The following is a 109,822-nucleotide window of genomic DNA, read 5'->3' as shown; positions in this document are numbered from 1 at the left end:
CACCGGTTCCGCAACATCTGCTGGCTCATTCGAAGCCCAGAAGCATTTGTGATCAAGATCGAGGTTCTAATACCTTTGATCGCTCTGCGCTCCTGAAGGTCATGTATAAAAGCGCTCAGTCCAGATTGGATACCTGCATCCTCCAGCCGCAAACGGAGACGTTTTTCGGTCTTACCCTGGCCAATCAGCAAAAAACCGTTGTTCAAGTCGGTGGCTGCAATCTTGAGCACATCGGCGGGGCGTTGGCCGGTAAGGTATGCTAGATCCATAGCGTCTTTGAGCTCCTGTGCAGCCTCCGCGTACACCGCATTCCATACAATTTCACCGGCATAATAGTCCCGTGGCTTTTCCTTGTTACGGCGAACTCCAAAGCAAGGGTTGGCTTTGTCAGTTAGCCCCCATTCACGCGCAATGGTAAAGGCATGGGAGAGCAGGGCGATCTCACGGTTGGCCCTGACCTTGGCCGTCCTGGCGTCTCGGTACTGAGCCACCACTTGTGGCGTGATCGACTCAATAGGGGCGCTCTCAAACGCTTTTCTCAGTTGCTTGAGTTCTTTGCGGTTATCGGACTGGGTGCGAATTGACTTCGTCGGGATGATTTCCTTTTCGTAGCGATCAAATATATAGCTCATCAGGTGATTGGGCTTCGGTGGTGTCTTGCGCTCCAGTCTGGCCCACTCCACTTTGGCCTGATCGAGGTCTGTACCGAGTGGTATTTCCTTCCGCTTCCCGTCGGCAGTCCTTCCGTCGTAGTAATACGATGTCCAAGTCTTTCCACTCTTACCCTTGCGAATACGCCGTATCATCCGTGGCGGCAGATCTCGATTGGCTGTACTTTTCTGGCGCATTAGTCAGCTCACATTTGCGAGATCGAGCGACCAGGTTTCAGTCACGATATTGGCAGCGGAAGGTTTGACACCTGACAGTTTCAACCGGGCATAAACTCGACCTACTATCGGGCGGCGAGCGCCAGTCAGAACAAACTCCCAGTGGTTTTCGGTTAACCAGTGGATTTGCTTAGACGGGATTTGATAGCCGGTGATGGTTGCCAATTCTTCGTCGGCCAGGGTTTCGCTTTGGAATTCCATCATGCTGCCTCCAGCTGTTCAGTGACGGTCTCGCTCATGTTTGCCCGAATCAACGCGGCCATGGGTTGAGGGGAGACTGAGTTACCCACCATCCGCACCTGGGCGCGCTTGGTGAGCTTGCGGCCGTCGTGCCCCACGTCGATAACGTAGTTGTCGGGGAAGCCTTGGGCGCGGTACAGCTCGCGTGGGGTGAGCATTCGCATGCCGATATCGACGATCACATAAGGGGTGCCCTTGATGGTGACGGTTACAAGGGCCAGGCGATCCCGGGTTGTTATGGTTGCTGTTGGGTCGCGCAGGTCGTAGATGTTATCGGTGCCGTAATAACCCATCAGGAACGCCGCGACGCGCATTGCGCCCACCTGGTATTCCGGCGCCAGGGTGTACGCAACAAGGGCGTGGTGCTCGGCGCCGGCAGTGATGGTCGGCACCAGGCCATCCATTGGTTGGCCAACGCAGTTTTTGCGCAGCGTGCATAAGTGGGCTGTGACCACGTTCTGCTGACTGCCGCTTGTGATGATCGCTGTCAGGGGTTCGGTTGGGTGGTGCCCGGGGGTGACGTTGTAGCCGCCGTTGTGTTGAGCCAGGTAGGCGACGGTCAGTGCGAAGTGGCCACCTTTGACATTTGCGCAGATGGCGCGCAACGGCGAATCGCCGGGCATGTTGCGCTGGCTACTGCCGTTGGCATGCTCGGTGATGAAGGGGGCAAGCGTTGGGGTCACCAGCGCGAACCCATGGGAGCCGGTAATGGTTTTCGTAGGGAGGTCGACTGAGTGAACGCGCGAGTCGTCGCTGCCCGAGTGGTTGACGCTGACGATGAACGGGTCTGCGTGATCGATCACATAGCGCTTGGCGCCCTTGCGCAGACGCTCCATGGTCTTGTTAACCAGCGGGCGGCGCACACCAGCGGCGCGGCCTTCTTCCTTGTCGAGAAAGATGCTGGGGCAGGGGATAGACCAATCAATGCTACTGGCTGCGGTGAGCTGCGGCTTTTGTCCCTTTGTCGGAGCTTTCGTGTGGGTAGGCTCTGGCCATTGAATTGGCTTGCCGTCGCAGCGGGCCACCAGGTAAAGACGTTCGCGCAATGTGCCGGCGCCGAAGTCACTGGCTTTCAGCTTGCCGTGATGCAGGTCATAACCCATTCCACGCAGAATCGATTCAAACCGGCGCCAGGTTTGGCCTTTGCGTTTCGGATCGGGTATCAGGTACTGGTCTTGCACCGGCACCCGTTCTCCAACATCGGCAACACGCAGGTCGCGGCATATGACCCGGCCTGTAGTTGGGCAGCGCTTGGCGATTAGCGGTCCCCACTGGAGGACCTGGATCACGTTCTCCATGGTGATCATCTGCGGGCGTACCTGACCGGCCCATTTGATGACCACCCAGGACAGCGAGCGGCTGGTGGTACTGCGCGGCTGGCCGCCGGCAGCGAGGCTGTGGTGGGTGCATTCGGGGCTAGCATGCAGGTGCAGCACCGGCCGGCCTCGGGTGGCCTTGTGTGGGCATACGTCATAAACATCGGTGATGTAGTGCTCAGCGCTTGGGTGGTTGCGCTTGTGCATGCTGATGGCGTCGGGGTCATGGTTGATGGCGATATCTACCGGCATACCGGTAGCCATCTCCTGGCCCATGGTCGCGCCGCCTCCGCCCGCGAAAAGATCAACGCGAATCCCGCCTACCAGGTTGAGTCCAAACTGGGTATGGACTGCGCTGGTGATTGGGGTGGGTTTGAAAACTTCGCTTTCGGCCTTGCTAGCGCGCTTGGATCTACGAAAGCGCAGGTGGGTAGTGCCCGCACAATCTGGCGATAGTTGCGGCTGGAAGGCGGTGTCATTTTCACGCGGCAGGTCGCGGGACCGGTTACGTCGGCCTGGTTTCGCCTCTGCTGGGTATTCCACACCTGTCGAAACTTGCGTATACCCCACTGCAGGCTGCGCGAGCGGGCCTTCCTGAGCGTTTAGCGTTGAATTAGCGAGCGCTGCCCCGCGCAGCTTTTCTTGGGGTATAAGTGCATCGGCGGTGGCGTTGTAAAATGCAATATTGCCTGCTGCTGCGCAGCAGAGACTGTTTGTTTCTAGCGTGTTGACGCTGCTGGCAGTGCGGAGCAAAGCGGGCAGGGCGCTGGTGTTGTTCTGGTGGTTCTTCATGCCGCTTTCCTCCGGTGTTCAATAACGAGTTGGTCCATCAGGCGCTGGTGGTAGGTGTTGCGTGCTTCTGCGGCAGGCCATGGACGGATGGTTTCAACCATGGGGTCAATGCCGACCAAACAATCCCAGATAGCCGTATCGGTTGGCATGAGATCGCGGCGCTCGGTGGCCAGCGCAATCAGTTCAGCCTGGTGTATGCATGCGGGGAGATCGAAGGCCAGGTCGAAACGCTCACTGATGCGCCCCCACACGACGTCCTCAAATCCTCGGTAGTCGGGCATCCACTGTTTGAGTGGCCGGGTCATATCGCCCAGGTATGCCTCGGCCGCATCGTGGAGCAGGGCCGCTAACTTGTGTTCTTCCGGCACCAGCTCGGCGACGATGCAGCTGTGTTGTGCCACGCTGTAGAACTCGCGGGTGTGGCCGTTGAAGCGGCAAAGGTGTGCCAGCGCGTGCGAGATGTCCCGTGGATCGATCATGTCGGCGTCGGGTTCAAGCAGGTCAAAGTGTTTGCCTGAGTGAGTAAGGATCCAGTTCATGCTGCCTCCTTAACGAGATCGGCCAGAAGCAGGGCGTTGTCGGTTGCCTTGTGCAATTGGCGCAGGGCGTCATACCCAATTAGGGCTTTCAGCTGCCGATCAAATTCCTTGTTGTAGCGGGTGAGGGCGCGCAGCTCCTTGGTGGCCTTGGTGTGTTGCTGTTGCAGTGTGCCCGCGACTTCTGGTGTCAGGCGCAGCATGGGAATGGCGCGGCTCATACGTCACCGCCGACTGCTTTTTGATTAAGGGGATGAGCGTCCGCTTCGGCTCTAAAAAATTGCGCTGCTTTGAGGGCTTCTTGGGGGCACATTGCTTCTGCTGGCTCGCGCAGTATCACCCAGCGGCCTTGGGGCCCAGCGATTGAGTCGTTTTCTGAGGTCGTTTCCAGTTTGGGTGCCACTGGACCTAGTAAAGCTGCCATGGCAAGAGCTTGGTCGCGGAGGGTAAGTGAATCGCGCTCGAGTTTTTTGCCGGTGCGGAATGCGCTAAATGTTTCTGCCGCAATTCGCAGTTTCTCGGCGATATCCAGGAGAGTTTGACGCGCTGGTTCCCCCAGTTTCGACGCCGCCAGTGCCTGCTTATAGTGGGTATACAGTTGCTTATGGTTGCCCTGGGCCTGATCAAGCAAAAGCTTCAGGTCCCGAATCTCCCCGGCGTTATCCGATTGCTGAATAGCCTTGCCTTCATCAATACCTTCGATGCGGCCGTCAATCAGGCCCCCTCGATAACCGACCCAATAGAGGAGTGCGGCAGCGATAACGATGCTGATCAAAGCGTAAATCTGAATTGCGGTCATGTGGTGTGCTCCTGGTGGTATTACTGGCTGGTGGTGGCAGCCGTTGGTGTGGTTATTCGTTGTCTGGATCCGGCGGATCTGCCAAGCCACACATCAATTTGGCCTGGTGCGGCATGTAACCTTCCTCTCGCAGGGCGTCGTAGCGCTGATAGTCGGCGGCAAAGTAGCTGCACTCATCACACAGTCGGCTGGCCTTTTCGTCGGCAGACAACGGTGTATCGCAGTGTCGGCATTGATCGAGTAGAGACATGTCACGCCTCGTCGCCGGCAGCTTCTGGTCGCGGCATGTCTTCATCCGCCCGATAGGCGCGAATGTCGATCAGCGAGGCCACGTGCTTGATATGGGCGTACTTTGGTGCCTTACGGCTGTTTACCAGCGTTGTCATAGGCAGCTGAATGCGGCCGGTGGCGATCTCTGCTGCAAAGGAGTCTTTGTTGAGGTTTCGAAAGTACCGCTCACGCAACTTTTCAACGGGGATCAATACGTCTCCGAATGTCCGGTACAGCAGTTCGACTGTTGCAGGATCAGGTGCGGGCAGCAGCCGTAATGGCTGCTGGTCGGCGTGTGCACTCATTCGGCCTCCGGCTTGCAAAGGTCATGCGCTTTGTTTCGAAGGGTGCGCAGCACTTCCTCTCCAGAGTCGCCGTATCCAGACAAAATGGTTGTGCTGTCGCCAAATCCGTGCGGGTTGTGAAAGTGGACCGAAACCATTGGTTGTGATTGGTTGTAGAGCCGGATTGTGGTGGTGACCGAGCTGCTCGGGTTCAGGGAGTTGATGTCAAGTTGGGTGGCGAGCAGAGACGCGGCAGCATGCAGTTCCGGCAGGCCGGCCAGTGTTGGCGTTGGCGAATCAATCGCTACTCCGGCGGCGCTGCATACCAGGTGTGCGAAGCCTTGAACCTGCTCAGCGGTCCGGTCGATAGCCTTTGTCGACAGCAGCGTGTTCAGCGCTTGATCAATCAGTTTGTGGTCCATTGGGTTTCTTCCGTTGGGGGTGATTCCAGGCATTCAGGCAATGGCGTTTGGTCAACTCCCGCAGATGCTCCGGCACTTCGAGGAGCGCAGCATTGCGTTCCTCTCTTGTGCGCATGGCGATGATCTGGCGGGCGTACTCCCTAGGCCACGTCACGGTTGTCTGCCGGAATGGCTGGCAGTTCGAGGCTTAGCTGTTCAGCGAGCCAGCGAATACCGGCCTGCCGGACCTTGGTCGACTGGCTGTACTGCATGCCGGCGGTTTCGTGGTACCAGTTGCTGTTCTTGACTCGCAAATACTCGCGATCACGCACGGGGAAAGCCGGTAGGTTGCGATCATTGAGCAAGCCTTTTTCACGCATGAGCGAGATGAGCTTGGGGCGGGTGAGGCCGAAGTATTTAGCGGCTTTTTCCAGGCTACGTTCCATTGCGACCTCCTATGCTGCATGCGCGGCGGGGGTCGCCGTGTCAGCGAGGTGGGTGATGGACTCGGCAACCATGGAGTAAATCTCCGCGTCAGTCCCACACACCGTGAAGCACTTGGTGCGAGGTTTCCTGACGCCGATGCTCATGATGGTCGTGATGCCGGTGCGGGTTTTGTTGCGATGGATAGCCAGGTTGATCGGTTGCTCGAAACCCATATCGAGGCTGAGCGCACCGCCGGTTTGCACCAAGTCGAACACACGCTGCTTGTGTTCGATCTCGAATACACCGTAGCGCCTGTCAGCATGCGGCAGAGTTGAATCGCCAGGGCTGGTTGGTCCGTTAACAATCTCCTCAATGAAGTCCGCAAGCTTGAGGTGCATTTTTTTGCTGTTGGTCAGGGTCAGCGTGTGGCGTTCGCTGCCCAGTTCAACAGTAAAGTGGGTATCGACTTTGCGGCGCTCAACTTTCAGGCGGAAGGCCAGGGCGTCACGCTGAACCTCGGCCCGCAGAAGATGATTGAAGGTCTCGGTCAAATTGACCTGAGCCTTGAGCAGGGTCAGCGTGCGGTTGTCTAGTTTGTACTTGCTCATGCTGCTTGCCCTCCGCCATTCGGATCGAATGGAGCGGGCGCAGAGCGCTGTTTCAGCTTGGGTTTGGACGCGATGAAAGCGCAGCCGAGGTCTTGTGCCAGGCGGCGGATTTCAAAGATGCGGGAGGGGTTAGCAGCGGCCGGGTGGACGTGCAGGGTTGCTGTGGTGTGCATGGTGTTGCCTCGCTCTGTGGTGGAAGAGTGAGGCAAGTAAACAATATGTTTGGTTTCGCGTCAAAACATTTTGTTTGGGTTTAGATGAGAGAAGGACCTTTCAGTGGCCTGATCGATGACCACCAGAAGATCCGGCCCAATATCACGACGCGTTGAGCCATAATCTGATCAAAATCATAATCTTCGTCAGCGTACTCATCGGAATTGAAACTCCTCATTTTCACTCCATTAGGGGTGCGTTGGAGAAATTTGATTCGGAAGTGACCATCGTGGTCTATTGCGTATATTTCACCATCAATTATTCGGGTCATTCCCTTATCAATACCGACGGTTGCACCAGAAAGAATCAATGGATGGTTGCTGTTGCCGCTATTTGTGGCGAAGACTGCGTTCGATGGATCAACGCCACAACTTCTCATCGTTGCCCTCGAAAATCGCAGCTTTGGTCCCGTAATTTCTTGAACCTCGGTGCGAGCTACCTTTCCTGGGCCTGAGGAGAGTTCGACTTCCTTGTAGAGCCTCAACTCAACCTCGTCTTCTTCTAATGGTGTGTGTGAATCCCATGGGGCCATGGGTTCAAGGACGTACAGGGGGGAGTCATTGGCAGCCTTTGGCGCACTCCCTCGTGCGGTATTCGAGTTTCGCATGGGGACGTCCTTCCCCTCCAGCCATTCGCGTTCAACAGCCAAGGTCATAGCGACTTGACCCGCCATATAGGCAGGGACACCTCTCGCCTTCCAGTTGGTGACGTTCTGATCGTTTTCCAGATCCAGCAGACGGGCGAGCTCCGCGCCGGAGAGTCCGGAGTCTTCCAGGGCTTGACGAAAGCGCTGGCCTTTAAGGTGTTGTGGGTGTTTGTTCATAAACAGAATGTTACAGCCCTTGCATAAAAATGATAACAAACGTATTGTTTGGTTCTGTCATTCTTTTTGTTTGCATAAGGTGATGTCATGACTACGCCTGACCAGGTGTTCGATTTGATAGTGCTAGTAGCTGAACGGGCCGGTAAAAGCCCCTCGCAACTCGCACGAGAATGCAATGTCAGCCCACAGCGCTTTTTCAACTGGCGACATAGGGGGATTCCAATTGCCCAAGTTCGTCCACTTGCGAAGGCTTTAGCTTGGGGACTTTTGCCTCATGAGTTGAGACCGGATTTGCCAGATATTTTTCCTGCGCCAGTTCAGGCCGTTTCGGCTCAGGCGGCATAGGGCGCTAAGAAAAAAGGCGGCCTACGGGCCGCCCAGTTCCTCCCGGCACACACCACCACAGTGCTGTCGGGTCGCGATCAAGGTAGGAGGGCACACCACATGCAAACCACCTCCCTTTATCGCGCTGCCAAGACACGGATGTCTTGGGTTGCTGCCTTTTCCACCACAGATTAGGCAGCTGTTGCGCCAGAGGTGAGAGACGGATCGCTCACCTTGGCACGGTGCCGGTTTCGATCTTGAGGATCTTGCCGGCGTTTGGGCCCTTTCAAGCCACGCGGCAAATGTAACACCACTGCACGCCGCGCGGCACTGGCAACTTATAAGGATTAATGCCATGAGCCGAATTGCTCTGAGTTGCGTTGATCGAGCACAACGGGAAGTCCTGACGCTCGAATTAGCGCTGTACCACGCCGCGCGGGATTATCCAGGCGGCGCAGCTGCAATCGCAGCCACAACAGGCCGTAATGCCACCACTTTGCAGCACAAGTTGTCTCCCACTCATCCCTCGCACACCGTCAATATCCAAGAGTTTGGCGAGATCCTCGAACTCACCAAGGACCGCCGCATACTCGATGCGGTGCATGCCCTCGTCGGCGATACGATCTGGCAGGAGCTGGCTGAGGCGTACACCAACGACATGCCAGAGACCCTGACCACGGGTATCGCCATGTTTTTCAGGCAGGTTGCCGATTTGTCGGAAACCTGGGCTAAGCATATTGGTGACGGCAAGGTTGATGACCGAGAGTTGGCTGAGATACGCCAGCTAGTGTTTCGCGGCATCCAGGGTTTGTTGGGCATGTATAACCGCGCCCGTTACGTCAATCAGACGACTTGCGGGGTGGACCGTGGCTGATATCGCTGACTTTGCCAATGACCTGATGCAAGAGCGCATCGATCAGGCACTTGCTGCACGAAATGCCAATAAACCTGCGATCTCCATGCATTCGCTTATGTTTTGCGAAGGCTGCGACGAGGCTATCCCTCTGGAACGCCGACTTGCCATCGCTGGCTGCACCCAGTGTGTGATCTGCCAATCCATCGACGAAGCTAGGAAAGCTCGCCATGCTCGATGATGTACTGAATCAGTTCGCGGATTACGGACTGGAGCCTTCACAGCCATTGGTGTTCGGCAAGCTTACCCGCTGCAAAACCACTCAGGATAAAGGCAAAGAGAAAAACGGCTGGTACGTCATCCACGAACATCGCACCGAAAAAAACGAAATATTGATCTTCGGCAGCTTCGGTGATTGGCGTTCAGGCGATACCCAAAAGATCAAGGTCAAGGCCGGGCGCATGAGCCCTGAAGAGCGCGAAGTTATGCGCGCTCGCCAAGAAGATGCCAAACGCAAGGCCGCTGAGATCGCTGCCAACGCATCACGCCGAGCGGCCAACCGTGCTGCCAGCTTGTTCAAGCGCATGCCCGAAAAAGGTAAAAGCGCCTATCTGGATCGTAAGCAGATCGTAGGATTCAGGGTTCGCTATGCGCCCCGTACCGGCGCTTTTTTAGTGCCCATGTGCAACGTGCGTGACCAGATCGTCGGCCTGCAGGTGATTTTTCCTGCGAAGCAAGAGGAAACCGGGCGCGACAAAGCATACTGGCCCTACGGTATGTCGAAGGAAGGCGCATTCCACCTGATCGGCCCACACCCTGAACCCGGAGAGCCGGTGCTTGTGTGTGAGGGCTACGCCACGGGCGCAAGCCTGCACATGGCGACCTCGCTCCCTGTCGCCATCGCTTTCGACGCTGGCAACCTGCTTCCGGTTTCCAAAGCGATGCGCGAGCGCTTCCCCGGCTGCCCGTTGATCATCTGCCGGGACGACGACTGGAAAACGAAGCGTCCCAATGGTGACCCTTGGAACCCAGGTGAAGAGAAAGCCAACAACGCCGCGCTGGTCGTCGGTGGTCAGGTAGTTGCCCCGGTGTTCTCCGGCGAACGTGAGATCAAGTGGACCGACTTCAACGACCTGCACGTCGCCGAGGGATTGGAGGCCGTCCGCCGCCAGGTGCTTGCGGTGGTCAAGCCTCCTGCAGCGGGTGGCTGGAAGGACCAACTGGCCCGCACCGAAAACGGCTCCCTGATTGCGCACATGCAGAACGTAGAGCTGATCCTGGGCAATGATGAACGCTGGGCCGGTGTGATCGGCTTTAGCGCCTTCAGTTCTAAGATCGTCAAGTTACGGGCTGCACCTTACGGAGGCGGAGTTGGTGATTGGGCGGATATCGACGATGTGCTGGTGATGAAGTGGCTTGCGCAACAGTACAACCTTCGAGTGAAGGCCAGCAGCGTAATTGAGGCGGTCAGCGTGGTTGCTCATAACCATGCGTTTCATCCGGTACGCGACTACTTGAATGATTTGGAGTGGGATCGTGTTCCACGACTGGATACCTGGTTGACGGACATCATGGGTGTGGTCGCCACGGATTACAGCTCGAAGGTTGGTAAGCGTTGGATGGTCTCAGCGGTCGGGCGAGTGATGCAGCCGGGTTGTAAGGCTGACTCGGTGATGATTCTTGAAGGGGCACAGGGGGCCGGTAAGTCTACGGCAATGGCAGTGCTGGGCGGTGCTTGGTTCATGGATACCCCTTTTGCTTTGGGCGACAAAGATGGGTTCCAGGCGATCCGTGGTAAATGGATCATCGAGCTGGGGGAACTTGATAGTTTCAACAAAGCTGAATCGACAAAGGCGAAGCAGTTTTTCTCGGCGTCAACTGACACCTATCGAGAGAGCTATGGACGCAGAACGATGGACGTGCCACGCCAGTGTGTTTTTGTGGGCACCACAAACCAAGACGAATATCTCAAAGATGCAACGGGCAACCGGCGTTACTGGCCGGTCGCTTGTACCAAGGTCGATTTGGACCAGTTGCGCGAGGTCCGTGACCAGCTTTGGGCCGAAGCGATGTTCTGTTATCAGTCCGGGGACATCTGGTGGGTTAACCGTGATGAGGCCCCACTGTTCGCTGAAGCGCAGGAATCGCGCTTTGTCGTGGATGAATGGGAAGGACCGATTCTCAAATGGCTCGAAGAGTCGCAGATCGGCGCTACAGCTAGCGGCGAGGATGTTTTAGCCGGCGCTTTGAAACTCGATTACGGCCATTGGGGCAAGCCCGAGCAGATGCGTGTGGGTGCAATTATGCATCGCCTCGGATGGCGAAAGGTGCGACTACCACCGTTGCCGAAAAGTGGTATTCGGCCATATGCCTACAAGAAGCCAGATCATTGGGGCGGTGCATCAGCGCTGCAGGTTGAGGGTGCGAGGGATGAGGAGCCTTGCTTTGATTAAGCGAATCGATGAAATGCTAAAGCTTTGGGCTCAGGATCTGCATTCTCCTGTTCCAGAAAACTCTGGCGGGCCGAGCGGCGGCAACATGATCGCCATGCTGATGGAGTGCAAGGGGGAGTTGATACGTGGCACGCGTGGAAGTCGGGTGTTGCTGGATGAATCAGCCGACATTGAGCTGATCGTCAACAAACACTTGGCGCCTGAACTGGCAGTGGTGGTGTGGGAGCACTATTGCAATCAGGAAAGCTTCCTCTCCCAGAAGATGTTGCATTGCGGATGCAGCGCGCCAACTTATTACCGTCGCTTGCACGATGCTCATGTGAGCATTGATGGCCTCCTCATGGGCAAAGCCGCATGAGCCTGGGTACTACTCTATCAATTCGTGTCCTACTGTCCGACCTTGTCCTACCTACATTTTGCAAGGTAGGACTGCCACAGGCCGCGCCGTTCGTGGCCTGTCCTACTACCCTACCTCCCACAGCACTCCGCGCATGTGAGCGTAGCGCGATGCATAACGCGCCGTTGGCGCGCACGCGTGTTTTAACTTTCTTCCTTTACACGAGAAAAAGTTAAAAAAGGTAGGGCAGTAGGGCAAGCCCACGAATTCAGGGGCCTGTAGCTGTCCTACCTTATTTCAAAATAGTAGGGCAGGTAAGACAGCGCCGGAGGCGCTTGGAGCCGAAGTAAAGATATTCACCGACATTGCCAGGACGTTGACCAGATATTGGCCGGGTGGCATTAAAACAGGCTTGCTGCCATGAGAATCCACCTGTAAAAAGTACCCATCTTCGATAGGTGCGACCGCAAGCAGCGGGACACACCACCACACCAAACCCGGCCACTGCGCCGGGTTTTTGCGTTTATGGGGTAAGGCAATGACGAACGAGCAGCAAGCGCTTATTGAGATGCCGGTCTGGATGGTGATCCTGCTGTCCCTGGTCGGTGGAATTTCCGGTGAGGCATGGCGGGCCGATAAGGCGGGGGCAAGCGGTTGGTCCCTGGTCCGTCGTTTGGTGCTTCGGTCCGGAGCCTGCGTAGTCTGCGGGCTTTCCACCATGATGTTGCTGCACGCATCGGGCATGTCGGTCCTGGCGGCGGGTAGCATCGGGTGCCTGACCGCGATGGCCGGTGCTGATGTCGCCATTGGCCTTTACGAACGCTGGGCCGCCAAGCGGTTGGGCGTGTGCGATGTGCCACCCTCGGGCGGCGGTCAGGCGTGATGCACTGGAGGCCACGGAATACGTGGCTTGTAGCGGGTCGCACCAAAATGAAGCGCTAAAAGGCCGCCGGGGACCCTGGGGGCATCCGAGGGACACGGGGCATGAAACCCGCGGGAAAGTGTTAGCGGACAGTTCACCAGCTTAGTGAACTGAGGTGAACAGGTGAACTACCCCGGATTCATTGGGTGAACAGGAGATTCCATCATGACCGTAATCAGCAAAACGGAGTTTGCGGCACGACGTGGTTGGGCCAAATCTTATGTTTCCAAGTTGGCTAATCAGGATCGCCTGGTGCTGACCGATGACGGCAAGGTCGAACTGGAAGCCACTGAAGCACTGCTGGCTGAGTCGGCGGACCCCAGCAAAGCCGCCGTTGCCAACCGCCACAACCGGCTTCGCCTTGAGCGAGAGGCGCAAACAGCCGCCGAAGAACCTGCGGTGCCGCAAGTTGGGCAGGCGGCAGACTTTCAGAAGTCTCGTGCCCTGCGAGAGCACTATCTTGCCCTTCAGGAGCGAGATAACTATCGCAAACAGCAAGGCACCTTGGTGGACCGCGAAGCAGTGGAAACCGGCGCCTTCAATGCGGGCCGTCTGTTGCGTGACCAACTGCTAGGGATGTCGCCACAACTCGCGCCGGAGCTGGCTGCAATGACTGACCCTTGGCAAATTGAAAGGCATCTGACCGCCGCCATACGGCGTTCGCTGGAAGACGCTGATCGTATGTCTTCCTCTGACTTTGAACATGCACTGACGACGAGTTAAGCCCATGCACACGGAAATTTCTGATGGTGCGGAGGTGTACCGTGAGGCGTATTTCCGTGGCCTTCAGCCCGATCCGGATGTTTGGATTGACCAGTGGGCTGACGAGTACATGCGGATCCCGCGTGATACGGGGGCCGCTGAACCAGGACAGTACCGCACATCGCGCACACCATATGCCAGGGAACCGATGCGTTGCCTTTCGCCGGCTCACCCCTGCAAACGCGTAATCACGATGGTCGCCTCGCAGTTGATGAAAACGCAGATCGGATTGAATTGGATCGGCGGCCTGATCCATATGGCACCATCAAACATCCTTGCGCTGCTGCCTAGCCTTGGATTGGCTAAACGGGTTTCGTCCCGAATCAGCAAGACCATCAAGGCTACGCCTGTGCTGCGTGAGCGTGTTGCCTCAAGTCGGTCGCGAGACTCACGCAATACCATGGACACTAAAGAGTTCGAGGGTGGGGCGTTGTATGTCACCACCGCAGGCTCCGCTGCCAACCTTTCAGAATTGTCGGCGCGGTATGTTTATGGCGATGAGATCGACCGCTGGGAAGTGGATATCGGTGAGGAGGGGGATCCTATTGAGCTGGCAGAAACACGGGGCAGCACCTTTGGCCGCAATGCCAAGTTCTACTTCTCCAGTTCGCCGACGATCAAGGGCGCCTCGCGCATCGACGATCTGTTCGAGGGCAGTGACCAGCGTTATTTCTACGTACCGTGCCCGACATGCGGGCACATGCAAACGTTGGAATGGGACCGGCTGCACTATTCGAAAGACTACAGCGTCGTGCATTACGAGTGCGCGGCGCCTGATTGTGATGTGCTGATTGAGGAACACCACAAGGGTGACATGCTTGCCCGTGGCGAGTGGCGCGCCCATGCCCAGGGCGATGGAGAGACGGTTGGTTTTCACCTCAATGCGTTGTATTCGCCACTGGGTTGGATGGATTGGAAGTCTCTCGCCAAGCAATTTGAAAAGGCCAAAAAGGCGCAGGTCAAAGGCGACCTGGAGCCCATGCAAGTGTTCTACAACACACGTCTTGCTAAGGTCTGGGACAGCGCGCAGGAACAAACTAAGGCTGCCGTCCTCATTGCACGGGCACGGCTGGAGACCTATGGGGTCGGCTCGATGCCGTTGGGTGTACTGATGCTGACTGCCTCTGTCGACGTCCAGGCTAACCGCCTGGAACTGATGGTCATGGGCTTCGGGGTTGGTATGGAGCGATGGGTCATTGACCACCAGGTCATCTGGGGCGATCCGGCGAATGAAAGCACCTGGTCTGTGCTTGATGACAAGCTCAAGGTTCGCTACCGGCATCCGTGCAGTGTGGGCTTGGCGATCCTCGCTACAGCGGTCGACTCCGGTGGTCACCACACCGACGAGGTTTACCAGTTCTGCCGCCTGCGTCGCTGGCGCAACGTGTTCGCCGTCAAGGGGGCGAGCAAGCCCGGCAGAAACGTAATCGCGCAACGTCCTTCGATGATGGACGTGACCTGGAAAGGGCAGACGGAGCGTAACGGCGTTGAATTGTGGTTCGTTGGTACCGACACCGCCAAGGACTGGATCTACAACCGTTACTCGTTCGAGTCAGGCCCTGGGGCTTTGCACTTTGCCAACGACTTGCCAGATGAGTTTTTCGAACAATGCGTTGTTGAACGTAAGGTTACCCGCTACATCAAGGGCCACAAGCGCATCGAGTGGGTCAAGGGCAAGGCTGAGCGCAACGAGGCGCTCGACCTGATGGTGTATTGCCTGGCGATGGCGCATTACCTGGGCATCAACCGCTACCAGGAACACGACTGGGAGCGGGTGCGACAGGCGCTGGCTCAGTCCGGTTTGTTCGACGATGTGTTGGGCGTCAAGCCCGTGCAGGGCGAGCGCGTCGACGCTGACGAAACACCGGCACCGGCACCAGTTGCGGCGCGTCAGTCGCTACCCGCACCGCCACCTGCTGCGCCTGTCGCCCAACAGCGACCCGCTGCACCCCCTCAACGCCGCAGCTCCACCAGCGGTTACCTGAAGAGACGCTGATATGTCGTTTACCCCGAAGCACCTCGAAGCCATCGAGCGCGCCATTGCACGCGGTGAAAAGACCGTGCGCTACAGCGACCGCACGGTGGAATACCGCTCCATCGACGAACTGCTCAAGGCCCGCGACGAGATCCGTACATCGTTGAGTCAAGCCGCCGGACCGCGCTCTCGCGTAGTCAGGCTCTACCACGGAGGCAAGGGAATATAATGGCCCGACATTATCCGACGCTGACCCGTAACGGATTCTTGCTGCCGTCGAACATCAAGGCCAGTTACGAAGGCGCCGGTGAGGGCCGACGCTCGGCCAGTTGGGAAGCCTCCGACAACGGCATCAACAGCATTAACACTCCGGCCCTTCGCAACCTGCGTGCGCGTTCGCGGGCGGCGGTGCGCAATGACCCGTACGCGTTCAACGTCATCGACAAACGCGTCAGCAACCTGATCGGTACCGGCATCACGCCCAGGCCGACCACGGACGACGCCGAGCTGCGCAAGCTCAAGCAGCAGCTGTGGGATGACTGGGTGGATGAGGCGGATGCCGATGAGCTGACCGACTTCTACGGCATGCAGGCTCTGGTGGCGCGCACCGTTGAAACGGCCGGTGAATGCTTTGTGCGATTGCGACCCCGCAGCCCGAGCGAAGGTTTGGCAGTGCCTCTGCAACTGCAGGCGCTGGCCCCTGAATTTGTCCCTCACGATAAATTCGAGATGGCCAAAAACGGCAACGTGATCCGCGCCGGCATCGAGTTCAACCCGGCCGGTAAGCGTGTGGCGTATTGGATGTACCTCTCGCATCCCCGCGACTCGTCGTCGTTGAACGCTGGCTACAACCAGTTGGTGCGCGTACCGGCAACACAGGTGTTGCATATCTTCGAACCGATGGAGCCCGGGCAGTTGCGCGGCGTCCCACGGTTGGCCCCGGTGCTGAAGCGCCTGCGCAGCCTCGACAATTACGACGACGCGGTGCTGTTCCGGCAGGAAGTGGCGAACCTGTTCGCGGGCTTCATCAAGCGCCCGGCACCGGAGGCTACGCAGCAGCCTCGCGATCCCGTTACTGGCATGCCATTGAACGTTGACCGCGACGGCTTCACGCCGATGGTCGCCTTGGAGCCCGGCACCATGCAGGAGCTGGGGCCAGGTGAAGAGGTGGAGTTCTCCAAGCCACCGGATGCCGGCAACAACTACCCAGACTTCATGCGGCAGCAGTTGATGGCGGCGGCGGCGGGTTCGGGCACCCCGTACGAGATCCTTACCGGCGACATGCGCGAGGTCAACGACCGGGCACTCCGGGTAGTGCTCAACGAGTTCCGGCGGCGTCTGGAGCAACTGCAGTTCGGCGTGTATGTGCACCAGTTGTGTCGCCCGGTGCGTGCCGCCTGGATGGACATGGCGGTGCTGTCCGGCGCCCTGGCGCTGCCGGACTACGCGCAACGTCGACGCGAATATCTGCGCACACGTTGGGTGCCGCAGGGCTGGGCCTACATCCAGCCGGTGCAGGACGTTCAGGCGCGTCGGATGGAAGTGCAGGCTGGCTTTGGCTCGCGCAGCGAGATGTGTCTGCGCAACGGCTACGACGCGGAAACCATCGACGCGGAAAATGCCGCTGACCTCGCCCGGTCCACGGACCTCGGCCTCAACTACACCACGCTTGATGCCATCGAGACGAATGACGACAAGGAACAATCATGAGTAAAAAAGCCAAGCCCCGCGTCTTTGACAAGGCGGGCAAGCAGGTCAAGGTCGCCGATAAAAGCTGGTACACCCTTCAGGCTAGCGGCGAAGCCGAGCAACGCAGCATCGAAATCTTCGTGTATGGCGAGATCGGCGCCTGGGGCGTCACCGCCAATCAGTTCGTGCAGGATCTGCGCGCCATGGATGACGGCGCGTCACCGGTGATTGTTGCCTTTAACAGCATCGGCGGGGACTTGTTCGACGGCCTGGCGATCCACAACGCGCTGTCGCGCCTGGGCGAGCGCTGCACGGGTCGCATTGATGCCCTGGCGGCGAGCGCTGCCAGTGTCGCAGTGTGCGGCGCTCACCGAGTGGTGATCGCGGCCAATGCCATGTTGATGATCCACAACCCCTACACCTTTACCGGTGGTGATGCCGAAGACTTCCGCCGTGTCGCGGATGTGCTGGACCAGACCCTGGAAGCGATCATCGCTGCTTACAAGGCCAAGGCGCCTGACATCGACGAAGCCGAGCTGCGACGCATGGTCAATGCTGAAACCTGGCTTACGGCCAACGAGGCGGTGGCACTGGGTCTAGCTGATGAGGTGGGCGACGGCTTGAAGGTCAGCGCCTGTCTCGGCCAGGGCAGTGTGCTGCAGCGTTTCCAGAATGCTCCGGCCGAACTGCTCGCCCAGCTTGATGAAGAGCCGGAAGTGGAGCTGCCTGAGCCTGTCGATCCACCGGCACCTGTACTGGATGCGGCCGGGCTAGCGCTGATGGTCACCAAGGGGTGTGCGGCGGCCGGCATCAGCAACCTGGTAGATCCGATACTCGCTGCGACGAAGTTGGAAAGCAAATCCGTGATCCAGGCCGCGCTGACCAAGGCCAAAGCCCTACACAGCCTCTGTGTCGCGGCACGATTACCCGAACTGACCGGCGAATTTATCGCTGCCGGCCTGGATGAAGCCGCCGTCAGGGCGCGCCTGTTCGACAAGCTGGTGAGTAGCGGCGGTGGCTTTGAAATCAACAACAGCCTGCCGCTGGACGATGATCCAGCACCCACTATCAAGGCCAAACAGGTCGACACCCAATCTATCTGGGCCAACCGTCAGACGGCACAGAACGGAACCTCGAAAGGAGCAAGAGCATGAAAACTGAATCGATGCACGCGGGCGAGTTCCTGCTGTCCGAAGGCGCGGGCAACATCTCCCGCGAGGCGATTAACGTCGCCGCCGGTGCCGCCATTGAGCCGGGCCAGATCCTCGGCCTGGTCACACTCACTGGCGAGTTTGCCCCTTATCAGCCGACCGCCGAGGACGGCACTGAAAACGCTATCGCGATCCTTTACGGTCCGCTTGGCGAATCAGATGTTGTGCGTCGTGGTCGTGCCGTCGTGCGCATGGCAGAGGTCAGTGAAGCGCATTTGACGGGCCTTGATCCTGCCGCTGAAAAGGCCCTGGCTAACCATTTCGTGATCGTCCGATAAGACGCTCACCCTGTTAATCCATCCCGCGGAGTGCGGGATTTTTCGTTTCTGGAGAGTACCCCATGGCCGATATCGCCATTTTTGAAGACGATGCGTTCAGCGTCTCCTCGTTGACCGCTGCAATTAATGAACAGGAATATCTGCCGGGTCGCATCAGCAGTCTTGGCCTTTTCCGCGAAGAGGGCATCAGCACTCTGACCGTGCAGATCGAAAAGGATGGCGACACTTTGGCCTTGGTGCCGGCAGGTGAACGCGGTACGTCCGGCCTGGTGGTCGGTGCTACTAAGCGAACGTTGATCCCGTTCAATACCGTGCACCTGCCCGAACGCTTCACCATCAGGGCAGATGAGATCCAGGGCATCCGCGCTTTCGGCACGCTCACCGAGTTGCAGGCTGTGCAAGACGTTGTCAACAAACGCCTGGGTAAGGCGCGCCGTCAGTTGGATGCCACCCATGAATTTCAACGTATGGGTGCGATGAATGGCGTGGTGCTGGATGCGGACGGCAAAACGGTTCTGTTGGACATTTATGACCGTTTCGGTGTCAAGCGACAGAGGTTACCCATGGAGCTGAGCAACCCGAGTACGGAAGTACGTGTTAAGTGTGGTGTTGCTTTGGATATGCAGGAGGATGCGCTCGGTAATGTAACTACTACCGGCTCCCGCGCCTTCTGCGGCAAAAACTTCTGGAACGAGCTGATCGTCCACGAGTCGGTCAAGAAGACTTACCTCAATACCATGCAGGCCGCGTCTCTGCGCGGTGATGCTCGTGAAAGTTTCGAGTTCGGTGGGATTGTCTGGGAGCGCTATCGCGGCAAGGTTGCTGGCGTTTCGTTCGTCCATGACGACAAGGCGCTGCTGGTTCCCGAGGGCGTTCCTGACCTGTACATATCGTGCTTTGCACCGGCCGACTACATGGAAACGGTCAACACCCAGGGCATCCCGTACTACAGCAAGATCGAGCCGCTGCCCTTCAACAAGGGCGTGGCCGGTGAAGCCCAGTCCAACCCGCTGCACCTGTGCACCCGGCCTCGGGCGCAGATCCTGCTGGAGATGTGACCGTGGCCTTCCGCGAACTGATCGACGACATCGACGCGGTGGTGTTCGAAACACTGGGCGATACCGCACGGATCGAGGGTCGTGACAAACCAGTGCTCGGCATGTTCGCGGCGCCCTGGTTGCAGCCCAAGCTCGGCAAGCTCAACACCGGCTTGCGTGAGCCTCGGTTTGAGATTCGCGTCAGCGATTCGGAAGGCTTGAAACGCGGCCTATTGGTCAGCGTCGATTTGCCTCCCTTGGATGGCGGCGGCGATTACGACCTGCTGCAGCTGGAGCCGAGCGGCGACGGTCTGGTCGCCTTGATTCTGAGGTTACGCCCATGAGCATCGGTAGCCATTACAAGCCCTCGGCTGGCGGCGGCATGATCTCCATCCAGTCGCCCGCCGCAGACCTGCAAGCGTTTCAGGACTTTGCCAAGTTGGTGCCCAAGGCAGCTGCGACTGCTCATCGTCGAGCCATCAACAAGACGCTCGGGTGGTTGCGCACGCACATCGCCCGGGCGGTCAGTCGGCAAGAGCGCATCGCTGTTGCGGCGGTGCGTCAACGGTTGCGCAGTTACCCGGTGTCCGGCGGGGCTTCGAGCGGCAAGCTGTGGTTTGGTTTGAACGCTATCGAGTCCAGCCGGATCGGCCGCGCACGGCAGACAGGCAGCGGTGTGTCGGTGGCGGGGCGGCGGTATCAAGGCGCGTTTCTCAAGAAGGTTTACGGAAACAAGCCGGACATCTGGATCCGTACTGCGAGCAAACACTTCAACGCTGACGATTACCCTGACAGCACGGTGTCACCGGGACGCGGGCCGAGTTCGGGATGGGTGGCGGAAAACGGCAGTCGCTTTCCGCTGGCAAAGGCGAAAGTCTCTCTGGAGCAAGCCCGTCCCCACTTTGAAAGCTGGGTACAAAAGGCCGATGAACGCTTACTGGAGATCCTGAAACAGGAACTCAACTTTGAGCTGCAGAAATACCTCAAGAGGATCGGTAATGGCTGACGAACCTTTTAGTCTGGATCAGCTTTATCAGGCGATAGAGCAACACCTGTCGAGTCACCTGCACGGGGTTCAGGCCGTAACTGCCTGGCCGAACATCGAAGACCGTATCGCGTTGCCGGCTGTGTTTCTGGAGCTGGCTGAGATTGAACCGGGTACCGACATCGGCACGGGTGAAACCGTGTTGGTGTGCAAGTTCGAGGCACGCATCATTGTTGACCCGATTCATCCCCGGCATCAGCAACAGGCGGTGCAGTTGGCTACTCAACTCGCCGTTCTACTGCGCGCGCAGACTTGGGGAGTGGCGGTCGAGCCAGCGGAGTTCGTCCAGGCCTTGCAGGATTGGACCCAGCCGGCTTTGGATGGGTACACGGTGTGGCTCGTGGAGTGGACGCAGCAAGTGTACCTCGGCCCTGAACAATGGCCCTGGCCTGACCAACCGCCGGGGATGCTGTTGTTTGGCTTCAATAACGACGTCAAAGAGGACTTTGTTCCTGCGGAGGACTTATGAGCGGCTATGCCACTGCCCAGCACGACCGCATGCTGGCGGGGCTAGTGAAGGACTGCTACGTAGTGGCCGTCGATCTAGCTGCTTCACCGCCGGTGTGTCGTGTATCTGATGGCGAATGGGTCAGCGCATGGGTGCGCTGGCACAGCATTGCCGCCGGCAAGGCCAGGCACTGGCGGGCGCCCTCCATGGGTGAGCAGGGGGCTTTAGTCAGTGCCAGCGGTGACGTGGCGCAAGGGACCTTCATCCCGGGCTTGTATGGCAATGCCGGCCCACCACCGGATAACCGTGACCATGTGGAAGTCTGGCGCTTTGACGATGGTGGCTCGCTGATCTACGACTGGAAGGCCAAGAGCTACAGCATCACCCTGCCGAGCGGAACGGTGACCATCAAAGTCGCCAGTACAGAGGCGGTCATCACGGACAGCGCCGTGAACGTGACCACCGGCAACATCAATCTGAAAGCGGCGGTGCTGATCGACGGTGCATTGCACGTTACAAAGGGCATCACCAGTGCCGGCGCGATCATTGATGCCGGTGGCAACAGCAATCACCACACGCATTAATTTCAATCCCCAACAGCCCGCCCAGTGCGGGTTTTTTTACACCTGGAGTTTGCCTTATGAGTAAGTCTAGAACTGATGGCGATTCGGCCGGGGCCGTCGAAGAGATTGCGGTTGTGGGGTTGAAGCCCGCGCCGCTTGGTTTTTCCGCGGCAGCTGACGTGGTGGAGCCCATCGGCCCCGCGCGTGTCTTTCGCGACAAGGTTTTCACCTCGCGCACACTGATCCTTCCCAGCGGCGAGGCGCTTCCTGTGATTGCAGGTCGCGTCACCGCATGTGGCGATGATCAATTTGCGTTCTTGAAAGCGCATCCAGATCTGGAGCAAGCGAAGGAGTAATCACAATGATCGGAATGGACCGCCACACCGGCCAGCCCATCTCCGGCATCGCGCACTTACGCCAATCAGTTCCAGACATCTTGGTCACCCCGTTGGGCAGCCGCCGGCATCGGCCGGAATACGGCAGCATGCTACGGCGGTTCGTTGACTTGCCCGTTAATGAGGGCTGGAAAAGCGCCGTACAGGCGGAAGTCGCCCGCGCCCTAGGGCGCTGGGAGCCGCGGTTAAAAATGGACCAGGTGCGCGTCATTTCCGTGATCGGCGGGCAAATCAATCTGAAGCTAGTCGGCCAGTATCTTGGCGACGCCGTCACGCTGGAGGTGGCCGTATGAGTACCGTAGATCTTTCGTCGTTGCCGGCGCCGACCGTGTTGGAGCCGCTAGACTTCGAAGAGGTGTACCAGGAGACGCTGGGAGTTTTTCGCGGCTACATGGGCGGTAACTGGACCGCCGCGCTGGAAAGTGATCCGGTGGTCAAGGTGTTGGAAGTCGGCGCTTACATCAAGGTTGGTAATCGCGCACGGGTCAATGATGCTGGTAAGGCGGTGCTGCTGGCGCACGCCGTGCGCGGCGACCTTGATCACCTGGGGGCCAACGTCAATCTAAAGCGCCTGGTCATTCAAGCTGAAGATCTGCTGGCAGTGCCACCGGTGCCGGAGGTCAAAGAGGATGACGATCCGTTTCGGGAGCGCATTCAATTGGCCTATGAGGGCCTGACCACCGCCGGGCCGCGTAACAGCTACATCCTGCACGCCCGAAACGCATCTGGGTTGGTGGCAGATGCTACGGCCGAAAGCCCAGCGCCTTGCTACGTGACGGTAACGGTGTTGGGCCTCGACGGGGAGGGCGTGGCTTCGCCAGCATTGCTGGCTACGGTGTCTGCCGCGCTGAATGACGAAAACGTGCGGCCGGTGGGAGATCGAGTGACGGTGCAAAGCGCCCAGGTGATCCGCTATCAAATTAACGCGATTCTGCACATGGCCGGTGCTGGCCCTGAAGCCGACGCCAGTTTGGTAGAGGCGAAAGCTCGATTGGCTGCCTGGATCAATCCGCGCAAGCGGCTGGGCGTCGAGGTGGCGCGATCCGGCGTAGACGCTCAGTTGCACGTTGCCGGCGTTTCTCGAGTGGAGTTGATCGGCTGGCAGGACCTGGCGCCCACCAAGGCTCAGGCGGCGTTTTGTACGGGCTACACCGTGACTCTGGCGGGTTGATATGAAAAGCCTACTGCCGATCAACAGCACGCAATTGGAACGGGCCATGGAGGCTACGTTTTTTGAGAAAACGATTGTCCCGCTCCGTGACCTCTACAACGCCGATACCTGCCCGGTGCATTTGCTTCCGCACCTGGCGTGGGCGTGGTCAGTGGATCGCTGGGATTACCGATGGACTGAAGCGACAAAACGCGCCGCGATCAAGGCGTCTTACTACATCCATGCTCACAAAGGCACCATCGGTGCGTTGCGCCGAGTAGTCGAGCCCTTGGGCTACCTGATCGAGATTGTCGAGTGGTTCAAGATGGTACCGGAAGGCATCCCGGGCACGTTTGCGCTGAAGGTTGGCGTTCTCGACACTGGCATCACTGAGGAAATGTATCAGGAGCTGGAGAGGCTGATTGATGACGCCAAGCCCGTCAGCCGTCACCTGACAGGGCTCGCTATCAGCCTTGAAACCACCGGTGTGTCGAACATGTTCGCCAGCGTTTATGAAGGCGATGAAATCGACGTATATCCCCCCGTCCTGCGCGACATCAGCACCACTGGCGTGATTGGCAGTACCGGCCGTGAGCACTCTATCGACACAGTTAGCGTTTATCCGCCGATCACCGGCGTCATCGACCTTGCCTGCTACATCGGCGCAGCCGGGCGGGAACATTCCATTGACACACTGGACATCTACCCATGATCGATTCCAACTCGCAGTTTTTTGCGCTTCTTACCGCGACCGGTGAGGCCAAACAGGCCAATGCCGACGCGCTGGGCATTCCCTGGAAACTCACCGAACTGGGTGTGGGCGATGCCAACGGCACCGATCCTATCCCTGACCGTACACAAAAAAAACTGATCAATGAACGGCGCCGGCGGCCACTGAACAAGCTTTCAGTTGACCCGTCAAACCCCAATATCATCGTGGCCGAACAAATCATCCCAGCCGACGAAGGCGGTTGGTGGATTCGAGAGATGGGTCTGTACGACTCCGATGGAGCCCTGGTAGCTGTCGCAAATTGCCCGGCCACCTACAAACCATTGATGTCTCAAGGGTCTGGTCGCACTCAAGTTATTCGCATGAACTTCATTGTCTCCAGCGCCGCGAATGTCGTCCTAAAGATTGACCCGGACGTGGTGCTGGCAACAAGGCAGTATGTCGATGATTCGGTGGTCGACGGGATCAACAGGCAAGACGTGAAGCAATCAGTACTGCTGGCAACGACTGGGCCGATCCAGCTGGCTGGTGCACAAACGATTGACGGTGTGGCAGTGCCGCTTGGCTCTCGCGTGCTGGTCAAAGATCAAGCCCAGGCAAAAGATAATGGAATCTATCTGACTGCAGATATCTGGAAGCGCGCTACGGACGCGGACAACAACGCCAAGGTCACGCCGGGTCTTATGGTCGTGGTAGAGCAAGGGAAAGTGAATGCCGATACGTTGTGGCTGCTATCGACTGATGGGGCCATCGTCGTCGGGACTACAGCGCTGGCCTTTAAAAACATTACGCAAGGTCTTGCGCCGATCAGTTCGCCGGCCTTTCTAGATAATCCTACAGCCCCTACGGCCCCTCAGTTTGATAGCGGTAAGACGCTCTCCACCACAGAGTTTGTGCAACGGGCGCTCGGCAATCTGAGCGGGATACGAGTTTATGATGCATCTGCAAAATTAACGGCATTAGATTTTGGCCAGCTTGTTTTGGCTAACCCCCGAGCGGCGGCAACATTGACGCTTCCACCCATTGCCAACGTGGCACTTGGAGCGACAATTCACATCAGAAACGTTGGTGGGGCTCCATTAACAATAGTGCCACCAGCCGGTGGGGCTATGTCTGCCGTCGCCACCGTTTCTCTCCCTAGCGTTATCGTTAATATCGGGTCATCACTTGAGGCGACACTTCAAGGCACCAACTATTTCCTGGCTGGCTCGGCCTCTCTTAAGCATGTTTCTGATTTTGCTGAATCTCCAAGTCATCAAAAGTTGCCTGGTGGGGACGTTGAACAATGGGGCCTTTATGTTTCGGCTCCATCAGGTTCCGACACGGTAATCCCGCTGCCCTACGCGCTTTCGGCGGTGCCTACAGATATTCAGCTGACGTTTGCCGATTTTACTAGCGGTCAAAAAGTTGGTGACTATCCAGTGTTGCAAGCGAGAAACAGCACGCTCGGGAGTATCACCGTTCGAAATCTCTATAGCGCTAATGCCTCATTTTTCTGGCGAGTCAGGGGTAAAGCATGACTGTCTTTTATAGTCCTGAAACAGGCTTCTTCTACGACGATCAGGTATGTACGTTTATCCCTGCTGATGCGCGGGAGTTCTCCGCCGAAGCCAGGGACGAGCTCTTGGCCCAAGTCAGTCATGGAAAGCGTTTGGTTTGTGGGCCGGATAAATGGCCTGTTGTGGTTGACGCCCCGGAGCAGACAGACGAACAGTTGGCCGAAGTCGAGCGGTATTGGCGCTCGGTTCAGTTGACGTCTACAGACGGCGTAGTGACCCGCCATCGTGATGAGATTGAAGACGGGTCGCCAACCTCGCTTACACCGGAGCAATACGCCGAGTTGCAAGCATATCGGCGTTTACTCCGTAACTGGCCTGAAGCTGGTGAGTTCCCTTTGAGCGAACATCGCCCTTCGGCCCCTGACTGGCTCCTGACGCTACAGCAATAAACGCCCCGCACTGACGGGGCGTTTTCTTTTCCACTACGTGTAACACGTACATCCCTAACGGCCTCGCTCATGCGGGGCTTTATCGTTTCTGGAGATCGAGCTTTATGAGTTTCTTTCATGGCGTTACCACGACCGACATCAAGACTGGCGCGCGCACCATTTCGTTGCCGTCTTCTTCCATTATCGGGCTGTGCGACACCTTCAACCCGGGCGTGCTTGGCGGCGGTACTGCCAAGGCCGGCGAGTTGAAGCTGATCACCTCTGAGCGCGAAGCCATTGCCGCTTTCGGTGAAAGCTCGGCGATCACCAAGGCCTGTAAAGCAATCTACGCCAAGGCCAAGGCGGTGATTGTCGCCATCGGCGTACCGAAGCTTGAGGACGCGGCGCTGCAAACCTCGGCGATTATTGGCGGCGTCTTGGCGTCTGGTCAGCGGACCGGCCTGCAGGCGTTGCTGGATGGTAAAAGCCTGTTCAACGCGCAGCCACGGTTGTTGATCGCGCCGGGACATACCGCCACGCAAGCAGTGGCTACAGCACTCGATAGCCTGGCGCAGAAACTTCGGGCTATCGGCATTCTCGATGGTCCTGGTACTACGGATGAGGCGGCGATGCTCTACGCCGATAACTTCGGCAGTCGCAATCTGTTCATGGTTGACCCGGGAGTTCAGTACTGGGACACCGAGCTCAGCAAGACTGTTGATGCGCCGGCGTCGGCCTGGGCGGCGGGCTTGTTCGCCTGGACCGATGCCGAATATGGTTTCTGGGCCTCGCCGTCGAATAAAGAGTTCTCGGGTATCACCGGCACGACTCGGGCAGTCGAGTACCTGGATGGTGACGAGACGTGTCGTGCCAACCTGCTGAACAACGCCAACATCGCGACGATCATCCGCGATGACGGCTACCGCTTGTGGGGCAACCGCACGCTTTCGAGTGATCCGAAGTGGGCATTCGTTACCCGCGTTCGCACGCTGTTCATCCTTATGGACGCGGTGCAGACAGGCCACAGGTGGGCCGTAGACCGCTCGATCACCAAGACTTACGTCAAGGATGTGACTGACGGCTTAGACGCCTTCATGCGCGACCTGAAGGCCCAGGGGGCGATTATCAATTTTGAGGTGTATCCGGACACCGAGCTGAACACCGCCAGCCAGATCTCCCAGGGCAAAGTTTATTGGCGCATCCGTTTCACCGACGTGCCGCCGGCAGAAAACCCGAATTTCCTTTTCGAAGTCACCGATCAGTGGATGACCGAAGTTCTCGAAGCAGCCTAAGGGGCCTAGTCAATGATTCCTCAAACTTTGTTTAACACGAACCTGTTTGTCGACGGCGTGAACTTCGCCGGCGATGTGCCGACTCTGACGCTGCCCAAGCTGACGGTAAAGACCGATGAATATCGTGCCGGTGGCATGGCAGGTGCCATCGAAATGGCGCAAGGCCTGGAGAAAATGGAGGCGTCCTTCGTCACCAAGGGCGTGCGTCGTGAGTCGTTGAAACACTTCGGCTTGGCTGATGGCACGGCGTTTAACGCGACATTCCGAGGGGCTTTCAGAGGGCAAAAAGGTGCAGTGACGGCGGTGGTCGCCACCCTGCGCGGCTTGCTCAAAGAGGTCGAACTGGGCGACTGGAAAGCCGGTGATCCGGCTGAGATCAAGCACGCCATCGCGCCGTCTTACTACAAGCTCGAAATCGACGGTCGCCTCATGTACGAAATCGACATGGTCGCGGGCGTTCAAGTGATTGACGGCAAAGATCAACTGGCTGACATCCGCATCGCGCTGGGCCTTTAAGGGAATAGATCTAAATGAATAAAGCTACTTTCAAAGAAGTGCCGGCCTGGCTGTCACTCAACGCGCTCGCCGCCGTCGTGACGCTCACGCGGCCAAGCAATTCCAATGGCGTCTTGGTCGAAACGTTGACATTGCGTGCCCCGGTCGTTCGGGAGGTGCGGGCAGCCGACCGCGCCTCTAATGGCGACGATGAACAGCGCGAGCTGATGCTGTTTGCGGGGTTGGCAGATGTCGGCGTCAAGGACCTGGAAGGCCTCAAACTGGCGGACTATCGCCGTGTACAAACCGCTTACTCGCACCTGGTCCCCGATACTGACTACACCAACGTGATGCCGTCGTGGTTGTCGGTGACCACGGATCAGGCAATGGTGACCCTTTCCTGTCCGAGCACAATCAATGGCGTGTCGGTTGATAAATTGGCCCTGCGTTCTCCAACGGTGGGCGATGTGCGTACGGCAAATCGTGACGCGGGCGGGGATGACGAGCAGCGCGAGCTGATTTTGTTTGCCGCGCTTGCCGGTGCGCCTGTCGCAGATCTGGAGGGCCTGAAGTTGGTGGATTTCAACCGTCTGCAGGCCGGCTATTTTCGTATGGACCAAGACGACGGGCTTTGATCCTGGCGTCATGAAAATGGCCGCGAAACGTCTGGCGGCGGAAACCGGATTTTCCGCTGCCGAAATTCAGTCGATGCCGTTTGCTGAAATGGTGTGGTGGCTCACGGATTGAGCTGCCATCGGTAATGCAGTGCAAATGGGGGCCATGACATGGCGAACAAAATCGCCCTCGGGCTGGTGATCGGCGGCGCCGTCAGTGCGACTGTCGGTGCCGCGTTCAAAGATGTAACGGGCCGTATTAAACGTCTTGAGGCGGAAGGCCTCAAGGCGCGGGTTCTGCAGCGAACTATCGGCGATACCCTTCGCTTGCGTGATGAATGGAAGAAAGCCCATGACAGCGGTTCTGAGGGAGCGTCCAAGCTGCTGGGGCGGTTGAACTCCAATCTCGACAGCTTGAAAAAGCAGGGTATTGAAGTCGGCCGGCTGGAGAAGGCCTATCGGTCAATGGGTCAGACCGCCAATAAAGCGGAACTGAAGGCCCGGGGGCATCAGCAACTTGATGCAGGTAGGACCGGGATGAAAAGCACAGTCGGCGCCGCTGTCGTCGGAATCGGTGCTCTAGCTGTTCCGACCAAAGTCAGCGCGGACTTTGGAGCCATTGTTCGTGATATCGCGATCAAGGCTGGCATTGCCAATAAGCCGCAAGAAAAGGAGATGTCACGCAAGATCATTGACACCTCGCGCGACACAGGCATGGCGCGCAACGATGTGGCCGACGTGGTTAACCAGTTGGTGAGCGCCGGCATGGATTTGAGCAAGGCCCTGGACTATGCGCCAGTTGCGGCCAAATTTGTTGTAGGACAGGGATCGAACGGTGTTGATACTGCGAAGATGATCAACGCGCTGGGTCAGAACGCCAAGATCACTGACCCCAAGCAGATGCAGCAGGCTCTGGAAGCGATTGCTTACCAAGGGCAGGCGGGCAGCTTTGAGGCGGTCGACATGGCCAAGTGGTTCCCTGAGCTATTGGCGAACATGGGCAGCCTCGGTATCACTGGCATTGATGCGGTGACGCAGTTGGGCGCCATGCTGCAGGTGCAGATGAAGTCTGCCGGCGGCGCCGATGAGGCGGCGAACAACCTCAAGAACTGGATGAGCAAAATCGGCTCTGGCGAAACCGTCAAAGCGTATGCAAAGGCGGGTATCGACTACAAAGGGTCGATGCAGACCGGTTTGCAGAACGGTATGTCTACGCTTGAAACCAGCTTGGCGTTGGCGCAGAAGTACATCCAGGCCACTGATCCGAAGCGCGCGGCGGCGATGGCTGAGGCGACCGCAAAGATCAGCAAGGAATCCGACCCGCAGAAAGCCAAGGCCATGATGGCCTCGCTTGAGGAGTCACTGCGCACCGGCGATCTGTTCGCCGATATGCAGGTCAAGGCTGCGCTTTCCGCTTACATGCAGAATAAGGCGCTATACAGCCAGCTCAAGAATGATTCGCGAGACGCAACGGGCATTCTCGATAAAAACCTCAACGAGCGACGTGAGGCGTCGTCGCAGAAGTGGGCCGAGATGGCTCAGTCGATGGATGATGCAATGCGCAGCGTTGGGGACGCCTTGCGTCCGGTCACGGACACCGTGGCTGAAGCATTGACCAAAGTCACCAAGGGTATTACCTCGCTGTCTGACAGCGCGCCCGGCGTTGTGACGGGCATCACTGCAGTCGGTGGTGGGCTTGTCGCTCTCAAGGGCCTGCTTAGTTCGTTCAAAATCGCTAAAGGATTGCTCAACGTTGCGCGGGGCTCGTTAGGTGGCAAGTCCGGTGAAGTACAAAAAGTCTTTGTGACGAACTCCCCGGATGGGGGCGGTTTTGATGGCAAGGGCAGCGACCCCAAGGGGAAGGCCGGTAAAGCCCTGTCGTTGGTTGAGTCCGGGCTCAAGGCTGTGGCCGCTTTCAAGGGTGATTCAGATGATGTCGAGGGTAAGGATGATAAGAAACCCGGCAAGTTCGACATTGTTGCGACAGGCCTTAAGGTTGTCTCTCTGGCAAAAGAGGCGGCGTCTGGCAATGAAGGCGGCGCCACGGTTGGCGAATCGGCAGCGGGCGGCGCTGATGTTCAAAAGGTTTTTGTCGTCAATGCAAACGCTATGGGGGCGTCGAATGGAGGTATAGGCGACCATCGTCGACGTGGTCCCGGCTCAAGGCGTAACCCTTCGCGTCGGCGGCCCATACCGCCTCGTGTGGCTAGTTCGCCGCGACCTCGGGTACAGGCGCCGCGCCCGTCAGTGCCACGGCCACCAGCTCCAGCCCTGCGCCCGGCAGTGCCACGGCCACGGCCACCAGCTCCGGCCCTGCGCCCGGCAGTGCCACGGCCTCCAACTCCGGCCCTGCGCCCGACAGTGCCACAGCCTCCAGCTCCGGCCCTGCGCCCGGCAGCGCAACGGCCACCAGCTCCGGCCCTGCGCCCGACAGTGCCACGGCCGCCGGTTGCAGTTCCGAGTTCACCGGCGGCTCGGCCTCCTGTGCCCGGTCCGCGTCCACCAATGCCGCGACCACCGGTACCGGCTCCTAGTCCGCCAGTGCCACGGCCTCCAGCGGTGATCCCCCGGCCGCCGCTTTTACCAGTTACGGTTCCAACGGGGGCGTTAGCTAAATTGGGTGGAGTGGTGCAAGCGGTCGGTAAGATTGGCAAAGCGGCCAAGATGATACCCGGCGGTTCACTGATGGAGGCCGGCGCTATGGCCTTCGACACCTATCAAAACGCCAAGACCAAGGACGAGAAGGCCGAGGGGTATGGTGCCGCCGCTGGTAATCTGGCCGGTACCATGGCCGGCGCTGCTGCAGGTGCGGCTATTGGTTCGGTAGTGCCGATTATCGGCACAGCTGTTGGCGGGCTGATAGGCGCCTACCTGGGCAGCATGGGTGGGGCTGCGGTGGGTGGCGCTGCGGGTAAGTCGTGGTTTGGGGGCGATGACGAAAAGCCTGCGCCTCCGGTAACACCTTTGCTGATGGCGCCTCGGCCGGGGCCGGCTATTCCAAGCTTGGCTGCCATGAGCAAGTCATTCAATGGCCAGAACGGTTCGGGTGCGCTGCTGATGGCACCTGCGCCGCATTCGCCGGCGTTGGGTGACGTGGCGCGCTCGATGGCGGTGTCTGCACCGACCAAGCCGGCGGCAGTGGCAATTCAGCCCAAAGAACCAGAGAAGCCCGTGCCAGCCAAAGTGGATCAGAAGTTTGAGTACTCGCTGACGATGCCAATTACGGTGCAAGGGGATGTGAAGGATCCCCAGCGCTTGGCGCAAGACCTCATGCCGCATATGCGGCTCATGATGGCGGATGCGGCGAAACAAAACGCCGCGAAGCTGTACGACGAACCTCACCTGTAAGGAGGCCCAATGGCTTATATGGAACTGATGCAATCGGGCCTCAAGTACCTGGTCGAAGCCGGGGAGGCTGGCAGGCGAAGTGCTAACGGTATGCTTGGGCCAGTCAACGGCGCGATCAGGGAGATAACCGGCGCTGCATCAGAGTTGGAAAATATCCCGTTCGTGGGGCCGTCAGTTGGTGCCAAGTTACAGCGGGTCATGCGTGGTGTGAATGCAGCACAGGCCAAGGTCGGCCAGGTGGCGGCCGTGTACGGCCGTGCGACACGGGCGGCCGCCGAAGTTCAGGAACGAATGGGCACACTGAAGGAACAGGCGGGCAAGGCTGCTACGGCAATCAACAAGATCGCCGGTAATGTCAGTCCTTCGTTGGCGAACATTGTGCCTACCAGTGCCTTTGCGATGGATGCAACGCCGGCACCGGAAGCGGTGAAACCGTTTCCGCACCTGCTGATCATCCAGCCCCGCGACCCCAAGGTTCAGCCGTATTATTTCAACTTGGACACTGCGGCTTTCGACGAGCTGAGCCGCTCGACTGAATTCCGTTGGGCTTCCCAGGAGCGACTGTCGCGGCGACCGGCGCAGCAGGCCGTGGGCCTGGGTGAGGAAAAACTCACACTCAAAGGAACGATTTACCCAGGCTTCAAGGGGGGCCTCAAGCAGCTGGACACCTTGCGCACCATCGGCGGTCGGCTGCAGCCGCTGACCCTGACCACTGGCTATGGCGAGGTGATCGGTACCTGGTGCTTGAAGACAATCAACGAGGAACAGGGCGCGCTGTTGCACGGCGGGATTCCCCGTAAACAAGGGTTCACTTTGGAGTTTGCGCGATATGGCGACGACATGCAGAACATCTGACGGTGACATGCTCGATGTCATTTGCCATAACGTTTACGGCCATCTCAATGGCACCGTTGAGGCGGTACTTGATGCCAATCAGGGATTAGCGGATGAGCCCCAGCCTTACCGTGCTGGCGTGGTGATCGTGCTACCAGACCTGCCAAGCCCGACCGAGGAGGGGATTAGTTTGTGGGATTGACTACGAACAACATCGCCTGCAGCACGTTTGCGTAATTGCATTGCAATCAAGACTCAATTCCATTGGTCCTGATCATGTATTTGCGTCAAATTTGACCAGCATACTGGGTGTCCACCAGGGGCGGAATTCAACCCAGCGTGGCCCTCAGGAGGGAAGAGCCAGTTATGAGTTGATATTTCGCGCCAGCACTCATCCGGCACGAGCATCTCGACAATCGTTATAGATTTTTTAGGAAGGTCTAACCGTAGCGTCCACATTTCTGTCAATACCCTGAATGCATCCCTTATTTTTCGTTGCCGAGCCTTCAGAAATCCGCGAATTCACCGATGCGCTCACATAGCGGCGAGACTTTGCGATCGAAATTCTGCTTCCATACTTTGAAAACCGAGGTTAATAGAATGAGCCTTCTTACCAACACGAAACTGGCGACAAAATTGATCATGAGTTTCGTACTATGTGCCTGCATCACGCTCGCAGTTGGCTTTGTGGGAAAATTAGGCATTAGCTCGGTCAACACTAACACTCAGGGTATCCTGAGTAATGGCCTGGTATCGATTGACAAATCAAGCAATGCCAGGGCCAACGAGATCGCACATTACCGCGACCTTTATAAAATCCTGCTAATTAAGATGACCCAAGGCCCTCAGTCGGAGTTTGACGCGGCGCTACAATCGCTCAAAGACAACCAGCAGGACGTCGAGACACTTTTCAAGCGATACCGGCAAACGCCTTTGGATGATGACGAACGGACCGCAGGCGATCAGTTTGAAAAGGATTGGCCGACCTACATCGCGCTTTCTAACCAGATGGTCATTGATGTCCAAAGCGGGAATATCGACGCCGCGCTGAAATCATTCAAGGAGCAAGTCACACCGGTTTACAACAAAAACAACGACGCGTTGAAGTTGATCATTGCCTCAAATGAACGTCAAAGCGCTGAGGCAGGGGCTTCTGCAGACATGACCACCAGCAAGGCAGACTGGATGCTTGGGATCGGCGTGCTAGTCGCCTTCGCACTTGCAATCACCATCGGATTGGTAATCACGCGATCAATAACACATCCCATCAATAGTGCTCTTCGAAGTGCACAGCGCATCGCTGCCGGTGACCTTACGGTTGATATCGAGCATGGGGGTACAGACGAAATAGGACTACTGCTGGGGGCATTTGGCACAATGCAGCGCAATTTGAAAGGCACAATTCGTGAAATCGCTGACGCTTCTAATCAGTTGGCCGCTGCTGCAGAACAGCTGAGCGCGGTGACCAACGAAAGTTCGCAAGGATTGATCCGTCAAAATGACGAAATTCAACAAGCTGCAACGGCGGTCAATGAGTTGACGGCGGCGGTTGAAGAAGTAGCGCGCAATGCCGTGAGCACCTCTGATGCCTCGGAGCAAACCAGCCGTGATGCATTAACTGGTGGCGATCAGGTTAGGAATACCATCCGATCTATCACAACCATGGCCACAGGAGTGGGCGAATCCACGCAAAAAGTCGAAACGCTGGCAGCCCAGATAAGGGAAATTAGCAAGGTGCTGGACGTTATCCGCGCAATCGCCGAACAGACCAACCTCCTGGCACTCAACGCAGCGATTGAGGCCGCACGGGCTGGCGAACAAGGCAGGGGCTTCGCTGTGGTGGCTGATGAAGTGCGCGCACTAGCGCATCGCACTCAATCTTCGACTGGCGACATTGAGACCATGATCAACGCAGTGCGAACAGGCGCTGATGAAGCAGTTGTTGCCATGAGCAAGAGTCAAGCACTGGCCGTAGAAACCCAATCGCAAGCAGCAGAAGCGGGTCATGCCTTGGAGCGGATCACTGCAGGTGTTTCGCAAATCAACGAGCGCAACATGGTGATCGCAAGCGCGTCTGAAGAACAAGCCTCGGTCGCCCGCGAAGTCGACCGTAATTTGGTCAATATCCAAGACCTGTCCACCCAAAGTTCAAGCGGCGCCAGACAAACCAACGAATCGACGCTGGAGCTTTCACGTCTCGCGGTTTCTTTTAAAACTTTGGTGGCCAAGTTCAAGATCTGATTCACCCTTGCTAACTTCCATTTTATCCATAACACGGCAGCGCCTCGATTATGTGCTTGTCATTGCCGCCTTCTTCAGCCTTCAGGGGCGGCTTTGCATCACGCTTGAATCGCCCTTACTTTTTTAAGCCCCTAGACCAGTCGTCAATAGCCAGTACGTTCTGGAATGCAGCATTGAGTCGAATTCTGCCGGCGGTGGCCGGCCTGGTTTGCTCGTCAAATCTGAGGCAAACGAACAGTCAGGTCGAATGCGAATAAGTGGCCAAGCTAGTGCAATTCTCTACGTTGCGATAAATGTGACGATACTTTGATCATGACCCGCCCTACGCGGGTTTTTTTTGGACTAATTCCATGACTCCCACTTTTCGAATCGTCGCCGATGGTGCCGATATTACAGCCAAGATCAATGATCGCTTGTTGTTGCTTCGCACCTCAGACAAGCCGGGAATGGATTCCGACGAGTTTGAATTACGAATAGATGATCGTGACGGCCAAGTGGCGCTGCCTCGGCGCGGCAGCTCTGTCGAGATCTATCTGGGATATGCCGAAACATCCCTGAAGCGCCTGGGGCGTTATGCGGTGGATTCGGTCGAGGTGTTCGGACCGCCGGATACGATTGTGATAAAGGGCAAGGCCAGCGACATGCGAGGCAGCGGCAAGACCATCCGTAGTGGTAGTTGGGAGGACGTGCCGCTGTCCAAAATTGTGGCTGACATCGCCGCACGCAATGGATGGCAAGCGGGGTGCCAGGTAGCGACGAAGGTCGCGCGCGTGGATCAACTCAACGAGTCCGATTTTAATTTCATTACGCGCCTGGCAAAGCAGTACGACTGCACGGCTAAGGTCGCAGACGGCAAGTTGTTGGTGATGCCGCGCCAGGGCGGGCAGACCGCCAGCGGCAAAGCGTTCGGTGCGATCACCCTGACCCGCAGCGACCTCAGCCGATGGCAGTTCAGCTTGGGGGATCGCAATTCGCACAAGGCCGTATCGACCAAGCACCAGAACAAAAAGGACGGCAAGTTAGTGGTGGTCACCGTCGACAACGTCGATGCTCCTGATGGCTTGCCGGCGGTTCATACCGACCGACATATCTACCCGAACAAAACCGCCGCTGAAGCGGCCGCCAAGGCCCGTTTGGCAGCGTTCAATCGTTCGACTGCTGACGTGCGGCTTGAGATGCCCGGGCGGACAGATCTGTTCGCGGAGCGATCAATCAACGTGCAGGGTTTCAAGGTTGGTCTTGATGGCGAATACCTGGCGGATTCGGTCGAGCAGGTGTTCACCCAATCAGGCTGGTCGACCACGGTGGAGTGCAATGCGGGCAAGCAAGGTAAATCCAAAGGCAAGAAAAAGAAGGAAAAGAAGCCGCTCAAAGTATTGAGCGTCGAGAAGCAGTAGTGGATCGCATCGCTGAGTTAGTGCGGTTTTTTGTGTCTGTGAGTGGACCGCGGCTGCATAAGCATAGAACCGAATGCTCGCCGCCAAGCCGGTGTTTTTGCTCCTGCACGATACATACGGAGCATGATTTACTACGGCATCGTGGAATTTTCGTCAGAAACCCTGCCTATATTTTAAAGTGTTATCCCAGCGACAGGGGGGCGCTTTAACTTCGCTAAACGAGCTGTCAAGACTCGCTTTAATGCGAGTAATATGCGTATGTCCCGACGAGGTGAAAGGGAGTTTTGACGTCCATGTTATGCAATATTGCCCATGATCAAGGAGGGCAACTTTGCAATTTAGCAGTCCGCACTCCCCAAGCTTTTTCACTGCTTCAAAATCATGAACGCTAGATTGAATATCAACTAGGGAAGCCCCTGTTTGAAACTCTGCACTCAATGATAATAGAGCCTTGTTCAGCCGAATTTGCTCCATAAAGCCTCCTGTCCTCACGCTAGCAATAAAGGCTTACTGCCATTAGTAGCAAGGGTGATCTTCTCAAAGTTGAAAAAAAAAAGAAACAACCGTCAGAGTTCGCTCATCGGTTTTTTTGAATGGAGAAAGCCATGCCAATCACCGAACATCAGTTACTGCAAATCCTCCCGAACGCCGGCCGCAAAGCCGGCGTTTTTGTTCCTGTACTGAACGCAGCCATGAATCGATTCGGCATCGTTGGTACGAGGCGCATCACAGCTTTTCTCGCCCAGGTGGGACACGAGTCTGGTCAACTGCAGTACGTCCGCGAACTGGGCGGCGATCAGTACCTGAGCAAATACGACACCGGCGCCCTGGCTGCCAAACTTGGTAATACGCCGGCGGCCGACGGCGATGGTCAGCGGTATCGCGGTCGTGGGTTGATCCAGGTGACCGGCCACGACAACTACCTGCGTTGCAGCCTGGCACTGTTCGGCGATGAGCGATTGCTCCGCACGCCAGAATTACTGGAATTGCCGCAGTGGGCTGCCGAATCTGCAGCGTGGTTCTGGTCGGTAAACGGGCTGAATGCGCTCGCGGATCAGGACCAGTTCAACACGATCACTCGCCGGATCAACGGCGGCCTTAATGGCCTGGAGGACCGGATGCAGTTGTGGGCCAGGGCGAGGGCGGTGTTATGCGTCTCTTCAATCTGATCCCAGCGCAGTTCCGTATCGCCGCTATCAGCTTGCTGTTAATGGTGGTGGTCGCAGGATCTGCAGCATTTGCCTGGACTGCTCAGGACTGGCGTTATGGCAGGGTGCTGGAGCGGCAAGCCCGGCTGCAGGCGGACACCCTCAACGAAATATCCCAAGCGTCTGCTGCTCTGCAGCGTACAGAGCAGGACAAGCGCCTAGCCCTAGAGCTCCGCCTGCGTAACAAAGACGAAACCCACTACAAGGAATTGACCGATGAGCAAATCAAGCAGGCTCGTCTGCGGGATCGCCTGGCTACTGCTGATCTGCGGCTGTCAGTCGTACTCGCCGCTACCGAAATTACCGGCAGCTGTTCAGTGCCAACCACCACCGCCACCGGCCGCGTGGTTCATGGCCCCACAAGAGCCCAACTTGACCCAGCGCATGCTCAACGAATTATCGGAATCACCGATGCCGGCGACCGAGGATTGATCGCCCTGCGGGCCTGTCAGGCCTACGCAAAAGATGTTTCTACACCGAAGTAAAAGGAGCGGCCGGGCAGGATGCGTCAACATCCAACCCGGCCACCTTTCCCGCAGAACGTCCCTGCAAGTCCAGCCAAGGCTCCTGCTTCGTGCACAAAGCGGAGCGAGCCTAGCACTGTTTATCCATACAGCAAAGGTCTTGCTTTTATATGTCCACACCCATCATCCCTTGGATGGGCGGCAAACGCCGCCTGGCCGACCGCCTTATCCCGCTCTTCCCACCTCACGAATGCTATGTTGAAGTCTTTGCCGGCGGCGCTGCGCTCTACTTCATGCGTCCCCAGGCCGCGCCAGTTGAAATCCTCAATGACATCAACGGCGATCTGGTGACGCTTTACCGAGTCGTGCAGAACCACCTGGAAGAATTCGTGCGCCAGTTTAAGTGGGCGCTCAGTTGCCGCCAGGTGTTCGAGTGGCAGAAGATGACTCGCCTTGAAACACTCACCGACATACAACGCGTCGCGCGATTCTTCTATCTGCAGCATCATGCCTTCGCCGGCAAGGTGACCGGACAAACGCTCGGTACTGTGACCACGGGCCCGGCCATCACCCCAATAACTTGCACCGAAGCGTCGACCCAATCGGCGGCGCCGGCCTGTGTTCAGCGTCCACATGAACTGAACGTTCCAAGTGCTAAAATGCGACCGTCCAAAACGAGAACGCCCAATACGGGGCGCCCGGTATTCGGTAACAGTGGCATTGGGATACCCCTGACTGACAGCAATGGCGACATAGAGGGCGGGCGTTTGGCCGCCTATGGCCACTAGTCGCTGTCGAACAGAGAGTTGCCTATCTTCAAAGAAAGGACTCAGACCCAAGCAAGGATCCGGTACCGTCCTTGACTTCACCGGCGGTCAAACGCATCTGCAAGGTCTACATTTTTCTCGCCGCGTTCGCCAATACGACGGTGCCGCGCCCCAAAATACTGTTCAGCAGCCCCATCATTCTTTCTCCCAGTCAGCAGGCAACAGGTACTCGAAGTCGTCACCCTTTTTAAGCTTCCGGCGCTTATGCGGACTCTGCGGCTCAGGCTCGAAATCATCGGAGGGCCAACGACCAGCGTCGCAACCGTGCCCTGATCGCTCAGCGAATAGGTGATTTCTGAATTAGGGCAAGTTTAGGGCCAAACACGGACCGGTACTAGCCGCCGAAGGCTTTCATATACTTGTACTTGGGCGGGTCCAATATTACCTGGATCTTAGCGGACCGCGCGGCTTTGGGGAGGGGAGTCGAACCTATCCCGGGCCGTTGAATGGAGGGCTTGATAGGACAAGCCGGAGGGCTACCCGACAGTAGGCGATGAAGCATAGAAAATCCATTCCGCAACCAAGATAGAGGCTCCCGATTTCAGAGGGCTCCAGCGAGGTAGAAATGTTGGTGATGCGGAATTGATATGCATCTAAGCTATTGAAAAAATTAAGGATATTCGTGGATTGCAAATCCGCCTACGCCGGTTCGATTCCGACCTCGGCTTCCACTCTCAGAAACCCCGTAGATTAACGTCTATGGGGTTTTTTATTGCGTTCAAAGTGACTGCGCTCAACCTTGTCATCCGGTTTAATGACGACAAAGCACATAGCGTTTGCGGGTGGGTCGGGCATCGTTGGGCGGACTGCCACAAGGTGGTTTCGCGAGCGATAGCCCGGTATGCCCTTGCAGGTGGCGCCCGGCTTGAGCGTGATGCTTTCGCTGTCAGCCGTGCTGGCCTCAACGGCGGTTCCCCGTTTTCAGCCGGGCTGTATAGGCCCCAGCTACTTGCGAACGCCGAGGCGTATCTGGATGAATTGCGCCGCGCAGGCGCGGTTATTCGCGAAACATCGACTAGACGTAACCTGATGACAACACGAGGCAACTTTCAAAGTAAAAAAGGAACGGCTCTATTCAACTAAATAGATCCGTTCCTTTATCAGTCATGGAAGCAAGTGACGCGATTTACACTGACGCTGCACTATAAAAAGACTGACAGCGAGAGCCAATTTGATCACGCCATTGTTGTTGGCGTGACAGTTATCCCCCAAACGGCCCGCTCTTTATCTGTTCGCCTTTTTTCGCGCAAGAGGGCGGGTTGGACATGCCGAAGGTCAAGATATTGCCGCCGTTGATAATGCAGTTGAATTGCTTGTTATCGTTGGTTTTCAGCAATACGTAGGTATTGGTGCCCTGGGTTTGACGATTGACAATAGTCAGGTCCGCAGGGGCGTAGCCCAGTGCGCCGGCGCTTTGCGATTTCACGTCATCATCGCTCAACATGTTGGTCTTGCCTGCGAGCGCATTGCAGCCGCCCAACAATGCCACAGTGATGACCAGTGCAAATAACTTGTGCAGTGACATGTTCCTTATCCTTTTGCCTATAACACGTGAATTAAGCGCTTATGCGGTTCAGCTATCGTCAATTAACAGCGCAAGTGATAAACCTGCGCTGCTGTTTCGCGATGGCTGTTAACAAGCGTCAATTATAAAATGTTACAAAAAGTTCCAGAGAGAAATCTCTTGCCTCTCCGTCTCCATTACTTGTCTGTGTGTCTCGCCGGTGACCCCCGCACCGTCATCGCCTGCGAACCCTCGCAGTTGAGCCTGTAAGAAAATGTAACCGTTCGTCGGAACCCACGCACTATCAAAGGGATACAGAGGTCGATCTACAGAACAAATAAGACAGGTAGCTATGCGATCTCTAATTTTGGATATGCCTAACGGGCGCCAGCTCGTAGAAGAACTGGACCTGGCAACGGAGCAGATGATGGCGACGCCCGTTGAGCAAATTGGCGGTGAACAATGGCAGGCGGCATTTGCCAGGCAGCAACGGGCGTTCAGGCTGTGGAGCGATTATCTGCATTGCAAGGCTGACGGCAGGGGGCTGGACTGTCCTCGTAAGGTTGCTTAGGCGTTTGACTGTCAGTTACAAGAAGGGCATGCCTTGCTCTGCAGACGGGCGGGCCTGGCACCACGCATCCTTGGAGTAGCGAGCCCATGTCAAACGCCGCCAGCATGTTTACGCGACAGTTCTTTCACGGCACTCGGGCTGACCTCGAGCCGGGAGACATGATCCGCGTTGGTTATCCGTCCAATTTCACCGAAGGGCGTGCGCTGTCCTGGGTCTATTTTGCGGGCACGTTGGACGCCGCTATCTGGGGGGCCGAACTGGCACTTGGCAATGAGCGCGAACGCATTTATGTCGTAGAGCCCACGGGCCCGATCGTGGACGACCCCAACGTCACGGATAAGAAGTTTCCCGGCAATCCGACGCTGTCCTATCGCTCCCGCGATCCACTGCGGGTCGTTGCCGAAGTGACCCAGTGGCAAGGGCATTCGCCAGAGCGGTTGCAGCAGATGAAAGACAACCTCGCTCGTTTAAAGGCCGAAGGCGGCGATGTCATCCTCGACTGATGGGCCGGTACCTGCGCGTTGATGAGTAGCGATCAAGCCTGGGCCTCGGACCTGGCGATGCGCTGCGCTTTGACCTCATCTGCATACAGGCCAATTTTCCCCTGCTGAGCTCTCAGCAACGCACATATTTTCATCAACGCCACCGCTTCGGCCGGCGTCCTGCCAGTGCCGGCCATGGCCGTCAGTTCAACCACTGACCAGCCGATAACCGCCGCCGCATCTTCAAGGTCATAAAACAGTTCTTGCTGCGCAGTCCTGAGCCCATCGAGCCCCTGCATCAATTCTTCCATCTGCTACCTACCTGACATTGGTTGAAGTCCAATCCATTCACCCCCATCCTCTTTCAGCCAGGTCTGGGGATTACCAAATACCTCATGAAATCCCGGGCGTCCTGCCCTCACTTGCCCCCGGTGACGTCAAGAAACGTCCCGGTAATGAACGACGCTTCATCGCTCGCCAGCCACAGGATAGCCCGCGCAACTTCTTCGGGTTGTCCGCCGCGGCCCATGGGGATTGAGTCCTTGACCCGATCCACCCGACCCGGCTCTCCGCCACTGGCGTGCATGTCGGTGTAGATATGGCCGGGGCGGATGCAGTTGACGCGGATGCCGTCTCGCGCAACTTCTTTGGCGAAGCCGATGGTGAACGTCTCCAGGGCGCCTTTTGAGGCAGCGTAGTCGATATATTCGTTCGGACTGCCAAGCCGGGCCGCGCCCGAGGATACGTTGATTACAACGCCGCCGCGGCCTTTATGGCGATGGGACATGCGTTTGACCGCTTGTTGCGCGCACAGCATCGGGCCGATGGCATTGACCGCGAAGATGCGCTGCATGCGTGCAAAGCCGAGGTCTTCGAGGCGCGATTGTGGTCCGAGTATGCCCGCGTTATTGACCAGCACATCGATGCGGCCAAACTCGCGGTCAATCGCGGCGAATAACGCCGCGACCTGCTCCGGCTCTGCGCTATCGGCGCGGACCGCCAGCGCTCGCCGTCCGGCGGCTTTCACGTCGTTCGCCACGGCCAGGGCGGCGGCCTCGTCGGACACGTAGCTGATCGCGACATCGTAGCCGCGCGCGGCGGCCAGTCGCGCGGTGGCCGCACCGACGCCGCGGCTGCCACCGGTAATCAGGATGACAGGGGCCTGGGGAAGGGTGCTCATAACGCGTAAACCTCACTGTGTGACAGCAACGGACGGCCTCAGCCGATAAGTACAGTGCCGAGCGCGATCACCGCGCAGGCCAGAAACTTGCGCAGCGTGAATGCCTCGCCGAGAAACCAATAACCGATCAGCGCGGCAAACAACACGCTGGTTTCACGCAATGCAGACACCGCGCCCATGGGCGCAGTGGACATGGCGTAGATGATGATCCCGTAGGCCAGCAGCGAGACCAGTCCGCCGCCCAAAGCCGTCGCGACACCGGGCCGCCAGCTGAACAAACTGCGCGTCCCACGTAAACCGATATACACCAGAGGCATCAACACGCCCCACAACGCGCACATCCACACGGTATACGCCAAAGGCGCGCCAGACAGCCGGGCGCCAATGCCGTCGGTCACGCTGTAAGCCGCAATAAAAACCCCAGTACCCAATGCGTACGGCAGGCTGGGAACGGCAAGCCTGCGTTTATTGAACGCCAGGGAAATGATGCCGCCAGACACCAGCGCAATGCCCAGCAGCGCAGCGCCGGTGACTGCTTCCCCGACAAAAACCGCAGCGCTGAGGGCGATCAGAATAGGCGAGGAACCGCGGGAAATCGGATAGGTTTGCCCCAGGTCGCCAACCTTGTAGCTGCGTACCAGAAACAGGTTATAGCCCACATGCAGTACCGCCGACAGCCCGGCGTAGCACCAACTGGCCCGGGCGGGCGGCGCCAGGAACGGCGCGATGAGCACGCTGGCAGTGGCCACCGCCAGGCACATCACCGTCATCGACCACAACCTGTCGGCGCCGCCACGCAGCAGCGCGTTCCAGCTGGCGTGCAGGAGGGCGGCGAAGAGAATGAGCAAAACGATATGAAAAGGCATGCGCCATCCTAAGCAACGTCACGCCTGCACTAAAGCGAAGTCCCCTCATCCTGGCATGAGCAAACGTTCATGCTTTAGCGGTAGCTCAGTTGTGCCTGCTGTGACGCTTCCATCAGCCAGTGACGAAAACTGACGACGTGGGGCTGCGATTCGATGCCTTTTGGGCAGACAAAATAGTAGGCCACCGGGGAGTCGAACGGCACATCAAACAGCCTGACCAAACTGCCGTCGCGGATCTGCGCTTCGACATGCCCGCTGCGCGCAAGCGCGACGCCCTGGCCCAGCAACGCAGCCTCGATGGTCATGTTGGTGTCTGCAAACCGCACACTTTCCTTGAGTGCCGCGATGCCCGTGCCGACATGCTGGAACCAGGCCTCCCACTTCGGCACCAGGTCTGCGCCGTCGCGGGTCAGCAATGGGTAACGCAATAACTGCGCAGGCGTTTGTGGCATGCCAAAGCGGTGCAGGAGATCGGGGCTGGCCACGGGGAAAATCTGTTCCCTGAGCAAAAACTCCGAATGCAGACCCGGATAATTGCCATTGCCCAGGCGGATCGCCACGTCAGATTCACTGCTGGAAAACGTGATGGCTTTGTCGCTGGTTTCCAGCGTGATCAGAATTTCCGGGTGCTGCTGCGACAGACTCGGCAACCTGGGAAGCAGCCATTTGAGCGCAAAGGAGTAAGTGGTGCTGACCTTGAGGCGCATCCGGCCTTTGTGTTCCCGAAGGTCAGACAGGGTGGCTTGCAGGTTCATGAAAAACTCACGCACGATCGGCGCAAGCGCGGCGCCGGCGGGTGTCAACGTCAGCGACTTGCCGCGCTGAAAAAGCTCCAAGCCCCAAATCGCTTCGAGGTGTTTTAACTGATGGCTGACAGCGCTTTGGGTGACATGCAATTCCTGCGAAGCCGAGGTGAAGGTGGCATGCCGTGTGGCAACCTCAAAGGCGCGCAAGGTGGCGGTGGGCGGTAAGTCTCTCATCGAATGCAAGCCGGTAGCCATGAATGAAGGCTCATGGTAGTTGATTTGCCGCCAATCGCCTGCTCACCGTGTCCATCCCAGCCCCAGTGCCTTGTGCAGCGACGCAAAATCCTTCAGTAGCTCTGCGTCCGCGGAGATCCGGCTTTCTTGCGCCTGATAGCGCGTGCGCTCCGCATCCAGCCAATCCAGCGTACTCGCGGTACCTGCACGGTAACGCTGACGCGTCAGGTCGGCTGCACGCACTGCGGAAGATTCCACCGTGCGCAACAGCAGCACGTTCTGGCGCTGGTGCCCATAACGCGCCAACGCCACGTCGGCATCGCGCAAGGCACTCAACACCACGCTTTTATAGTTGGCCAGGGCCTCGTCACGTCCAGCCTCTGCCCCTTTGACGCTGGCGGCAACACGGCCGAAATCCAGCGCGTTCCAGGTGATCCGAGGCAGGATCAACCAGGTGCCGTTGTCCTTGCGTGCAAGGTGCCCCGGGTCACCGGCCGAGAATGACAAGTCGCCCATCAAGCTCAGTTTGGGAAACCAGTCTGCGGTCTTCTCGCCAATCTGGGCATTGCTCGATGCCAGTTTGCGTTCGGCGATGCGGATGTCCGGGCGGGCCTTCAATAGCGCGGCCGGGTCGGCGACCGGCACCGCCTCCGGGATAGCGGGCAGGGGCCGCGCGGTGGCCAGTTGGCTGTCCAGCTCGCCGGGTTCCAGGCCGCGGAGCAGGCCAAGCTGGTCGAGCGATTCGACGATGGCGGCTTGCAGCGGCAGGCGTTGGGCCTGGGTGTTTTGGGCCTGTGTCAGTACCTGCTCCAGTTGCAGTTGCGAGGCCACGCCGCGTTCGCGCCGTTGCTGGGTGAGGTCCAGGGCCTGGTTTTCGATGCCGACGCTGGCGTCGACCAATGCCAGGCGTGCTTGCTGGTCGCGCAGGTCGGTGTAGGCCTGCACTATTTCCGCAGCCAATTGCACTTGGGCGTCAGCCAACTGGGCTTGGGAGGCGCCGGCCTCGGCCTGGGCGGCTTCGACTGCACGGCGTGTGCCGCCAAACAGGTCGGCCTCCCAGCTGGCATCGAAACCGGCGAGGTACAGGCTCAACGGGCCGCGGCCACCGCCATTGCTGCCGCCCAGCGCGGAGGTGTCCGGGGAGCGCAGTTTGAGCATCGCGGCATCCCCGGTGACCTTGGGCATCGCGTTGGCTTGCGCGCCGCTGAGGCTCGCGCGGGACTGCTTGAGGCGCGCCTGGGCCGTGGCAATGTCCGGGCTGTTTTGCAGGGCTTGCTCCACCAGCTGGTTCAATTGCGCGTCGCCCAGGGTTCGCCACCACTGCGCGACACCGGGAGTGCTTGCCGATGCGCTGTCAGCGTGCGGCAGGTGCCCGGCCGCCAGGGTTTTTGGCGCGACGTCGGGGGCACCGTGGTAGTCCGGGCCGACGGTGCAGGCCGACAACAGGCCGACAGTCAGCAAGAGGGGAAGGGTGCGAGGAATCATGGTTGTACCGTGCGCTTTTTCAGGATGAAGATCAGGGGCAGGCACGCCAGCATCGCGAGTCCCAGTACATAAAACGAGTCGTTGTAGGCCATCACCGAGGCTTGTTGCGCAATGTCATTGGCCAGTTGTGCGAACGCCTGCACCTGCGCCGTCGATGCATCGCCGGTTTGAGCGAGGTAGCTGGCGGTGTGGCTGGCCATGTGGTCCTGGGCCAGCTGGCTGTTGGCCTGGATGCCTTCGCGCAGCCTGTCGTCATGAAAATGGCTGCGCCGGTCCATCAGCACGCCGAGCAAGGCCAGGCCGATGGTGCCGCCCAGGTTGCGCGACATGTTGTAAAGCCCGGCGGCGTCCCCGGCGTCACGGGTCTCGACCGAACGCATCGACAGTTGGCTGAGCGGCATCATCACCAGAATCTGCCCAAAACCACGCAACAGCTGCGACCAGACAAAGTCGTGCCCGACACTCTCGGTGGTGAGTTGGGTGTCGACAAAGCAGCTGGCCCAATACAGCAACAGGCCGGCACCGACCATCCAGCGCAGGTCATAGCGGCCGAGCATGCGCGGCAAAATGGGCATCAGCAAAAACGCCGGTATGCCCGACAGCAACATGATCGCGCCGGACTGCTGCGCGTTGTAGCCCGAGAGGATGCCCAGGAACTGCGGCACCAGATACGCCGTGCCATAAATCCCGGCGCCCACGGCGGTACCGATCAACAGCACGCTGCCAAAGCTCTTGTTCAGCACCAGTTGCAGTCGCACGATCGGCGTACTCGAGCGCAACTGCCCGACCGCAATCAGGAAAAAGCCGATCACCGTGGCGATGCTCAGCCACGTGATCAGCAGCGAGTCGAACCAATGCTCACGCTGGCCTTCTTCAAGCACCACCGTCAGCGAACTCAGGCCCATGGCCAGGCCGAGGATGCCCAGCCAGTCGGCACTGATGAAGCGTTGCAGGTTCATGCGCTCGCTTGGCAGGCCGGTGATCAGCAGGGTGATCAGGGCGATGCTGATGGGCAGATTGAGAAAGAAGCACCAGCGCCAGTTGATGTTTTCCGTGAGCCAGCCGCCGATGACCGGGCCGAGCAAGGGGCCGAGGATCACGGTCATGCCAAACATCGTGGTGCCGATGGCCAACTGGTGCGGCGGCAGGCGCGTGCGCACGATGGTTTGCGCGGTGGGAATCATCGCGCCGCCGGCGAACCCCTGGCCGATGCGCCCGGCGATCATGGCGCCGAGGCTTGAGGACAGGCCACAGAACATCGAAAACGCAGTGAACATCAAGGCCGTGCCGATCAGGAACCGGCGCAGGCCGAACACCCGGGTCAGCCAGGCGGCGAGGGGGATCATGACGATTTCCGACATCAGATAGCCTGTGGCGATCCACGTGCCTTCGGTGCCGGTTGCGCCGATTTGCCCTTGAATCTGTGGCAGCGCCGAGTTGGTGATCGACACGTCCAGCGTCGCCAGCAGGGCGCCGAGTGCGCCGGCAGCCACGGCGATCCAGTCGGTCAGCGAGGCGTTGCGCGGTTTTTCTGCGGCCTCGGCCATCAGCGCTTCAGCCATGATTGGCGTCCGCGGCATGGGTGCGGGTGTCGACGTCAACGGTTGCCGACAGGCCAGGCATCAACGCCGCGCGAACCTCATCGGGTATGTCCAGCGAGATGCGCACCGGTACGCGTTGCACGATTTTGGTGAAGTTGCCGGTGGCATTCGACGGCGGCAGCAGCGCGAACTGCGCGCCGGTGCCCGGAGACAGGCTGTCGATATGGCCTTGCAGATCACGCCCTGGCAGCGCGTCCACGTGCACGCTGACGGATTGGCCGGGGCGCATGTCGCCGATCTGGGTTTCCTTGTAGTTGGCGGTCAGGTAAATCGCGCTGATCGGCACCACTGTCAGCAAGCGAGTGCCGGGCTGCACGTACTGACCGACACGCACGCCGCGGTCGGCCACGCGCCCGTCCAGCGGGCTGCGAATCACTGCATCATCCACGTCCAGCTGGCTTTGCGCCTCGCTGGCCTTGGCCACGCCGAGTTGCGCCTGGGCTTGTTTGAGTTGTGCTTCAAGCGTGCCATAGCGGGTCTGACTGGAGCGCAAGGCAGCCTGTTTGGCCGCCACGGTGCTGCGGGCCTGGGCCAATTGGTTATTCAGCTGCGCCAGGCGCTCTTCCGGCTCGGCACCTGAACGCGCCAGCGGGGCGTAGCGCGCGACTTCGGTCTGTGCGTGTTTTGCATCGGCCTCGGCGCCTTGCAACTGCGCGCGGGCTTCGGCAATGGTCGAGTCCTGCTGCACCAGGTCGGCCTGGGCCTTGGCGTAGTCGGCCGTGCGCGCGGCAATGGTTGCCGAGGCTTCATCGCTGACGGCCTGGTATTTGCGCGCATCCAGGCGCACCAGCACATCGCCGCGCTTTACGTCCTGGTTGTCGCTGACCAGCACTTGGGCCACGTAGCCATTGATTTTGGGCGCCACACTGATGCTGTCGGCTTGCAGGTAGGCGTCGTCGGTGGTCTGGATGAAACGTCCGGTGAGCCACCACCAGGCAGCCCAACCCACAGCACCCACAAGTGCGACGGTGGCGATGGTCAGCAGTATCCGTCGAGCCTTGCCGCGTTGACGGTTGACGGTGTCTTCAGGAATGACCTGAGGCGAGGGAGGTGCAGCGGACATCGGGTCACTCCAGATTTATAACAGATGGAATAAATTCTATTTTTCGCGAATTTTTGTCAACTGGTATATTTTGGTCCGGTATTCGAAAGGAGCTGCACATGGCACGACATAAACCTGCCGCCGAGGGTGGTTATCAGCGTGGCGAAGAAACCCGCGCGCGTATTGTCGACGCGGCGGTCGTGGTCTTTGGCGAGCGCGGCTACGACGGCGCGTCGACCCGCGACATCGCCACGGCCGCGGGCGTCAACGCCCCGGCGATTCAGTACTATTTTGACGGCAAGGAAGGCATCTATCTGGAGTGTGTCGAGCACTTGATCACACTGCTGTGGCGCAAGATGGCGCCGTGCGTGGAGGCCGCCGAATGCGCGTTGGCTGATGAGGCCTCGGACGATAAAACCCTGATCGACGTTTCACTGGGCATCCTCGGTACGGTGGTTTCCACCATCCAGGACAGCCCGCAAACCACCGCCTGGCGTGCGTTTCTTGACCGCCACCAGGCCGGCCTGTGTCCAGAAAGCGCGACAACCGCCTTTGAGGATCGCTTCAAGGCGCGCATTGGCCGGGTTATCCGCCAACTGATCGCGCGCCTGGCCGGTTTTGCGGTGGAGGACGAGCGCACCGTGATTCATTCGATGGCACTGTTCACCCAGGGCCTGGCATTCCGGGTGCAAAAACCCAAGCTGCTTGAGTCGTTGAAGTGGGCCGAAGTCAACCAGAAGGAAATGGAACTGGTGCGCGACGTGGTGCTGATGCAGGCCCGGTTTACCCTCGAAGGCCTGGTCAAGCAACGCGGCGTGATCGCTACGTGATGTGATGTTCAATCCCAGACGAGGACGCAACGATGTCGCTCTATACCATTACCATTCCCTGCTTCGCCCAGATGCTGAACTCGCTCAAAGGCCTGCTCGCCAAAGGTGAGGCTCACGCTGCAGCGCTGGCTTTCGACCCGCAAGTTCTTCTCGATTCACGCCTGGCACCCGACATGCACCCCCTGGCGACCCAGGTTCGCTACGCCTGCACCCAGGCGCGCGAGGCGGTTGAGCGGCTAAGCGGGCAGCCGCTGTCGACGCTGCAGGCACCGACCTCGATGGCTGAGGCGCTCGCACTGATCGACCAAACGCTGGCAGTGCTCGTCGGCGCTGATCGCGGCGTGATTGAGCGTCGGGCAGATGAATCCATCGCCATCGAACTCCCCGGCGGTATCGCCTTCCAGATGACCGGTAACGAATACGCCGTCAATTGGGCCACGCCGCAGTTCTATTTTCACCTGATGACCGCCTACAACATCCTGCGCCATAACGGCGTGCCGCTGGGCAAAGCGGACTATGTGCCGCACATGTTTGCGTATGTGCGTCAGGGCTGAACGCAGCATCAAGGGCGGCGGCGATTGGGGGTCTGCGCAGTGTCGACACGTGCTGTGCGAGTGGTCTGCCGCCGCGCTTTTTTGCGGATGACCTGCGTCCAGATGCTGCGAAAATCGGCCAGCCGTTGTGAAATGTTGTGAAGCATGGGGAATGGCCCTTTGCCCATGCTAACGTCCGCATCGGGGTATCGTCAGCACGACGATTTCATTCGTTCCATTGAGGGAGCAGCGCCGATGTCTACTACCGTAACGCCCGCGTCTGGCGGGTCGAACACGCCAAAGTCCTCGCCGTCGTCTTTCGACGACAAGTTGAACATTGCCAAGTCCAGCAAGGTCATTGCCGATTACATGCGCCAGACGGGCAAGTCGGCCATCACCAAGCAGGAGCTGTCGCAACTGGCCAGCAATGCCTCGGGCAAGGTGCCAGCGAACGTTTCCGACGCTGCCAAGTACGTGGAAAAACACCCGGATGTATTCACCGCCATCGAAACCCACGACGTGGCCGGCGCCGACAACCTGTCCGGCGTGTGGAACTTCGACTGGGCGGCCAATGGCGGGCTGAAGGGCACGGCGACCGATGCCATCGCCACCATGCAGGACACGTTTGACATGGCCATCGCCAAGTCTGCGCAGATCACTGAAATTTCCACCGCTAAAAAAGCCGAACTGGACTCGACCAAACAACGGCCGCAGAACTGAGGCCGCACGTTGTCAGCCACGCCCAAAACGGTTCCCGGCGCGTCAGTGGGGACCGTTTTCTGCCTGACCGGCGGTCAGTCTCACTCAATACCCGCAACTCAATCACGGCGCTGTGCCGACACTCATCGTTTGGCCTTTTTTGATGCGTTCAGCGCAGATTCAAGCAACGTGAGCAACTATACCGGTCAGTGAAAGCACTCCACTCGCCACTGCCGGAGAAACCTTGATGCTTGTGATCGTCGGCGTACTTGCCAGCGTGGCCGTGTGGGTCTGGTGGACCTATCCCCCGCGAGTTTCTCGACAACGCCAAAGTGTATTCCTCGATCCGCCCCTAGCTGTACGGGGCAGCCAGGGCCGCAACCGATTACTGTCGCAGGCATACCACCGCCGTCTGGATGCCGCGCCATGTTTATGTCTACCAGCCTGCTCTCAGCCTTCGTGCTGTTTGCCTTCGTGTCCTCGATCACACCTGGCCCCAACAACACGATGCTGCTGGCCTCGGGTGTGAACTTCGGGTTTCGCCGGTCGATGCCCCACGCGTTGGGAATCAGCATCGGCTTTATGCTGTTGGTGATTTCGGTGGGGCTCGGTCTGGGCGAAGTGTTCAAGGTATTTCCGTGGGCCTACACCTTGTTGCGGTATGTGGGCGCGGCTTACTTGTTGTACCTGGCGTGGAAGATTGCAACCTCCGGCGGCATGTCCGAGAGCGAAAACGAACACGCCAAACCCATGACCTTCCTCGGGGCGGCGGCGTTTCAATGGGTCAATCCCAAGGCGTGGATCATGGCGTTAGGGGCGATCACCACCTACACGCCGGCCGAGGGCTATGTGACCAACGTGCTGGTGATTGCCCTGGTGTTTGCGGTGGTCAACTTGCCCAGCGTGTGTGTCTGGGTGGTTTGCGGCACTGGCCTGCGCACTGTGCTGCGTGAACCGCGTTGGTTGCGTCTGTTCAACGTGTCGATGGCCGGGCTGCTGGTGGTGTCGCTGTACCCGATGCTCTTTGCGAGTTGATAAAGTTCGAGACGGTGACGCAGTCACACGGGCGAGATGGTCGCCAGCAAGCCGATGCCGATGGTCAATACCAAAAAGCCGAACAGGAAAAGTGCCATCTTGGTCATAAGGCCTCCGAAGGGAAGGGGACGACAGGAATGTCGGGTTGGCGCCATTGTCCGCCTCGAGGCGTTTTCGATACAGACGCAGATAGCAAAGAAAAAACCGTATCAGATGGCCGCGCGACTGCCCGGCAGCAGGCCTGGAAGGCGGGCGCGTTTCTAAAGATCAGGCACGCGGCTGGCGTTCAACAGCGCCGCCGGGGCAACCGCACGGCCAGGCACCACGCTTGGGGAATGCCGAGGGACAGCGCCTGCATTTGCCCCTAAGATAGCGCCCACTGCATCAACAATAAGCGTGGGCCAACCCTCGATGGAAAGACGCCAATTCAGCGGTGGCATGCAAGGCAAGAACCTGCGCTACCTGAATGACTCCCCCCAGCAGCGGCCGCCGGTTACCCGTGTGGGCTTCCTGCTGCTAGAACACTTCTCCCTGCCCGCATTCACCCAGACCCTCGACACGCTCATCACCGCCAACCTGCTGCGTCCCGAACTGTTTGCCACCCGTACGTTTGGTTGCGGCGACGGCGAGGTGATCAGCGACCTGGGCCTGGTGATCCGTCCCGATGCGCGCCTGGACGTGTCGGCGTTGCCGCAGTTGGACTTGTTGGTGGTGTGCGGCGGCTTTCGTACCGAACTCAAGGCCGATGACGAATTCAGCCAGCTGTTACGCAGCGCCGCCGAACAGGCTGTCGCCCTTGCCGGGTTGTGGAACGGCGCCTGGTTTCTCGGCCGCGCCGGCCTGCTGCAGGGCTATCGCTGCGCCATCCACCCGGAACATCGCCCGGCGCTGGCGGAGGTCTCCAAGGCCGCCCAAGTGACCAGCGAGCCCTATGTGATCGACCGGGACCGCCTGACGGCCTCCAGCCCCTCAGGCGCGTTTCACATGGCCCTGGACTGGATCAAGGGTCTGCACGGCAAGGCGCTGGTCGAGGGCATTGAAGACATTCTGGCGTTCGAGGAGTCGCGTTACCGACGCATCAAACCCACGGAAAATGTCTGCGTCAGTGCGCCGCTGCGTGAGGTGGTAAAGCTGATGGATGCCAACCTTGAAGAACCGCTGGAACTCGACCAGTTGGCCGTCTACGCCGGTCGTTCACGCCGTCAGCTGGAGCGGCTGTTCAAGGAACAACTGGGCACCACGCCGCAGCGCTATTACATGGAACTGCGGGTCACCGAGGCGCGGCGCTTGTTGCAGCACACCGAACTGTCCCAGGTGGACGTGCTGGTGGCGTGCGGTTTTGTCTCGCCGAGCCATTTCAGCAAATGTTACAGCGCGTATTTCGGCTATCGCCCCTCCAAGGAGAAGCGGCTGGTCAAGTAGTCTGCGCGCGTTGAATTTCTATCTGGACGACGTTTTATCAAGGAGTACCGATGCCTATAACACTGTCAGACCGCTACCGGGGCAGCCTGCTTGGGCTGGCCTGTGGCGACGCGGTCGGCACCACGGTTGAGTTCATGCCCCGTGGCACATTTGCCGCCGTGACGGACATGGTCGGAGGCGGGCCGTTCAGCCTGAAGCCTGGCCAGTGGACGGACGACACATCGATGGCCCTGTGCCTGGCCGAAAGCCTGCTGAGCAAGGGCGGCTTTGACGCGAAGGATCAGATGGGCCGGTACCTGAACTGGTGGCAATGGGGCTATTTGAGTGCCACGGGAGACTGCTTTGATATCGGCATGACCGTGCGCGAGGCCTTGGCGGCTTTCCAGCAGCATGGCGACCCATTTGCCGGTTCTACACACCCGTATTCGGCCGGCAATGGCTCGATGATGCGCCTCGCGCCTGTGGTGTTGTTCTTTTTCCCGAACCTGCAACGTGTGCGCGCATTTGCCATCGACAGTTCACGCACAACCCACGCGGCTCCAGAGGCCATCGAGTGTTGTGTGGTGCTCGCGCAGGCGCTTTGCAAGGCCTTGAGCGGCATGCCCAAGGACGAGGTGTTGCGCGTCTCGGACGGTGCGCTGACGGCGCCCAAAGTGCTGGCTATCGCTGCCGGCGAATACCGTAACAAGGCGCGTGGCGAGATTGCCGGTTCCGGCTATTCGGTTGCCTCGCTGGAAGCCGCGTTCTGGTGCTTTCATCACACCGACAGCTTTGCCGATGCTGTGCTCGCCGCTGCAAACCTGGGTGACGATGCGGACACCACGGCCGCCATCGTGGGCCAGTTGGCGGGCGCCTACTATGGCGTCCAAGGCATCCCCGCCGGCTGGCTGGAAAAATTATGGATGCGCGAGGAGATTCAGCAGATGGCGGATGCCTTATCAGACGCCTCCAGGGCAGGCCACTGAGGCCCGCACCCGGCAGCGTTGCTCAGAATCGCCCCAGTCGATAGGGCGCGAGCGTGGGCAGCCCGGACAGCGAGGGGTGTGCGGCGGCCAGTTGCGCGACGATCTCCGCCGTCACCGCCGCCTGCGTCAAGCCCAAATGCTGGTGCCCGAATGCAAGCAGCACCTTGCCGTCGCACGGCCGATCAATGATCGGCAATGAGTCGGGCAGGGAAGGGCGAAACCCCATCCAGGCGGTCGCGTCCTGCGCGTTCAGGTCCTCACGGAACAACCCTTGGCTCAGTCGGTGCAATTGCCAGGCACGCTGCATATTCGCCGGGCGCTCGAGCCCTGCGAATTCGACGGTGCCGGCCAGGCGCAAGCCATCGCTCATGGGCGTCATGATGAACTTGCGCTCAAACGAGGTGACGGCAAACGGCAGGCGGTGCTGCTCCCTTGGCAGCATCAAGTGATAGCCGCGCTCCGTATCCAACGGCACTGTTTTACCCGTGAGTGCCGCGGTGAGTCTGGCCGAGTGAGCACCGCAGGCGATCAGCACCTGGCGCGCGGCGACGACGCCTTGATCGGTCATCAGCGACACGCCAGTGCCTTCCAGCCGCCCATCCAGCACGCGCTGTTGCACAAACTGCACGCCACTGGCCTGAGCGGCGCTCACCAGTGCGCAGACCACGGTGTACGGGTCAATAAAATGCCCGGTGGCGGGGAAAAACAGGCCGCCTCGGATAGCCTCGCTCAGTTGCGGCGCCACCTGGCGTATCGCCTCGCCTGGCCAGAATTCCACCGCCACGTTCTGCTGCTGCATGCGCAGGCGCAATGCATCGATCGCCTCAGCTGACGCGGCGCGCTCAAACACCAGCAAGGAACCGTCTGGGCGCAACAACTGTGGCCGGTCGATGCTCTGCAACAAGCGTTGCCAGGCCGCCAGGCTGGCTTCATTCAGCGCGCGAATACCTGCGACCGTGCGCCGGTAGCGCGCCGGGCGCAGGTTCAGCAGCAGGCGCGCAAACCAGGGCAGGGCGCGCGGCAGGTATTTCCAGTCCAGGCGCAGCGGGCCCATGGGGTCCATCAGCATCGCCGGCAGGCGCTTGAGGATCGACACGTCGGCAATCGGAAACACCTGTTCGGTCGCCAGGTGCCCGGCATTGCCATAGGAGGCGCCCATACCGGGCTGCTGCGGGTCGATGACCACCACGCGCCGGCCTTGACGCGACAATTGCAACGCGCAGGCCACGCCAATAATTCCGGCGCCGATGACGACGGTGTCTGCAGTGTTGGAATCGGACATGGCCTAGGTCTCTCTCTGACCGTCGAGCAAACGCCTTAACTGCAACGGGTTGCCCTGTTGCAGCGCGCAAGGCAACAAGCCATCGGGGAAGTCCTGGTAGCACACCGGGCGCAAGAACCGCAGGATCGCCGCCGTGCCCACCGAGGTGCTGCGTGAGTCCGAGGTGGCAGGGAAAGGCCCGCCGTGGACTATGGCGTCACACACTTCTACACCCGTGGGCCAGCCGTTGACCAGCAGGCGCCCGGCCTTGCGTTCAAGCACCGGCAGCAAGGCTTTGGCACGTGCCAAGTCCGTATCGTCCAAGTGGAGTGTGGCCGTCAGTTGGCCTTCCAAGTGTTCCGTGACTTGGCGGACTTCATCTTCGCTGGCGCACACCACCACCAGCGATGCGGCGCCGAAGACTTCTGCTTGAAGGTGCTGATTGCGCAAAAAATCGTGGGCCGGGGCGACGAACAGGTGCGCCTGAGCCTGGTTGGGGCCGTCGGCCGCCTGACCTGTTGCTGCAATCCGGGCATGTTCGGCCAGCGTACTCACGCCGCTTTGATACGCGCGGAAAATACCCGGCGTCAGCATGGTCTGGGCCGCGCAACCGCGCAGCAACTGCGTTGCGCTGGCGATGAAAGCATCCAGTGCGCTGCCTGCGACGGCAATCACCAACCCAGGGTTGGTACAAAATTGCCCGGCGCCCTGAGTCAACGACGCGACAAACCCCTGCGCCAATGCTTCGCCACGTGCCTGCAACGCGGCAGGAAACAAATACACCGGGTTGATCGAGCTCATCTCGGCATACACCGGGATCGGCTCCGGCCGCGCCTGCGCCGCCTGGGTCAATGCGATACCCGCGTTGCGCGAACCGGTAAAGCCCACGGCCTTGATGCGCGGGTCGGTGACCAGGGCGATGCCGATGTCCGTGCCCGCGCCGTAAAGCAGTGAAAACACCCCGTCGGGCAAACCACAGGCCTTCACCGCCTGGGCCACCGCGCGTCCGACCAGTTCACTGGTGCCGGGATGGGCACCGTGTGCCTTGACGACCACCGGGCAGCCGGCCGCCAGGGCCGATGCGGTATCACCGCCCGCCACCGAGAACGCCAAGGGGAAATTGCTCGCGCCAAACACGGCCACCGGTCCCAGTGGCACCTGCCGTTGACGCAAGTCTGGACGTGGCAACGGCTGGCGCTCGGGCTGCGCGGTGTCGACACGCACGCCCAGCCATTCACCGGCGCGCACGGTGCGCGCAAAGCTACGCAACTGCGCGCAGGTGCGGCCGCGTTCGCCCTGGATGCGCGAGCGCGGCAGGCCCGTTTCGGCCATGGCGCGTTCAATCAACTCATCGCCGAGGGCTTCGATAGTGTCGGCAATGACGTCCAGAAAGCCGGCGCGCTCGGCCAGCGAGGTTTCGCGATAGGTGTCGAACGCAGCCCACGCCAGGGCGCACGCCTGTTCGACATGCTCACGACCGCCGCCGGCGTAAGCCGGTTCCAGTGGCGCGTCGGTGGCGGGATTGATGGCCCGAATCGCTTCGCGATGGCCGGAAATTGCTTGCTGACCGATCAGCATCTTGCCCGTCAGAGTCATGGGGTCGTCCTGGAAAAATGAGGGTTGGCCGCTGTGAGAAGCACAGCGGCGCGCAAGGGCTCAGGCGAGGTTCTGTTCGGCCGACCAGTTGGCGTACCACTGGCGGAACAGCGCGTACTGGTGCTCGGCATAACGCCGCTGTGCATCACTGAGCACGTCGGTGTCGTTGAAGTGCTGGGCGTAACCCTGGTCACCGTTAAGCACCATCAAATGCTTGTAATACAGCACCAGGTCGCAGCCTTCGTCGAAGGAGGACAGCACGCCCAGCGCCGCTTCCAGTTCGCGGGCCAGGCGCCGCGCCTTGGCGTCACCTTTGGCGGCTTGCTTGCTCAGGGCCACCAGTTGCAGCACTTCGCGTGGCAGCGCATTGCCGATGCCGGTGATGGCGCCGGTGGCGTTGCAGTTGACGAAACCGTGCACCACCTGGGTGTCGACGCCGACCATCAGGGTCACGTTATCGTCCTGGGAGGTGATGTTTTCAGCCGCGTAACGCAGGTCGGCAGCGCCGCCGAATTCCTTGAAACCGATGAGGTTGGGGTGTTCGCGGCGCAGTTCGAAGAACAGGTCGGCGCGGGTGGCAAAACCGTAGTACGGGCTGTTGTAGATCACCGCCGGCAGGTTTGGCGCGGCATTGAGGATGGCCGAGAAGTGCGCCTTTTGCGCGGTGGCCGACGCACCGCGTGACAACACGCGCGGGATCACCATCAGGCCATGGGCACCGACGTTGGCCGCGTGCGCTGCGTGGGCCACCGCTTCACGGCTGTTCACCGCACCCGTGCCGACAATGGTCGGCACACCGGCAGCCACCAAGCGCGCCACACCTTCCTGGCGCTGGGCCTCGGTGAGCAACGGCCAGTCACCCATGGAGCCGCAGTACACCACGGCGCTCATGCCGATATCGATCAGCTCGCGCCCCTTGGCCACCAGGGCGTCGAAGTCCGGCGTGCGCTCACGCGTGCACGGGGTCATCAGCGCGGGGATGCAACCGGTGAAAATGTTGTCGCTCATTGTTTTAACTCCTTGCAGCGTTCAGTAAAAAATCGGGGCTCAGATGCCCCAGGCGAAAGGGTCCTGCGCGTCGATCAGCAGGGTGCTGTCGGCGGTCATGTAGGCGCGGCCGGTGATAAACGGGCGTACGCGCTCGCCGTCCCATTCATAGCGGCCTTCGAATTGGCTGCCGGTGATGCTGGCTTGCACCCAGGTCGCACCGGGCGCGAGCTTGCCGTCGGCGGCCAGGCACGCGAGCTTGGCGCTGGTCCCGGTGCCGCACGGCGAACGGTCGTAGGCTTTGCCGGGGCACATCACAAAATTGCGGCTGTCGGCGTTGGCGTCGTCTGCGAACAGTTCGACATGGTCGATCAGCGCGCCATCGGCGCCGTGGATGCCTTGGTTTTCCAAGGCCTTGAGCATCATCCAGGTGTAGTCGGTGAGGGCGTCGACGTTGCCCATCTCAAGCGTTTGCCCGTGCTGCGAGACCAGGAAAAACCAGTTGCCGCCCCAGGCAATGTCGCCGTGGACCACGCCATGGCCTGGCACGTCCACCGCCACGTGGTGACGATGGCGATAGGCGGGCACGTTGCGCAGGGTCACGGCGCCGTCTTCGTGCAGGGTGGCCGTTACAGGGCCGACCGGCGTGTCGATGCTGTGCACGCCGGGCTTGATGCGCCCCAAGTGGTGCAACGAGGCGACCAGCCCGATGGTGCCGTGGCCACACATACCGAGGTAGCCGGTGTTGTTGAAGAAGATCACCCCGCACGTCGCACCCGGTGTGACCGGCTCGCAGTACAGCGCGCCGACCAGTACATCATTGCCGCGCGGTTCCAGCAGGCAGGCGCGGCGCCACAGGTCGTGCTCGGTGCGCAGGTTCTCCAGTTGCTCGGCGATGCTGCTGCCTGTCAGCGTGGGAAAGCCGTCCAGCACCAGGCGCGTGGGTTCGCCGCCGGTATGGGAGTCGATCACGTGCAACCGTTTCATAAAACGCTCCATTCAGTGGGTGGCCGGGGACAAAAGCTTGCTGTGCCGGGGCTCGTTGGCGACTTCGCTTTCGTCGTCTTCGTGTTCCAGGCGCACGAGGTGGGCAGGCACGCCGGTGGCCGCGCCCCAGTAATAAATGCCCAAGGCGCAGGCCGCGACGATCAGCGTGTCAAACGGGTGGCTGAGCACGCCGAGGCCACCAAAACTGCCAAGTTTGGAGAGCAGGAGGGTCACCGCGTAGAAGCCGATCAGCCACGCCGATGAGCGCACTTGCTGCTTGATGTTCAGGTGCGCGGTCGGCACCCAGCGTGCGCACAGCAGGTACACCCCGAACATGAGGATTTGCAGGCCGAGCAGCCACGACACGGTGCTCCAGCCAGACCAGTACACAATCAGCGCGGCGATGATGAACGACAGCGGGCCGAGTACCGCCATGCCCTTGACCCGAAACGGCCGTGGCATGCCCGGTGCATTGCGGCGCAGTGCGGCGACGGTCACCGGGGCGACGGCGTAGCTTAGGATCAGCGCGGCCGACACTACATTGATCAGCGCTTCCCAGGAGGGGAACGGCAGGGTCCAGAACACCGACAGGCCAAAGGTCAGCCACAGCGCCGGGCGCGGGATGCCGGATTTCTCATCAATGCGCGTGAAGATCTTGAAGAACGTGCCGGTCTGCGCCCAGCCATACACCACGCGCGGCGTGGCATTCATGTAGATATTGCCGCAGCCGCTGGGCGAGATCACCGCGTCCGCCACCACCAGGTACGCCAGCCAGCCCACGCCCAGCGCCAGGGCGATATCGCGATAAGGCAGCGCGAGTTCCTTGCTGATTCCCGCCCAACCGTTGGCGAGCATCTCGGTGGGCACGCCGCCGAGGAACGCGGTTTGCAGCAGCACATAGATGGCCGTCGAGAGCAGCACGGAGAGGATCAACGCGATGGGAATGGTGCGTTGCGGGTTCTTCACTTCACTGGCCACCGAGATGATCGGCGTCAGGCCCAGATAGGCAAAAATCACGCCGCCGGCCGACACCGCCATCTCGATGCCCGACAGGCCGAACGGGGCAAAACCCTGGGCCTGGAAGTTGGCCGGTTTGAAGAAGGTGAACAGCACGCCAATCACCAGCAGCGGCACGATGAACTTGAACACGCTCACCAGGTTATTGGCGATGGCGAAGGTCTTCACACTGCGGTAGTTAAGGACAAAGAACAGGCACAACAGCGCCAATTGCATCAGCCAGCCCAGGGTCGTGGGGTCGCTGGAGCCGGCCTTGGTCAGTTCGGGAAACCAGGCGGCCGCGTATTGGCGCGAAGCGACCACTTCAATCGCCACCAGGCTTGAAAACGCAATCAGCGTGATAAAGCCCATCAGGTAGCCCAACAGCGGGCCGTGGGAATACACCGGGTAACGCACTACGCCACCGGCACGGGGCAGGGCGGCGCCGAGTTCGCAATAGACGATGCCCAGCAGCAGCACGGCGAAACCGCCGATCAGCCAGGAAAAAATCCCCGCCGGCCCGGCGATGGCCGAGACGTGACTGGCCGCAAACAGCCAGCCCGAACCGAAGATGGCGCCCAGCCCGATAAAGGTCAGGTCCATCAGTGAAAGTTGTTTCTTGAACTTGCCTTGAGCAGACATGGCGGCGCCTTCTTGTGAGTTATTGGATAGGCAGGTAGTGGCGTTATCCTGAACGCATCAAGGGCGTGGCGATTGATGTTTTGCGCCTGTGTGGATGACGAATTCGGCACAGTTTGCCGCGCTCGACAGTCACTTCGGCATGGGGCAATCTGCTCGAAAACAGGGGAGTCCAGTTCATGCTGCCGAGCGCATTTGCGAGCCTTTTTCAGGCCAATCGTCCCCACGACATGCAGCAGCTATTGGCGGGGGTGGCGCAGCTGTTGCCGATGCTCGACGTGATCCCCAACGCCGCGATCTTTATCAAGGACATCGAGGCGCGTTACGTGCTCGCCAACCACACGCTGGTGCAGCGCTGCGGGCTCAAGCAGCTGCAACCGCTGCTGGGCAAGACCAGTGCGCAAGTGTTCCCCGCGCAACTGGGGCCGGGCTATACCGAACAGGATCGGCGGGTGCTGGAACAGGGGTTTGTGCTTGAGGACCAGCTGGAACTGCACCTCTATGGCACGCGCGAACCCGGCTGGTGCCTGACGCACAAATGGCCGCTGTACAGCGATGTAAACCAGATCATCGGCCTGGCGGGCATCTCCGTCGACCTGCAGTCAGCCAGCGAAACGCACCCGGCATACCAGCGCCTGGCCGCTGTCGACGCGCACATCCGCACGCATTTCAACCGGCGCGTCAGCCTCGGTGAACTGACGCGCATTGCCGGCATCTCCGTGGCGCAGCTGGAGCGCTACTGCAAACGCGTTTTCCACCTGACGCCACGGCAGATGATCCAGAAAGTGCGCCTGGAACACGCGCACCGGCTGCTGCATACCGAACTACCGATTACCGAGGTCGCGCTGCAATGCGGCTACACCGACCACAGCGCGTTCACCCGCCAGTTCAGGGCATTGACCGGGTTTACACCGAGGCAGTATCGGCAGGCGACGCAAGGCCGTGCGTGAGACCTGAGCCATTGAGCTTCGCCGCGAGCAGCGCCCGCGCTGTTGCCAGCGCACACGCGGCGAGCGACTTGATGGCGGTTCCCGGTGGCCACAAATGACGCCGCGTGATTTTGCTCATGCGCCCGGCAAGTCGAGTGCGCGATTCAACGCCTAGGAACTGCGCTGCACGGACAGTGCAAATTGCAATGCAACGAATCGTACCCGTGGCGGCTCCTATGCTTACAGATAACTTTTTCACGCACACAGGTAACGGGCTTATGACGGCGGCGGACAACGATCATGTGAACTGGCTGGTTGAGCAATCGATGCTGCACGCGGCGCGCCAGCGCGCCAAGCTCTATTCGGGGCAAGGGCGATTGTGGCAGCAGCCGTATGCGCATACCCGGCCGCGTGATGCTTCAGCCTTGTCGTCGGTGTGGTTTACCGCGTACCCAGCCTCGATCGTGACCCGTGAAAACGGCACGGTGCTGGAGGCGCTGGGGGATGAAAGCCTGTGGCACGCGTTGTCGAAGATCGGCATCCAGGGCATTCACAACGGCCCACTGAAAAAATCCGGCGGGCTCTCTGGCACGCGGCATACGCCGACCATCGACGGCAACTTTGACCGCATCAGTTTTGAAATCGACCCGCAGCTGGGCACCGAGGCGCAGCTGCAGGCGCTGACGCGCATGGCCGCTGCGCACAATGCGGTGATCATCGACGACGTGATCCCATCCCACACCGGCAAGGGCGCGGATTTTCGCCTGGCCGAGATGGCGTACGAGGACTATCCCGGGCTCTACCACATGGTGGAAATCCGCGAAGAAGACTGGCCGATGTTGCCCGAGGTCGCCGAAGGCCGGGACGCTCAGAACCTCAGCCCGGTGCAGGTGGATGCGCTGCGCGACAAGCATTACATCGTCGGCCAGTTGCAGCGGGTGATTTTCTTTGAGCCCGGCGTGAAGGAAACCGACTGGAGCGCTACCCCGGTGGTGGTCGGCGTGGATGGCAAGCCGCGCCGTTGGGTCTACCTGCATTACTTCAAGGAAGGCCAGCCGTCGCTGAACTGGCTGGACCCTTCGTTCGCCGCGCAGCAAATGATCATCGGCGACGCCCTGCATGCGATTGACGTGATGGGCGCCAAGATCCTGCGCCTGGATGCCAACGGCTTTCTGGGGGTGGAGCGCAAGCTCGAGGGCGGTGCCTGGTCGGAGAGCCATCCGCTGTCGATTACCGGCAACCAGTTGCTCGGCGGCGCGATTCGCAAGGCCGGTGGGTTCAGCTTTCAGGAGCTTAACCTGACGGTGGATGACATCGCCTCGATGTCACACGGCGGCGCGGACCTGTCCTATGACTTCATCACGCGCCCGGCGTATCAGCATGCGTTGCTGATGGGTGACACCGAGTTTCTGCGCCTGATGCTGCGCGAGATGCACAGCCAGGGCATCGACCCAGGCTCCTTGATTCATGCGTTGCAGAACCACGATGAGCTAACCCTGGAGCTGGTGCATTTCTGGACCTTGCACGCCCACGACAATTACCTCTACCAGGGCCAGACTTTCCCCGGCAACATTTTGCGTGAGCATATTCGCGAACAGATGTACGAACGCCTGACCGGCGAACATGCGCCGTATAACCTCAAATTCGTCACCAATGGCGTGTCCTGCACCACCGCCAGCATCATTACTGCAGCGCTGGGGATTCGTGACCTGGAGGCGATTACGCCGGCCGATATCGAGCAGATCCGTCAGATCCATTTGTTGTTGGTGATGTACAACGCCATGCAGCCTGGGGTGTTTGCCTTGTCGGGTTGGGACCTGGTTGGTGCACTGCCGTTGGCGGCCGATGAAGTCGCGCATTTGATGGCCGACGGCGATACCCGCTGGGTGCATCGCGGCGCTTACGACCTGGTGGACCTGAACCCCGACGCCGAGCTGTCGGCGGGGCAAATGCCGCGCTCCAAAGCCTTGTATGGCAGCCTTAACCAGCAGTTGCAGGATCCGCAGTCGTTTGCCTCGCAGCTGCAAAAAATCCTCGCGGTGCGCAGTGCCTATGGCATCGCCGCCAGCCGGCAGATTCTGGTGCCGGACGTCGAGCATCCCGGCTTACTGATCATGGTCCACGAGTTGCCGGCCGGGAAGGGTACGCAGATTACCGCGCTCAACTTTAGCAACAGCGCGATCACCGAAACCCTGCACCTGCCCAATATCGCGCCGGGGCCGGTGGTGGACATCATCAATGAACGGGTTGAGGGCGACCTCACTGCCGAGGGTGAATTTACGATCACGCTGGATGCCTACGAGGGCCTGGCGCTGCGGGTCGTCAGTCATTCGCCGATGATTTGAGTGCGGCCTTAACGCGGGCTCGGAACTGCAGTGCGTGACAATGCTTCGCCCAAGGTTTCTTCCAAGTGCTGAATGCGACGAGAAACCGCAGACTGCGTCAGGCAAAGGGTTTGCGCTGCCTTGGTCAGTGGCGCGCTGTCGACCACGGTGACGAAGGCATTCAATTTTTGAAATAGCATGCGAAATATTCATCATCTTTTGGAAAATTATGCGCTTGATGAATCTTGTGGTGGCGACTAGCGTTGTATCACTGGCCGCCGGTGTGGATGGCCGCTCACCCTGTTAAGGATATGTTCATGCCTTTAGTCCGAATTGACCTTGCCGCCGACACCTCTACTGACACCGCGACGGCCATCAGCGAGGTGGTGTACGCGGCGATGACCAGCGTTGCCAACGTGCCTGAGCACGATAAATTCCAGATCATCAACCGTCATGCCAAGGATGAACTGGTGTACCCGGCGGACGGTTATCTGGGGATCAGCTACACGCCCAGGATTGTGTTTATCCAGGTGACCTGGAACGCCGGGCGCAGCATTGACGTGAAAAAGGCCTTTTATGCATTCATCGCCGAAGGCATTCACGCCAGGACCGGGTTGCGCAAGGAAGATGTGTGGATCAGCCTGGTGGACGTGAAGCGCGAAGATTGGTCGTTTGGTAACGGTGAAATGCAGTACGCGCCGACCGAGTGACGCATGCACAAAAAAAGGGGCGACTCAGTCTGAGTCGCCCCTTATTTCATTCGGCGTTCAGCGCCTGCAGAAACGCTGTGTGTTGCAGCGTTTGCGAAAACATCGGCAAGGTAAACTGCTCGGCTGCGCGCTGTTGTTCTTCACTGAACGTCGCGGTGCAATCGGTCAAGGTCACCACGTCATAGCCTTTTTCGTACCCTGATCGAACCGTGCCTTCGACGCAGCAGTTGGTCAGGAAGCCTGCGACGACCAGGTTCTGGATGCCATTGTTGCGCAGGACCAAATCCAGACCGGTGGTGGCGAACCCGTCCAGCCCGCGTTTGCCTTCGATCACGATGTCGGCGGCTTCGTGCGTCAGCGCGTCGCTGATCTCGGCGCCCCAGGTGCCGGCGCGAAAGGCGTTGCCGTCGGCGACGCCCTTGAGAATGCCGTAGGAGCGTGTGGTCAGCTCAGGGTAGCCGTCGGCAAATTGGATCGGTAAGTGGATGATCTTTACGCCCAGCTTGCGTGCCTGCTCAATCGTGGTGGCAGTGTTTGCCAGCATGTTGGTGGTGTGCATGACGTCTTTGACGGCGTCATGGAACACTCCGCCGGGGGTGGTGAAGTCGTTCTGGTATTCAATCAACACAATTGCGGTTTTATGCGGGTGCATGGTCGCTCTCCGATCAATAGGGTTTATTCGTTACTGCCTTCAACCAGGGCGACGCTGTAGGTCGTACCCTTCAAACGGTGTGCGGCAACCGCCGGATACGCGGGGCTGTTTGCCCAGGCGAGTCTCGGACAAGCCGGCACCATGCAGCGGCGCTGTGTCAAAGAAACGGATGCCTTGAGCCCAGGCGGCGGCGACGGCAGCGGCCGCCTCGTCTTCGTCAATGGCGCGGAACATGTTGCCCAGCGGCGCCGTGCCGAAGCCCAGTTGCCCGATAATGTTGTCATTCAAACTCATCGCATCACCTCGGCCTCATCAGGCCTTTAATCGTAGGTCAAGCACGACGGTTGGGTCGTGTTCGTTGAGGAATTTCTCAAGCGAGAATGAAGAGGCATAACTGCAAACATTTATTAAATAGATTCTACATAAAATCTATTGTGGGTTTTTGAGTGTTCAAGCCTGAGTGATGTTTGCCTGGCTGCTCATCGGCCTGGCGCAAACAGGCTGATTATTGCGATGCTAACGGCCTACGCGTCACGACCCGCTCACATCGAACTTATGGAGAAACATCGGTGCAATCGCTGCCCATTCCGCCGTCCATCGTCGGGCACACGCTTGAGTTGCGCCCGTTGGACAGCGCAGATTTCGAAGCCCTGTACCGCGTCGCCGCCGATCCTTTGCTCTGGGCTCAGCACCCGAGTCCAACCCGCTATCAGGCGCCGGTATTTCGTGAGTGGTTCGACGAGGCATTAACGTCGCAGAGCGTTGTGGTGGTGATCGACCGTGCCAGTCATGCGGTGATAGGCAGTTCTCGCTACTACGACTTCAGTGAAGAAAAACGTGAGGTTGCGATTGGGTACACCTTTTTAGCCCGCGAAAAATGGGGCGGCGCGGCGAATGGGGAACTCAAGCGCCTGATGCTCGACCACGCATTTCGCTGGGTCGACACCGTGTGGTTCCATATCGGCGCTCAGAACATTCGCTCACAACGGGCCCTGCAGAAAATCGGCGGGAGGTTGTCGCATTCCGCGACGAAGGATGTCGCCGGGCGCACCCAAGAGACCGTTTTTTATAAAGTTGAGCGTGATGCGTTGGTGGGTAACGAGTTGTAGCGGATCAGGATGCGCGTGTGATCGTCGGTCGGCGGGATGCAGGGGGATTTGCGCAGGGCAAAAAGAAAAGGGTCTGTCCGACGGACTTTGCTGGAACGCTCCAGCGCTTTCTCGCATCGGAGCTTAACAGCCGTCAATGCCCAGCCCGCGCTGGGCTTTTTGCATCTGGCGAAAGTGTTTTTTAACAGGGGTCACAGGCTTACTTTAACGGAAAAGTAGCCTTGAATTCTGTCCCACTTTCAATGGTTGAGCTAACCGAAACCGTGCCGCCGTGTGCCTTCACGATTTCGCGGACAATGAAAAGCCCCAATCCAACGCTGCGACTATCTTGCGCAAGATTGACACCACGAGTCATCGGACTGAAGACCGTGGCGAGGAAGTCTGGAGGAATCGGTATACCCCAGTTGTGCACTACCAGTTCGAAACCTTGCTCCGTAATGGAGGAGGTTACTGTCACCGGGCGATCCACCGCTCCATATGTAACAGCATTGGATATAAGGTTACCTGCAAGCTGCGTAAGCCTATCGCTGTCAGCCATGCATAGACCCTGGCCATTGGTTGAATGCAGAAGCTCTCGTTTGGGATAAACGATTCGAAGCTGCTCGACAGCCGCAGCGATCAGCAGGTGTAGGTCGATAGTCGTTTTTGTAACCCCAATACCGCGCCCTATTCTGGCCTGTGTGAAATCCAACAAATCGTTGATAAGCCTGCGTGCCCTTTGCGCCGCTTCCTGAGTGTGCCGAACCAATTTCAGCTGCCTGGGGGACAGATCATTCCGCTCCAGCACCTCGGTGGCCATTGAGATCACCGATAGGGGATTACGCAGATCGTGACTCACTATCCCAATCATTTGCTCAGAGAATAGAGCACGGTCTTCTGCTGCTGCCTGCTCCCGTTTTACGTCTGTGATGTCATGAAGGATACCGACAAACTGAACGAGCTTGTTATTTGGGTCGAATGCCGCACGCCCAGTGGAGAGTACCGTGCGCTGAACGCCGTCAACGCCGTTCAATCTATAAATGCAGCGATACTCCTGAGCTACCGATCCGAGAGCCGCCGAAAATAACTCGGCCTCTCTTGGAAGGTCATTAGGGTCTATCAGGTCTGAGTAAACTGACGCTGAAACATCTTGGTTTGACGGGTAACCGAGCAATTGCGCGACGCTGTTATCGTAACGACGCTCAAGTGTCACCGGGTCGACGTCCCAAACGTGCATCTTGGCCGACTCTAGAGCAACTCGCAGCCTCGCATCGGCAACCGACAAATCCCGCTGAAGAGCTAGGTGAGCTTCGAGCGATTCCTCAGCTTGCCGTTTGGAAATCAGCACTTCCTGCTCGAATCGATGCCTCTCGATCACTAGAAACGCGCAAACCTCATCGAAAATGCCGCCAAGGTGTTCCCGCCTTGTTGCATTGAGAATCATCGGTAATTTTTTACCCTCAGACGTCGCAAACTCAAGCTTTACCTCGGAGATGGAACGCTGCATCTCAAGCAAAGGCATCCAGTGAGTTTGATGGAAAATTCGTCCTCCGACAGTCAGCAACTCTTGTAGTTTACGTCGGCCAACCAACTGATCTTTGGAGTATCCCAACCACTCGCAGAAGGTGGCATTTGCGCGAAGGATTAAACCGGCCTTGCTGGTGATAATGAGGGCGCAGGGAGCGTGCTCGTAAAGCATGTCGGCATCAGGGACTGGGTCGTCATTAGCCGCCATGAGCAATTCGACCCTGAACGCTTGCAATGAAGCTTTGGATCGAATTGATGCATAGATCAGGAGCACTCAGGTGCGGGCAATGCCCCACGTTTTCTATCACCTCAAGACGATTATCCGGGATGACCTTGTTGAGGTAACGACCTACTTCGACAGGTGCAATGATGTCGTCGGATGACTGAATAATCAGCGCCGGCGCCAGTAGCTTGGCCACGTCAGTGCGGTTATCAGATAGGAACGTCACCCTGGCGAACCGCTTCGCAATATCAGGGTCTGTCTGGCAGAAGCTATTGGTTAATTCGACACCAAGATGGGGCTGTCCAGGCGCGCCCATGATGGCGGGGGCCATGGAGCTCGACCAGCCAAGGTAGTTGCTTTCCAACGTCTCCAGAAGAGAGTCGATGTCCTCCCTGCTGAAACCACCAAAATATTCACCATCGTTGATATACGACGGTGAAGGCCCAACCATGACATGCGCCCCGAATAGATCAGGCCGCTTATTCGCGGCGATTACGCCCGCCATAGCGCTGACAGAATGCCCAACAAATATGACCGGGCAGTCCGCAAACTCCTCAATAATCTCCACGATGTCCTGCGCGTACCCTTTCAATGATGAGTACCTCACAACCTCATAGGCTGAGAGGTCTGACTTCCCACAGCCTACAACGTCGAAAAGAATCGTCCGAAAGTTGTCGCGGAATGCCGGCTCGACGAGTCTCCACATGTTCTGATCACACCCAAAACCATGCGCAAAAACTAGAGTGACAGGGCCTGAACCGTGGACGCGTACATTGTTGCGGGTTAGGACAGACATTTAAGCCTCCTGCGCTGATCACACATGGAATTCGAAAGGGCGAGTTTAACAGTCTACGTCATTAACTGCCGTTGTCCGTCCTGCTTGGCAGCAAAAACCTGGACGATAGCAAGTCTCAACGGGCATGACGCAGCAAAAAATGAGAACGCATGTATGGCAGCCGGTTTAATAACTTGGGACGTGATGCTTAAGCGTATGCCTGGAGGTGGCTTTTTCGGATGGTCAGCCAGGCGCCGTGAAAATCTCTTGTTTTTTGTGAGGCCTGATGTTGGCGGAATGCTCGGTGCAGACGAGCCTTGGCTGAACGCTACATCGCTGACCAACGGCCGGTTGGACAGGCGGTTGGTGGGGCTGCAAGGTAGGCTTGCAGCGCTGCCCATCTCGCTCCCGAGATCTGGGCGGTGTCCAGTATGTTGGTACGCTGCGTAGGGGCTGCCATTCGGGCCTGCCAGGCATACGTTCGCGCTATTGCACGCTGACGATTAAATCAATTAGTTCTACGAAGCCTGACAAGGACTTGCTGGCTTTTGTTCAGCAGCAAGGTTGGTGAAAAAAATGCAGCCTATTAACTTGGCGAATAAAACCAAAGTCTCCTCAAGATCCGGATCTTCAAACAATATTGAGCGTGAGTCCAGCGCGCATAAAGCACCAAAGAGTCGCCCATCAGGAAGGAAGATAGGAGCGCCTGCATAACTTTCCAGTCCGTATCGCTTGACGACATGGCGATCTGAATATCTGCGATCGCCACTGATTTTTGGAATGAAGAGGGCTTTGGGGTTTCTTCTCAGCTCGCTGCAGAGGGTGATTTCCAACTCCAGGATATTTCCAGCCTCTATCCCTAGATGGGTTGGGTCGAAAACTGAGCAAACTATCCAGTCCTTTTCCGTGAATTTGGCAATCCCGGCAAATCGCATTCCTGTAAGGCGTGTAACAAGCTGCAAAATAGCGCTTGTGGCCTCCAGTTCAGCTATTTCAGAGCGTTCATCTGCGCTCAGCACAGAGTGCAAGGCAATCTCATGAGAAGCCATTTTTATCCCCTGCTGTCTGTAGCTGAGCGTGTCACTGTTGATTGGTAACTCTGTGCCATGAACGCACTGTGCTTGATCCAGCTTTTAGGTCCGGAATCGGAGAACCAAGTCATTCAAGTTGACTGCTAGACGTGATAATTCATTGCTTGCAGTCAACGTCTGGCGGGTACCCTCAGTGCTTTGAATTGCCAGGTCACGAATGCTGATGAGACTGCGATCTACGTCACGTGCGACGTGAGCTTGCTCCTCGGAAGCGGTTGCAATCTGAATATTGCGGTCGTTGATTTCCAGTACGGAATCAATAATTTGGCGTAGCGATTGGCCTGCTTGCTCTGCCGTATCTCGCGTGGTGTAGACCTCAGAGGTGCTCTTGTGCATCAACTCGACTGCGGCTGAAGAACCGGCCTGGATGGTGGATATCATCTGTTCGATTTCTTGGGTCGACGTTTGGGTGCGGTGCGCCAAAGCCCGAACTTCATCGGCCACCACTGCAAAACCACGGCCCTGTTCACCCGCCCGTGCCGCTTCAATTGCTGCATTCAACGCCAGGAGATTCGTTTGCTCGGCAATCGCCCTGATCACACTCAGAACTTTGGTGATGTCTTGAGCCTGGCCTGCGAGTTCTTTCACCTGGTTTGAGGAGACTTCGACCAGTTCCGTCAGTCCGCGCATGGCCGTTAACGTTTCAGTCACTTTTTGATTGCCCAGATCAGCCGCCAAGCTGGACTGCGTGGCCGCTTCAGATGTGGAGTTGGCATTGCGGGCGACTTCTTCGACGGCGGCGCTCATTTCGGTCACTGCCGTGGCTGCTTGCTCTATTTCGCTGTTTTGCTGCTGAAGGGTGCGATCGGCACTTTCGGTGATCGAGGTCATTTCAACCGCTGCGGTACTCAGTTGGGCAGACGCTCCCGAGATTTCTAAGATCGTGTTTCTGAGATTTTTCTGCATCCGATTGAGCGCATGCATCAAGCGTGAAGCTTCGTCTGAACCTGTAACTTCAAGGTCGTGGGTGAGGTCGCCAGACGCGATATCTTCGGCCAACTTCAGCGAGGCGCTGATGGGGCTGACAATGCTTTTAGTGAACAGGGTCGCCAGGACGATGGTTAAGATAAATGCGACTACCAGAACCAAGATCAAGACTTTAACGCTATGCGTATATACATCTGTCGCGTCTTGCCCCGACACCACCGCCTGACGCGCATTTTGCTCACGAAGCGTTGTTAGCTGCTCCTGATAGGCGCTTGCTCGCTGTGCCTGCTCTGTGTTCGCAAAAAGGACAGCTTGGTCATGATCAGAAATATCGAGGGCAAGTACATTCTTGAGACCGTCGATGTAGACATTCATAGCTTGGTTTGTCTTCGAAAACTGGATTTCATCCTGCTCGCCAGAAATCAGATGATCACGGTAAAACGCTGTCTTCGACTGGAGCGTCTGTATGGCGCCTTCGACCAACGACAGCGATTTATCATGCACATCCTTGGTCGTGCTCGAAAGCATGCGAATACTTTCAAGGCGCGCATGGAGCAGGGCGATTTGAATGTCGTCAATGACCTGGACGCTGGGCAGGGAGTTTTGCTCGATGTCCTGCTCTGCATTACGTAGGTGATCTATCTGCAAATACGAGAAGCCCGCCAGGCTTATGAGCAGGAGTGTAATTAGCCCAAAGCAGACGAAAGCCCTGCGCGCGATATTCAAGGATCTTAATTTCATATAGGCCTCCGAGGGCCGGGATTTATTGGCGTGGCAACCCACGTCATTTTGTTGAGCGCGAACAAGACAGACTGTTCATGCGGCACAGTGACTCTCGGCTGCAGCTTGGGCGGCAGGCGTAAATCCAGGAATACAAAAGAATGCATCGGGATAATAGGCGCGCTAAATAATTGCGCGCTCATGAGTTGCAGGCGCTCATACTGTAAGCGGGTCGGAGGGGAATGTTCGATTAATCCAAGCGGAGCGTGCCGCAACGACGTGCGCACCGTTGCAGGCTTCGCGCAGTGAACTACGCTTGCCGGGAACGCTTTGACTTCGATCATTTTGGTAACTGAAAGGGCACGATGGACAAGCGGCTTGCGGGTCTTTCAATACTGCTGACCCTCGGGTGGGTCGCCACAGTCGCGACTGTCATGTGGTATTTCTACGACAATTAATCTAAAGGCCGAATCAATTCAGGCCCCTTAGTCCTCACGTTTCCCATGGCCGTTCTACTGACATTTCGGACACGCCAATATGCCAAGCAATAATATCGAACGTAAAACTTACGCAGCACTTCCTCCTGCCGTGGGGCCCTATTCGCATTCAGTGAAACATGGCAATACCCTGTACCTGTCAGGCTTCACAGCGTTCGGAACTGATGCTCAAGGGCAGAGCCTAGAAAAACAGGCCAATGCTATTTTGGAGCAGATTAAAGCGGTTGCCGCCGAAGAGGGCACCGATATGTCTGCACTCTTGAAGGTGACTCTATTCATCACCGACTTCAGCCAAATCGGCGAACTGCGCAAGGTGCTGGTGCAGCACTATGAAGGGCATTTGCCTGCCAGCTCCCTGGTCGAAGTTTCAAAGTTGTTTTCCCCGGAACTGAATATCGAAATTGAGGCTGTTTTCGGGGTGTGACAGGCAGTAGTGGCGGCTTTGCATGGTCGAACAGTGTGCAAACCGCCCAAAAAATGGCCATGGAAAAGACGGCTCAATTTTGCAGTCAGGACAGCCGATGTTAGTTCACCCGGGGAGCAGCGAGGATCGACGCCAGCGCCAACAGCAAGACCTTCGAACACTTGTTCGTGCCCGGCTTGCGCAAAGGGTGGGTGATCACGTCTTTGGACCGTAGCGAGCGGGGGTTACTGGTTGCGTAATGGCATCCAGTTGTGCGGGCACAGCTCAGCAATTTTGCTCGCTGCGGGAGTTTAAACATTTGGCAACGACGTCAATTCAATGAGGCATGGCTTTCATCTTGCTCGCGCCGCTCGCCGAGCATACTCTCGGAGCCGCATTTCTTAGGCCTTACTGCCATGTATTATTGGAACAATGATAATTTCGAAGGGCTTCTGGCGCTTGCGGAGAGCCTTGATGCACATTCTGACCTGAAGCCACTTGCGAGCTATTGTCGATATCGAGAACAAGGGCTACGTCGCGAAGCATTTTCTGCACTTGAACGGTTTCTCGTCGCATCCAGTTCGTTTGATAGCGCCGCCGCACGTCGCGCAGCAATCGAAATTCTCGAAGCCAATTCGCGATCCTCAAAAACCCATCAGTTTCTGACGCAGCCGCTCACCGCCCGGTTTCTGGTGCCTACGTTGAAGGCATGGATGGAGGAAGATGCAGTCACAACCTTACCCGTGCGATGGCTCGGGATGCTCAACCGTGACCCTGAACTGCTTACCAGAGCACTTTCTGGGTTCCCCGAAGATATGCCTGTCCGCAGGATGCTGATCGACTTCGCGCTTGGAGGGATTGACTATGCCACCCATCATCTTGACGAGTCTTTCTTCTTAGGCAGTGTTGACGAGGCGACCTCAGCGCTGGAGCGTGCCAGAAGACTCATAGCAGAAGCCCCTGATCCCGAAGCGCTGGCTTATCTGACATCTGAAGTGCAGCATTTCGATCGTCTCATCGCGGACTGGAAAGCCTATTCGGAAAATCCCATAGGCGGCTTCCCCGAATGGTGCGCGAAACTGGGACGAGACTACAAATATTCCGCCAAGGTCTACTACGAGAGATGAGGGGGCGACAGATCAAGCGCGCATCAGGTTTCCTCAAGAGCGGGTTGGTTTTCATAGCATTTTGAGAGCGGGGAAGGGATCAAATCTGAATGTGGCATCGGCGTTCCTCCCTGAGACGAACAGCGTAGCAGGGAGCTTCTTCGGTGAGGCGCTGCAGGTTGCCGCAGACACCGCGAAGAAATTGAACACGCCCCGCCAAGCGCAGGGCGCGTCTGACACTATTTGCCGAGCTTCTCACGAACGTCAGTAACCATCGGACCAACAGCTTTAACGGCGTCTTTGAGCTGTTGCTCTGTTACGCCGAACTCCTTCGTCCAATGCTTTAGCTCCCAAGGTTCTGATGTGTTCACTCGAGCACGATCTTGAGGCCCACGGTTTTTCAGATCATCAGACATATTCCACTCCCTGCGGGTTGGCCTGGAGGGCCCAGGCGACTCCCGATAGAGCATGGGAAGGTAGGGGTAGTTCGATTGAGGTTACAGGAGGGTAAGTGCATTCGGCAGGACGCCGGAGGAGGGGAATTGCGGAACAGCGTGGAAATTGCGGAACAAAAAATGAAAAGGCCTGCATGAAATTCCTCATGCAAGCCCTTGATATCCATGGTGCCCGAACCCGGAATCGAACCGGGACGCCCTTACGAGCGGGGGATTTTAAGTCCGCAAGGTATTCGTTTAAATACAATAGGTTAGCGTATATTCTGCACCGCTATGGGTAGTTTTTACCTTGCTTGCAGCCCTTTGTTTTCAGGGGGGTTAAAACTATTGCGGTGCAAAATTTACTTGGTCGGCGTGACCTTTTTGCCGATCCTCTTGCGGATGTAGTTCTCAGTCATAACGACAGTTGTGTGCCCAAGTTGGTCGCGAGCCTGCAGGATGTCACCGCTGGATTCTGCTTTGTCGGTGCCAGCTTTTGCGCGCAGATCGCGCATCTGAAAGTCCCCTTTCTCAACACCAGCCGCCTCACGGGCCGCGTCAAACCTACCTCGCAACATGCTGCTGGTCATTGGCTGCCCGTTATCCATAACGATGAGCCTGCTAGTGCGGATCTTGTGCCCGTCCTTCCTGGTCATGATTCGATCAATCACCACCTTCAGCTCCCCGGTTATCTCAATCCTCCTTTTTGCATTCGTCTTGCCTTGCATCACGGACAGCCTATTGTCGCGGATATCTCGCTCATCCATTTTTAGGGTGTCCGCGATGCGCTGACCGGTCAGATAGAACAGATCAAGTGCATCCCGTAGCGGCTGCTCGGCGTGCTGGTACACCAGGGCGAACATCTCATCCTCGATGTATTGATCGCGACCCGATTCCTTGTGTCCCTTCACGCCGGCGCACGGGTTGGCCAAGGCCGTATAGCCGCTGCTCCGGGCAAAGTTCCAGATGGCGCTAAGTAACGCCTTCTCTCGATTGGCGCGCACTGGCGCCGTCTTGCCGCGCTGGCGCAGGTACTGTACGACGTGTTGAGGCTCGATCGCTTCCAGTGGTGCCGGCGGATCGTCGAAGAACTTCAACAGTTGCTTCAGCTCTCTGGCGTTATCCTTCTGCGTCGCTAATCCTTTGGTGGGCACCACCTCGAGCATGTAGATGTTCGCAACGTAGGCAAAAGTGAGTACGTCCTGTACCAAGGCCGAGGACACGCGGCTCTTCTCGAGCTTCGCGTACTCCACGATAGCCATTCCGTAATCGCTGCCCAGGGCGATCTCTTTTCTGGGCGTGCCTCCGAGGTCGTAGTAGTAATAGATTGTCCCGCTGCGCTGCTTGCGCTTCCTGAGGCGTGTGACGCTATCAGGGTTTGTTGGCTTCCTTCCCATTTAACTCACCAGGCGTGGCTGCCATTTTGGTTTTTCTGCTGATGCTGCGACCGGTTCGCCGGTAAGGGCGTTGGCGATGACGCAAGGCCAACCGCTGCGCTTGATGGTGTGCCGAATACCGTTTCTTTTCAGAACCTGCACCTGGCCGGCTTTCGTTTTTGCGCCTGTGAGCGTGCAAACTTCCTCGTGCGACAGAAAATGAATATCCATGTTTACCTCCCGCCGCCAGCTGTAGGGCGCGCCGCCTTGATGATGTGGATGACCATGCCGAAAGTGATCAGCAGCCAGATGCAGGTGCCTGCAAAGGCGCCGAGGATATTTGCCGACTCGCCATCCATGAGCAGGCAGGGGCCGATCCAAAAGAACCAGCAGGCCGTGGCTGACACGTAGAGCAGAACGCCCAGCATCATCAGGGTGAGTTTTATTGCGAACATGTGGTGTCCTTGCCGCGCTGGGCGGCAGAAGGTGTTAGGTGGTATTAATGGCAATCAGCTATCGGTCGATGCTGTTCACAAAAAATGATTGTTCCCAAATGCAGGAGCGGAAAATGATCAGAATTAGCGGTGTAACTGGCCATAATATTGGCGGTGATGTGCTCAGAGTTGAGGCACACAGCTCAACACCACTAGACATTTCCAATATTCACGGTGAAAAAGTCGGGGGGAATGTCGTAAACGTGATCTCTTCAAAAAAGCAAAAGATCGATACGTTAATCCGTGATCTAAAGCCTTTCTTGCACACCCTATCGGAGGAACACAGGGTCTCTATGGAATTGAGGCTTGACCGATTGGCTAGTGCTAAAGGTCCCAAGAGGCAAACCCGTCTTGATGAACTTCAAGCGTTTGTCCTGTCTACGGGGAGCGCTGTTCTGGCAAACGTAATTTCGCCTTACTTTTCTTAATACGAAGCCCTTATCGCCACGACCCTCTTTAGATCAGGTAGGCCATATAGAGCGAGGCGAAGATCATGGCGTCACCTTCTGGCCGAGCATCACGTCGCTGACGACCTCCCAGAGCTGGGCGGGTGACCACTGGTAGCGGTCGAATTCGTCGTCAGGCTTCACGCCAACAACACAAGTTGAGTGAGCGCCGCGCGAGTACTCCGTCAGCTTTTGCATGATCGTCGCTACCTTGCCGTCACCGGTGGGCACGGTGCGGTGGAAGTGGTAAGCGTGTTGCTTGTAAGTCAGGCCGGCAGGGATCGTTTCGTCGCTGACCTCAACCATGTGAGCGCGACCGCCTGGCGTCCATGGGCGCCCGCCGCAAGCGGTGCGCGATCCTTCATGCAGGTAGAGCACGTAGGCACCGGCCGGCGATGGGTCACAGCGAAATTCAATATTGCGCTGCTGGCCAACCAGCACCCGTGACTGAAAATCGAAGCGGTGGTCGTGGATCGCCGAATGCTCGAAGCAGGCCCGACGGGGTAGGTCTGGGCGCCAAACGTGCAAGCGCTGGTTACCTTCCAGCTGGACCTGCACAAAGCCCAGGCCGTGCAGGGTGATCTTGTCGGTCATTACGTCGTCGATGATGCTCACGGTGTCACCTCCCGGCGAGCCCACCAGCAAACCGAGCCGTCATCCGTGTCATGAATGGCCAGGCAGAACCAGCCTTCGCCATCAGGCCGATCCGGCTCCCAATAACTGCAGTCCGGGTCGCCAGCTTCGAAATAGCGCTCAGAGACCGATTCGTCGCTGTGGTATTCGAGTGACACCATCTTCACCTGCAAGCCCTGTGCAGCGATCCAGGCCTCGCACTTATCATCGTCACCCTCGTCGAAGTCCGGAATTTCGGGGTGTTGGAACATCCCGTTTCCGTCGCGCCGTACAGGATAGTGTTTGATCAGGCTTACGCGATCCAGGCGCTCAATCTCTGCCAGCAGTAGAGCCGCTGCCTTCACCATGTCGCGACGTCGGTCCGCGCTTGGCTTGAACGTGGCCTGGCCCCAAGGCCAAGCGGTGCTCATGGACGCAGGCTTTCCGGCAAGGATTGCGTAGGTCGCACCAGCTTCGGCGAGCTCGCCCTTCACATAGAGATCGTCGCGATAGAGTGAGTAGCCTTCGGCTGACACCTGGCGTTGACGTTCGGCGACCACATCCCGCGCCGCGCGATTGAGGCTGATTGCAATTTCTTCAGGCATGACTTCGTCCTTGCCGCTATAGCGGCTGACTTTGAAGGGGGAGGAAATGGTGTTTCGGTGCTATGTTTAATCAAAACCAATGGAGTGAGCGCTTTATGGCCTCGAGACCTGGCATCCCACTGAACGTGAAGCGTGAGGTAAGGCAACGGTGCGGTTTCGGTTGTGTTATTTGCGGTCTGCCTATGTACGAATACGACCATATGATCGACTGGGCCGATACGCATCGACATATTGCCGAAGAAATTACTTTGTTATGCAGATTGCATCATGGAGAAAAAACTGACGGGCTTCTACCTTTGGCTAAAGTTATCGAAGCCAATAAAAGCCCTTATAATTTTCGGACTGGAGTAACAAAAAACTATCTGCTTCATTACTCTGGAGATAGCGTTAAGGTAACTCTTGGAGATAGTGTTTTCTCTTATGGAGGGATGCTAGAAGGGTCTGCGTTTGCACCTCTAGTGATTGACGGCTTTGCCGTGATTTTGTTTAGGCGGGATCAAGGAAACCTTTTTCTAAGTTTTACTGCTCATGATGAGTTAAATAGACCTGTGCTTGAAGTTTGCGATAATGAGATTGTCTATGACGCGGGTCAGTGGGATGCTGAGTGGGTTGGGCAGTCTTTAACGATAAGAGAGTCACACAGAAAAATTTTACTCAAAATGACGTTCAATCCACCGGCGGAGATAGTGATAGAGAAGGGAAGAATACTGAAAAATGGGATAGAGATTTTAATTTCAAGCAACTATTTCTTTATCACAAATAATGCCAATTTTTTTGGCGGTGTTCGCACTACTAACTGTCCAGTAGGAATATCCGTTGGAGATCCAAGACCAGATTGTGGGATTGGGTTTTCTATTTCTGGAATTCCTCGGTATCTTTTTGATCGGAAAAAAGCTCGCCAGCATCTTCGCGCCTGTTTATCTAAGAAACGTAGGAATCCGTAGGTGGCGGCTGGCTAACACTCGGTATGGAAGTTCATTTGCCTTTGCCGGTGTAGGTGCGCCATGGCACCTTCACACCGTTGACCAGTAAGCCCCAGTCACCACGCCACTTGCTGGTGATGAAGAGGCTGTAGACACCGCCGGGTGAGACCTCGTCGATACGGTGGTACTCGCTGTGGTTGAGCCGAGCGGTGTCGCCGGCGTGGCGGTCGATGTATTCGGTGGCCTGGGCGCCGGACGGCACGTCCAGACCAGACAGCTCAGGGTCTTCATGATCGAGCAGCCGCTGTTCCGTGTACCAGCCGCACAGGATGATGGTGCGGGCGTTCCAGGGGTGGTCTTGCAGGTCCCGGTCTTCATCGGGCCGCATGATGTGGTGCACGCGGAAAGACCAAGGGCACCACCACAGCGCCGGTTTGTGCGACTCGCGGGAGTAGGGGTTGAACAGCCACCAGCGACCCATGTACATATCGGCGCCGTCAGCGGACATGATGTGCAGGTACGGGGTGCGCTGGGCGCGGGCGATGAGCCAGGCGGCAACCGCCGGGCGCGCAAGCAGCTTGGCGACCAGGCGCCAGAACAGATTGATCACGGGGAGTCCTTGCCGGGCCATGCCCGGGCGGTGGAGGAAGTTGGTTAGCTGTAAGGGCTGGATACTGATGTTTGAGTAGATGTAGGTCATAATCTCCGTGGAATACCGGACACCTGCACATACAACAGTGGGAAGACCATGCGCAAAGTGAAGAAGCAAGAAATAAGCTTTATTGATTGGGGTGGAAAGATTGTTGGGGCAGTTGGTGTGCTTGGCATGGCAGCGTATATAGCAGGCTATTTTAAATTCTATTTCCTATATTCAGCTTTAAACTGTAGTTGGGTGCTCCCGTTTCATTCGGTTCAGGATGTTGTTGCCAACGGAGTGGTTGATGTTTTCTTCTGTGCGCTAACGGCTGTTCCACTATTTTTTGGTTACAGAACTTCTCTAGAAATAGACAATCACGGGCGACGTATCGTCGGACTTATTGTGCTGGGTTTCGTAATAAGTATTGGTATTGGTGTTCGGTTTCTAGGTTATGTGCTAGATGTATATGTAAGTGAGCTAATGGTCTACGGCGCCTCATACCTTATTCAGGGCGTTTTTATTGCTAATGTCGCTCGATACTCTTCTGAGAAAGGTTCCTACGAGTATATTGCATCGGGTTTCCTTTTATTTGTTTTCGCATCGTGTTTTTCATCTTACTTGGTGAATAGCACTAAGACGTTTGCGGCTGCTTATGAAAAAGGTGCCTTCCCCTACATTGCAGTTGAGAAACAAGCAGTAGGGGGAGTGCTGGTTGGTTCGGTAAATGGAAAATACCTTCTTCGCCTATGTCAGGAAAAGGACAAATTCAAGCTGATAAGTCCATCGGATAAATGGACGATTGAAAAGCATATTCCTGGATCATGCGATATCAGCGACGCAATCAATTAACTCGATATCAGGCGTGGCGTGATTCATGAGGAGTTCAGAAGAGGGTGATGTCTACAGCGAAACTTCGCCGGTATCGATCTTGCGAAGCTCCATCACCTCGATGCGGTTGGTGCCATCGGTGATCATCCAGCAAGGCAGCTCAAGGTTGCGGAAGGTGCCGTGGTAGTTCCGGTAAGCGCCGAGTGCCGCTTTCCGGAAACAGTCCGCGACGACTTTGCCAATAGGCATTGGCTGCCCCCCCCCTAGCAGACAGAGATCGAACACAACAGCGTTTTGAATACGCTTTGCCGCTGCTCGGATTGTGCTTGGTGCCAGCTGGAACTCTTTGGCGACCTCTACGACGTGTTTATAGACCAAAGCGTCGTGGATTCGCTGATCGCGCTCGCCGTTGCGCAGGCCAGCGTAGATGACTGTTTGCATGGGTTGTCTCCAAGCGTGCGCCTGCCTCGCCGGCTGGCGTGATTCGTTGATATGGGGTATTACGGGTGACCGGCATGGAGCCGGATCAAGGAGATACGTATGGGGTTAGCGATTAAGCAGCAACACGAACTGGTAGCTATTCTTTCCGCAGGAGGTGCCTTGGAGCTTTCAGCAAAAGCAAGGCATCAACATGATCTGGTCGCTCTTGCCGCTGCAGCAAAGCTTGGCGGTTCCCACTTGACGCTTTCGGATCTATCGATAAAGCATCAACACGACCTAGTAGCAATCGCGTCCGCCGGAAAAGGGCACGTCACCCTCCGGGACTGATAATTTCGTCGCCCGGATCGGCCGCTATTTCAGCCATGCTCTTATCGTTAAACGCTCGCGACACCTTTTCAGTGACTACAAAAGGTGTCGTGACACACTTGAGCATCTGTGCCGCCGTTTCGAAGTCGGCGGCGATCACGTTGCGAAGCAGGTTCTGGAACACCTCCTGCTGATTGTTGAAGCCGTGCTGTTTCATCAGGCGCCTGAGGTCGGCCTTGAACACGCCGGCGACCTCAACCGTAAACTTCTCGACGCCCAATGTAGCGTCCTTCGCTGCTGCCTTCTCGCGCTTGCGGCGCTGCTTCAAGGCTTCCGCCGTCGGTTCCTGCTGTTCCTCGGCCATGGCCTACCTCTTCGATTCTACTTGCCGGAATTGCCAGCCATGTCGCACGGCGCCGCGCGGCTGTAATCTTGCTGATGCGCCTCATGGAGTACTTGGCATCTTGAAATTGTTCTCGCGAGCGATGAGTCTGGCCCGCTTGTAGTCGACGCCGGCCTCCAGGCAGGCCTGATGAAGCGTGGCTCCGGAGTCAACGAGCTGCTTCAGCCGTGGCGCGATCTTGTCCCGCTCAGCGCGCAGTTTGTTGCTGCGGGTGCTGGTGATTGGCCCGCCCACCTCGCCGCTGACGCCCGGCGCGATCTCCTGGGCCTTGTTGCCGGAGCCGAAGAACGCCTCCAACTGCTGGTTGAGGTTGTCGATGATCGAATCCCGCGGGTTGGGCATTGGCACGCCGATCATTGCTGCGCACCGTAGTAGGCGAACACCGCGAGCATGACAGCGAAGCCAACTGTCCAGCGCAGCATGCGGCGCCCGAAGCGGCGCGAAGTAGCCTTGGCGGATTCGAAGAAGTCGGCGTTGCGCTCGAGCTGATCGGCATACTGGCAAGCGCCGTCGTGGCCAGTGCGTGCGCCGCGGGATACGCCGCTGGAACGCTCGACCACATCGAACAAGTTCTTGCCGAGCGGCACCACATTGAAGCGCGGCACCTTCACAGGTTCTTCGCGACCGATCATCACGTACATCTCCGAAGTGGAAAGCTGAACACGGGCGCGCAGTGCCTGCAGAACGGCTTGGCTTTGTTGGATGGCTTGGTTCATGCCGAATCCTTGGTTGTGGTTGCGTTTATTCGTCAGCAGCCTGACCGCCTGGTGGTTGCCGGTGGGCCCAGGGGAGGGTGCTGACGAATAAAGGCGAGCCGAAAAAAAAGCCCAGTAGGGACTGGGCTTTTCGTTGCGTTACATAGACCTCCCTATGTCACGCAGGGGTGGCGGTCGAGCGCCTCGGTTTGAAGTTCACATGGCTGCAAATCCTCCGTTGTTCGCTCACTGGGTTGGCAGTGGCCACCGTTCTCAAGGGGTGTTGCATGCAGGTGGGCGGTTATAGGCCGCGATTTCGTCCGCATCGGAGATCGCTCGAATCTGGCTGGCGAGTAAACCGTCTTCGCCGCGTTGTTCGTCGCTCTGGCTCGGGTAAAGGTGGCCACCCTGCTATCTCGGGGCAGTCAGCCGAGCGATCTCCGATGCGGCCTGGTGCTGGGGAGTACCAGGGCTTCGGGCAGTTAACGACAGGCTGTCGTGGCGCTGGTTGTTCAGTGAAAGCTGACCGCGCCGTTATCGGCAGCCAAGTCAAAAGCAACTCGGAACTCCTGATATTTTTCCCAGAAGTAGCCACCGACGGCTTCGGCCTTCTCCGCGAAGGCCGCGTAGTCCTTTGCCAATTTCGCGCTTACCACAGGGCCGATCGTGCCTTCGCAGTCGCTGAAGTTGATCTGCTCGGCAAAAGGACCCTGAGCACCACTCCAACAAGGCATGCAGTGGCTGTCTTCGGTGCGGCCGTACTGGGTATATGGTTCCGCGGGATAACCAGCCAGTTTGGCGAGCTCTTCGCGCCAGGCGTTGTAACGTCCGTAGCCGATGCTCAGTCCAGCGCAGTCGCCTTCAATTTTGTAAGCAGCTTTGGGTGTGATTCCTTCAATCCGACCAGGGAAGTCCTTGTTGTCGTAAAAGGTTTCGAAGTTCTCGTAATCTACAAGCTCTCCGTCTTCGTCAAACTCAGCCTCTGGCGCCGCGACCAGCTTGCTGTATGCCGATATATCCAATCCCATCATCTGATCCTCGGTTGTCATCCCGCTGCATCCTGTCGCCAAGGTGCAGAAGTGATGCTTTTCCGTCGTTTAAGCGATAAAAACACCATCGTTCGATTCCCCAACTGGACCTTGAGGATTCGGACCGTCTGCCTGCCCTACGATTATTTCCCGCCGCATTGCCTCGGCCACCGCCGCCGACTGGCGATGAACGCCCAGCTTGAACATGGCGTTGGATATCCGTTTGGCGACCGTTCCCGGCTCAACGTCGTGAGAACGGGCAATCTGTTTGGCGGTAAGGCCCTGGGCGACTAAAAGCAAAAACTGAAGTTCTCTACGAGCAAGCCCACGGCCGAGATGGCCGATCCATGTGCCGCTCTTGATGATTGATTCCATGCTGTGTGCCTCTCGGTTGATTTCCCAATGCGCCCGGCCAACCAGGCGCATCAGTGAAAAACACCGTGTCCCTTCGGCGCTGCTGGCGCGGTACGGGCTCATTCAAATTGTTCACCTGGTCGCGGCTCAGCCCACCAGAACACTTTTTTTGATCGCTTTACGCTGCGCGCCTTGGGTAGTGGCCACCCATCTGAACCGTTTAGGCCGGTTCATCGCTGCCTTCCATCTGACCGGTTGTTATCCGGCGATGTGGCAAGTTAACCATCGGTATATTTTTACGTCAATACCGATGGTTAATTTATTTTTTGTGGCCGTGGGATATGATTCTTCGTAAGACTGGATATACATACAGTTATTGAGGTGGCTATGGCAAAGGGTAAGCGGTCGACTACACCAGAGCGTCAGGAGATGACAGCAGTTGAAATGTTGTCGCTGCGCGTTGCAGCAATGATTAACTCTCCGCGCGCTCAGGAACGGTGCTCGGCGCTAATTCATCGACTGGATTCTGATCGGGATGCGGAGTGGGATGAGATCATGAGCCAGATATCCGAGACGGATGGAGTGACGATGATCTTTCAGGACGACGGCGGGGTTTTGATAGAGTGGGATGCGCCAAATGACGACGATCGGGTGCTGGATATAGCTGAGGTTGAGCCGATTGAGAATGAAGTTATTTCCTGATCGCCGGATTCAAAAAGCCCGGCGAGAGGCCGGGCATTTTAGGCTGATTACCTTCCCTGAATTCAGGCTTTACGTGCGTTCCATATCATTAAAACCTTAGCGTGAATCGTCACATCCTCAATCCTGGCCTCTTGGTCCTTATGTTTAGTGTTATCTGATATCAGCCAGAATCGTTCAGCATCCATGACCTGGACGCGCTTTATATAAAGGTGTTCGTGCCACGTAAGCACGTAAATACCGTCACCCGCGAATTCGTTCACACCCTTGTCCACTATCAAGGGGTCTTTGTCGTTGATGGTGCCTTCCATGCTCTGACCCCAACCCGTGATCATGGCTAAAGAGTTGGGAGATGTGTACGAAACGCCTTTCTCTCGCAGTACATCCTCGCGGATGATTAAGTTTCTAATCACCTCATTGTAATCGGCAGGAACCTGTCCGTGCCCCATTGCGGCACGGACGTCGTATTGGCGAATGACAATTTCTTCTGGCCTCGCCTTCAGCCCCGAAAAGTCTGCGTGAATCACCTTTCCCTGAGCCTCCCCCGCTGCGGCCAGCGCTGCCGCTGCAATTTTCTCCTGCGCGTCAGCATCAAGGTTTCTACCTGCGTGCTTCCGGATCATCGCCATAACTTTTTCTGCCGCGCTTGACCCAGGCACCGCAACATCTTTTGCCGGTGCACTGGTAAGGGCCGCTATCTCATTGGCAAGGCGTGGGCTGAACGCTGAAACCGGCTCGTCAAGCATGCGCGCCAGTACAGCTGCGAACTTTGTGTTTAAGGGATTGATGCCTTTGAAGTAGAGATTCACTGCCGCAGGCGTCATGCCAGCTTCATCGGCGATTTTTTTTTGGCTGAGCTTCAGCTCGTTCTTTTTCGAGAGGAATAGGTCGTGCGCGGCAGAGCACTCGGCGAGCAGATCTGGCGGGAGGATTCGTTTCTTGGTCATCTCGCGAATGTATACCAATGGTTAAATAATAGAAGAAACCATCGGTATTGATTAAAAATTAACAGATGGTTAATATCTGCCTCATCTACAACCGAGGCCAAATCATGAACGAGACCCCCCTCGACGAGTTTGTTGCGAAAAAGGGCCAGTCCGAGGCGGCGAGGCTTCTTCGTGTTACAGCCCCGGCAATCCACAAGGCGATAACAGCTAAACGGGACATTCGAGTGCTAGAGCTACCTGACGGTAGCTTCAAGGCGAAGGAGCAGCGGCCGTTCCCTTCTCAACGCTCGATGGAGTGATTTTCAGCCCTTTTGAGCGCCGGAAGTAGTGAGCTGGATCAGCTGTTAATTCATACAGTGCATAGGAAGGGAATAGAGATGGGGAACGGATTGTTGGTTGTTTGCGCGGTTCTTGGCGGCGGGGTCTTCGGCTTCGCCGCGGGACTCGTTACAGCGCGCCCAAGCACGCATGGCCGCAACACCTTCCCATTCAATCATGTGAGCTTCGATCGCGCCGCGACCGACGTTCAGCGCTTAAGGCTTCTTGATGAAGCCCGCGCCGCAGTCATTGACGGCAGGTTAAGCCAAGCCAATCAGCTTGAGGATTATCGCGCCTCCGATAAGGCCGGCAAGCCAGGGGCCAAACTTGAGGATTAAGGATTTACGCCTTTCCCAAAAGGCGCGCAGCGGTGGCCTGTCGAAACCGATCATGCCGAAAAACTCTTCGTCATGGGTATACAGCTGCAAGTCCCAATGCTTCGCCTTCCAGCGCCCAAAAGCTGCCTTAAAACGTTTCATGTCCGGTCTCCGTGACCTTTTCGTGTGGAAGCAAAAAGCTACCACGGATGTACCGGACACCCATAACGCCTGAATCGCAGGCATAAAAAAACCGCCTGGCAGGGCGGTCCTTTCAACAAATCGTAAAACACTGTGGGGCCATTATGAACACACTTGTTGCTCCAGGCAATACGGTCAGCATGTCGAGCCGGGAGATCGCTGATCTCACTGGCAAACAGCATAAGGACGTCATCCGCGACATCCGCGTGATGCGTGATGCTCTGTGCAAGGATGGCGCAGATCTGCGCCATCTCCACGAGGGCAAGGACGGCCGCGGCTACACCGCCGAATTCCTACTTGACCGCGTCCTCACTGAGACGCTTCTTACCGGTTACAGCATCCCGCTTCGCCATCGTGTCGTGACACGTTTGGGTGAACTCGAAAAGGTGTCGCGACACGCAATATTGATGCCTTCCAACTTCGCCGAAGCTCTACAGCTTGCCGCCGATCAGGCCAAGCAGAACGCTTCGCTGCACCAGGTCATTGAGCAACAGGCGCCGAAGGTTCAAGCGCTTGAGCGCCTATCCGCCACCCAAGGCTCGATCTGCATTACCTCCGCTGCGAAGCAACTGGGTATCGGCCCACTGAAACTCTTCAAGTGGCTCAGCGACAACCGATGGATTTATCGCCGCGCCTCGTTCGCCGCTTGGTCTGCCTACCAACCTCGCCTCACTGCCGGCCTACTCGAGCACAAGCTGGTCACGGTAGGGAAGGGCGGCGAGGAAGACCTCAAGGTGGTTGAGCAGGTCATGGTCACCCGAAAAGGCATCACCCATCTCGCAACAGTCATTCAGGAGGCTTTGTAATGGCCGGCGACTGGATCAAATTTGAGCTCACCACCCTAGACAAGCCCGAGGTTTGCCAGATCGCAGACTTGGCGGACATCGATCCCGACGCTGTCGTCGGCAAGCTGATGCGCGTGTGGGGCTGGTTCGACCAACAAACCGAAAATGGTAACGCTCCTAGCGTTAGCAAAAAGTTACTCGACCGTCTTGCCGGCGTTACTGGTTTCTGCGAACACATGAAATCAGTTGCCTGGATGATCGAAACCGAAGGAGTGATCAGCCTCCCGCATTTTGACCGTCACAACGGGAAGACCGCTAAAAACAGGCTTCTTACCGCTAAACGCGTGGCAAACCACAAAGCCAGTAACGCAAAAGGTAACGCTTCTAACGTTAGCGGTGCGTTACCTAAAGAAGATGTAGAGAAGAATAAAGAACCTCTCTCTGCGCGTGGTTCCGTTGACCCTCGAATGCCAAGCGAAATGACCCTCGACTGGAATCCTGATGAAAAGCTGCTGAAGACCTACTCGGTTCACTCTGGCGTAGCGCCAGACCTGTTTACCGAAGAGGCGCGCCGCGCATTCACTGCTCACTACGAGCCGCGCGGCCAAGTGAACACTCAGGCTGAGTGGGTGCAGATGCTGGTCAAGTGGGTGCTGAACGACAAGGTCCGTGCAGCTGCCAACAATGTCACGCCTATCCGCCAAAAGCCGCCGGCCGCTTCCGATTTTGATGACGACAGCATCGACTGGCAGAACGGGGTGCAATCGTGATGAAGCAGGTATCCGCCGTTACCCAGGGCCTATGGGCCAACCCCGCAGCCGGCGAGTTCATCCCGAAAGATGAGATACAGGCTCCACAGGATGAGGGTCGCCGCCAGATGGCGGTCGCTATCAATGATTTGTTCACTGAGCTTCGTCTCATTCGCTCAGCGTGGCGCCAAGCCTGGCCGGACAAGGAGACGTACCAAGCGGCTAAGGTTCAGTGGATGCAGGCGTTCCTCGACGAAGGAATCCGCACACAAGGGCAGATTGAATTCGGCATGAGCAAGGCGCGCAAGCAGGTGTCCGACTTCATTCCAAGCCCTGGGCAGTTCATCGAGTGGTGCAAACCGACCCCCGAAATGCTCGGGCTTCCTACCGTGTCGGCCGCGCACCGTGAAGCTGTTAGAAACGCCCATCCGAGCATGGCGGGGCAGGGTCGTTGGTCACATGACGCTGTCTGGCACGCTGCCAAAGAATGCGGTTTCGAGAGCCTGAACAAGCTCGATGCAGCGCTCAGCCTCAAGCTGTTCGACCGGAATTACACCATCACCATTAGGCGCCTGCTCGATGGATTGCCGCTGCAGCCAATGCCCAAGGCGCTTCCAGCGAAGGTCGACGGGCGAATCACCCCCGAGGTAGGGAAGGGCGCAATCGCTGAACTGCGCGCCCGGCTTGCTGGTGGTGGTCCTCATGCCTGATCGCAGTCTGGCTGTTCCTGAAATCGAAACCTACCGCTGGGCGGTTTTCTGCTGCTCGTTCAAGGTCGACTTGAGCTCGCCACCTGATCACGCGCTGGCGCTGTTCGCCGACGAAGCGATGGCCAGGCGCTACGGGTCGTGGATGTGGCCGGGGACTTACGAGGTGGTGGACATCGTGACGGGGAAACGGGCATGCGAGTGAGTTCGAAGAAGCTCCGCGCCTCGGCCAATGGCCAAGAGTGCACCGTCCGGATGCCAGGCATCTGCAATCACAACCCAGAAACTACCGTCCTCGCGCACCTGCCGTGCGGGCAGAAGGGCATGGGCATGAAGGGCTTCGACACCGTCGCGGTGTACGCCTGCAGCGCCTGTCACGACGTCATCGACGGCCGCGCCGCCGGCGATATCGATTGGCAGGACATGCCGCGCGCCATTGCCGAAACACACGAAGGCCTGATCCGGGCCGGAATTCTCACAGTTAAGGGGGCTGCATGATCGACATGACGCTGCCATGGCCGCCAAAGGAATTGAGTCCGAATGCGCGCGTGCACTGGCGGCAAAAACACAAGCACGCGAAGGCGTACGGCCGCACCTGCGGACTGATCGCGTTGGCGCTGGATACGCCGCACCTCATTGGCAAAAAGTACTTCTGGGTGACGTTTTGCCCGCCGAATCGCCGCTCCTACGACGATGACAACCTGCTGGCGCGCTTCAAGGCCGGCCGGGATGGCATTGCCGATGGCCTGGGCATCGATGACAAGAACTTCGTCACCACGATCAACATCGGCGAGCCGGTGCCGGGTGGCGCCGTGCGCGTGCACATTCGGGATTATCCAATCGACGCCGAACCGGCAGCGGTGGGTCAATGACTACCGCTGCTGTGAAAATCACCGATGCCGAAATCAAGCGCCAGGCCGCCGGCGGCGCGCGCGACCTTCGAGACATCGAAGCCCGGGGCCTGTACCTGCGTTTCGCGAAAGATCGTGCCCGGGCTTCTTGGTACCTGGTGGTCAGGGGAGAGTGGAAGCTGATCGGCCGGTACCCGGACCTCAGCGCTAAGCAGGTCGCCGCAGCACTGCCAGGCATTCGCCTGCGCCTGGATGCCGGGGATGGCTCAAACCTGTCCAAGTGGCTGCTGGTGGGCGAGTTGCTGGACTGGTACGCCGATCGCATGGCCCGGGACCGGAGCCTGTCGAGCAAGCGCAAGAAGACAGGTGCCTCATTGATCAAGTGCCACCTGAAGCCACTGCTCGGCGCTGTGCCGCTGGCCTCGGTTGATAAATCCACCCTGGATGACCGGTTCATGTGGCCGGCCCAAGAATCCATCGGCATCGACTACGTGCGCTCGGCATTCCAGTTACTGGCCTTGGCCTTCCGCCAAGCATTCAAGCTGCGCCTGATCACCAGCAACCCGATGAAGGACGTGAAGTTCAGCGACTTCTCCAAGGCTAAGGTTGGGGTTAAACCGTCGCGGCTGCGTGTCACCCAGCTCCAGGACCTGCTGATCCTGCTGCGCGACTCAATGGCACGCGCCCCGGCTGACGCCATGCTGGCCCTGATGATGCTGTGCCACGGCACCCGGATCGGCGAGACCCGTCAAGCGCAGTGGTCTCACGTCAGCCTGGCAGAGCGCGAGTGGTTCATCCCGGCCGAGAACACCAAGACCGGCGTCGAGAACCACCTGCCACTGACCGACCAAGTTCGTCAGCTGCTAATCACCTACCGCGACATCCAGTGGGCTCGCGGCTATGACGGCCAGTTCCTGTTTCCTTCCCGCAGGGGCAGGCCGCTTAGTGAGGGCCAGGCCTGTGCCGTGTTCACGCGCCTGGGTCAGGGTGAATGGACAAGCCACGACCTGCGCAAGGTGGCCAGGACCGGCTGGGCAGACATCGGTATTGACCATCTGATCGGTGAACTGCTGATCAATCACGCCATGGGCCACAACGTGAAGGTGTACATCCAGTCGGACGTGATGGCCCGCAAGCGTGAGGCGCTGGATCGGTGGTGCGCATATCTAGACGCGAAGGGTTTCAAGCGCATTCAAGACTTGACCGGCTTTAGATCGGGAGATTCCGGTAATGCGCTGGAAGCCACGGAACACAGGGGCTGCGAGGCCATTCAAGAAACAACCATAGGCGAGGTTTAAAAATGCTGATTCAGATCCTAAGACGCACTCGTCTCGCCGTGAACACAGCCGACATCAGTGCCATTTTCATCTTCACCGAGAACCACCAGCCTGTCCTCGAGGTGCAGATGCGCTCGGGCCGGAAGTACCAGATCCATCACGAACCAACCACCGCGCTTGGCGACGACGTGTACCAAGTCCACAAGCGGCTGCTGGAGGCCAAATGAAGAAGTCCCACGGCCCAGCATTCCGCGCCGCTCAACTCGACTTGGCCAAGTGCCCGGCATGCCGTGGCAAGGCGGTGATCAAAGGGGTATTTCATGAGCTGGCCTGTGTGCAGTGCAACGCCTCGGGCTGGGTCACCGCCGAAACTGGTGAGGCGCTGCCGCTGGAGGTGCTGGTGACGCAACTGAGCATCCGGCTCCAGGCTGCCGAGCAACAGATCGCGCAATTCAACTGCTTCAAGCCTGCCGGTGCTGAAGCGCAGTACAACGAGAACAACCGCCGTGGCCCAGGTGCCACCAACTTCACAGGGGATTGATCCATGGCTATGTACAAAGACGTGATGGGCACCCTGGTGCGAGTGCTGGCAGCGGACAATATCGACAACAGCACCAAGCAGTCTTGGCAAAAGCTGATCGACGCAGCCCTTAGCCAGGGCGGCACCGGCAGCACGTTGTCCGTGCGCGACAAGTTCGATTACGACTGCTGCCTGTACGCGCTGCTGCACCGTCAGCTCGAGCCGGTTCATTGGGACGTGCTGGTGGCCAAGTACTCGACGCACAAGGCCAACAAGGTCGGTGCCATCGGTAGACTGGTTGCCCGCATGGTTTCGCCGGCGCCGCAGCTGTTCATCTATAAGGCGCTGACGGCCTGGGCCATACCGAAGCTCAAGGGCGTGCAGGTTGGCAAGCGTTCCACCGACATGATCGTGCTGCCCGCCGAGTTCTACGACATGAACACCTGGGACCTGGCGGGCTCACCGGAGCGCACCCGTCGCAACTGGCGAGGCGGAATCTACAAGCGTTTGGAGAAGCTCGAAGAGCAGGCCGTGATCCATGCGACCGAGATATTCGACAGCGAGCAAATCTTTGTAGATGCCGCTTGACCCATTGGCCGACTGGCCGTAAATTAACCCCATCATGTCGATCTTGCGCGTTATGAGAGACGACCCAAAATTCTGAGCCCCGCCACCGTGCGGGGCTTTTTCGTTTCTGGAGTATCGGATGGATCCTACTGACCTCGGCCCGGGCACAGCTACCTGGCTGGGCGGTAGCGCCACCGTCGTGCTTGGTGGCCTGCTCTGGCTTCGCAAGTTCCTCTCGAAGGACGCAACAGACCGGGCCATGGATAGCGCCGACATCGGCACATTGCGCCGGCTCAACGAACTACTGAATCAAGAGCGTGCCGCCCGTAAAGAGGCCGAGGCCCGCGCTGATCAGTTCGCGAAAGAGCGGAACGATCTGGCTGCTGCAGTGGGCAGGATGGAAGGGAAGATCGAAGCGCTCACCAGCCAGGTAGGCCAGCTCACTGAGCGCGTCACGCTGCAGAGTGAAGAGATCACCCGCCTGCGCACCAAGCTTGGAGGTATCGCCTGATGGACAGATGCGCACTGGAATTCATTGCTCGTCGCTGGTGGAGACGGACTGAGGTCTGGGCCATTGCCGTGTTGTTGGTTGGTGGTGGTGCCGTCCTTGGGTACCAGGTCAGCTACTGGTCGCTCGCAGACAAGCAAGGCAAACAGGTCGAAGAGATCCGCAAGGCTTACGACACGGCCATGGAAGAGCGGGATAAGCGCCTTGAAGAATTGACCCGCAAGACTGGCACCGCCGCCGACAAGGCTACCAAGGCTGCAACTACAGCAGCCCAGGCCGCGGACAAGGCGGATGAAGCGCTAAACCGAGTAGGTCAGTGATGGCTTGCAGTGGATGCGCCGGCCGGCGCGCTAGGGCAACCAAGTGGCTGAGGATTGCAGCTGAGCGTGCAGCCTCGGTCCTTTCAGCTAAACAGCATGTCGGAGCAACATCTGATGGGAAGGTTGAAGACGCTGGGAAGCAGGGTCAAGACCCAGCCTGATCGCCTTGCGGCCGTCAACACCAACTCTTGGCGGGCCACGAAGGAAACCGCTGCCCAGCGTGGCTACGGGTACAAGTGGCAGAAGGCTCGCGAGGGCTGGCTCCATGCTCATCCGCTTTGTATCTACTGCGAGCGCCTTGGGCGTGTAACGGCAGGCTCAGTTGTAGACCACATCGAGGCTCACCGCGGCGACATGGCGCTGTTCTGGGATAGGGCCAACTGGCAGACCCTGTGCAAGCCTTGCCATGACTCTGTAAAGCAGGCCGAGGAGGCAGCTGGTGCGAGGTCTTGGTAAGTCTCTGCAAACGATAGGAATTCTCATCTCAAATGCACCAAAACGGTGCGATTGAGGGGTTCTATGAGGGGGGGGGTCTAAATATAGGGGGTGTATCGCTTCCAGACCGCGCCCGATCCCATTCGCACTTTTTTTCCCGACCCCAAGGTATTTTGTTAATGGTGTTAACAGACAAACAACGACAGTTTGTTGACGCTAAGGCGCGCGGTGCGTCAAACAAAGAAGCGGCAGAAGCCGCAGGCTGTAAGGCTTCCACGGCATCCGCCGCCGGCTCCCGCTGGGCAAATGACCCGAAGATTTGCAGTGCAATTCTTGCGCGCCGATCCGAGCTAAGTGTTAAACCCGAAAAGCAGCGCAAGCAGAGGCCGAGCGCTGATCACCAGGCACCCGAGCAGGACGTGGTTGGCGGTGAGTACCTCGACTGCCTGCCTAACACTGAAGACCCCCTCGCCTGGCTATTGGCGCTGATGAACGAGCCCAGGGCCAAAATTTTCGACCGTCGAAACGCTGCCCAGACCGCCGTGCCTTATGTGCACGGCAAGAAAGGGGATGCCGGCAAGAAAGAAGAAAGAGCGCAAGCCGCGAAAGAGGCTGGCAAAGGCAAATATTCCGCGGGCAAACCTCCGCTCAGTGTTGTTAAGAGGTAGCCCATGCAATGGACAACTGCCTGCCCAGACTGGTGGCGGCGCCTATCTGTCGGCGAATCAATAATCCCACCACCACTTTTTCCAGCCGAGGCTGAAGAAGGGCTGGAAGTCTTCCGCTCGCTGAAAATCGTAGACGCACCAGGTTGCCCAACAATTGAATCAGCGTGCGCGCCCTGGGTGATCGACTTTGCCGGGGCGATTTTTGGCAGCTACAACAGCGAGACAGGCCACCGCCTGATTAGCGAGTACTTCCTCTGCATCCCGAAAAAGAATTCAAAGTCCACGATCGCCGCCGCAATCATGCTGACTGCGCTGATACGCAATTGGCGGCTCGAAGCCGAATTCATCATCTTGGCGCCCACCAAGGAAATTGCCGACAACGCCTTCAAGCCTTGCGCGGCAATGGTCAAGCACGATGAAGAGCTGAGCGCACTGCTCCATGTGCAGCCTCACCTGAAGCTAATCACGCACCGGGAGACAGGCGCCACGCTGAAGGTGGTGGCGGCTGACAGTGACGTGGTTGGCGGCAAAAAGGCTGTCGGGGTGCTGATCGATGAGGCCTGGCTGTTCGGCAAAAACGTCAAGGCACCGGACATGATCCGCGAGGCCACTGGCGGCCTTTTGTCCAGGCCTGAGGGCTTCATTATTTGGCTGACGACTCAGTCAAACGAGCCGCCGGCGGGCATCTTCAGATCGAAACTGAGCTATGCCCGCGGTGTGCGCGAGGGTCGGATCGAAGATCCGCGATTCCTGCCAGTGATCTACGAGTTCCCGCCCGAGATGATCGAGAGCGGGGAGGCCCGCCGGCCTGAGAACTTCCACCTGGTGAACCCGAATATGGGGTACTCGGTGGACAGGCCCACCCTCGAGCGCCTGTTTATGCAGGCCGAGATGGATGGCGAAGCTGAGGTGCGTGGCTTCCTTGCCAAATTCCTCAACATCGAGATCGGTCTGGCGCTTATGTCAGACAGCTGGGTCGGTGCTGACTTCTGGGAGCCTCAGGCCGAAGCCGGTCTGACGCTCGAATCGCTCATTGAGCGTTGTGAGGTGATCGTTGTTGGTGTTGACGGAGGCGGCCTTGATGACCTGTTGGGTCTCGCAGTCATGGGCCGAGTCCGCGACTCACGCACCTGGCTGCACTGGGCTCACGCATACGCTCACCCATCTGTGCTTACACGACGGAAGACCGAAGCGCCACGCCTCATGGATCTCGCGGCTGTTGGTGATCTGACTCTGGTGAAAAAGATCGGTGATGACGTTGAGCACCTCGCCGCAACGGTTGCCCGAATCAATCAAGCCGGGTTGCTGGACAAGGTTGGCCTTGACCCCGCTGGGATCGGCGCGGTGCTTGATGCGCTGGCTGACGCTGGCGTCGAGGAGGACAAAATTATCGGCATATCCCAAGGCTGGAAGCTCACTGGGGCAATTAAAACCACTGAGCGCAAGCTTGCCGAGGGCGCGTTTTTGCACTGCGGACAGCCGCTAATGGCCTGGGCGTGCGGTAACGCGAAAGGCGTGCCTTCGGCAAATGCATTCCTCATCACTAAGCAGGCGTCGGGCACCGCGAAAATTGACCCGCTCATGGCCACGTTCAACGCCGTATCGCTGCTTTCCCTCAATCCCGAGGCGCTCGGCGGCATGGACGACTACCTCAATAACGGATTTTTCGGACTAGTAGGCTGACCATGGAATTTCGCTGGTACAACCCCCGCACCTGGGGCTTTTTCGGCTACACCGACCCGACTACTGGTGACTATGTCGAGGTAGACATGGAAATCGGCGGAAAGCGTACGAAATCCGGGGTCACCGTCACTACCAAGACCGCGCTGTCGATCAGCATGGTCTGGTCTTGCGTGAAGATCCTTTCGGAATCGTTGAGCGGCCTGCCTCTCAAGTTGTTTGAGGACGCAGCGAAGGGTCGCAAGCAGGTTTCCGGCGATGATCGATTGCTCAAACTTCTGCGAAAGCCGAATCCATACATGACGATGCTGAACTTCCTCAAATTCGTCGTGGTGAATATGGCGCTGCGCGGAAACGCGTTCGCACTGATCGAGCGAAACCGAAACGGTGACGCCATCGGCTTTGTTCCCTTGGACTGCAACACCGTCACCATCGACACCGATGACGAGCTGATTTACTGGGTCACGCCAAAAGACGGAGATCGTTTTCCGGTTTCCCCTGAATTCATGTTGCATTTCAAGCTTTTCAGCCTCGACGGGGTCGTGGGCTTATCGCCCATTGAATACCAGGCAGAAACCATGGGTTTGGCGAAGGCTGGGCAGCAGTGGTCATCGCGGTTTATGCGCAAGGGCGGGTTCACAGGCGGATATGTCATCTACGAGAACTTCCTGACAAAGGCCCAGCAGGCCCAGGTTATGGAAAAGTTTCCCGATGTGCGCAAAGGAGACGTGGATGACATTGGCAAGATGGCCATCCTGCAAGGTAACCCGAAAATCGTTCCCGCCGGGCTGAGCCAGCGCGATGCGCAGTTCATTGAGTCTCAGCAGTTTCAGGAAGAGGCTCTGGCCGGCATATACGGCGTTCCCCTTTGGCTGGCAAACCGCGCCGGCAAAACTTCCATCATGGGTTCCAACCTGGAGCAGCAGCTCACCGGGTTTATCACCTTTGGACTGAAGCCCTATATCGACGCCGTTGAAGATGAATTCAACGACAAGGTCTACCGCAAGCTTTCCAGATTCGTCGAATTTACGGTGGAGGGGCTTTTACGTGCTGATAGCGCCGGCCGCTCCACCTACTACGGCAGCGCCCTGGGCGGTTCCGGCGGCTCTGGCTGGATGACCATCAACGAAGTGCGCGAGAAAGAGAATTTGCCACCCCTGGACGGCGATGAATACAACCGGGTGACCCGGTGGGAGATGCAGACCAATGTCAAAACTTGAAGTCCCGTTTGAACTCAAGGCGGTGGACGACGCTGGCAATTTTGAAGGCTACGCCGCGGTTTTCAACAACGTTGACCTTGGCGATGACGTCATCCTGCCCGGTGCTTTTACTCGGGTAAAGGCCACCCGCGGAGGCAAGTTGAAGCTTGCGCTCTACCACGACCTGACGCGGTTGGTCGGCGCCGCTGACTACACGCAGGATGATCACGGGCTGCTGCTCAAAGGCAAGGTCAATCTCGCGGTCAGTTATGCGCGCGACGCTTATGAACTGATGAAGGCCGAAATTCTCGACAGCATGTCGATCGGCTTCAACACCATCAAGGAAAGCTTCGAGGAACGCGGCGGGCGCCGTGTTCGGATCATCAAGGAAGCCGAGCTCTGGGAAGCCTCCTTCGTGCCTTTCGGGATGAATCCCGCGGCGCAGATCCTCACTGTGAAATCAGACATTCGACTTTTCGAGAACGCCTTGCGTGAGCGCATTGGGCTTTCTCAAAAGGAGGCGGCAGCAGTCGCTTCGCTCGGCTATTCCGCGCTACGCCGTGACGGCGGCAGCGAGGCCACGGTGATCGTGGATGAGCTGAAACAAATTTCCACGCTGTTCACCCACCATTTCGGAGTATCGCCATGAGCGAAGTAAAAGAACTGAAAGATTCCCTGGAGCTGCAACTGAAGACTGGCTTCAGTGGTTTACAAGCTAAATACGACGCGGCCATCGCCGAGGTTGAAAAGGGCAACAAGGTCACGACCGACCTGAAGAGCCAGATCGATAACCAGAAGGGCGAACTGCAGCGGGTAATTGACCAAGTCCAAGACTTGGAGCAGAAGGGCGTCAAGCTGCGCGGCCAGCCAGGCGAGGGCAAGTCCTTTATTGATCTTGTTGGCACCCATGATAACTACAAGGGCCTGCAGCAAAAAAACGTCAGCATGGCCGAGATCGAAGTCACCAAGTCTGACCTGGCCGGCATGAAGGAAATGAAGGTAGGCAGCGCTGGTCTAGTGGCTCCGATCTACGACCCGGTGATTCAGCCCGGAATTCGTCAGGAACTGCGCATCCGCGACTTGCTCACCACTATCCCAGTGACAGGCCAGAGCTACACCTACTTCCGCGAGAACGTGCATACGCGGGGCGCTGAACCTGTCGCCGAGGGCGGCTTGAAGCCTACCAGCAATGTCACTTTCACTACCGAGACGGATCGGGTGAAGAAGATCGCGGTGTGGATGCCAGCTACCGACGAGGTGCTCTCTGACGTTCCTCAGATGTTCGCCTACATGCAGCAATTGCTGCGTTACGACCTGAAACTCGAAGAAGAAGGCCAGATCCTCAAGGGCGACGGCACAGGTGAGAACCTGAACGGCCTGATGACCCAGGCCACTAGCTACAGCGCTGCTCTTAGCAAGGCCGGTGATACTGCAATTGATCTGGTGCGCCGCGCTATCTACCAGGTGCGCAAACAGTCGCAAATGTCAGCCGATGGCGTGGTGATGACCGAGCTCGACTGGATGAACATCGAACTGCAGAAAGATGGCGAGAACCGTTACCTGTTCGCCAATCTGCAGGGGTTGGTCACTCCGATCCTGTGGGGTCGCCCGGTGATCACTTCGGACAGCATGGACGAAGGCACAGGTGATGTCGGCGGTGAGTTCCTGGTGGCGAACTTCGCGCGCTCAACCACGCTGTTCGACCGCATGTCGTTCCAGTTCAAGATGGGGCTGATCAACGATCAGTTCATCCGGAACGAAATTGCGCTGCTGGTGGAAGAACGTCTGGGGCTTGGCGTTCGCCGGAAGGAAGCCTTGGTCAAGGGCAAGTTCTCAGTCGCCGCTTAACCAACAGCCAGCATAAATGGCCGGCCTTATGCCGGCCTTTTCATTTTAGGAGCGATCATGAAAGTCAAAACACTCTGGGGGTTCGTTGGTAACGGCCTCCTGCTTGGCGCGGATTCCAACAAGGTGAAAGCGGGCGTTGTTTTTGATGAGGCTGACGACGAATACGCGCATACCTTGGTCGGGAAAGGGCTCGTGGTCGAACTCGATGCCAATGGTAAGCCCCGGGTGACCAATCCCAAGGAAACCAAACCGTCATCCCCAAGCGAGAACAAGACCGCGGCCGATAAAGCAGCGGCTGACAAGGCAGCGGCTGACAAGGCAGCGGCCGATAAAGCAGCGGCTGACAAGGAAGCGGCCGATAAAGCCGCGTCTGAAAAGGGTGCAGCTGATAAATCCGGCAAAGAGGCCAAGTAAATGCTCGAAATGACCACCGTGAAGCTGCATCTGCGAGTCGATGGCGACGAAGAAGACGCGCTGATCGGTGGCTACCTCGAAGCGGCCAAGGCGCATATTGAGCAGCACTGCGACCGCAAGCTGGTGGATGGCGATCCGGTCGATCCGGCTGAGATGGGGCTTACCAGAGACGTTGAACAGGCCCTGTTGTTGCTGGTCGGCCACTGGTATGCGAATCGCGAGGCGGTGGTAATGAGTGGTGCACCCTCGGCCGTCCCTCTGGCAGTCGACAGGCTGCTCTGGTACAGGAAGCGTTTCTGATGCAAGCCGGCAAACTGAAGCATCGGGTACAGATCCAGCGCAAGCTATCAGCGCAGGATCCAAAAACCGGGGAGCAATTGACCGAGAAGTGGGTAGATTTTGTCCGCGTTTGGGCTTCGGTTGAGGATCTGAGTGCTCGCGATTTTATTGCGGCCCAGGCAGTTCAATCTGAGGCCAAGAGCCGCGTAGTGATCCGATACCGCGCCGGCATAACAGCTGAGATGCGGGTCGTGCTGGATAGCGGTGCGGTTTGCGCAATTGTTGGCCCGCCGCTGATGGACCCGAACTCGCGTAAGGAATATCTCACGCTGCTGGTTTCCTCGGGGGTGAATGATGGCTGATTGGGTCTCGTACAACCTCACCGGCGCCGATGCTTTGTCAGCCAGGTTCAAGGGGCTGACGGAGGAGATGCGCCGCAAGGTGGTCACCCCGGCGGCCAAGGACGCAATGGACATCGTGCTGATCGACGCGAAGGACCGCGCATCGCGCATCGATGATCCGGAGACTGCCAACTTCATCCCGGCCAACCTGGCCATGGTTGAGCGCAAAGCGCTTGGGCAGGAGCTCGGCGCCGTGGTGATCTCGGTGGGCGTGCGAATGCGCAAACGCGGCCAGAAGGGCGGCAATACGTTCTACTGGTGGTGGGTCGAGCTCGGAACTGAAAAGAATCGAGCAAAACCGTTCCTGCGCCCGGCGCTGGCCAACAACCGAGAGCAGTTGTTCCAGGAGTTTCTTAGTTCGGCCAAGTACCAACTGATCAAGCTTGGGGTGAATTGATGACCGCGCCCATTTTTAAGGTGTGCGCCGCAAGTCCTGCGGTAACCGCGTTGCTCGGCGCCGGGCCGACACGACTCTATCCACACGGCGAGGCGCCAGAGGGCACAGCCAAGCCCTATGTGGTCTGGCAGGTCGTCAGCGGCTCGCCGCTCAACTACATCAACTGTGTGCCAAGCACAGACAGATATGGCCTTCAGGTCGACGTGTACGCCGACACCGCGTCGTCGGCTGACGACGTGGTCGTTGCCCTGCGTCGCGTAATTGCCCAGCAGGCATACATCACTGGTTTCGGTATCGACACCAGGGACAAGGACACCCACAGCTATCGCAAAGGTTTCGACGTTGCCTGGCTGGTGAGTTTGTAGCCGGAAAACAGAAAAGAACGACCCGCTTCGGCGGGTTTTTTTATGCCCGCCCAACAGTGATTTTCCAGGAAAATCAGGGAGTACAAATTGACCATTAAAACCCAAGGCACGGACCTCTATGCCATTGACCCGCTCACCAAAGCTCTTTTGGTGGTCGGCTGCTTCACCTCTCTGGACGGGATCGACACCAGCATTGCGCAGATCGAAACGACCTGCATGAACTCCAGTGCCAGGGAATACGAAGCCGGCCTCGCCGAGCCAGGTTCCGCGTCGTTCGGTTTGAACATTGACCCGCAAGAGCCCGCGCACGTACGACTGCACCAACTCAAAACCGCCGGCACCAAACTGCTTTGGGCAATTGGCTGGTCTGACGGCCGCATTGTGAACGCCCAGGGCGATCTGGAAGGCATTCCGCCAACCGTCAGCCAGGAAGGTTCGCTCTCGGCTATCAGCCTCACCAGCGGCGGCACTGGCTACACCTCGGCACCGTCTGTTGCGCTGACCGGTGGTGGCGGTACTGGCGCAACTGCTACGGCAACTGTTTCGGGTGGCTCGGTGACAGGTTTCATCATCACTAACGCGGGCTCCGGCTACACCTCTGCTCCGTCCATCGCTCTAACCGGTGGTGGCGGTGGTACTGGTGCTACCGCAACTGCCGTCGTCGGCTCTGATTTCGATTTCAACCTGCCGAAAACTCGCACCTGGATCACCTTCGAGGGCTACATGAACAGCTTCCCGTTCAGCTTCGCGCTGAATGACGTTGTGAAGTCCACCGTCGGCATTCAGGTTTCTGGCGACCCGGTCTTCGTTCCCAAAGTCATTACGCCATAAGGACCAAACATGGACCTCAGTATCCAGTCGTTACAAGCCGCCGGCGCATTCTCCCCGCCACCGGTCAAGAAGGACATTGTCTGGCACGCGGGTGGTAAGCCTCAGAAAGCCACGATCTACGTCCGCCAAGAGTCTTTTGTCGAGCTCACCGAGCGCTGGAAGGAGCAGGAAAAGGGCGCTGACTTCCTGGCGACACGAATCGCGGCGAACATCCTCAAGAAAGACGGTACCCCGGTTTTCACCGTTGAGGATGTGGTTGGTTCTGAGGCCTCCGGCCACGGCCCTCTGTCCGCCGAGCTCACGATTGTCCTTCTCAACGCTATTTCTGAGGCGAACGGTGCAGGCCAGGCCGACAAGCCAAAAAAATAGGGCCCGCCGAAGAGTTCTGGCATGAGCTGGTGCTCAATGGCATCGGCGGGCGAACCATCGCCGAAGCGAAGGCCAGCCTCACCTACAACGAGGCGCTTTCGTGGATGGCGTATGTCGAGCAGAACGGAACGCTGAACTGGGGAACAAGGATCGAGCGGGGCATTGCCCTGCTCGCCACCATTCTGAATAACGTGCACGGCGGCAAGGCCAATTTCGACGACTTCCTGCCTAAACGCGGAGACGAAGTTGAAGAGGTGCAGACCTCCGCCCAGGACCTGTTCAGGTTGCTGCAGTCGGTCAAGAGGTGATTTATGGCTGTTGATTCACTTGGCCAGCTGACGGTCGATCTGGTGGCCAATACCGGTGGCTTTGAAAAGGGCATGGATCGGGCCCAGCGGGCGCTCAAATCGGCGACCAAGGAAGCCGCCTATCAAGCTGGACAGCTCGATAAGCTGGTCGGTCAGATTGACCCGGTCATTGGCGCTTATGGGCGCCTCGACAAGATGGAAGAACAGTTGCGCAAACACCGCGCTGCTGGCCGGTTGGATAAAACCGACTTCGACACCTACCTCAGCAAACTGAAGCAACAGAGGGAAGAGGTCGAAAAAGTCGACAAGGTCATGGCCAAGAATGGGCAGACCGCAAAACAATACGCAGCGAATCTGCGCGGCGTGCCCGCTCAGTTCACTGACATTGCTGTGTCGCTGCAAGCCGGTCAGAACCCAATGACGGTGTTCTTGCAGCAGGGCGGTCAACTCAAGGATATGTTCGGCGGCGTTGTGCCGGCGGCGAAGGCCTTGGGCGGCTACGTTCTCGGGCTGGTAAACCCGTTTACCGTGGCAGCTGCTGCGGCCGCTGTGCTGGCTTTGGCATACAAGCAGGGCAGCGACGAAGCCACAGCCTACAACACCTCTCTGGCGATGACGGGCAACACCGTAGGAACCACGGCGGGACAGTTATCGACGCTTGCGCAGCAGATCTCCCTGGCAAACGGGACCATCGGCAAGGCCTCGGCCGTGCTGGCTCAACTGGCCGGGTCTACGCGCATCCCCGTGCAAGCGTTCCAGGGAATTGCCGAGGCTGCAATCAAGTTTGAGTCGGCGACAGGGCAGGCTGCCGACGAGACTGTCAAAAACTTCGAAAAGATCGCCAAGGACCCCGCTGCGGAGATTTTGAAGCTCAACGAGTCGATGAATTTCCTAACGGCAACGACTTATGAGCAGATCAAAGCGCTACAGCAGCAGGGGAAAACTCAAGAAGCCGCCGCCCTGGCGAACGATACGTACGAGCAAGGTCTGAACCGCACATCCGATTCGATCAAGAAGAACCTTGGCTATTTAGAGCTCAGCTGGAACGGCGTAAAAAATGCGGCAAAAGAAGCGTGGGATGCCGCGCTCAATGTGGGTCGCACGGACACGCTGGATCAACAGATCGCTGCTTTGGATAAGCAACTGAATGCGATCGCCAACGCTCGGAAGCTGAACAAGTCGGACGGCTTCAGCAACCTTGTGCCTGATGACAGTTTTCGCGTCGACGCACTGGAGGCCGAAAAAACTCAGAAGCTGGTGTTGAAGGCTGAAGAGGAGCGCCGGGCCGCCGCGCGCGGCTTTCAGCAACAGCAGCAGCAGCTGGCTCTTGCTGACCAGGTTACCTTGGACAAGCTGCGCAAGGAAACGGAGACCAATGCTGATAAGCGCGCCCGCGAGTTGGGTGAATACCGGATGCTTGTTGAGCGTCGGATCATTCAGGCGCGCGCCTCTGGCGACAAATCGCTGCTGATCTCTCCCGATCAGCAGAAGAAAGACATCGCCAACATCAACGACAAGTACAAAGACCCTGCGGTCGCGAAGAAGCCCCAGTATCGCGAAGATGCAGGAATCAAAGCGCTTGACCAAGCGCGACAACAGTACGCCGTTCTCCAGCAGCAAAACGCGCTCATCGGTGATCAGTCGGCGGCAAGCCAAACCCTGGGCACGAACGCCAAAAAGCTGGTCGAATTCGAGCAGCAACTGGCTGACATCAAGGGCAAGAAAACACTTACCGCCGACCAGAAGTCACTTTTGGCGAGCCAGGAGCTGATCACCGCGCAGCTCAAACGCAACGCCGCGCTCGAAGCTGAAAACACGCTGCGCGAAAAGGGGCTGGAGACTCGCAAAAAGCTCGCGGCGTTCGATGAGAACCTGAAAAGCCAGCTCGCCAGCGCCCAGCAGGGGCTGGATAACAACCTGGCGGGTATTGGGCTTGGCGACGAGCAGCGCAAGCGCCTGCAGGAGCAGCTGACCATTCAGCAGTCCTACCAGTCGCAAATGGACAAGCTGACCTCCGATTACAACAAAAGCAACAAGGACCAGTTCAGCACCGAACTGTATGACAAGGAAACCCAGGCCCTCCAATCTGCGCTAGACAAGCGCACCGCGATGCAGACCAAGTATTACGACGATGAGGACAAGGCCCGGGGTGATTGGTCGCTAGGCGCATCAGCCGCGTTCCAAAACTATAACGACCAGGCAAAGGACGTTGCCGGCCAGGCTAAATCCGCGTTCACGTCGCTGTACGACGGGCTGACGGATGCGGCAGTAGATTGGGCTTTCGGCGCCGATCAGAGCTTCGGTGATGTGGCGAAGAGCTTTGCGAAGATGATCGCCAAGATGGCGCTGCAGTCGGCAGCCTCGAACGTGTTCAGCAGCATCGCTGGTAGCGGACTTGGCGCTGCGATCGGTAGCGCGTTCGCTGGAGGCTCCGCCCCGGCTTCGCTGGGCAGCACTGCGGCCGGCTACACCTCCCAGTACTTCGACGAGGGGGGGTGGACGGGGCCTGGCGGCAAAATGGAGCCCAAAGGTATTGTCCACGGCGACGAAGTGGTGATCCGCAAGGAGGTAGTGAATCAACCGGGCATGAAGGACTACCTCGTCAACCTGAACAAACGCGGATATGCAGACGGCGGCTACGTGGGCTTGTCTGGCGGATCTTCCGCGCCAAAGGCATCCGCTGGCGGCGTGACGATCAACCAATCGTTCCAAGTGCCCGCAGCCCAGGGAGGTGCCACTGATCAGGACACCCAGGCGCTTGGACAGGCATATGCCGACGTCGCGCAGCGGGGCGCCCAGCAGGAAATCGCAAGACAAACCCAACCCGGCGGACAGATTTGGAGGCTCGTTAATGGCCGTTGAAACTTTCACCTGGTGCCCGATGGGCTCGCCCACCAGTGCTCCTGAATACCGCAACCGAACGTCAAAGTTTGGGAGCGGTTACGAACAGGTGGTTGGCGACGGCCCGAATAATCGGGTCGACAACTGGCCGCTGACTTTCGTTGTGAAAGAGGCGGTGGCCTTGGAGATCAAGGGCTTTCTCGACCGGCACGCCGGGCACAAGTCCTTCTTCTGGACGCCGCCGTTGGGTGAGCTTTCGTTCTTTCGCGCTACGGCCCCGTCTATCACCCCGAACGGGGCCGGGATGTTCACCCTGACCACCACTTTCACCCAATCTTTTCTTCCATAAGGGGCAACCATGCCGCTGATCAGTGACATCCAGGCCCTTGAGCCTGGCAGCGAAGTGCTGCTCTTTGAATTGGACGGCACTGACTTTGGCGCAGACGTTTTGCGCTTTCACGGACATTCCATCCCGCACACGCCAGCGGAGCTGATTGCCGCCGGCGCGCAGGCGGACCAACTGCCGGCGAAACCCATCTATTGGCAGGGCGAGGAGTACGGCGCCTGGCCGATGCAGATCGACGGCATTGAAGCAAACGGCGATGGGACGGCGGTTCGACCTTCGCTGGCTGTCGGCAATGTGAACGGGCGCATCACTGCGCTTTGCCTGGCGTTCCAGGATCTAGCCGATTTCAAGCTGACCATGCGCCACACGCTTGGCAGCTACCTTGATGCTGAAAACTTCCCAGGCGGCAATCCAACCGCCGACCCAACCCAGGAGACCATCGAGATCTGGTACATCGACCAGAAAACGAATGAGGACGGGGAATCGGTTAGTTGGGAGCTGGCCAGCCCCGGCGACGTCGGCGGCGAATCAATCGGCCGGCAGGCCACGACGCTCTGCCACTGGTGCCTCACCGGCGGCTATCGCGGTCCGAACTGTGGATATACGGGCCCTTACCGTGACGAGGACGGCAACCTCACGGATAACCCTGAGCTCGACCAGTGTGATGCCACGCTGGGCCGCGGCTGCATTCCTCGGTTCGGTGAGGGCAACCCCTACCCATTTGGCGGTTTCCCCGCCGTGTCCTTGATTGCCAGGAGCTAATAATGCGCAAACACGTTTTGAACGCGATCCGGGCGCACGCGGCAGCGGAGTACCCGAAAGAGTGCTGCGGGCTACTGCTGGCGGTGGGCCGGGCACAGGAGTATTTCCCATGCCGCAACACTGCCACCGACCCGAGCGAAGAGTTCCGCATCGATCCGGAGGAATACGCCGCTGCTGAAGACGTTGGCGAAGTGATCGGCATCGTTCATTCGCACCCCGATGCCACCAGTCGCCCTTCGCCGCGTGACTTGGCAATGTGCGGGGCCACGGCGCTACCCTGGCACATCCTCAGCTGGCCCGAGGGCGACATGCGCACCGTCATGCCCTCGGGCGCCGTGCCGCTGCTCAAGCGACCCTTCGTGCACGGTGCCTGGGACTGCTGGCAGGTGTGCGCCGATTGGTACAAGCGCGAGTGGGGTATTGAATTTGAGTCCTTCCAGCGCGCCGACGGCTGGTGGGAGAGTGCAGGCAACGTCAGCTTGTACGAGGCGAATTACGAGGCCGCCGGCTTCGTGCGCGTGGACAAACCGCAGCGTGGCGACATGATCGTGATGCAGGTAGGCCGCACGGCCCACCCGAACCACGCCGGCATCTTTCTCGGATCAGATGCAACACTGCCGGACGAGGACGCCGCTACTTTCGGCCCTGGGCCGTTCCTTCTGCACCACCTGTACGGCAGGCCGTCGGAGCTGATCGTTTTTGGTGGCCCCTGGCTAGAGCGCACGCGCCTGGTGCTGCGCCACCGGGATGCTCGGTGATAAGGTAATTGCCTTTCCACAGGAGTGAACCGTATGAAGTTGATTTTAGGAGTGCTGGCGGTATCGCTGTTGGCGGGTTGTGCGACATCTCCGGTCCCATCGGGGCAGGCAGACCCCGTGCCGAGCTCGCGCTTATTCGGATATCAGAAGCAGGGCAGCGCAGACGCCGTGTTGATCGTTACTCGCGATAAAGGCTTCGTCGGTAGCGGTTGCAACACGACTATCAGCATCGACGGGAAAAAATCCGCAGAAATTGGAACTGGTGAAACAGCGCGGTTCTTTGTTCCATCCGGTGAACACATAATCAGTGCGGCATCGTGCGGTAGCGGCTTGAAAGAACGTGAAGCGAATCTAAAGGCGGGAGCCACAAAGAAATTCAGAATTTCCATAGACTCATCAATGAGCATGGATTTATCACCCACAATGCAATGAGCAAGCCGCCTCCGGGCGGTTTTTTTTCGATTGGAGAAAAGCATGGCAACCAGTGCGGTCAATTATGAGCCTGTCACCGTAATCAAGCTTACGGGCGCTCTTGCCAGAAAGTTCGGACCGGTTCACCGAAGGGCGCTGGATAGCGGTAGGTCTTGGGAAGTTTTTAAGGCACTGAACTGTACGTTGGATGGTTTTGAGGCTGAGATTAAGCGCCTTGACGGTCTTGGTATGCGGTTTGCCATATACAGAAACGGTAAAAACATTGGTGTTAAAGACCTTGAAATCGGCGGCACCCGTGAGTTGAAAATCGTTCCGGTCATCCATGGCAGCAAGCGCGCCGGGCTGCTACAGACGGTTATCGGGGCCGTTCTCGTAGTTGCCGGCTCATATTTCGGTCAGACCTGGGCTGTTCAACTTGGCGTTGGCTTGGCTGCTGGTGGCGTCATTCAGATGCTCAGCCCCCAGGCCTCAGGCCTCAAGCAAAGTGCAGCACCGGAAAATGCTCCCTCCTATGCTTTCGGCGGCGCCAAGAACACCACCGCCAGCGGTAACCCGGTACCGATATGCATCGGCGAGCGCGACTGGGGCGGCATGATCATCTCTGCATCGATCACCGCCGAAGACAAAACGTAGTCGGACCTGCAACAACACCACCGCCCGAGAGGCGGTTTTTTTACGCTTGGAGAAAAAGCATGGGCGCAGCAGGAAACCTCGAGATCCACGGCGAAAAAGGCGGCAGCGCCAAGCCAAAGTCGCCAGTTGAAGCCAGCGATAGCCTGCGCTCTACCAACCTGGCAAAAATCTTGATTGCCGTCGGGGAGGGTGAGTTCGACCAGGCCCCTACCGACTACACGGTGAAGCTGGACGGCACGCCAATCAGGGATGCCAGCGGCAACTACAACTTTCCGAATGTGAAGTGGGACTGGCGTCCAGGCTCCGTGGACCAGACCTATATCCCGGGCATTCCTTCGGTCGACAACGAGACGTCGCTGAACATCGAATTGCGCAGTGATGCCGCGTGGGTGCGATCGATCTTCAACACGCAGCTATCCGCGGTGCGCATTCGCCTGGCCTGGCCGGCTTTGCAGCGCGCTGACGATCAGGGCAACGTCGGTGGATACCGCATTCAGTACGCCATCGACATCGCCACCGACGGGGGCGCATATCAGCAGGTGCTGGTGGACGCGGTGGACGGAAAGACCACCACTCGATACGAGCGCTCGCGGCGCATCGATCTGCCCACGGCAATCACGGGCTGGCAGATCCGGGTGCGTCGGCTGACCCCAAACCAGAACAGCAACAAAATCGCCGACACCATGCTGATCGCCGGCTACACCGAGGTGATCGACGCTAAGCTTCGGTACCCGAACACAGCGCTGCTGTACATCGAGTTCGATGCCGAGCAATTCACCAACATCCCCGTCGTCACAACGAAGTGCAAGGCACGTCGATGGATGGTGCCCAGCAATTACGACCCTGTGTCACGCACTTACAGCGGCACTTGGGACGGCACCATGAAGTCGGCCTGGACGAACAACCCTGCCTGGATCACCTACGGGATTTGCACAGAGGACCGCTTCGGCTTGGGCAAGCGCATCAAGTCGTTCATGGTCGATAAGTGGGAGCTGTATCGGATTGCGCAGTATTGCGATCAGTCTGTGCCAGACGGCATTGGCGGTACTGAGCCACGCTTTCTGTGTGACATGAACCTTCAGGGCAAAGCGGACGCGTGGTCGCTGCTGCGCGATATTTCCGCTATCTACCGCGGAATGACTTACTGGGCCCAGGGCCAGTTGGTGATGCAGGCCGATATGCCGCGCGCGCAGGACTTCGACTACGTCTTCACCCGAGCCAACGTGGTCGACGGCAAATTCTCGTATGGTAGTGCCTCGGCCAAGACCCGTTACACCCGAGCGCTAGTCAGCTACGACAACCCAGCGAACAACTACGAAACCGACGTCATCCCGTTTTCGGAACCGGATCTACAGCGCCGTTATGGTGACCGGCCGACCGAACTTAGCGCCATTGGCTGCACCCGCGCATCCGAGGCCCAGCGCCGCGGAAAGTGGGCGATCTTGAGTAACAACCAAGACCGCACTGTATCGTTCAAGACCGGCATGGAGGGTGTGATTCCGCTGCCAGGCCACATCATCCCGGTGGCGGATTCGTTACTGGCGGGGCGAGAGGTTGGCGGACGTATCTCGTCGGCCGCAGGCCGATTGGTGACTCTCGACCGCGACACCCATGCCAAGGTGGGTGACCGACTGATCATCAATCTGCCGGGTGGCCGCGCTGAAGGTCGCACTGTGCAGAGCGTCAATGGCCGTGCTGTGACTGTAACCGTCGCTTACAGCGAGCCACCGATCGCGCAGCTGCAATGGGCACTCGACGCAGATGACCTGGCGATCCCGCTTTACCGCGTGTTGCGCACCAAGCGCACCACAGAGGGCGACTTCGAAATCAGCGCGTTGCAGTTCGAACCGAGCAAGTTCGCGCACATCGACACCGGGGCGCGCCTGGAGGAAAGGCCGATCAGCATCCTCCCAATCACTGTGGTGCCAGCGCCGGCCAGCATCTCTTTGACTTCAACGTCATCTGTGGTCCAGGGGTTGGCGGTGGCCACCATGACTATAAGCTGGCCAGCTGTGGATGGCGCGGTCGGGTACGACGTGGAGTGGCGCAAGGACAGCGGCAACTGGATCAAGGTGCTCCGCACTGGCATGACCAACGTGGACGTGGTCGGAATCTACGCCGGAGCCTACGTTGCTCGAGTTCGTGCGGTGAGCGCGTTCGATATCAGTTCGGTCTGGCGCAATTCGATTTTGACGAACGTCAAAGGCAAAGAGGGTGTGCCGCCGGCGGTGTCGTTCCTGCGCACCACCAGCGAACTGTTCGGGATCAGCATCAAGTGGGGCTTCCCACCCGGTGCAGAAGACACCCAGCGCACCGAGCTGTGGTATGGCCCGGCGAACAACCTGGCGGCGGCTACCAAGCTGGCCGACCTGGCGTACCCGCAGGCCGACTATCGCATGCAGCAGCTGCTGGCGGGGGCTACGTTGTTCTTCTGGGCGCGCCTGGTGGACCGCACCGGCAACATAGGTCCGTTCTACCCGGTGGTGAATGGTGTGATGGGCCAGTCCAGTTCGGACGCCGGGCCGATCCTTGAACAGATCAAGGGCCAGATCAACGAAACGTCGCTTGGGAAGACGCTCAACGACCGTATCAACCTTGTCGACGGCAATGGCCCGGGTTCGGTGAACAACCGCATCAACACGGCCAAGCAGGAGTTGGAAGGCCTGATTGACCAGATCGTCGACGCCCTTGAGTACGTTCCCGCCAAGGCCTACGCCCTAAACGACATTGTGCGAGTGGGGCAGCACCTGTATCAGGCAAACGGCCCGGTACCGGCAAACAACCCGCCGCCGAACGCAACCTACTGGACCGATATCGGCACGGTAACGCAGACGGTAAACGCCCTGGTGACGCAGGTTCAGCAGAACTCGGCGACGATCAATCAGCACGGCCAGGACATCAGCGCCCAGGCGTCGCAGTTGAATGCGGTGAGGACGACGGTAAACGATCCAGTCACCGGCGTGGTCGCCACAGCGTCGGGCCTGAGCACGCTGAAGACCTCGGTAACCACGCTCGACGGCAAGGTCAAAACCACCGCTGAACGCGTAGATGGCATCTACGTACAGGTCAATCCACCGCTGCAGGGCGACGATAGCGCGCTGATGGGGTCGGAGGCTGCCTACATTGGAGTCTGGTCCACTCAGTCAGCATTGATCGAGGGGGATCTTGTCCAGGGGCAGAAAACCGAGGCCGTTGAGGTGAAGGTGGCGGCGACTGCCGCGGCAGTCGCTGCCGAGCAAACCGCAAGGATCAGCGGCGAGGGCGCGCTCGCGTCCAGCATCGAGACGCTGAAGACCTCGGTGGGTGGCAACACCCTGGCTATCCAGACCAACGCCACGGCCATTCAAACCGTCGACGGCAAGGTCACGGCAAATTGGACTGTGCGGTTGCAGTACGAAGCTGCTACCGGCCTCTACAAGTACGCCGGTATCGGGCTTGGGTTGGAGAACGGGCCGGGCGGC

128 protein-coding genes and 7 pseudogenes (1 of these 135 cut by a window edge) are annotated in these 109,822 nt (G+C 58.2%); 86 read left to right on the top strand and 49 right to left on the bottom strand.

Annotation, left to right across the window (positions count from 1 at the left end; genetic code table 11):
- The 12 genes from NTD89_RS28670 to NTD89_RS28615 all read right to left on the bottom strand — a co-directional run.
- Positions 1-848, bottom strand: partial view of a tyrosine-type recombinase/integrase gene (locus tag NTD89_RS28670; protein WP_262210895.1) — the 5' portion only. The gene continues 217 nt to the left of window position 1, outside the view; 848 of the gene's 1,065 nt are visible here — the first part of the coding sequence; it begins with the start codon at positions 846-848; its stop codon lies off the left edge, out of view.
- 3 nt (positions 849-851) lie between these two features.
- Positions 852-1,088, bottom strand: coding sequence for a DUF4224 domain-containing protein (locus NTD89_RS28665; RefSeq protein WP_262211051.1), 237 nt, complete (start codon positions 1,086-1,088; stop codon positions 852-854).
- Positions 1,088-3,235, bottom strand: coding sequence for a DNA cytosine methyltransferase (locus NTD89_RS28660; RefSeq protein ID WP_262210893.1), 2,148 nt, complete (start codon positions 3,233-3,235; stop codon positions 1,088-1,090). The genes NTD89_RS28665 and NTD89_RS28660 overlap by 1 nt, the downstream gene beginning before the upstream one ends.
- Entirely contained in the window at positions 3,232-3,774 is a 543-nt protein-coding gene (locus tag NTD89_RS28655; RefSeq protein ID WP_262210891.1) for a phosphohydrolase, read from the bottom strand. The genes NTD89_RS28660 and NTD89_RS28655 overlap by 4 nt, the downstream gene beginning before the upstream one ends.
- Entirely contained in the window at positions 3,771-3,992 is a 222-nt protein-coding gene (locus tag NTD89_RS28650; RefSeq protein WP_124428818.1) for a hypothetical protein, read from the bottom strand. The genes NTD89_RS28655 and NTD89_RS28650 overlap by 4 nt, the downstream gene beginning before the upstream one ends.
- Positions 3,989-4,570 carry a hypothetical protein gene (locus NTD89_RS28645; protein WP_315975624.1) on the bottom strand — a complete coding sequence of 194 codons (582 nt, stop codon included), beginning with the start codon at positions 4,568-4,570 and terminating at the stop codon, positions 3,989-3,991. The genes NTD89_RS28650 and NTD89_RS28645 overlap by 4 nt, the downstream gene beginning before the upstream one ends.
- A gap of 52 nt (positions 4,571-4,622) precedes the next feature.
- A complete protein-coding gene (locus NTD89_RS28640; RefSeq protein ID WP_262210890.1) occupies positions 4,623-4,820 on the bottom strand; it encodes a hypothetical protein in 198 nt (65 codons plus the stop codon).
- Between the two features lies 1 nt (position 4,821).
- The gene (locus NTD89_RS28635) at positions 4,822-5,145 is read right to left on the bottom strand and encodes a pyocin activator PrtN family protein (protein ID WP_262210888.1); all 324 of its coding nucleotides are present in this window, start codon (positions 5,143-5,145) and stop codon (positions 4,822-4,824) included.
- On the bottom strand, positions 5,142-5,546 hold the full coding sequence (locus tag NTD89_RS28630) for a hypothetical protein (RefSeq protein ID WP_262210887.1): 405 nt from the start codon (positions 5,544-5,546) through the stop codon (positions 5,142-5,144). Before NTD89_RS28630 ends, NTD89_RS28635 begins: the two co-directional genes overlap by 4 nt.
- Before the next feature lie 140 nt (positions 5,547-5,686).
- Entirely contained in the window at positions 5,687-5,971 is a 285-nt protein-coding gene (locus tag NTD89_RS28625) for a phage antirepressor KilAC domain-containing protein (protein WP_262210886.1), read from the bottom strand.
- Positions 5,972-5,980: 9 nt separating this feature from the next.
- Positions 5,981-6,559: a hypothetical protein gene (locus tag NTD89_RS28620; RefSeq protein ID WP_124428823.1), complete on the bottom strand. Its 579-nt coding sequence runs from the start codon at positions 6,557-6,559 to the stop codon at positions 5,981-5,983.
- A gap of 253 nt (positions 6,560-6,812) precedes the next feature.
- Positions 6,813-7,595, bottom strand: a complete 783-nt coding sequence (locus tag NTD89_RS28615; protein ID WP_262210884.1) for a helix-turn-helix transcriptional regulator — start codon at positions 7,593-7,595, stop codon at positions 6,813-6,815.
- Positions 7,596-8,274: 679 nt separating this feature from the next.
- Between NTD89_RS28615 and NTD89_RS28610 the strand changes: the two genes are divergently transcribed.
- The 34 genes and pseudogenes from NTD89_RS28610 to NTD89_RS28445 all read left to right on the top strand — a co-directional run.
- Positions 8,275-8,793, top strand: coding sequence for a phage regulatory CII family protein (locus tag NTD89_RS28610; RefSeq protein ID WP_046071176.1), 519 nt, complete (start codon positions 8,275-8,277; stop codon positions 8,791-8,793).
- Positions 8,786-9,013 (top strand): TraR/DksA family transcriptional regulator, encoded by a 228-nt coding sequence (locus NTD89_RS28605; RefSeq protein WP_262210881.1) that lies wholly within the window; start codon positions 8,786-8,788, stop codon positions 9,011-9,013. The genes NTD89_RS28610 and NTD89_RS28605 overlap by 8 nt, the downstream gene beginning before the upstream one ends.
- Positions 9,003-11,225 carry a VapE domain-containing protein gene (locus NTD89_RS28600; protein ID WP_046071178.1) on the top strand — a complete coding sequence of 741 codons (2,223 nt, stop codon included), beginning with the start codon at positions 9,003-9,005 and terminating at the stop codon, positions 11,223-11,225. Before NTD89_RS28605 ends, NTD89_RS28600 begins: the two co-directional genes overlap by 11 nt.
- A complete protein-coding gene (locus NTD89_RS28595) occupies positions 11,218-11,583 on the top strand; it encodes a hypothetical protein (protein ID WP_046071179.1) in 366 nt (121 codons plus the stop codon). Before NTD89_RS28600 ends, NTD89_RS28595 begins: the two co-directional genes overlap by 8 nt.
- 517 nt (positions 11,584-12,100) lie before the next feature.
- The gene (locus NTD89_RS28590) at positions 12,101-12,445 is read left to right on the top strand and encodes a phage holin family protein (RefSeq protein ID WP_262210877.1); all 345 of its coding nucleotides are present in this window, start codon (positions 12,101-12,103) and stop codon (positions 12,443-12,445) included.
- Positions 12,446-12,649: 204 nt separating this feature from the next.
- Complete coding sequence (locus NTD89_RS28585) at positions 12,650-13,207, top strand: terminase small subunit (protein WP_262210875.1); 558 nt, start codon at positions 12,650-12,652, stop codon at positions 13,205-13,207.
- Between the two features lie 4 nt (positions 13,208-13,211).
- Positions 13,212-15,242, top strand: a complete 2,031-nt coding sequence (locus NTD89_RS28580) for a phage terminase large subunit family protein (RefSeq protein WP_262210873.1) — start codon at positions 13,212-13,214, stop codon at positions 15,240-15,242.
- Position 15,243: 1 nt separating this feature from the next.
- Entirely contained in the window at positions 15,244-15,450 is a 207-nt protein-coding gene (locus tag NTD89_RS28575) for a phage head-tail joining protein (RefSeq protein ID WP_124417585.1), read from the top strand.
- Positions 15,450-16,931 (top strand): phage portal protein, encoded by a 1,482-nt coding sequence (locus NTD89_RS28570; protein ID WP_262210870.1) that lies wholly within the window; start codon positions 15,450-15,452, stop codon positions 16,929-16,931. The genes NTD89_RS28575 and NTD89_RS28570 overlap by 1 nt, the downstream gene beginning before the upstream one ends.
- Positions 16,928-18,064, top strand: coding sequence for a head maturation protease, ClpP-related (locus tag NTD89_RS28565; protein ID WP_262210868.1), 1,137 nt, complete (start codon positions 16,928-16,930; stop codon positions 18,062-18,064). Before NTD89_RS28570 ends, NTD89_RS28565 begins: the two co-directional genes overlap by 4 nt.
- The gene (locus tag NTD89_RS28560; RefSeq protein ID WP_262210867.1) at positions 18,061-18,399 is read left to right on the top strand and encodes a head decoration protein; all 339 of its coding nucleotides are present in this window, start codon (positions 18,061-18,063) and stop codon (positions 18,397-18,399) included. The genes NTD89_RS28565 and NTD89_RS28560 overlap by 4 nt, the downstream gene beginning before the upstream one ends.
- 62 nt (positions 18,400-18,461) lie before the next feature.
- Positions 18,462-19,457, top strand: a complete 996-nt coding sequence (locus tag NTD89_RS28555; protein ID WP_262210865.1) for a major capsid protein — start codon at positions 18,462-18,464, stop codon at positions 19,455-19,457.
- A 2-nt stretch (positions 19,458-19,459) separates the two neighbouring features.
- The gene (locus NTD89_RS28550) at positions 19,460-19,780 is read left to right on the top strand and encodes a hypothetical protein (protein WP_262210863.1); all 321 of its coding nucleotides are present in this window, start codon (positions 19,460-19,462) and stop codon (positions 19,778-19,780) included.
- The gene (locus NTD89_RS28545; protein WP_262210861.1) at positions 19,777-20,442 is read left to right on the top strand and encodes a phage tail protein; all 666 of its coding nucleotides are present in this window, start codon (positions 19,777-19,779) and stop codon (positions 20,440-20,442) included. Before NTD89_RS28550 ends, NTD89_RS28545 begins: the two co-directional genes overlap by 4 nt.
- Positions 20,435-20,950, top strand: a complete 516-nt coding sequence (locus NTD89_RS28540; protein ID WP_262210860.1) for a hypothetical protein — start codon at positions 20,435-20,437, stop codon at positions 20,948-20,950. The genes NTD89_RS28545 and NTD89_RS28540 overlap by 8 nt, the downstream gene beginning before the upstream one ends.
- On the top strand, positions 20,947-21,513 hold the full coding sequence (locus NTD89_RS28535) for a phage baseplate assembly protein V (RefSeq protein WP_262210858.1): 567 nt from the start codon (positions 20,947-20,949) through the stop codon (positions 21,511-21,513). Before NTD89_RS28540 ends, NTD89_RS28535 begins: the two co-directional genes overlap by 4 nt.
- 56 nt (positions 21,514-21,569) lie before the next feature.
- Positions 21,570-21,848 (top strand): hypothetical protein, encoded by a 279-nt coding sequence (locus NTD89_RS28530; RefSeq protein ID WP_262210857.1) that lies wholly within the window; start codon positions 21,570-21,572, stop codon positions 21,846-21,848.
- 5 nt (positions 21,849-21,853) lie between these two features.
- Positions 21,854-22,180: a GPW/gp25 family protein gene (locus NTD89_RS28525; protein WP_262210856.1), complete on the top strand. Its 327-nt coding sequence runs from the start codon at positions 21,854-21,856 to the stop codon at positions 22,178-22,180.
- Positions 22,177-23,058 (top strand): baseplate J/gp47 family protein, encoded by an 882-nt coding sequence (locus tag NTD89_RS28520; protein ID WP_262210854.1) that lies wholly within the window; start codon positions 22,177-22,179, stop codon positions 23,056-23,058. The genes NTD89_RS28525 and NTD89_RS28520 overlap by 4 nt, the downstream gene beginning before the upstream one ends.
- A gap of 1 nt (position 23,059) precedes the next feature.
- Positions 23,060-23,749 (top strand): phage tail protein I, encoded by a 690-nt coding sequence (locus NTD89_RS28515; RefSeq protein ID WP_242198029.1) that lies wholly within the window; start codon positions 23,060-23,062, stop codon positions 23,747-23,749.
- Positions 23,746-25,287: a phage tail protein gene (locus tag NTD89_RS28510; RefSeq protein WP_262210853.1), complete on the top strand. Its 1,542-nt coding sequence runs from the start codon at positions 23,746-23,748 to the stop codon at positions 25,285-25,287. The genes NTD89_RS28515 and NTD89_RS28510 overlap by 4 nt, the downstream gene beginning before the upstream one ends.
- Complete coding sequence (locus NTD89_RS28505; RefSeq protein ID WP_262210851.1) at positions 25,284-25,715, top strand: phage tail protein; 432 nt, start codon at positions 25,284-25,286, stop codon at positions 25,713-25,715. The genes NTD89_RS28510 and NTD89_RS28505 overlap by 4 nt, the downstream gene beginning before the upstream one ends.
- 104 nt (positions 25,716-25,819) lie before the next feature.
- Positions 25,820-26,986: a phage tail sheath family protein gene (locus NTD89_RS28500; protein ID WP_262210850.1), complete on the top strand. Its 1,167-nt coding sequence runs from the start codon at positions 25,820-25,822 to the stop codon at positions 26,984-26,986.
- Positions 26,987-26,998: 12 nt separating this feature from the next.
- Entirely contained in the window at positions 26,999-27,502 is a 504-nt protein-coding gene (locus NTD89_RS28495; protein WP_262210848.1) for a phage major tail tube protein, read from the top strand.
- A 14-nt stretch (positions 27,503-27,516) separates the two neighbouring features.
- Positions 27,517-28,116: a phage tail assembly protein gene (locus NTD89_RS29665; protein WP_410017236.1), complete on the top strand. Its 600-nt coding sequence runs from the start codon at positions 27,517-27,519 to the stop codon at positions 28,114-28,116.
- 150 nt (positions 28,117-28,266) lie between these two features.
- Entirely contained in the window at positions 28,267-31,443 is a 3,177-nt protein-coding gene (locus NTD89_RS28480) for a phage tail tape measure protein (protein ID WP_262210847.1), read from the top strand.
- 9 nt (positions 31,444-31,452) lie between these two features.
- A complete protein-coding gene (locus NTD89_RS28475) occupies positions 31,453-32,298 on the top strand; it encodes a phage tail protein (protein WP_262210846.1) in 846 nt (281 codons plus the stop codon).
- Entirely contained in the window at positions 32,273-32,479 is a 207-nt protein-coding gene (locus NTD89_RS28470) for a tail protein X (RefSeq protein WP_262210844.1), read from the top strand. Before NTD89_RS28475 ends, NTD89_RS28470 begins: the two co-directional genes overlap by 26 nt.
- Before the next feature lie 326 nt (positions 32,480-32,805).
- Positions 32,806-33,660: pseudogene (locus NTD89_RS29660) on the top strand (MCP four helix bundle domain-containing protein); the annotation flags it as partial.
- Complete coding sequence (locus tag NTD89_RS29655; protein ID WP_410017238.1) at positions 33,655-34,518, top strand: methyl-accepting chemotaxis protein; 864 nt, start codon at positions 33,655-33,657, stop codon at positions 34,516-34,518. The pseudogene NTD89_RS29660 and the gene NTD89_RS29655, both read left to right, overlap by 6 nt.
- A 350-nt stretch (positions 34,519-34,868) precedes the next feature.
- Positions 34,869-35,915, top strand: a complete 1,047-nt coding sequence (locus NTD89_RS28460) for a phage late control D family protein (protein WP_262210840.1) — start codon at positions 34,869-34,871, stop codon at positions 35,913-35,915.
- Between the two features lie 605 nt (positions 35,916-36,520).
- Positions 36,521-37,084, top strand: a complete 564-nt coding sequence (locus tag NTD89_RS28455) for a glycoside hydrolase family 19 protein (RefSeq protein ID WP_262210839.1) — start codon at positions 36,521-36,523, stop codon at positions 37,082-37,084.
- Positions 37,066-37,608, top strand: a complete 543-nt coding sequence (locus NTD89_RS28450; RefSeq protein WP_262210837.1) for a lysis protein — start codon at positions 37,066-37,068, stop codon at positions 37,606-37,608. Before NTD89_RS28455 ends, NTD89_RS28450 begins: the two co-directional genes overlap by 19 nt.
- A gap of 149 nt (positions 37,609-37,757) precedes the next feature.
- Positions 37,758-38,177 (top strand): annotated as a pseudogene (locus NTD89_RS28445) (DNA adenine methylase); the annotation flags it as partial.
- Here the strand turns inward: NTD89_RS28445 and NTD89_RS28440 are convergent.
- Positions 38,154-38,441 (bottom strand): annotated as a pseudogene (locus NTD89_RS28440) (phage tail protein); the annotation flags it as partial. The pseudogenes NTD89_RS28445 and NTD89_RS28440 overlap by 24 nt on opposite strands.
- A 1,174-nt stretch (positions 38,442-39,615) precedes the next feature.
- Positions 39,616-39,939, bottom strand: coding sequence for a hypothetical protein (locus NTD89_RS28435; protein WP_145161003.1), 324 nt, complete (start codon positions 39,937-39,939; stop codon positions 39,616-39,618).
- A gap of 636 nt (positions 39,940-40,575) precedes the next feature.
- Here NTD89_RS28435 and arr point away from each other — a divergent pair.
- Positions 40,576-40,992, top strand: coding sequence for an NAD(+)--rifampin ADP-ribosyltransferase (gene arr / locus NTD89_RS28430; protein WP_262210835.1), 417 nt, complete (start codon positions 40,576-40,578; stop codon positions 40,990-40,992).
- Positions 40,993-41,024: 32 nt separating this feature from the next.
- Here arr and NTD89_RS28425 read toward each other — a convergent pair whose 3' ends face one another.
- The 7 genes from NTD89_RS28425 to NTD89_RS28395 all read right to left on the bottom strand — a co-directional run bounded on the left by NTD89_RS28425 (position 41,025) and on the right by NTD89_RS28395 (position 48,146).
- Positions 41,025-41,282, bottom strand: coding sequence for a hypothetical protein (locus NTD89_RS28425; protein WP_262210833.1), 258 nt, complete (start codon positions 41,280-41,282; stop codon positions 41,025-41,027).
- Positions 41,283-41,389: 107 nt separating this feature from the next.
- Positions 41,390-42,151 carry an SDR family oxidoreductase gene (locus NTD89_RS28420; protein WP_262210831.1) on the bottom strand — a complete coding sequence of 254 codons (762 nt, stop codon included), beginning with the start codon at positions 42,149-42,151 and terminating at the stop codon, positions 41,390-41,392.
- Positions 42,152-42,189: 38 nt separating this feature from the next.
- Positions 42,190-43,017: a DMT family transporter gene (locus tag NTD89_RS28415; RefSeq protein WP_262210828.1), complete on the bottom strand. Its 828-nt coding sequence runs from the start codon at positions 43,015-43,017 to the stop codon at positions 42,190-42,192.
- 74 nt (positions 43,018-43,091) lie between these two features.
- Complete coding sequence (gcvA, locus tag NTD89_RS28410) at positions 43,092-43,997, bottom strand: transcriptional regulator GcvA (RefSeq protein WP_262211048.1); 906 nt, start codon at positions 43,995-43,997, stop codon at positions 43,092-43,094.
- 63 nt (positions 43,998-44,060) lie between these two features.
- Positions 44,061-45,482 carry an efflux transporter outer membrane subunit gene (locus NTD89_RS28405; protein ID WP_262210826.1) on the bottom strand — a complete coding sequence of 474 codons (1,422 nt, stop codon included), beginning with the start codon at positions 45,480-45,482 and terminating at the stop codon, positions 44,061-44,063.
- Positions 45,479-47,044, bottom strand: a complete 1,566-nt coding sequence (locus tag NTD89_RS28400; RefSeq protein WP_262210824.1) for a DHA2 family efflux MFS transporter permease subunit — start codon at positions 47,042-47,044, stop codon at positions 45,479-45,481. Before NTD89_RS28400 ends, NTD89_RS28405 begins: the two co-directional genes overlap by 4 nt.
- The gene (locus NTD89_RS28395) at positions 47,037-48,146 is read right to left on the bottom strand and encodes an HlyD family secretion protein (protein WP_242197979.1); all 1,110 of its coding nucleotides are present in this window, start codon (positions 48,144-48,146) and stop codon (positions 47,037-47,039) included. The genes NTD89_RS28400 and NTD89_RS28395 overlap by 8 nt, the downstream gene beginning before the upstream one ends.
- A gap of 98 nt (positions 48,147-48,244) precedes the next feature.
- Here NTD89_RS28395 and NTD89_RS28390 point away from each other — a divergent pair, with 98 nt between their 5' ends.
- The 6 genes from NTD89_RS28390 (at position 48,245) to NTD89_RS28365 (ending at position 53,609) form a co-directional block, all read left to right on the top strand.
- Positions 48,245-48,955: a CerR family C-terminal domain-containing protein gene (locus tag NTD89_RS28390; RefSeq protein ID WP_262210823.1), complete on the top strand. Its 711-nt coding sequence runs from the start codon at positions 48,245-48,247 to the stop codon at positions 48,953-48,955.
- A 32-nt stretch (positions 48,956-48,987) separates the two neighbouring features.
- Positions 48,988-49,509, top strand: a complete 522-nt coding sequence (locus NTD89_RS28385) for a DUF1993 family protein (RefSeq protein ID WP_262210822.1) — start codon at positions 48,988-48,990, stop codon at positions 49,507-49,509.
- Between the two features lie 234 nt (positions 49,510-49,743).
- A complete protein-coding gene (locus NTD89_RS28380) occupies positions 49,744-50,208 on the top strand; it encodes a hypothetical protein (RefSeq protein ID WP_262210820.1) in 465 nt (154 codons plus the stop codon).
- Between the two features lie 405 nt (positions 50,209-50,613).
- The gene (locus NTD89_RS28375) at positions 50,614-51,222 is read left to right on the top strand and encodes a LysE family translocator (protein ID WP_242197974.1); all 609 of its coding nucleotides are present in this window, start codon (positions 50,614-50,616) and stop codon (positions 51,220-51,222) included.
- Between the two features lie 438 nt (positions 51,223-51,660).
- Positions 51,661-52,644, top strand: coding sequence for a GlxA family transcriptional regulator (locus tag NTD89_RS28370; RefSeq protein WP_145161234.1), 984 nt, complete (start codon positions 51,661-51,663; stop codon positions 52,642-52,644).
- Positions 52,645-52,694: 50 nt separating this feature from the next.
- Positions 52,695-53,609, top strand: a complete 915-nt coding sequence (locus NTD89_RS28365; RefSeq protein WP_262210819.1) for an ADP-ribosylglycohydrolase family protein — start codon at positions 52,695-52,697, stop codon at positions 53,607-53,609.
- 22 nt (positions 53,610-53,631) lie between these two features.
- Here the strand turns inward: NTD89_RS28365 and NTD89_RS28360 are convergent, their stop codons facing one another.
- Genes NTD89_RS28360 through NTD89_RS28340 form a run of 5 tightly spaced genes read right to left on the bottom strand, consistent with a single transcriptional unit; the run spans position 53,632 to position 60,078 of the window.
- A complete protein-coding gene (locus tag NTD89_RS28360) occupies positions 53,632-54,891 on the bottom strand; it encodes an NAD(P)/FAD-dependent oxidoreductase (protein WP_262210817.1) in 1,260 nt (419 codons plus the stop codon).
- Between the two features lie 3 nt (positions 54,892-54,894).
- Complete coding sequence (locus NTD89_RS28355) at positions 54,895-56,466, bottom strand: aldehyde dehydrogenase (NADP(+)) (RefSeq protein ID WP_262210816.1); 1,572 nt, start codon at positions 56,464-56,466, stop codon at positions 54,895-54,897.
- Positions 56,467-56,526: 60 nt separating this feature from the next.
- Positions 56,527-57,474, bottom strand: coding sequence for a dihydrodipicolinate synthase family protein (locus tag NTD89_RS28350; protein WP_262210814.1), 948 nt, complete (start codon positions 57,472-57,474; stop codon positions 56,527-56,529).
- A gap of 39 nt (positions 57,475-57,513) precedes the next feature.
- Positions 57,514-58,440 carry a 4-hydroxyproline epimerase gene (locus tag NTD89_RS28345; RefSeq protein WP_262210812.1) on the bottom strand — a complete coding sequence of 309 codons (927 nt, stop codon included), beginning with the start codon at positions 58,438-58,440 and terminating at the stop codon, positions 57,514-57,516.
- 12 nt (positions 58,441-58,452) lie between these two features.
- Positions 58,453-60,078 carry an APC family permease gene (locus tag NTD89_RS28340; RefSeq protein ID WP_262210811.1) on the bottom strand — a complete coding sequence of 542 codons (1,626 nt, stop codon included), beginning with the start codon at positions 60,076-60,078 and terminating at the stop codon, positions 58,453-58,455.
- Between the two features lie 176 nt (positions 60,079-60,254).
- Between NTD89_RS28340 and NTD89_RS28335 the strand changes: the two genes are divergently transcribed.
- Complete coding sequence (locus tag NTD89_RS28335) at positions 60,255-61,025, top strand: AraC family transcriptional regulator (RefSeq protein WP_262210809.1); 771 nt, start codon at positions 60,255-60,257, stop codon at positions 61,023-61,025.
- Positions 61,026-61,282: 257 nt separating this feature from the next.
- Entirely contained in the window at positions 61,283-63,349 is a 2,067-nt protein-coding gene (gene treS / locus NTD89_RS28330) for a maltose alpha-D-glucosyltransferase (protein WP_262210807.1), read from the top strand.
- An 8-nt stretch (positions 63,350-63,357) separates the two neighbouring features.
- On the opposite strand, the gene NTD89_RS28325 is transcribed toward treS, so the two are convergent.
- Positions 63,358-63,528, bottom strand: a complete 171-nt coding sequence (locus tag NTD89_RS28325; RefSeq protein ID WP_262210805.1) for a LysR family transcriptional regulator — start codon at positions 63,526-63,528, stop codon at positions 63,358-63,360.
- A gap of 117 nt (positions 63,529-63,645) precedes the next feature.
- Between NTD89_RS28325 and NTD89_RS28320 the strand changes: the two genes are divergently transcribed.
- On the top strand, positions 63,646-64,038 hold the full coding sequence (locus tag NTD89_RS28320; RefSeq protein WP_262210803.1) for a tautomerase family protein: 393 nt from the start codon (positions 63,646-63,648) through the stop codon (positions 64,036-64,038).
- Between the two features lie 46 nt (positions 64,039-64,084).
- Here the strand turns inward: NTD89_RS28320 and NTD89_RS28315 are convergent, their stop codons facing one another.
- A complete protein-coding gene (locus NTD89_RS28315; RefSeq protein WP_145160959.1) occupies positions 64,085-64,690 on the bottom strand; it encodes a cysteine hydrolase family protein in 606 nt (201 codons plus the stop codon).
- Between the two features lie 108 nt (positions 64,691-64,798).
- Positions 64,799-64,984, bottom strand: a pseudogene (locus NTD89_RS28310) (aldo/keto reductase); the annotation flags it as partial.
- A gap of 275 nt (positions 64,985-65,259) precedes the next feature.
- On the opposite strand from NTD89_RS28310, the gene NTD89_RS28305 reads away from it, so the two are divergent.
- Positions 65,260-65,799 (top strand): GNAT family N-acetyltransferase, encoded by a 540-nt coding sequence (locus tag NTD89_RS28305; RefSeq protein ID WP_262210802.1) that lies wholly within the window; start codon positions 65,260-65,262, stop codon positions 65,797-65,799.
- A 199-nt stretch (positions 65,800-65,998) separates the two neighbouring features.
- On the opposite strand, the gene NTD89_RS28300 is transcribed toward NTD89_RS28305, so the two are convergent.
- From NTD89_RS28300 to NTD89_RS29645, 5 genes and pseudogenes are all read right to left on the bottom strand, one after another.
- Positions 65,999-67,513 carry a PAS domain-containing sensor histidine kinase gene (locus NTD89_RS28300; protein ID WP_262210800.1) on the bottom strand — a complete coding sequence of 505 codons (1,515 nt, stop codon included), beginning with the start codon at positions 67,511-67,513 and terminating at the stop codon, positions 65,999-66,001.
- Positions 67,503-68,324, bottom strand: a complete 822-nt coding sequence (locus NTD89_RS28295) for an alpha/beta fold hydrolase (protein WP_242197946.1) — start codon at positions 68,322-68,324, stop codon at positions 67,503-67,505. The genes NTD89_RS28300 and NTD89_RS28295 overlap by 11 nt, the downstream gene beginning before the upstream one ends.
- A 497-nt stretch (positions 68,325-68,821) precedes the next feature.
- Positions 68,822-69,352, bottom strand: coding sequence for a GAF domain-containing protein (locus tag NTD89_RS28290; protein ID WP_145160951.1), 531 nt, complete (start codon positions 69,350-69,352; stop codon positions 68,822-68,824).
- Positions 69,353-69,436: 84 nt separating this feature from the next.
- Positions 69,437-70,036: pseudogene (locus NTD89_RS29650) on the bottom strand (methyl-accepting chemotaxis protein); the annotation flags it as partial.
- 306 nt (positions 70,037-70,342) lie between these two features.
- Positions 70,343-71,062: pseudogene (locus tag NTD89_RS29645) on the bottom strand (MCP four helix bundle domain-containing protein); the annotation flags it as partial.
- A gap of 516 nt (positions 71,063-71,578) precedes the next feature.
- Between NTD89_RS29645 and NTD89_RS28280 the strand changes: the two are divergent.
- The gene (locus NTD89_RS28280) at positions 71,579-71,962 is read left to right on the top strand and encodes a RidA family protein (protein ID WP_262210798.1); all 384 of its coding nucleotides are present in this window, start codon (positions 71,579-71,581) and stop codon (positions 71,960-71,962) included.
- A gap of 395 nt (positions 71,963-72,357) precedes the next feature.
- Entirely contained in the window at positions 72,358-73,068 is a 711-nt protein-coding gene (locus NTD89_RS28275) for a hypothetical protein (RefSeq protein WP_262210796.1), read from the top strand.
- 218 nt (positions 73,069-73,286) lie between these two features.
- Here the strand turns inward: NTD89_RS28275 and NTD89_RS28270 are convergent, their stop codons facing one another.
- The 4 genes from NTD89_RS28270 to NTD89_RS28255 form a co-directional block, all read right to left on the bottom strand.
- Positions 73,287-73,463 (bottom strand): DUF3606 domain-containing protein, encoded by a 177-nt coding sequence (locus NTD89_RS28270; RefSeq protein ID WP_145160942.1) that lies wholly within the window; start codon positions 73,461-73,463, stop codon positions 73,287-73,289.
- A gap of 380 nt (positions 73,464-73,843) precedes the next feature.
- Positions 73,844-74,878, bottom strand: coding sequence for a tyrosine recombinase XerC (gene xerC, locus NTD89_RS28265; RefSeq protein ID WP_262210794.1), 1,035 nt, complete (start codon positions 74,876-74,878; stop codon positions 73,844-73,846).
- Positions 74,879-75,088 (bottom strand): DUF4224 domain-containing protein, encoded by a 210-nt coding sequence (locus tag NTD89_RS28260; RefSeq protein ID WP_065869984.1) that lies wholly within the window; start codon positions 75,086-75,088, stop codon positions 74,879-74,881.
- Positions 75,089-75,090: 2 nt separating this feature from the next.
- Positions 75,091-75,312: a hypothetical protein gene (locus NTD89_RS28255; RefSeq protein WP_262210792.1), complete on the bottom strand. Its 222-nt coding sequence runs from the start codon at positions 75,310-75,312 to the stop codon at positions 75,091-75,093.
- Positions 75,313-75,359: 47 nt separating this feature from the next.
- On the opposite strand from NTD89_RS28255, the gene NTD89_RS28250 reads away from it, so the two are divergent.
- Entirely contained in the window at positions 75,360-75,779 is a 420-nt protein-coding gene (locus NTD89_RS28250; protein ID WP_262210791.1) for a hypothetical protein, read from the top strand.
- A gap of 63 nt (positions 75,780-75,842) precedes the next feature.
- Here the strand turns inward: NTD89_RS28250 and NTD89_RS28245 are convergent, their stop codons facing one another.
- Positions 75,843-76,412 (bottom strand): hypothetical protein, encoded by a 570-nt coding sequence (locus tag NTD89_RS28245; protein ID WP_262210789.1) that lies wholly within the window; start codon positions 76,410-76,412, stop codon positions 75,843-75,845.
- Positions 76,409-76,681 carry a hypothetical protein gene (locus NTD89_RS28240; RefSeq protein ID WP_410017237.1) on the bottom strand — a complete coding sequence of 91 codons (273 nt, stop codon included), beginning with the start codon at positions 76,679-76,681 and terminating at the stop codon, positions 76,409-76,411. Before NTD89_RS28240 ends, NTD89_RS28245 begins: the two co-directional genes overlap by 4 nt.
- Before the next feature lie 533 nt (positions 76,682-77,214).
- Here NTD89_RS28240 and NTD89_RS28235 point away from each other — a divergent pair.
- Entirely contained in the window at positions 77,215-77,958 is a 744-nt protein-coding gene (locus tag NTD89_RS28235) for a hypothetical protein (RefSeq protein ID WP_262210788.1), read from the top strand.
- A gap of 31 nt (positions 77,959-77,989) precedes the next feature.
- Here the strand turns inward: NTD89_RS28235 and NTD89_RS28230 are convergent, their stop codons facing one another.
- Positions 77,990-78,547, bottom strand: a complete 558-nt coding sequence (locus NTD89_RS28230) for a hypothetical protein (protein WP_262210787.1) — start codon at positions 78,545-78,547, stop codon at positions 77,990-77,992.
- Between the two features lie 138 nt (positions 78,548-78,685).
- On the opposite strand from NTD89_RS28230, the gene NTD89_RS28225 reads away from it, so the two are divergent.
- Complete coding sequence (locus tag NTD89_RS28225) at positions 78,686-79,423, top strand: hypothetical protein (RefSeq protein WP_262210785.1); 738 nt, start codon at positions 78,686-78,688, stop codon at positions 79,421-79,423.
- Positions 79,424-79,474: 51 nt separating this feature from the next.
- Here NTD89_RS28225 and NTD89_RS28220 read toward each other — a convergent pair whose 3' ends face one another.
- The 6 genes and pseudogenes from NTD89_RS28220 to NTD89_RS28195 all read right to left on the bottom strand — a co-directional run.
- Complete coding sequence (locus NTD89_RS28220; protein WP_262210784.1) at positions 79,475-79,843, bottom strand: hypothetical protein; 369 nt, start codon at positions 79,841-79,843, stop codon at positions 79,475-79,477.
- Positions 79,844-80,153: 310 nt separating this feature from the next.
- Positions 80,154-80,513 carry a hypothetical protein gene (locus tag NTD89_RS28215; protein ID WP_262210782.1) on the bottom strand — a complete coding sequence of 120 codons (360 nt, stop codon included), beginning with the start codon at positions 80,511-80,513 and terminating at the stop codon, positions 80,154-80,156.
- A gap of 81 nt (positions 80,514-80,594) precedes the next feature.
- A complete protein-coding gene (locus NTD89_RS28210; protein WP_262210780.1) occupies positions 80,595-80,909 on the bottom strand; it encodes a hypothetical protein in 315 nt (104 codons plus the stop codon).
- Positions 80,906-81,268 (bottom strand): hypothetical protein, encoded by a 363-nt coding sequence (locus tag NTD89_RS28205; RefSeq protein WP_262210779.1) that lies wholly within the window; start codon positions 81,266-81,268, stop codon positions 80,906-80,908. Before NTD89_RS28205 ends, NTD89_RS28210 begins: the two co-directional genes overlap by 4 nt.
- 491 nt (positions 81,269-81,759) lie before the next feature.
- Positions 81,760-82,296, bottom strand: coding sequence for a hypothetical protein (locus NTD89_RS28200; protein WP_262210777.1), 537 nt, complete (start codon positions 82,294-82,296; stop codon positions 81,760-81,762).
- Between the two features lie 120 nt (positions 82,297-82,416).
- Positions 82,417-82,650, bottom strand: a pseudogene (locus NTD89_RS28195) (response regulator transcription factor); the annotation flags it as partial.
- On the opposite strand from NTD89_RS28195, the gene NTD89_RS28190 reads away from it, so the two are divergent.
- Together NTD89_RS28190 and NTD89_RS28185 are read left to right on the top strand one after the other, a co-directional pair.
- Positions 82,637-82,984, top strand: a complete 348-nt coding sequence (locus NTD89_RS28190) for a hypothetical protein (protein WP_262210776.1) — start codon at positions 82,637-82,639, stop codon at positions 82,982-82,984. The pseudogene NTD89_RS28195 and the gene NTD89_RS28190 sit on opposite strands and share 14 nt — an antisense overlap.
- Positions 82,985-83,016: 32 nt before the next feature.
- Complete coding sequence (locus tag NTD89_RS28185; RefSeq protein ID WP_262210775.1) at positions 83,017-83,331, top strand: DUF1654 domain-containing protein; 315 nt, start codon at positions 83,017-83,019, stop codon at positions 83,329-83,331.
- A 62-nt stretch (positions 83,332-83,393) separates the two neighbouring features.
- Here the strand turns inward: NTD89_RS28185 and NTD89_RS28180 are convergent, their stop codons facing one another.
- Positions 83,394-84,275, bottom strand: coding sequence for a helix-turn-helix transcriptional regulator (locus NTD89_RS28180; protein ID WP_262210774.1), 882 nt, complete (start codon positions 84,273-84,275; stop codon positions 83,394-83,396).
- A gap of 65 nt (positions 84,276-84,340) precedes the next feature.
- Here NTD89_RS28180 and NTD89_RS28175 point away from each other — a divergent pair, with 65 nt between their 5' ends.
- Positions 84,341-84,574, top strand: coding sequence for a Cro/CI family transcriptional regulator (locus tag NTD89_RS28175; protein WP_315975623.1), 234 nt, complete (start codon positions 84,341-84,343; stop codon positions 84,572-84,574).
- A 279-nt stretch (positions 84,575-84,853) separates the two neighbouring features.
- Here the strand turns inward: NTD89_RS28175 and NTD89_RS28170 are convergent, their stop codons facing one another.
- Positions 84,854-85,072, bottom strand: coding sequence for a hypothetical protein (locus NTD89_RS28170; protein WP_262210771.1), 219 nt, complete (start codon positions 85,070-85,072; stop codon positions 84,854-84,856).
- 143 nt (positions 85,073-85,215) lie between these two features.
- Here NTD89_RS28170 and NTD89_RS28165 point away from each other — a divergent pair, with 143 nt between their 5' ends.
- The 33 genes from NTD89_RS28165 to NTD89_RS28005 all read left to right on the top strand — a co-directional run.
- Positions 85,216-85,917, top strand: coding sequence for a phage antirepressor KilAC domain-containing protein (locus tag NTD89_RS28165; protein WP_262210769.1), 702 nt, complete (start codon positions 85,216-85,218; stop codon positions 85,915-85,917).
- Positions 85,917-86,666, top strand: coding sequence for a DnaT-like ssDNA-binding domain-containing protein (locus NTD89_RS28160; RefSeq protein WP_262210767.1), 750 nt, complete (start codon positions 85,917-85,919; stop codon positions 86,664-86,666). Before NTD89_RS28165 ends, NTD89_RS28160 begins: the two co-directional genes overlap by 1 nt.
- Positions 86,666-87,355 (top strand): replication protein P, encoded by a 690-nt coding sequence (locus NTD89_RS28155; protein ID WP_262210765.1) that lies wholly within the window; start codon positions 86,666-86,668, stop codon positions 87,353-87,355. Before NTD89_RS28160 ends, NTD89_RS28155 begins: the two co-directional genes overlap by 1 nt.
- Positions 87,348-87,557 carry a hypothetical protein gene (locus NTD89_RS28150; RefSeq protein ID WP_262210763.1) on the top strand — a complete coding sequence of 70 codons (210 nt, stop codon included), beginning with the start codon at positions 87,348-87,350 and terminating at the stop codon, positions 87,555-87,557. The genes NTD89_RS28155 and NTD89_RS28150 overlap by 8 nt, the downstream gene beginning before the upstream one ends.
- Positions 87,548-87,850, top strand: a complete 303-nt coding sequence (locus NTD89_RS28145; protein WP_252959743.1) for a nuclease domain-containing protein — start codon at positions 87,548-87,550, stop codon at positions 87,848-87,850. Before NTD89_RS28150 ends, NTD89_RS28145 begins: the two co-directional genes overlap by 10 nt.
- Positions 87,847-88,224, top strand: a complete 378-nt coding sequence (locus tag NTD89_RS28140) for an endodeoxyribonuclease RusA (protein WP_262210761.1) — start codon at positions 87,847-87,849, stop codon at positions 88,222-88,224. The genes NTD89_RS28145 and NTD89_RS28140 overlap by 4 nt, the downstream gene beginning before the upstream one ends.
- Positions 88,221-89,501: a tyrosine-type recombinase/integrase gene (locus NTD89_RS28135; RefSeq protein WP_262210760.1), complete on the top strand. Its 1,281-nt coding sequence runs from the start codon at positions 88,221-88,223 to the stop codon at positions 89,499-89,501. Before NTD89_RS28140 ends, NTD89_RS28135 begins: the two co-directional genes overlap by 4 nt.
- A gap of 2 nt (positions 89,502-89,503) precedes the next feature.
- Positions 89,504-89,707: a hypothetical protein gene (locus NTD89_RS28130; RefSeq protein WP_262210758.1), complete on the top strand. Its 204-nt coding sequence runs from the start codon at positions 89,504-89,506 to the stop codon at positions 89,705-89,707.
- Complete coding sequence (locus tag NTD89_RS28125; RefSeq protein WP_262210756.1) at positions 89,704-90,021, top strand: hypothetical protein; 318 nt, start codon at positions 89,704-89,706, stop codon at positions 90,019-90,021. Before NTD89_RS28130 ends, NTD89_RS28125 begins: the two co-directional genes overlap by 4 nt.
- Positions 90,022-90,024: 3 nt before the next feature.
- The gene (locus NTD89_RS28120) at positions 90,025-90,588 is read left to right on the top strand and encodes a hypothetical protein (protein WP_262210755.1); all 564 of its coding nucleotides are present in this window, start codon (positions 90,025-90,027) and stop codon (positions 90,586-90,588) included.
- Positions 90,589-90,706: 118 nt separating this feature from the next.
- On the top strand, positions 90,707-91,078 hold the full coding sequence (locus tag NTD89_RS28115; RefSeq protein WP_160049393.1) for a chemotaxis protein: 372 nt from the start codon (positions 90,707-90,709) through the stop codon (positions 91,076-91,078).
- Positions 91,078-91,395 (top strand): hypothetical protein, encoded by a 318-nt coding sequence (locus NTD89_RS28110; protein WP_262210753.1) that lies wholly within the window; start codon positions 91,078-91,080, stop codon positions 91,393-91,395. The genes NTD89_RS28115 and NTD89_RS28110 overlap by 1 nt, the downstream gene beginning before the upstream one ends.
- 114 nt (positions 91,396-91,509) lie before the next feature.
- Positions 91,510-91,851: an HNH endonuclease gene (locus NTD89_RS28105; protein ID WP_262211044.1), complete on the top strand. Its 342-nt coding sequence runs from the start codon at positions 91,510-91,512 to the stop codon at positions 91,849-91,851.
- Between the two features lie 158 nt (positions 91,852-92,009).
- A complete protein-coding gene (locus NTD89_RS28100) occupies positions 92,010-92,498 on the top strand; it encodes a terminase small subunit (protein WP_262210752.1) in 489 nt (162 codons plus the stop codon).
- A 3-nt stretch (positions 92,499-92,501) separates the two neighbouring features.
- Positions 92,502-94,181, top strand: coding sequence for a terminase large subunit (locus NTD89_RS28095; RefSeq protein ID WP_221294107.1), 1,680 nt, complete (start codon positions 92,502-92,504; stop codon positions 94,179-94,181).
- A 2-nt stretch (positions 94,182-94,183) separates the two neighbouring features.
- Entirely contained in the window at positions 94,184-95,398 is a 1,215-nt protein-coding gene (locus NTD89_RS28090; RefSeq protein WP_221294108.1) for a phage portal protein, read from the top strand.
- Positions 95,385-96,026 carry an HK97 family phage prohead protease gene (locus NTD89_RS28085; RefSeq protein WP_221294109.1) on the top strand — a complete coding sequence of 214 codons (642 nt, stop codon included), beginning with the start codon at positions 95,385-95,387 and terminating at the stop codon, positions 96,024-96,026. Before NTD89_RS28090 ends, NTD89_RS28085 begins: the two co-directional genes overlap by 14 nt.
- Positions 96,023-97,225: a phage major capsid protein gene (locus tag NTD89_RS28080; protein WP_262210750.1), complete on the top strand. Its 1,203-nt coding sequence runs from the start codon at positions 96,023-96,025 to the stop codon at positions 97,223-97,225. The genes NTD89_RS28085 and NTD89_RS28080 overlap by 4 nt, the downstream gene beginning before the upstream one ends.
- Positions 97,226-97,282: 57 nt before the next feature.
- Entirely contained in the window at positions 97,283-97,639 is a 357-nt protein-coding gene (locus NTD89_RS28075) for a hypothetical protein (RefSeq protein WP_262210749.1), read from the top strand.
- Positions 97,640-97,939: a head-tail connector protein gene (locus NTD89_RS28070; protein WP_221294111.1), complete on the top strand. Its 300-nt coding sequence runs from the start codon at positions 97,640-97,642 to the stop codon at positions 97,937-97,939. It begins immediately after the preceding gene.
- Entirely contained in the window at positions 97,939-98,280 is a 342-nt protein-coding gene (locus NTD89_RS28065; protein WP_262210748.1) for a phage head closure protein, read from the top strand. Before NTD89_RS28070 ends, NTD89_RS28065 begins: the two co-directional genes overlap by 1 nt.
- Positions 98,273-98,716: an HK97-gp10 family putative phage morphogenesis protein gene (locus NTD89_RS28060; protein ID WP_221294113.1), complete on the top strand. Its 444-nt coding sequence runs from the start codon at positions 98,273-98,275 to the stop codon at positions 98,714-98,716. Before NTD89_RS28065 ends, NTD89_RS28060 begins: the two co-directional genes overlap by 8 nt.
- Positions 98,716-99,081 carry a DUF3168 domain-containing protein gene (locus tag NTD89_RS28055; protein WP_221294114.1) on the top strand — a complete coding sequence of 122 codons (366 nt, stop codon included), beginning with the start codon at positions 98,716-98,718 and terminating at the stop codon, positions 99,079-99,081. The genes NTD89_RS28060 and NTD89_RS28055 overlap by 1 nt, the downstream gene beginning before the upstream one ends.
- Before the next feature lie 87 nt (positions 99,082-99,168).
- The gene (locus NTD89_RS28050; RefSeq protein WP_262210746.1) at positions 99,169-99,912 is read left to right on the top strand and encodes a phage tail tube protein; all 744 of its coding nucleotides are present in this window, start codon (positions 99,169-99,171) and stop codon (positions 99,910-99,912) included.
- Between the two features lie 9 nt (positions 99,913-99,921).
- Complete coding sequence (locus NTD89_RS28045; protein WP_262210744.1) at positions 99,922-100,281, top strand: phage tail assembly chaperone family protein, TAC; 360 nt, start codon at positions 99,922-99,924, stop codon at positions 100,279-100,281.
- A gap of 29 nt (positions 100,282-100,310) precedes the next feature.
- A complete protein-coding gene (locus NTD89_RS28040; RefSeq protein WP_262210743.1) occupies positions 100,311-100,589 on the top strand; it encodes a hypothetical protein in 279 nt (92 codons plus the stop codon).
- Positions 100,590-100,592: 3 nt separating this feature from the next.
- The gene (locus tag NTD89_RS28035; protein ID WP_262210741.1) at positions 100,593-103,451 is read left to right on the top strand and encodes a phage tail tape measure protein; all 2,859 of its coding nucleotides are present in this window, start codon (positions 100,593-100,595) and stop codon (positions 103,449-103,451) included.
- A complete protein-coding gene (locus NTD89_RS28030; protein ID WP_221294118.1) occupies positions 103,441-103,779 on the top strand; it encodes a phage tail protein in 339 nt (112 codons plus the stop codon). The genes NTD89_RS28035 and NTD89_RS28030 overlap by 11 nt, the downstream gene beginning before the upstream one ends.
- A 9-nt stretch (positions 103,780-103,788) precedes the next feature.
- Positions 103,789-104,538 (top strand): phage minor tail protein L, encoded by a 750-nt coding sequence (locus tag NTD89_RS28025; protein WP_262210738.1) that lies wholly within the window; start codon positions 103,789-103,791, stop codon positions 104,536-104,538.
- A 2-nt stretch (positions 104,539-104,540) separates the two neighbouring features.
- Positions 104,541-105,296, top strand: a complete 756-nt coding sequence (locus NTD89_RS28020) for a C40 family peptidase (protein WP_262210736.1) — start codon at positions 104,541-104,543, stop codon at positions 105,294-105,296.
- Positions 105,297-105,329: 33 nt separating this feature from the next.
- Positions 105,330-105,728: a hypothetical protein gene (locus tag NTD89_RS28015; protein WP_262210734.1), complete on the top strand. Its 399-nt coding sequence runs from the start codon at positions 105,330-105,332 to the stop codon at positions 105,726-105,728.
- A gap of 42 nt (positions 105,729-105,770) precedes the next feature.
- Positions 105,771-106,361, top strand: a complete 591-nt coding sequence (locus tag NTD89_RS28010) for a tail assembly protein (RefSeq protein WP_262210732.1) — start codon at positions 105,771-105,773, stop codon at positions 106,359-106,361.
- A gap of 59 nt (positions 106,362-106,420) precedes the next feature.
- Positions 106,421-109,822 (top strand): phage tail protein (locus tag NTD89_RS28005; protein ID WP_262210730.1); only part of this gene is annotated, 3,402 nt, incomplete at its 3' end.

This window comes from Pseudomonas sp. 14P_5.3_Bac1 (genome assembly GCF_025466135.1).
Classification (GTDB): Bacteria; Pseudomonadota; Gammaproteobacteria; order Pseudomonadales; family Pseudomonadaceae; genus Aquipseudomonas.
This window is presented reverse-complemented; position numbering and strand designations above follow the sequence as displayed.

Bases quoted from the DNA above. Each gene is read 5' to 3' on its own strand.
- treS (WP_262210807.1), top strand. From the start codon at position 61,283: ATGACGGCGGCGGACAACGATCATGTGAACTGGCTGGTTGAGCAATCG.
- NTD89_RS28170 (WP_262210771.1), bottom strand. From the start codon at position 85,072: ATGAAACGTTTTAAGGCAGCTTTTGGGCGCTGGAAGGCGAAGCATTGG.
- NTD89_RS28380 (WP_262210820.1), top strand. From the start codon at position 49,744: ATGTCTACTACCGTAACGCCCGCGTCTGGCGGGTCGAACACGCCAAAG.
- NTD89_RS28125 (WP_262210756.1), top strand. From the start codon at position 89,704: ATGAAGAAGTCCCACGGCCCAGCATTCCGCGCCGCTCAACTCGACTTG.
- NTD89_RS28130 (WP_262210758.1), top strand. From the start codon at position 89,504: ATGCTGATTCAGATCCTAAGACGCACTCGTCTCGCCGTGAACACAGCC.
- NTD89_RS28025 (WP_262210738.1), top strand. From the start codon at position 103,789: ATGCCGCTGATCAGTGACATCCAGGCCCTTGAGCCTGGCAGCGAAGTG.
- NTD89_RS28580 (WP_262210873.1), top strand. From the start codon at position 13,212: ATGCACACGGAAATTTCTGATGGTGCGGAGGTGTACCGTGAGGCGTAT.
- NTD89_RS28085 (WP_221294109.1), top strand. From the start codon at position 95,385: ATGTCAAAACTTGAAGTCCCGTTTGAACTCAAGGCGGTGGACGACGCT.
- NTD89_RS28570 (WP_262210870.1), top strand. From the start codon at position 15,450: ATGGCCCGACATTATCCGACGCTGACCCGTAACGGATTCTTGCTGCCG.
- NTD89_RS28055 (WP_221294114.1), top strand. From the start codon at position 98,716: ATGACCGCGCCCATTTTTAAGGTGTGCGCCGCAAGTCCTGCGGTAACC.
- NTD89_RS28030 (WP_221294118.1), top strand. From the start codon at position 103,441: ATGGCCGTTGAAACTTTCACCTGGTGCCCGATGGGCTCGCCCACCAGT.
- NTD89_RS28165 (WP_262210769.1), top strand. From the start codon at position 85,216: ATGAACACACTTGTTGCTCCAGGCAATACGGTCAGCATGTCGAGCCGG.
- NTD89_RS28400 (WP_262210824.1), bottom strand. From the start codon at position 47,044: ATGGCTGAAGCGCTGATGGCCGAGGCCGCAGAAAAACCGCGCAACGCC.
- NTD89_RS28540 (WP_262210860.1), top strand. From the start codon at position 20,435: ATGGCTGACGAACCTTTTAGTCTGGATCAGCTTTATCAGGCGATAGAG.
- NTD89_RS28640 (WP_262210890.1), bottom strand. From the start codon at position 4,820: ATGTCTCTACTCGATCAATGCCGACACTGCGATACACCGTTGTCTGCC.
- NTD89_RS28350 (WP_262210814.1), bottom strand. From the start codon at position 57,474: ATGAGCGACAACATTTTCACCGGTTGCATCCCCGCGCTGATGACCCCG.
- NTD89_RS28020 (WP_262210736.1), top strand. From the start codon at position 104,541: ATGCGCAAACACGTTTTGAACGCGATCCGGGCGCACGCGGCAGCGGAG.
- NTD89_RS28420 (WP_262210831.1), bottom strand. From the start codon at position 42,151: ATGAGCACCCTTCCCCAGGCCCCTGTCATCCTGATTACCGGTGGCAGC.
- NTD89_RS28335 (WP_262210809.1), top strand. From the start codon at position 60,255: ATGCTGCCGAGCGCATTTGCGAGCCTTTTTCAGGCCAATCGTCCCCAC.
- NTD89_RS28375 (WP_242197974.1), top strand. From the start codon at position 50,614: ATGTTTATGTCTACCAGCCTGCTCTCAGCCTTCGTGCTGTTTGCCTTC.
- NTD89_RS28015 (WP_262210734.1), top strand. From the start codon at position 105,330: ATGAAGTTGATTTTAGGAGTGCTGGCGGTATCGCTGTTGGCGGGTTGT.
- NTD89_RS28220 (WP_262210784.1), bottom strand. From the start codon at position 79,843: ATGCAAACAGTCATCTACGCTGGCCTGCGCAACGGCGAGCGCGATCAG.
- NTD89_RS28415 (WP_262210828.1), bottom strand. From the start codon at position 43,017: ATGCCTTTTCATATCGTTTTGCTCATTCTCTTCGCCGCCCTCCTGCAC.
- NTD89_RS28185 (WP_262210775.1), top strand. From the start codon at position 83,017: ATGGCAAAGGGTAAGCGGTCGACTACACCAGAGCGTCAGGAGATGACA.
- NTD89_RS28255 (WP_262210792.1), bottom strand. From the start codon at position 75,312: ATGTTCGCAATAAAACTCACCCTGATGATGCTGGGCGTTCTGCTCTAC.
- NTD89_RS29665 (WP_410017236.1), top strand. From the start codon at position 27,517: ATGAATAAAGCTACTTTCAAAGAAGTGCCGGCCTGGCTGTCACTCAAC.
- NTD89_RS28060 (WP_221294113.1), top strand. From the start codon at position 98,273: ATGGCTGATTGGGTCTCGTACAACCTCACCGGCGCCGATGCTTTGTCA.
- NTD89_RS28080 (WP_262210750.1), top strand. From the start codon at position 96,023: ATGAGCGAAGTAAAAGAACTGAAAGATTCCCTGGAGCTGCAACTGAAG.
- NTD89_RS28300 (WP_262210800.1), bottom strand. From the start codon at position 67,513: ATGGCGGCTAATGACGACCCAGTCCCTGATGCCGACATGCTTTACGAG.
- NTD89_RS28665 (WP_262211051.1), bottom strand. From the start codon at position 1,088: ATGGAATTCCAAAGCGAAACCCTGGCCGACGAAGAATTGGCAACCATC.
- NTD89_RS28505 (WP_262210851.1), top strand. From the start codon at position 25,284: ATGACTGTCTTTTATAGTCCTGAAACAGGCTTCTTCTACGACGATCAG.
- NTD89_RS28145 (WP_252959743.1), top strand. From the start codon at position 87,548: ATGCGAGTGAGTTCGAAGAAGCTCCGCGCCTCGGCCAATGGCCAAGAG.
- NTD89_RS28630 (WP_262210887.1), bottom strand. From the start codon at position 5,546: ATGGACCACAAACTGATTGATCAAGCGCTGAACACGCTGCTGTCGACA.
- NTD89_RS28275 (WP_262210796.1), top strand. From the start codon at position 72,358: ATGTATTATTGGAACAATGATAATTTCGAAGGGCTTCTGGCGCTTGCG.
- NTD89_RS28600 (WP_046071178.1), top strand. From the start codon at position 9,003: ATGCTCGATGATGTACTGAATCAGTTCGCGGATTACGGACTGGAGCCT.
- NTD89_RS28460 (WP_262210840.1), top strand. From the start codon at position 34,869: ATGACTCCCACTTTTCGAATCGTCGCCGATGGTGCCGATATTACAGCC.
- NTD89_RS28590 (WP_262210877.1), top strand. From the start codon at position 12,101: ATGACGAACGAGCAGCAAGCGCTTATTGAGATGCCGGTCTGGATGGTG.
- NTD89_RS28515 (WP_242198029.1), top strand. From the start codon at position 23,060: ATGAAAAGCCTACTGCCGATCAACAGCACGCAATTGGAACGGGCCATG.
- NTD89_RS28405 (WP_262210826.1), bottom strand. From the start codon at position 45,482: ATGATTCCTCGCACCCTTCCCCTCTTGCTGACTGTCGGCCTGTTGTCG.
- NTD89_RS28205 (WP_262210779.1), bottom strand. From the start codon at position 81,268: ATGAACCAAGCCATCCAACAAAGCCAAGCCGTTCTGCAGGCACTGCGC.
- NTD89_RS28295 (WP_242197946.1), bottom strand. From the start codon at position 68,324: ATGTCTGTCCTAACCCGCAACAATGTACGCGTCCACGGTTCAGGCCCT.
- NTD89_RS28325 (WP_262210805.1), bottom strand. From the start codon at position 63,528: ATGCTATTTCAAAAATTGAATGCCTTCGTCACCGTGGTCGACAGCGCG.
- NTD89_RS28535 (WP_262210858.1), top strand. From the start codon at position 20,947: ATGAGCGGCTATGCCACTGCCCAGCACGACCGCATGCTGGCGGGGCTA.
- NTD89_RS28470 (WP_262210844.1), top strand. From the start codon at position 32,273: ATGGCGACGACATGCAGAACATCTGACGGTGACATGCTCGATGTCATT.
- arr (WP_262210835.1), top strand. From the start codon at position 40,576: ATGTCAAACGCCGCCAGCATGTTTACGCGACAGTTCTTTCACGGCACT.
- NTD89_RS28655 (WP_262210891.1), bottom strand. From the start codon at position 3,774: ATGAACTGGATCCTTACTCACTCAGGCAAACACTTTGACCTGCTTGAA.
- NTD89_RS28290 (WP_145160951.1), bottom strand. From the start codon at position 69,352: ATGGCTTCTCATGAGATTGCCTTGCACTCTGTGCTGAGCGCAGATGAA.
- NTD89_RS28555 (WP_262210865.1), top strand. From the start codon at position 18,462: ATGGCCGATATCGCCATTTTTGAAGACGATGCGTTCAGCGTCTCCTCG.
- NTD89_RS28210 (WP_262210780.1), bottom strand. From the start codon at position 80,909: ATGATCGGCGTGCCAATGCCCAACCCGCGGGATTCGATCATCGACAAC.
- NTD89_RS28190 (WP_262210776.1), top strand. From the start codon at position 82,637: ATGATTGATTCCATGCTGTGTGCCTCTCGGTTGATTTCCCAATGCGCC.
- NTD89_RS28075 (WP_262210749.1), top strand. From the start codon at position 97,283: ATGAAAGTCAAAACACTCTGGGGGTTCGTTGGTAACGGCCTCCTGCTT.
- NTD89_RS28270 (WP_145160942.1), bottom strand. From the start codon at position 73,463: ATGTCTGATGATCTGAAAAACCGTGGGCCTCAAGATCGTGCTCGAGTG.
- NTD89_RS28155 (WP_262210765.1), top strand. From the start codon at position 86,666: ATGAAGCAGGTATCCGCCGTTACCCAGGGCCTATGGGCCAACCCCGCA.
- NTD89_RS28150 (WP_262210763.1), top strand. From the start codon at position 87,348: ATGCCTGATCGCAGTCTGGCTGTTCCTGAAATCGAAACCTACCGCTGG.
- NTD89_RS28260 (WP_065869984.1), bottom strand. From the start codon at position 75,088: ATGGATATTCATTTTCTGTCGCACGAGGAAGTTTGCACGCTCACAGGC.
- NTD89_RS28395 (WP_242197979.1), bottom strand. From the start codon at position 48,146: ATGTCCGCTGCACCTCCCTCGCCTCAGGTCATTCCTGAAGACACCGTC.
- NTD89_RS28610 (WP_046071176.1), top strand. From the start codon at position 8,275: ATGAGCCGAATTGCTCTGAGTTGCGTTGATCGAGCACAACGGGAAGTC.
- NTD89_RS28530 (WP_262210857.1), top strand. From the start codon at position 21,570: ATGAGTAAGTCTAGAACTGATGGCGATTCGGCCGGGGCCGTCGAAGAG.
- NTD89_RS28320 (WP_262210803.1), top strand. From the start codon at position 63,646: ATGCCTTTAGTCCGAATTGACCTTGCCGCCGACACCTCTACTGACACC.
- NTD89_RS28620 (WP_124428823.1), bottom strand. From the start codon at position 6,559: ATGAGCAAGTACAAACTAGACAACCGCACGCTGACCCTGCTCAAGGCT.
- NTD89_RS28010 (WP_262210732.1), top strand. From the start codon at position 105,771: ATGGCAACCAGTGCGGTCAATTATGAGCCTGTCACCGTAATCAAGCTT.
- NTD89_RS28370 (WP_145161234.1), top strand. From the start codon at position 51,661: ATGCAAGGCAAGAACCTGCGCTACCTGAATGACTCCCCCCAGCAGCGG.
- NTD89_RS28650 (WP_124428818.1), bottom strand. From the start codon at position 3,992: ATGAGCCGCGCCATTCCCATGCTGCGCCTGACACCAGAAGTCGCGGGC.
- NTD89_RS28095 (WP_221294107.1), top strand. From the start codon at position 92,502: ATGCAATGGACAACTGCCTGCCCAGACTGGTGGCGGCGCCTATCTGTC.
- NTD89_RS28035 (WP_262210741.1), top strand. From the start codon at position 100,593: ATGGCTGTTGATTCACTTGGCCAGCTGACGGTCGATCTGGTGGCCAAT.
- NTD89_RS28110 (WP_262210753.1), top strand. From the start codon at position 91,078: ATGGACAGATGCGCACTGGAATTCATTGCTCGTCGCTGGTGGAGACGG.
- NTD89_RS28390 (WP_262210823.1), top strand. From the start codon at position 48,245: ATGGCACGACATAAACCTGCCGCCGAGGGTGGTTATCAGCGTGGCGAA.
- NTD89_RS28315 (WP_145160959.1), bottom strand. From the start codon at position 64,690: ATGCACCCGCATAAAACCGCAATTGTGTTGATTGAATACCAGAACGAC.
- NTD89_RS28100 (WP_262210752.1), top strand. From the start codon at position 92,010: ATGGTGTTAACAGACAAACAACGACAGTTTGTTGACGCTAAGGCGCGC.
- NTD89_RS28435 (WP_145161003.1), bottom strand. From the start codon at position 39,939: ATGTCACTGCACAAGTTATTTGCACTGGTCATCACTGTGGCATTGTTG.
- NTD89_RS28235 (WP_262210788.1), top strand. From the start codon at position 77,215: ATGATCGACTGGGCCGATACGCATCGACATATTGCCGAAGAAATTACT.
- NTD89_RS28360 (WP_262210817.1), bottom strand. From the start codon at position 54,891: ATGTCCGATTCCAACACTGCAGACACCGTCGTCATCGGCGCCGGAATT.
- NTD89_RS28280 (WP_262210798.1), top strand. From the start codon at position 71,579: ATGCCAAGCAATAATATCGAACGTAAAACTTACGCAGCACTTCCTCCT.
- NTD89_RS28240 (WP_410017237.1), bottom strand. From the start codon at position 76,681: ATGTTCCAACACCCCGAAATTCCGGACTTCGACGAGGGTGACGATGAT.
- NTD89_RS28525 (WP_262210856.1), top strand. From the start codon at position 21,854: ATGATCGGAATGGACCGCCACACCGGCCAGCCCATCTCCGGCATCGCG.
- NTD89_RS28045 (WP_262210744.1), top strand. From the start codon at position 99,922: ATGGACCTCAGTATCCAGTCGTTACAAGCCGCCGGCGCATTCTCCCCG.
- NTD89_RS28250 (WP_262210791.1), top strand. From the start codon at position 75,360: ATGGCAATCAGCTATCGGTCGATGCTGTTCACAAAAAATGATTGTTCC.
- NTD89_RS28500 (WP_262210850.1), top strand. From the start codon at position 25,820: ATGAGTTTCTTTCATGGCGTTACCACGACCGACATCAAGACTGGCGCG.
- NTD89_RS28070 (WP_221294111.1), top strand. From the start codon at position 97,640: ATGCTCGAAATGACCACCGTGAAGCTGCATCTGCGAGTCGATGGCGAC.
- NTD89_RS28180 (WP_262210774.1), bottom strand. From the start codon at position 84,275: ATGACCAAGAAACGAATCCTCCCGCCAGATCTGCTCGCCGAGTGCTCT.
- NTD89_RS28105 (WP_262211044.1), top strand. From the start codon at position 91,510: ATGGGAAGGTTGAAGACGCTGGGAAGCAGGGTCAAGACCCAGCCTGAT.
- xerC (WP_262210794.1), bottom strand. From the start codon at position 74,878: ATGGGAAGGAAGCCAACAAACCCTGATAGCGTCACACGCCTCAGGAAG.
- NTD89_RS28115 (WP_160049393.1), top strand. From the start codon at position 90,707: ATGGATCCTACTGACCTCGGCCCGGGCACAGCTACCTGGCTGGGCGGT.
- NTD89_RS28090 (WP_221294108.1), top strand. From the start codon at position 94,184: ATGGAATTTCGCTGGTACAACCCCCGCACCTGGGGCTTTTTCGGCTAC.
- NTD89_RS28345 (WP_262210812.1), bottom strand. From the start codon at position 58,440: ATGAAACGGTTGCACGTGATCGACTCCCATACCGGCGGCGAACCCACG.
- NTD89_RS28565 (WP_262210868.1), top strand. From the start codon at position 16,928: ATGAGTAAAAAAGCCAAGCCCCGCGTCTTTGACAAGGCGGGCAAGCAG.
- NTD89_RS28455 (WP_262210839.1), top strand. From the start codon at position 36,521: ATGCCAATCACCGAACATCAGTTACTGCAAATCCTCCCGAACGCCGGC.
- NTD89_RS28120 (WP_262210755.1), top strand. From the start codon at position 90,025: ATGGCTATGTACAAAGACGTGATGGGCACCCTGGTGCGAGTGCTGGCA.
- NTD89_RS28355 (WP_262210816.1), bottom strand. From the start codon at position 56,466: ATGACTCTGACGGGCAAGATGCTGATCGGTCAGCAAGCAATTTCCGGC.
- NTD89_RS28480 (WP_262210847.1), top strand. From the start codon at position 28,267: ATGGCGAACAAAATCGCCCTCGGGCTGGTGATCGGCGGCGCCGTCAGT.
- NTD89_RS28175 (WP_315975623.1), top strand. From the start codon at position 84,341: ATGGTTAATATCTGCCTCATCTACAACCGAGGCCAAATCATGAACGAG.
- NTD89_RS28450 (WP_262210837.1), top strand. From the start codon at position 37,066: ATGCGTCTCTTCAATCTGATCCCAGCGCAGTTCCGTATCGCCGCTATC.
- NTD89_RS28140 (WP_262210761.1), top strand. From the start codon at position 87,847: ATGATCGACATGACGCTGCCATGGCCGCCAAAGGAATTGAGTCCGAAT.
- NTD89_RS28660 (WP_262210893.1), bottom strand. From the start codon at position 3,235: ATGAAGAACCACCAGAACAACACCAGCGCCCTGCCCGCTTTGCTCCGC.
- NTD89_RS28065 (WP_262210748.1), top strand. From the start codon at position 97,939: ATGCAAGCCGGCAAACTGAAGCATCGGGTACAGATCCAGCGCAAGCTA.
- NTD89_RS28365 (WP_262210819.1), top strand. From the start codon at position 52,695: ATGCCTATAACACTGTCAGACCGCTACCGGGGCAGCCTGCTTGGGCTG.
- NTD89_RS28200 (WP_262210777.1), bottom strand. From the start codon at position 82,296: ATGACAACCGAGGATCAGATGATGGGATTGGATATATCGGCATACAGC.
- NTD89_RS28135 (WP_262210760.1), top strand. From the start codon at position 88,221: ATGACTACCGCTGCTGTGAAAATCACCGATGCCGAAATCAAGCGCCAG.
- NTD89_RS28495 (WP_262210848.1), top strand. From the start codon at position 26,999: ATGATTCCTCAAACTTTGTTTAACACGAACCTGTTTGTCGACGGCGTG.
- NTD89_RS28575 (WP_124417585.1), top strand. From the start codon at position 15,244: ATGTCGTTTACCCCGAAGCACCTCGAAGCCATCGAGCGCGCCATTGCA.
- NTD89_RS28225 (WP_262210785.1), top strand. From the start codon at position 78,686: ATGCGCAAAGTGAAGAAGCAAGAAATAAGCTTTATTGATTGGGGTGGA.
- NTD89_RS28635 (WP_262210888.1), bottom strand. From the start codon at position 5,145: ATGAGTGCACACGCCGACCAGCAGCCATTACGGCTGCTGCCCGCACCT.
- NTD89_RS28585 (WP_262210875.1), top strand. From the start codon at position 12,650: ATGACCGTAATCAGCAAAACGGAGTTTGCGGCACGACGTGGTTGGGCC.
- NTD89_RS28340 (WP_262210811.1), bottom strand. From the start codon at position 60,078: ATGTCTGCTCAAGGCAAGTTCAAGAAACAACTTTCACTGATGGACCTG.
- NTD89_RS28215 (WP_262210782.1), bottom strand. From the start codon at position 80,513: ATGGCCGAGGAACAGCAGGAACCGACGGCGGAAGCCTTGAAGCAGCGC.
- NTD89_RS28560 (WP_262210867.1), top strand. From the start codon at position 18,061: ATGAAAACTGAATCGATGCACGCGGGCGAGTTCCTGCTGTCCGAAGGC.
- NTD89_RS28510 (WP_262210853.1), top strand. From the start codon at position 23,746: ATGATCGATTCCAACTCGCAGTTTTTTGCGCTTCTTACCGCGACCGGT.
- NTD89_RS28385 (WP_262210822.1), top strand. From the start codon at position 48,988: ATGTCGCTCTATACCATTACCATTCCCTGCTTCGCCCAGATGCTGAAC.
- NTD89_RS28545 (WP_262210861.1), top strand. From the start codon at position 19,777: ATGAGCATCGGTAGCCATTACAAGCCCTCGGCTGGCGGCGGCATGATC.
- NTD89_RS28615 (WP_262210884.1), bottom strand. From the start codon at position 7,595: ATGAACAAACACCCACAACACCTTAAAGGCCAGCGCTTTCGTCAAGCC.
- NTD89_RS28645 (WP_315975624.1), bottom strand. From the start codon at position 4,570: ATGACCGCAATTCAGATTTACGCTTTGATCAGCATCGTTATCGCTGCC.
- NTD89_RS28625 (WP_262210886.1), bottom strand. From the start codon at position 5,971: ATGGAACGTAGCCTGGAAAAAGCCGCTAAATACTTCGGCCTCACCCGC.
- NTD89_RS29655 (WP_410017238.1), top strand. From the start codon at position 33,655: ATGCAGCGCAATTTGAAAGGCACAATTCGTGAAATCGCTGACGCTTCT.
- NTD89_RS28475 (WP_262210846.1), top strand. From the start codon at position 31,453: ATGGCTTATATGGAACTGATGCAATCGGGCCTCAAGTACCTGGTCGAA.
- NTD89_RS28160 (WP_262210767.1), top strand. From the start codon at position 85,917: ATGGCCGGCGACTGGATCAAATTTGAGCTCACCACCCTAGACAAGCCC.
- gcvA (WP_262211048.1), bottom strand. From the start codon at position 43,997: ATGAGAGACTTACCGCCCACCGCCACCTTGCGCGCCTTTGAGGTTGCC.
- NTD89_RS28425 (WP_262210833.1), bottom strand. From the start codon at position 41,282: ATGGAAGAATTGATGCAGGGGCTCGATGGGCTCAGGACTGCGCAGCAA.
- NTD89_RS28520 (WP_262210854.1), top strand. From the start codon at position 22,177: ATGAGTACCGTAGATCTTTCGTCGTTGCCGGCGCCGACCGTGTTGGAG.